This is a genomic window from Tannerella forsythia 92A2 (genome assembly GCF_000238215.1).
GTDB lineage: Bacteria > Bacteroidota > Bacteroidia > Bacteroidales > Tannerellaceae > Tannerella > Tannerella forsythia.
Genome location: NC_016610.1, coordinates 3,113,234 through 3,228,576 on the forward strand (window position 1 = coordinate 3,113,234; position 115,343 = coordinate 3,228,576).

At 47.7% G+C, this 115,343-nt stretch carries 97 protein-coding genes, 1 other RNA gene and 4 pseudogenes (2 of these 102 running past the window's edge); 56 read left to right on the plus strand and 46 right to left on the minus strand.

Going from position 1 to position 115,343, the window contains the following annotated elements:
• The 9 genes from BFO_RS12660 to BFO_RS12700 all read right to left on the minus strand — a co-directional run.
• Window positions 1-457, minus strand: the 5' portion of a protein-coding gene (locus BFO_RS12660; RefSeq protein ID WP_244262916.1) for a hypothetical protein. It extends 287 nt beyond the left edge of the window; 457 of the gene's 744 nt are visible here — the first part of the coding sequence; it begins with the start codon at window positions 455-457; the stop codon falls past the left edge of the window.
• 40 nt (window positions 458-497) lie between these two features.
• Window positions 498-1,277 carry a hypothetical protein gene (locus tag BFO_RS12665; RefSeq protein WP_236684403.1) on the minus strand — a complete coding sequence of 260 codons (780 nt, stop codon included), beginning with the start codon at window positions 1,275-1,277 and terminating at the stop codon, window positions 498-500.
• A gap of 28 nt (window positions 1,278-1,305) precedes the next feature.
• A complete protein-coding gene (locus BFO_RS12670) occupies window positions 1,306-2,049 on the minus strand; it encodes a hypothetical protein (protein ID WP_231964473.1) in 744 nt (247 codons plus the stop codon).
• Window positions 2,050-2,089: 40 nt separating this feature from the next.
• Entirely contained in the window at window positions 2,090-2,497 is a 408-nt protein-coding gene (locus BFO_RS16275; protein WP_244262917.1) for a hypothetical protein, read from the minus strand.
• Window positions 2,498-2,829: 332 nt separating this feature from the next.
• Window positions 2,830-3,561 (minus strand): hypothetical protein, encoded by a 732-nt coding sequence (locus BFO_RS12680; RefSeq protein ID WP_041590940.1) that lies wholly within the window; start codon window positions 3,559-3,561, stop codon window positions 2,830-2,832.
• 143 nt (window positions 3,562-3,704) lie between these two features.
• Entirely contained in the window at window positions 3,705-4,481 is a 777-nt protein-coding gene (locus BFO_RS12685) for a hypothetical protein (RefSeq protein WP_244262918.1), read from the minus strand.
• Between the two features lie 28 nt (window positions 4,482-4,509).
• Window positions 4,510-5,253, minus strand: coding sequence for a hypothetical protein (locus BFO_RS12690; protein WP_244262919.1), 744 nt, complete (start codon window positions 5,251-5,253; stop codon window positions 4,510-4,512).
• 135 nt (window positions 5,254-5,388) lie between these two features.
• The gene (locus tag BFO_RS12695; protein WP_014226180.1) at window positions 5,389-5,715 is read right to left on the minus strand and encodes a hypothetical protein; all 327 of its coding nucleotides are present in this window, start codon (window positions 5,713-5,715) and stop codon (window positions 5,389-5,391) included.
• The gene (locus BFO_RS12700) at window positions 5,715-6,017 is read right to left on the minus strand and encodes an FtsB family cell division protein (protein WP_014226181.1); all 303 of its coding nucleotides are present in this window, start codon (window positions 6,015-6,017) and stop codon (window positions 5,715-5,717) included. Before BFO_RS12700 ends, BFO_RS12695 begins: the two co-directional genes overlap by 1 nt.
• A 142-nt stretch (window positions 6,018-6,159) precedes the next feature.
• On the opposite strand from BFO_RS12700, the pseudogene BFO_RS16490 reads away from it, so the two are divergent.
• A pseudogene (locus BFO_RS16490) lies at window positions 6,160-7,898 on the plus strand (DNA polymerase III subunit gamma/tau).
• A 53-nt stretch (window positions 7,899-7,951) separates the two neighbouring features.
• Here the strand turns inward: BFO_RS16490 and lon are convergent.
• The 4 genes from lon to BFO_RS12725 all read right to left on the minus strand — a co-directional run bounded on the left by lon (window position 7,952) and on the right by BFO_RS12725 (window position 15,815).
• A complete protein-coding gene (gene lon, locus BFO_RS12710; protein ID WP_041590941.1) occupies window positions 7,952-10,420 on the minus strand; it encodes an endopeptidase La in 2,469 nt (822 codons plus the stop codon).
• Window positions 10,421-10,623: 203 nt separating this feature from the next.
• On the minus strand, window positions 10,624-12,777 hold the full coding sequence (locus BFO_RS12715) for a S9 family peptidase (RefSeq protein WP_208854690.1): 2,154 nt from the start codon (window positions 12,775-12,777) through the stop codon (window positions 10,624-10,626).
• Between the two features lie 60 nt (window positions 12,778-12,837).
• Window positions 12,838-13,683, minus strand: coding sequence for a DUF4349 domain-containing protein (locus tag BFO_RS12720; RefSeq protein WP_014226185.1), 846 nt, complete (start codon window positions 13,681-13,683; stop codon window positions 12,838-12,840).
• A gap of 41 nt (window positions 13,684-13,724) precedes the next feature.
• On the minus strand, window positions 13,725-15,815 hold the full coding sequence (locus tag BFO_RS12725; RefSeq protein ID WP_014226186.1) for a S9 family peptidase: 2,091 nt from the start codon (window positions 15,813-15,815) through the stop codon (window positions 13,725-13,727).
• A 190-nt stretch (window positions 15,816-16,005) separates the two neighbouring features.
• Between BFO_RS12725 and BFO_RS12730 the strand changes: the two genes are divergently transcribed.
• The gene (locus tag BFO_RS12730) at window positions 16,006-16,701 is read left to right on the plus strand and encodes a Maf-like protein (protein WP_014226187.1); all 696 of its coding nucleotides are present in this window, start codon (window positions 16,006-16,008) and stop codon (window positions 16,699-16,701) included.
• Here the strand turns inward: BFO_RS12730 and BFO_RS12735 are convergent.
• The 3 genes from BFO_RS12735 to gmd all read right to left on the minus strand — a co-directional run bounded on the left by BFO_RS12735 (window position 16,693) and on the right by gmd (window position 19,312).
• A complete protein-coding gene (locus BFO_RS12735) occupies window positions 16,693-17,760 on the minus strand; it encodes a GDP-L-fucose synthase family protein (protein WP_014226188.1) in 1,068 nt (355 codons plus the stop codon). The two genes, BFO_RS12730 and BFO_RS12735, sit on opposite strands and share 9 nt — an antisense overlap.
• A 64-nt stretch (window positions 17,761-17,824) precedes the next feature.
• A complete protein-coding gene (locus BFO_RS12740; RefSeq protein ID WP_014226189.1) occupies window positions 17,825-18,145 on the minus strand; it encodes a GxxExxY protein in 321 nt (106 codons plus the stop codon).
• Between the two features lie 87 nt (window positions 18,146-18,232).
• Complete coding sequence (gmd, locus tag BFO_RS12745) at window positions 18,233-19,312, minus strand: GDP-mannose 4,6-dehydratase (protein WP_014226190.1); 1,080 nt, start codon at window positions 19,310-19,312, stop codon at window positions 18,233-18,235.
• Between the two features lie 306 nt (window positions 19,313-19,618).
• On the opposite strand from gmd, the gene BFO_RS12750 reads away from it, so the two are divergent.
• From BFO_RS12750 to BFO_RS12760, 3 genes are all read left to right on the plus strand, one after another.
• The gene (locus BFO_RS12750; RefSeq protein ID WP_014226193.1) at window positions 19,619-20,281 is read left to right on the plus strand and encodes a 50S ribosomal protein L25/general stress protein Ctc; all 663 of its coding nucleotides are present in this window, start codon (window positions 19,619-19,621) and stop codon (window positions 20,279-20,281) included.
• 93 nt (window positions 20,282-20,374) lie between these two features.
• Window positions 20,375-20,938: an aminoacyl-tRNA hydrolase gene (gene pth / locus BFO_RS12755; protein WP_014226194.1), complete on the plus strand. Its 564-nt coding sequence runs from the start codon at window positions 20,375-20,377 to the stop codon at window positions 20,936-20,938.
• A 2-nt stretch (window positions 20,939-20,940) separates the two neighbouring features.
• Complete coding sequence (locus BFO_RS12760) at window positions 20,941-21,354, plus strand: RNA-binding S4 domain-containing protein (RefSeq protein ID WP_041591383.1); 414 nt, start codon at window positions 20,941-20,943, stop codon at window positions 21,352-21,354.
• Between the two features lie 119 nt (window positions 21,355-21,473).
• On the opposite strand, the gene BFO_RS12765 is transcribed toward BFO_RS12760, so the two are convergent.
• On the minus strand, window positions 21,474-24,062 hold the full coding sequence (locus tag BFO_RS12765; protein ID WP_172793900.1) for a DUF5686 and carboxypeptidase-like regulatory domain-containing protein: 2,589 nt from the start codon (window positions 24,060-24,062) through the stop codon (window positions 21,474-21,476).
• A 126-nt stretch (window positions 24,063-24,188) separates the two neighbouring features.
• Between BFO_RS12765 and BFO_RS12770 the strand changes: the two genes are divergently transcribed.
• From BFO_RS12770 to BFO_RS12780, 3 genes are read left to right on the plus strand one after another with little or no spacing between them, the layout of a single operon-like run.
• Window positions 24,189-24,743: a chromate transporter gene (locus tag BFO_RS12770; protein ID WP_014226197.1), complete on the plus strand. Its 555-nt coding sequence runs from the start codon at window positions 24,189-24,191 to the stop codon at window positions 24,741-24,743.
• A complete protein-coding gene (locus BFO_RS12775) occupies window positions 24,740-25,273 on the plus strand; it encodes a chromate transporter (RefSeq protein WP_014226198.1) in 534 nt (177 codons plus the stop codon). Before BFO_RS12770 ends, BFO_RS12775 begins: the two co-directional genes overlap by 4 nt.
• A gap of 42 nt (window positions 25,274-25,315) precedes the next feature.
• On the plus strand, window positions 25,316-26,359 hold the full coding sequence (locus BFO_RS12780; RefSeq protein WP_014226199.1) for a DHH family phosphoesterase: 1,044 nt from the start codon (window positions 25,316-25,318) through the stop codon (window positions 26,357-26,359).
• A gap of 4 nt (window positions 26,360-26,363) precedes the next feature.
• On the opposite strand, the gene BFO_RS12785 is transcribed toward BFO_RS12780, so the two are convergent.
• Both BFO_RS12785 and BFO_RS15720 read right to left on the minus strand, forming a co-directional pair.
• The gene (locus BFO_RS12785; protein ID WP_157755325.1) at window positions 26,364-26,936 is read right to left on the minus strand and encodes a DUF4827 domain-containing protein; all 573 of its coding nucleotides are present in this window, start codon (window positions 26,934-26,936) and stop codon (window positions 26,364-26,366) included.
• A 59-nt stretch (window positions 26,937-26,995) separates the two neighbouring features.
• Entirely contained in the window at window positions 26,996-27,241 is a 246-nt protein-coding gene (locus BFO_RS15720) for a S41 family peptidase (RefSeq protein ID WP_014226201.1), read from the minus strand.
• A gap of 163 nt (window positions 27,242-27,404) precedes the next feature.
• On the opposite strand from BFO_RS15720, the gene BFO_RS12790 reads away from it, so the two are divergent.
• The 13 genes from BFO_RS12790 to BFO_RS12850 all read left to right on the plus strand — a co-directional run bounded on the left by BFO_RS12790 (window position 27,405) and on the right by BFO_RS12850 (window position 46,862).
• Complete coding sequence (locus BFO_RS12790; protein WP_041590943.1) at window positions 27,405-28,808, plus strand: 6-bladed beta-propeller; 1,404 nt, start codon at window positions 27,405-27,407, stop codon at window positions 28,806-28,808.
• Between the two features lie 11 nt (window positions 28,809-28,819).
• Window positions 28,820-29,434 (plus strand): hypothetical protein, encoded by a 615-nt coding sequence (locus tag BFO_RS12795; RefSeq protein ID WP_014226203.1) that lies wholly within the window; start codon window positions 28,820-28,822, stop codon window positions 29,432-29,434.
• Window positions 29,388-30,923, plus strand: a complete 1,536-nt coding sequence (locus tag BFO_RS12800; RefSeq protein WP_244262920.1) for a glycosyltransferase family protein — start codon at window positions 29,388-29,390, stop codon at window positions 30,921-30,923. Before BFO_RS12795 ends, BFO_RS12800 begins: the two co-directional genes overlap by 47 nt.
• An 18-nt stretch (window positions 30,924-30,941) precedes the next feature.
• Complete coding sequence (gene lepB / locus BFO_RS12805; protein ID WP_014226205.1) at window positions 30,942-31,595, plus strand: signal peptidase I; 654 nt, start codon at window positions 30,942-30,944, stop codon at window positions 31,593-31,595.
• A 117-nt stretch (window positions 31,596-31,712) separates the two neighbouring features.
• Window positions 31,713-33,560, plus strand: coding sequence for an ABC transporter ATP-binding protein (locus BFO_RS12810; protein ID WP_014226206.1), 1,848 nt, complete (start codon window positions 31,713-31,715; stop codon window positions 33,558-33,560).
• Window positions 33,561-33,632: 72 nt separating this feature from the next.
• On the plus strand, window positions 33,633-36,185 hold the full coding sequence (locus BFO_RS12815; RefSeq protein ID WP_014226207.1) for a glycoside hydrolase family 95 protein: 2,553 nt from the start codon (window positions 33,633-33,635) through the stop codon (window positions 36,183-36,185).
• 97 nt (window positions 36,186-36,282) lie between these two features.
• Window positions 36,283-37,674 carry a TolC family protein gene (locus BFO_RS12820; protein ID WP_041590945.1) on the plus strand — a complete coding sequence of 464 codons (1,392 nt, stop codon included), beginning with the start codon at window positions 36,283-36,285 and terminating at the stop codon, window positions 37,672-37,674.
• A gap of 51 nt (window positions 37,675-37,725) precedes the next feature.
• Window positions 37,726-38,718: an HlyD family secretion protein gene (locus BFO_RS12825; RefSeq protein ID WP_014226209.1), complete on the plus strand. Its 993-nt coding sequence runs from the start codon at window positions 37,726-37,728 to the stop codon at window positions 38,716-38,718.
• 10 nt (window positions 38,719-38,728) lie between these two features.
• Entirely contained in the window at window positions 38,729-39,907 is a 1,179-nt protein-coding gene (locus tag BFO_RS12830) for an ABC transporter permease (protein ID WP_014226210.1), read from the plus strand.
• A gap of 12 nt (window positions 39,908-39,919) precedes the next feature.
• Complete coding sequence (locus BFO_RS12835; RefSeq protein ID WP_014226211.1) at window positions 39,920-41,161, plus strand: ABC transporter permease; 1,242 nt, start codon at window positions 39,920-39,922, stop codon at window positions 41,159-41,161.
• A 1-nt stretch (window position 41,162) separates the two neighbouring features.
• A complete protein-coding gene (locus BFO_RS12840) occupies window positions 41,163-42,041 on the plus strand; it encodes a 1,4-dihydroxy-2-naphthoate polyprenyltransferase (protein ID WP_014226212.1) in 879 nt (292 codons plus the stop codon).
• Window positions 42,042-42,399: 358 nt separating this feature from the next.
• Window positions 42,400-45,390 carry a SusC/RagA family TonB-linked outer membrane protein gene (locus tag BFO_RS12845; RefSeq protein ID WP_046472601.1) on the plus strand — a complete coding sequence of 997 codons (2,991 nt, stop codon included), beginning with the start codon at window positions 42,400-42,402 and terminating at the stop codon, window positions 45,388-45,390.
• 20 nt (window positions 45,391-45,410) lie between these two features.
• Entirely contained in the window at window positions 45,411-46,862 is a 1,452-nt protein-coding gene (locus tag BFO_RS12850) for a RagB/SusD family nutrient uptake outer membrane protein (protein ID WP_014226214.1), read from the plus strand.
• 143 nt (window positions 46,863-47,005) lie between these two features.
• On the opposite strand, the gene BFO_RS12855 is transcribed toward BFO_RS12850, so the two are convergent.
• Window positions 47,006-49,426: an alpha-L-arabinofuranosidase C-terminal domain-containing protein gene (locus tag BFO_RS12855; protein WP_041590946.1), complete on the minus strand. Its 2,421-nt coding sequence runs from the start codon at window positions 49,424-49,426 to the stop codon at window positions 47,006-47,008.
• 339 nt (window positions 49,427-49,765) lie between these two features.
• On the opposite strand from BFO_RS12855, the gene BFO_RS12860 reads away from it, so the two are divergent.
• Window positions 49,766-50,992: a serpin family protein gene (locus tag BFO_RS12860; RefSeq protein WP_041590947.1), complete on the plus strand. Its 1,227-nt coding sequence runs from the start codon at window positions 49,766-49,768 to the stop codon at window positions 50,990-50,992.
• 45 nt (window positions 50,993-51,037) lie between these two features.
• Here the strand turns inward: BFO_RS12860 and BFO_RS12865 are convergent, their stop codons facing one another.
• The 5 genes from BFO_RS12865 to BFO_RS12885 are packed head-to-tail and all read right to left on the minus strand — an operon-like array spanning window position 51,038 to window position 54,344.
• Window positions 51,038-51,577, minus strand: a complete 540-nt coding sequence (locus tag BFO_RS12865) for a DJ-1 family glyoxalase III (RefSeq protein WP_014226218.1) — start codon at window positions 51,575-51,577, stop codon at window positions 51,038-51,040.
• 36 nt (window positions 51,578-51,613) lie between these two features.
• Window positions 51,614-52,450: an energy transducer TonB family protein gene (locus BFO_RS12870; RefSeq protein WP_014226219.1), complete on the minus strand. Its 837-nt coding sequence runs from the start codon at window positions 52,448-52,450 to the stop codon at window positions 51,614-51,616.
• Complete coding sequence (locus BFO_RS12875; protein WP_014226220.1) at window positions 52,447-52,866, minus strand: ExbD/TolR family protein; 420 nt, start codon at window positions 52,864-52,866, stop codon at window positions 52,447-52,449. Before BFO_RS12875 ends, BFO_RS12870 begins: the two co-directional genes overlap by 4 nt.
• Before the next feature lie 5 nt (window positions 52,867-52,871).
• Window positions 52,872-53,585: a MotA/TolQ/ExbB proton channel family protein gene (locus BFO_RS12880; RefSeq protein ID WP_014226221.1), complete on the minus strand. Its 714-nt coding sequence runs from the start codon at window positions 53,583-53,585 to the stop codon at window positions 52,872-52,874.
• 39 nt (window positions 53,586-53,624) lie between these two features.
• Complete coding sequence (locus BFO_RS12885) at window positions 53,625-54,344, minus strand: pyridoxine 5'-phosphate synthase (protein WP_014226222.1); 720 nt, start codon at window positions 54,342-54,344, stop codon at window positions 53,625-53,627.
• A 112-nt stretch (window positions 54,345-54,456) separates the two neighbouring features.
• Between BFO_RS12885 and BFO_RS12890 the strand changes: the two genes are divergently transcribed.
• From BFO_RS12890 to BFO_RS16420, 3 genes and pseudogenes are all read left to right on the plus strand, one after another.
• Window positions 54,457-55,332: an NAD kinase gene (locus tag BFO_RS12890; protein WP_014226223.1), complete on the plus strand. Its 876-nt coding sequence runs from the start codon at window positions 54,457-54,459 to the stop codon at window positions 55,330-55,332.
• Between the two features lie 294 nt (window positions 55,333-55,626).
• Window positions 55,627-58,658: pseudogene (secDF, locus tag BFO_RS14230) on the plus strand (protein translocase subunit SecDF).
• 149 nt (window positions 58,659-58,807) lie between these two features.
• Window positions 58,808-58,930, plus strand: coding sequence for a hypothetical protein (locus BFO_RS16420; RefSeq protein ID WP_262508926.1), 123 nt, complete (start codon window positions 58,808-58,810; stop codon window positions 58,928-58,930).
• A 51-nt stretch (window positions 58,931-58,981) separates the two neighbouring features.
• Here the strand turns inward: BFO_RS16420 and BFO_RS12900 are convergent, their stop codons facing one another.
• From BFO_RS12900 to BFO_RS12945, 10 genes are all read right to left on the minus strand, one after another.
• Window positions 58,982-59,764 carry a DUF481 domain-containing protein gene (locus BFO_RS12900; protein WP_014226225.1) on the minus strand — a complete coding sequence of 261 codons (783 nt, stop codon included), beginning with the start codon at window positions 59,762-59,764 and terminating at the stop codon, window positions 58,982-58,984.
• Between the two features lie 463 nt (window positions 59,765-60,227).
• A complete protein-coding gene (locus BFO_RS12905) occupies window positions 60,228-61,142 on the minus strand; it encodes an IS982 family transposase (RefSeq protein WP_014226226.1) in 915 nt (304 codons plus the stop codon).
• Between the two features lie 373 nt (window positions 61,143-61,515).
• The gene (nifJ, locus tag BFO_RS12910; RefSeq protein WP_014226227.1) at window positions 61,516-65,058 is read right to left on the minus strand and encodes a pyruvate:ferredoxin (flavodoxin) oxidoreductase; all 3,543 of its coding nucleotides are present in this window, start codon (window positions 65,056-65,058) and stop codon (window positions 61,516-61,518) included.
• Between the two features lie 39 nt (window positions 65,059-65,097).
• Window positions 65,098-66,276, minus strand: a complete 1,179-nt coding sequence (locus tag BFO_RS12915) for an ATP-binding protein (protein ID WP_014226228.1) — start codon at window positions 66,274-66,276, stop codon at window positions 65,098-65,100.
• A 165-nt stretch (window positions 66,277-66,441) separates the two neighbouring features.
• Window positions 66,442-66,945 (minus strand): hypothetical protein, encoded by a 504-nt coding sequence (locus tag BFO_RS14605; protein ID WP_014226230.1) that lies wholly within the window; start codon window positions 66,943-66,945, stop codon window positions 66,442-66,444.
• 83 nt (window positions 66,946-67,028) lie between these two features.
• Window positions 67,029-68,048, minus strand: coding sequence for a branched-chain amino acid aminotransferase (locus BFO_RS12925; RefSeq protein ID WP_014226231.1), 1,020 nt, complete (start codon window positions 68,046-68,048; stop codon window positions 67,029-67,031).
• Window positions 68,049-68,357: 309 nt separating this feature from the next.
• Window positions 68,358-69,821, minus strand: coding sequence for a flotillin family protein (locus tag BFO_RS12930; RefSeq protein ID WP_014226232.1), 1,464 nt, complete (start codon window positions 69,819-69,821; stop codon window positions 68,358-68,360).
• 51 nt (window positions 69,822-69,872) lie between these two features.
• Complete coding sequence (locus BFO_RS12935; RefSeq protein WP_014226233.1) at window positions 69,873-70,220, minus strand: VOC family protein; 348 nt, start codon at window positions 70,218-70,220, stop codon at window positions 69,873-69,875.
• A 32-nt stretch (window positions 70,221-70,252) separates the two neighbouring features.
• The gene (locus tag BFO_RS12940) at window positions 70,253-70,834 is read right to left on the minus strand and encodes a hypothetical protein (protein WP_014226234.1); all 582 of its coding nucleotides are present in this window, start codon (window positions 70,832-70,834) and stop codon (window positions 70,253-70,255) included.
• A gap of 91 nt (window positions 70,835-70,925) precedes the next feature.
• Window positions 70,926-73,490, minus strand: coding sequence for a DUF5686 and carboxypeptidase-like regulatory domain-containing protein (locus BFO_RS12945; RefSeq protein WP_014226235.1), 2,565 nt, complete (start codon window positions 73,488-73,490; stop codon window positions 70,926-70,928).
• Between the two features lie 160 nt (window positions 73,491-73,650).
• Here BFO_RS12945 and BFO_RS12950 point away from each other — a divergent pair, with 160 nt between their 5' ends.
• The 9 genes from BFO_RS12950 (at window position 73,651) to BFO_RS12990 (ending at window position 84,684) form a co-directional block, all read left to right on the plus strand.
• Window positions 73,651-75,315 (plus strand): putative transporter, encoded by a 1,665-nt coding sequence (locus BFO_RS12950; protein WP_014226237.1) that lies wholly within the window; start codon window positions 73,651-73,653, stop codon window positions 75,313-75,315.
• A gap of 59 nt (window positions 75,316-75,374) precedes the next feature.
• Window positions 75,375-76,070: a sugar phosphate nucleotidyltransferase gene (locus BFO_RS12955; protein ID WP_041591387.1), complete on the plus strand. Its 696-nt coding sequence runs from the start codon at window positions 75,375-75,377 to the stop codon at window positions 76,068-76,070.
• Window positions 76,071-76,109: 39 nt separating this feature from the next.
• Window positions 76,110-76,967: an ATP-grasp domain-containing protein gene (locus BFO_RS12960; protein WP_014226239.1), complete on the plus strand. Its 858-nt coding sequence runs from the start codon at window positions 76,110-76,112 to the stop codon at window positions 76,965-76,967.
• Window positions 76,967-77,887: a CDP-alcohol phosphatidyltransferase family protein gene (locus tag BFO_RS12965; protein WP_014226240.1), complete on the plus strand. Its 921-nt coding sequence runs from the start codon at window positions 76,967-76,969 to the stop codon at window positions 77,885-77,887. Before BFO_RS12960 ends, BFO_RS12965 begins: the two co-directional genes overlap by 1 nt.
• On the plus strand, window positions 77,884-78,615 hold the full coding sequence (locus BFO_RS12970) for an HAD family hydrolase (protein ID WP_014226241.1): 732 nt from the start codon (window positions 77,884-77,886) through the stop codon (window positions 78,613-78,615). Before BFO_RS12965 ends, BFO_RS12970 begins: the two co-directional genes overlap by 4 nt.
• 39 nt (window positions 78,616-78,654) lie before the next feature.
• Window positions 78,655-79,095, plus strand: coding sequence for a DUF6769 family protein (locus BFO_RS12975; protein WP_046825467.1), 441 nt, complete (start codon window positions 78,655-78,657; stop codon window positions 79,093-79,095).
• 75 nt (window positions 79,096-79,170) lie between these two features.
• Window positions 79,171-80,409 (plus strand): efflux RND transporter periplasmic adaptor subunit, encoded by a 1,239-nt coding sequence (locus tag BFO_RS12980; RefSeq protein ID WP_014226243.1) that lies wholly within the window; start codon window positions 79,171-79,173, stop codon window positions 80,407-80,409.
• Window positions 80,410-80,422: 13 nt separating this feature from the next.
• Window positions 80,423-83,506, plus strand: a complete 3,084-nt coding sequence (locus BFO_RS12985) for an efflux RND transporter permease subunit (RefSeq protein ID WP_014226244.1) — start codon at window positions 80,423-80,425, stop codon at window positions 83,504-83,506.
• Entirely contained in the window at window positions 83,503-84,684 is a 1,182-nt protein-coding gene (locus BFO_RS12990; RefSeq protein WP_014226245.1) for a TolC family protein, read from the plus strand. The genes BFO_RS12985 and BFO_RS12990 overlap by 4 nt, the downstream gene beginning before the upstream one ends.
• A 164-nt stretch (window positions 84,685-84,848) precedes the next feature.
• Here BFO_RS12990 and BFO_RS12995 read toward each other — a convergent pair whose 3' ends face one another.
• Window positions 84,849-85,709, minus strand: coding sequence for a sugar phosphate isomerase/epimerase family protein (locus BFO_RS12995; protein WP_014226246.1), 861 nt, complete (start codon window positions 85,707-85,709; stop codon window positions 84,849-84,851).
• A gap of 29 nt (window positions 85,710-85,738) precedes the next feature.
• A complete protein-coding gene (locus BFO_RS13000; protein WP_046472706.1) occupies window positions 85,739-86,977 on the minus strand; it encodes a 3-keto-disaccharide hydrolase in 1,239 nt (412 codons plus the stop codon).
• Window positions 86,978-87,094: 117 nt separating this feature from the next.
• Here BFO_RS13000 and BFO_RS13005 point away from each other — a divergent pair, with 117 nt between their 5' ends.
• The 7 genes from BFO_RS13005 (at window position 87,095) to BFO_RS13030 (ending at window position 94,717) form a co-directional block, all read left to right on the plus strand.
• Window positions 87,095-87,595 carry a thioredoxin family protein gene (locus BFO_RS13005; protein ID WP_014226248.1) on the plus strand — a complete coding sequence of 167 codons (501 nt, stop codon included), beginning with the start codon at window positions 87,095-87,097 and terminating at the stop codon, window positions 87,593-87,595.
• Window positions 87,596-87,610: 15 nt separating this feature from the next.
• Complete coding sequence (locus BFO_RS13010; protein WP_014226249.1) at window positions 87,611-88,234, plus strand: bifunctional nuclease family protein; 624 nt, start codon at window positions 87,611-87,613, stop codon at window positions 88,232-88,234.
• Window positions 88,235-88,263: 29 nt separating this feature from the next.
• A complete protein-coding gene (locus BFO_RS13015) occupies window positions 88,264-88,962 on the plus strand; it encodes a 16S rRNA (uracil(1498)-N(3))-methyltransferase (RefSeq protein WP_014226250.1) in 699 nt (232 codons plus the stop codon).
• A gap of 97 nt (window positions 88,963-89,059) precedes the next feature.
• Window positions 89,060-89,434: RNase P RNA component class A (rnpB, locus tag BFO_RS14635), an RNA gene on the plus strand.
• A gap of 30 nt (window positions 89,435-89,464) precedes the next feature.
• On the plus strand, window positions 89,465-90,829 hold the full coding sequence (locus BFO_RS13020; RefSeq protein WP_014226251.1) for a YihY/virulence factor BrkB family protein: 1,365 nt from the start codon (window positions 89,465-89,467) through the stop codon (window positions 90,827-90,829).
• A 237-nt stretch (window positions 90,830-91,066) separates the two neighbouring features.
• The gene (thrA, locus tag BFO_RS13025; protein ID WP_014226253.1) at window positions 91,067-93,505 is read left to right on the plus strand and encodes a bifunctional aspartate kinase/homoserine dehydrogenase I; all 2,439 of its coding nucleotides are present in this window, start codon (window positions 91,067-91,069) and stop codon (window positions 93,503-93,505) included.
• Window positions 93,506-93,511: 6 nt separating this feature from the next.
• The gene (locus BFO_RS13030) at window positions 93,512-94,717 is read left to right on the plus strand and encodes a cofactor-independent phosphoglycerate mutase (RefSeq protein WP_014226254.1); all 1,206 of its coding nucleotides are present in this window, start codon (window positions 93,512-93,514) and stop codon (window positions 94,715-94,717) included.
• A 1,004-nt stretch (window positions 94,718-95,721) separates the two neighbouring features.
• Here the strand turns inward: BFO_RS13030 and BFO_RS13035 are convergent.
• From BFO_RS13035 to BFO_RS13050, 4 genes are all read right to left on the minus strand, one after another.
• Window positions 95,722-96,618, minus strand: a complete 897-nt coding sequence (locus tag BFO_RS13035; RefSeq protein WP_014226255.1) for a bile acid:sodium symporter family protein — start codon at window positions 96,616-96,618, stop codon at window positions 95,722-95,724.
• Window positions 96,619-96,661: 43 nt separating this feature from the next.
• Entirely contained in the window at window positions 96,662-98,650 is a 1,989-nt protein-coding gene (locus BFO_RS13040; protein ID WP_014226256.1) for a glucosamine-6-phosphate deaminase, read from the minus strand.
• A gap of 162 nt (window positions 98,651-98,812) precedes the next feature.
• Window positions 98,813-101,275 carry a replication restart helicase PriA gene (gene priA / locus BFO_RS13045; protein ID WP_014226258.1) on the minus strand — a complete coding sequence of 821 codons (2,463 nt, stop codon included), beginning with the start codon at window positions 101,273-101,275 and terminating at the stop codon, window positions 98,813-98,815.
• Window positions 101,276-101,301: 26 nt separating this feature from the next.
• Window positions 101,302-101,904, minus strand: a complete 603-nt coding sequence (locus BFO_RS13050; protein ID WP_014226259.1) for a porin family protein — start codon at window positions 101,902-101,904, stop codon at window positions 101,302-101,304.
• Between the two features lie 367 nt (window positions 101,905-102,271).
• On the opposite strand from BFO_RS13050, the gene BFO_RS15725 reads away from it, so the two are divergent.
• The 11 genes and pseudogenes from BFO_RS15725 to BFO_RS13095 all read left to right on the plus strand — a co-directional run bounded on the left by BFO_RS15725 (window position 102,272) and on the right by BFO_RS13095 (window position 108,036).
• A complete protein-coding gene (locus BFO_RS15725; protein ID WP_014226260.1) occupies window positions 102,272-102,496 on the plus strand; it encodes a hypothetical protein in 225 nt (74 codons plus the stop codon).
• A 328-nt stretch (window positions 102,497-102,824) separates the two neighbouring features.
• Window positions 102,825-103,238 carry a hypothetical protein gene (locus BFO_RS15210; RefSeq protein WP_080561829.1) on the plus strand — a complete coding sequence of 138 codons (414 nt, stop codon included), beginning with the start codon at window positions 102,825-102,827 and terminating at the stop codon, window positions 103,236-103,238.
• 9 nt (window positions 103,239-103,247) lie between these two features.
• Window positions 103,248-103,442, plus strand: coding sequence for a nuclear transport factor 2 family protein (locus BFO_RS15215; protein ID WP_074452267.1), 195 nt, complete (start codon window positions 103,248-103,250; stop codon window positions 103,440-103,442).
• 88 nt (window positions 103,443-103,530) lie between these two features.
• Window positions 103,531-103,776: a macro domain-containing protein gene (locus BFO_RS16290; RefSeq protein WP_236684411.1), complete on the plus strand. Its 246-nt coding sequence runs from the start codon at window positions 103,531-103,533 to the stop codon at window positions 103,774-103,776.
• Between the two features lie 45 nt (window positions 103,777-103,821).
• Window positions 103,822-104,040 (plus strand): macro domain-containing protein, encoded by a 219-nt coding sequence (locus BFO_RS16295; RefSeq protein WP_074452268.1) that lies wholly within the window; start codon window positions 103,822-103,824, stop codon window positions 104,038-104,040.
• Window positions 104,031-104,354, plus strand: a complete 324-nt coding sequence (locus tag BFO_RS13070) for a hypothetical protein (protein WP_052299302.1) — start codon at window positions 104,031-104,033, stop codon at window positions 104,352-104,354. The genes BFO_RS16295 and BFO_RS13070 overlap by 10 nt, the downstream gene beginning before the upstream one ends.
• A gap of 30 nt (window positions 104,355-104,384) precedes the next feature.
• Window positions 104,385-105,046, plus strand: a pseudogene (locus tag BFO_RS14245) (IS1595 family transposase); the annotation flags it as partial.
• Window positions 105,047-105,137: 91 nt separating this feature from the next.
• Window positions 105,138-105,500 (plus strand): YbaN family protein, encoded by a 363-nt coding sequence (locus BFO_RS13080; RefSeq protein ID WP_041591393.1) that lies wholly within the window; start codon window positions 105,138-105,140, stop codon window positions 105,498-105,500.
• A gap of 6 nt (window positions 105,501-105,506) precedes the next feature.
• Window positions 105,507-106,517 (plus strand): M28 family metallopeptidase, encoded by a 1,011-nt coding sequence (locus BFO_RS13085; RefSeq protein ID WP_014226264.1) that lies wholly within the window; start codon window positions 105,507-105,509, stop codon window positions 106,515-106,517.
• A gap of 108 nt (window positions 106,518-106,625) precedes the next feature.
• On the plus strand, window positions 106,626-107,321 hold the full coding sequence (locus tag BFO_RS13090; protein ID WP_041590950.1) for a hypothetical protein: 696 nt from the start codon (window positions 106,626-106,628) through the stop codon (window positions 107,319-107,321).
• Between the two features lie 28 nt (window positions 107,322-107,349).
• On the plus strand, window positions 107,350-108,036 hold the full coding sequence (locus BFO_RS13095) for a nitroreductase family protein (RefSeq protein ID WP_014226267.1): 687 nt from the start codon (window positions 107,350-107,352) through the stop codon (window positions 108,034-108,036).
• Between the two features lie 78 nt (window positions 108,037-108,114).
• Here BFO_RS13095 and BFO_RS13100 read toward each other — a convergent pair whose 3' ends face one another.
• Window positions 108,115-109,770 (minus strand): AMP-binding protein, encoded by a 1,656-nt coding sequence (locus tag BFO_RS13100; RefSeq protein ID WP_014226268.1) that lies wholly within the window; start codon window positions 109,768-109,770, stop codon window positions 108,115-108,117.
• 163 nt (window positions 109,771-109,933) lie between these two features.
• Between BFO_RS13100 and BFO_RS13105 the strand changes: the two genes are divergently transcribed.
• A complete protein-coding gene (locus BFO_RS13105; protein ID WP_041590951.1) occupies window positions 109,934-110,215 on the plus strand; it encodes an IS110 family transposase in 282 nt (93 codons plus the stop codon).
• Between the two features lie 50 nt (window positions 110,216-110,265).
• Here BFO_RS13105 and BFO_RS13110 read toward each other — a convergent pair whose 3' ends face one another.
• Complete coding sequence (locus BFO_RS13110; protein WP_014226269.1) at window positions 110,266-111,084, minus strand: IS3 family transposase; 819 nt, start codon at window positions 111,082-111,084, stop codon at window positions 110,266-110,268.
• A complete protein-coding gene (locus tag BFO_RS15890) occupies window positions 111,026-111,280 on the minus strand; it encodes a hypothetical protein (protein ID WP_014226270.1) in 255 nt (84 codons plus the stop codon). The genes BFO_RS13110 and BFO_RS15890 overlap by 59 nt, the downstream gene beginning before the upstream one ends.
• A gap of 454 nt (window positions 111,281-111,734) precedes the next feature.
• Between BFO_RS15890 and BFO_RS13120 the strand changes: the two genes are divergently transcribed.
• Both BFO_RS13120 and BFO_RS16300 read left to right on the plus strand, forming a co-directional pair.
• On the plus strand, window positions 111,735-112,649 hold the full coding sequence (locus BFO_RS13120; RefSeq protein ID WP_014226226.1) for an IS982 family transposase: 915 nt from the start codon (window positions 111,735-111,737) through the stop codon (window positions 112,647-112,649).
• 57 nt (window positions 112,650-112,706) lie between these two features.
• On the plus strand, window positions 112,707-112,913 hold the full coding sequence (locus tag BFO_RS16300; RefSeq protein WP_041590952.1) for a hypothetical protein: 207 nt from the start codon (window positions 112,707-112,709) through the stop codon (window positions 112,911-112,913).
• 99 nt (window positions 112,914-113,012) lie between these two features.
• Here BFO_RS16300 and BFO_RS16725 read toward each other — a convergent pair.
• Together BFO_RS16725 and BFO_RS13130 are read right to left on the minus strand one after the other, a co-directional pair.
• Window positions 113,013-113,162 (minus strand): annotated as a pseudogene (locus BFO_RS16725) (hypothetical protein); the annotation flags it as partial.
• Window positions 113,163-113,343: 181 nt separating this feature from the next.
• Window positions 113,344-113,925, minus strand: a complete 582-nt coding sequence (locus BFO_RS13130; protein ID WP_014226274.1) for a hypothetical protein — start codon at window positions 113,923-113,925, stop codon at window positions 113,344-113,346.
• Between the two features lie 625 nt (window positions 113,926-114,550).
• Between BFO_RS13130 and BFO_RS16305 the strand changes: the two genes are divergently transcribed.
• On the plus strand, window positions 114,551-115,343 hold the 5' portion of the coding sequence (locus BFO_RS16305) for a helicase-related protein (protein WP_014226275.1). 2,813 nt of this gene lie beyond the right edge of the window; 793 of the gene's 3,606 nt are visible here — the first part of the coding sequence; the start codon lies at window positions 114,551-114,553; its stop codon lies beyond the right edge, outside the window.

Consider the following 115,343-nt stretch of genomic DNA (forward strand, 5'->3'; position numbering starts at 1 on the left):
TTGCTCTCCCAAAAGAGACTCCACCCATTCCGGCAAGCGCATACGCCACACAGTAGGTAGAATCACCGTATAGCCAGTCTCCTTCCATAAAACCATATTTTAACCTCACGATAGAAGTATCTACAGATTTGGGCTTGAGGATTGTATTCGTATGCTCAAAACCTGCCACCAAATAATTAAACAATTCTTCCGAAATGTTGACTTCTGCTCCGGAAGTTTGTTTTACATGATAAAGCCCTTCCTTCATGTCAATATCCAATCGTTGGAGTGCCTGACTCATAATAGTCATGTCTTTTTCCGACATTTTGGACAACTCAAAAGTTCCCAAATCAAGGTGTTCGGAATAATCTTTCCCAAACAATTCTCCTTTTTCACATCCCCAAAACCCAATCAGGCTGAAGAAAAACAACATAATAAGGGATGTTGTAAATAAGTTCGATTTTCTAACTGATTTCATTTGTTTTTATATTTTTATTGATTGATAATTTCCTGAACATTTATTCGTGCTTAAAACGTTCGTCATACCAGATATGTTTGCCCATCAACCGGATATACTCGTCTTGCTTCTTCTTTCCTTCTTCCGTAAAGAAAAACTTGACATCCATCGTTGCACGATCCCTTTTATAAGTAAACATACCCGAACAATACGGATATTTTCCCTTCCGCATCTTTTCCAGTGATTCGTCAAAGAAATAAACGGAATCGGCGTGAGGTAAATCATAGAGATAAACGGAATCGGCATTAAACATATCGCGTGCGTGCTTACCCGCTATAATCGTCACGTAGTCATCGAAATTAATCCGGGTCGTGTCATCATTAAACGGATAAAAAAATCCGAGATATAATCCCAAAGCCCCTCGTAATTCTCCTGTGATCTGACTGCGAGGAAATGTGCTGTTATTTCCTATCTTAGGTTCGGAAGTAGTCGTATCTCTGTTCCCTGCCCGCTCCATCAAAACACATATTTTAGTTCTTTCGATATCCTCCTTAGAGGAATACATCGGACGTGCTGAATACATTATTATACAGTCTTCCTCCGGAGACATAAACATCGGGCCATAAATATTACCAGCAGCACAATATTTCTTAATTTTTTTCGCTGTCCACATCACATAATACTGATTAAGATCAGTAAAACCATCCGGAGCTTTGACCTCAATACCGAACCTTGTCTTCAAAAATTCGGTATAAGCTGAGATATCTCTCTCATACCAATCGTTCTCTTGGGCAGAGAGGTTTATGGAGAGACAAAAAAGTGCAAAAAATATCATCTTCATGTAATTATTCATGGCTTTACATAATTTATTATGGGTAATATATTGAAGATATACTATCGGCTTTAATAGGGTATATATAGTCTCCATTTTGAGAATCTTTATACAATATGTAACCACTGTTTGAATCATAATGCCATCCGTTGACCGCATGTCCGGTACTGTCGGATGTATGAAACCATATCAATGTATTATTCACAGGTCTTCCCGGTATCGGAGAATCATATCGCCTTGCATTCGGATAAAAATGCGATATTACGGAATCCATCGCATACGCCGGCACTCCATTTGCTCCGTAAATACTGTCTATATATGCTCTTGCTCTCCCAAAAGAGACTCCACCCATTCCGGCAAGCGCATACGCCACACAGTAGGTGGAATCCTGTGGTTCCCCATCTCCTTCCATAAAACCGTATTTTAATCTCACGATAGAAGTATCTACAGATTTGGGCTTGAGGATTGTATTCGTATGCTCAAAACCTGCCACCAAATAATTAAACAATTCTTCCGAAATGTTGACTTCTGCTCCGGAAGTTTGTTTTACATGATAAAGCCCTTCCTTCATGTCAATATCCAATCGTTGGAGTGCCTGACTCATAATAGTCATGTCTTTTTCCGACATTTTGGACAACTCAAAAGTTCCCAAATCAAGGTGTTCGGAATAATCTTTCCCAAACAATTCTCCTTTTTCACATCCCCAAAACCCAATCAGGCTGAAGAAAAACAACATAATAAGGGATGTTGTAAATAAGTTCGATTTTCTAACTGATTTCATTTGTTTTTATATTTTTATTGATTGATAATTTCCTGAACATTTATTTGTGCTTAAAACGTTCGTCATACCAGATATGTTTGCTCATCAACCGGATATACTCGTCTTGCTTCTTCTTTCCTTCTTCCGTATAAAAAAACTTGACATTCATCGTTGCCCGATTTCTCTTATAGATAAACATGCCTGAACAATACGGATATTTTCCCTTCCGCATCTTTTCCAGTGATTCGTCAAAGAAATAAACGGAATCGGCGTGAGGTAGATCATAGAGATAAACGGAATCGGCATTAAACATATCGCGCGCGTGCTTACCCGCTATAATCGTCACGTAGTCATCGAAATTAATTCTGACTGCATCCTTATTTAACAGATTAAAAGGACTATTAAATAAGCCAAGCGAAGTTCTAATTTCATTTAAAATCTGACTACGAGGATAAAAAGGAAGTTTCATTCGTTTTATATTATCCTTGGATTCTACTGAAAAATATGATAATAGAGCAGGATATGCTATTATACATTCTTTACCCGTTGAAAGAAAAATAGGGCCATACATGCTTCCGGTATGTTTTGACGGCTCATTTCGGACTTTCCACATTACATAATATTGGTTCAAATCTTCAAATGCTTTAGGAATCGTACAGATTATTCCAAATTTTTCCGTAAAATAACCTTGATAGGCAGAAAAGTTCTTTTCATATACAAGGTTTTCCTGAGAGAACAGATTTGAAGAAACAACAATGATTAATATAAAAACATACAGCCTCATACAATATATAACTAAAATTAAGGGTAATATAATTTTATCAAACTATCACGATGGATTACTCCATCATTTCCTGTCTGATTATCCTTATAATATATATATCCAGTATTATTATCATGCCAATATCCATTAACTGCATGACCTGTACTATCCGAGGTTTGAAAATAAATAAAAGCATTATTCATGTATCCACCATTAAGAGTGTTTTTCGCATTCGGATAAAAATGGCGAACAACGGAATCAATCGCATACGCCGGCACTCCGTTCGATCCGTAAAGACTGTCTATATATGCTCTTGCTCTCCCAAAAGAGACTCCACCCATTCCGGCAAGCGCATACGCCACACAATAGGTGGAATCCTGTGGTTCCCCATCTCCTTCCATAAAACCGTATTTTAATCTCACGATAGAAGTATCTACAGATTTGGGCTTGAAGATTGTATTCGTATGCTCAAAACTTGCCACCAAATAATTAAACAATTCTTCCGAAATGTTGACTTCTGCTCCGGAAATTTGTTTTACATGATAAAGCCCTTCCTTCATGTCAATATCCAATCGTTGGAGTGCCTGACTCATAATATTCATGTCTTTTTCCGACATTTTGGACAACTCAAAAGTTCCCAAATCAAGGTGTTCGGAATAATCTTTCCCAAACAATTCTCCTTTTTCACATCCCCAAAACCCAATCAGGCCGAAGAAAAACAACATAATAAGGGATGTTGTAAATAAGTTCGATTTTCTAACGGATTTCATTTGTTCTTATATTTTTATGGATTGGTAATTTCCACAAAGTTATATGATTTTTTATAATCCAAATGCACTTCCTCTTTTTTTGAGAATATTCGATTGTTTTGGATGCTTTGGGGCGAAGATTGGTAAAATGAATTATTGAACATTTATTCTTGCTTAAAACGTTCGTCATACCAGATATGTTTGCCCATCAACCGGATATACTCGTTTTGCTTCTTCTTTCCTTCTTCCGTAAAGAAAAACTTGACATCCATCGTTGCACGATCCCTTTTATAAATAAACATACCCGAACAATACGGATATTTTCCCTTCCGCATCTTTTCCAATGACTCATCAAAGAAATAAACGGAATCGGCGTGAGGTAGATCATAGAGATAAACGGAATCGGCATTAAACATATCGCGTGCACGCTTGCCCGAAATGATCGTCACGTAGTCATCGAAATTAATCCGGGTCGTGTCATCATTCCGACTGACAGGACTTATAAACAATCCCAAGGCATTTCGCAGTTCTGCCGTAATTTGAGCACGAGGATACATGCTGTTATTATCTTCGAACTTAGGCTCGGAAGTAGTCGTATCTCTGTTCCCTACCCGCTCCATCAAAAAACATATTTTAGCTCTTTCGATATCTTCTTTAGTGAAATACATTGGGTGTGCCGAATACGTTATTATACAGTCTTCCTCAGGAGACATAAACATCGGACCATAGATACTGCCGGTTCCTCCTGAACGATGAAAACGAGCCGCCCATAAAACATAATACTGATTAAGATCCATAAAACCATCCGGAGCTTTGACCTCGATACCGAACCCTGTCTTCAAAAATTCGGTATAAGCCGAGAGATTTCTCTCATACCAATCGTTCTCTTGGGCAGAGAGGTTTATGGAGAGACAAAAAAGTGCAAAAAATATCATCTTCATGTAATTATTCATGGCTTTATATATTATATTATGGGTAATATATTGAAGATACTCTCTTTACCTCAATAAAATTTATATCATTATTATTCTGCTTATCTATATAAAAGAGATAATTACCACTTGGGTCGAAACGCCATCCATTAACCGCATGTCCGGTACTGTCGGAGGTATGGAACCATATCAATGTATTATTCACAGGTCTTCCCGGTATAGGAGAGTCATATCGCCTTGCGTTCGGATAAAAATGCGATATTACGGAATCCATCGCATACGCCGGCACTCCGTTCGATCCATAAAGGCTGTCTATATATGCTCTTGCTCTCCCAAAAGAGACTCCGCCCATTCCGGCCAATGCATGAGCCACACAATAGGTGGAATCCTGTGGTTCCCCATCTCCTTCCATAAAACCGTATTTTAATCTCACGATAGAAGTATCTACAGATTTGGGCTTGAAGATTGTATTCGTATGCTCAAAACCTGCCACCAAATAATTAAACAATTCTTCCGAAATATTAACTTCTGCTCCGGAAGTTTGTTTTACATGATAAAGCCCTTCCTTCATGTCAATATCCAATCGTTGGAGTGCCTGACTCATAATATTCATGTCTTTTTCCGACATTTTGGACAACTCAAAAGTTCCCAAATCAAGGTGTTCGGAATAATCTTTCCCAAACAATTCTCCTTTTTCACATCCCCAAAACCCGATCAGACCGAAGAAAAACAACATAATAAGGGATGTTGTAAATAAGTTCGATTTTCTAACGGATTTCATTTGTTCTTATATTTTTATGGATTGATAATTTCCATAAAGTTATATGATTTTTTATAATCCAAATGCACTTCCTCTTTTTTTGAGAATATTCGATTGTTTTGGATGCTTTGGCAAAGATTGCTAAAAACGGGTTACTTATTTCCGGTCTTTCGCGACGAAAGAGGTATACAGTTGAATCAGCGCGGCAATCAAAAGGCAAGGCACCCACTCCATACGCTGTTTGAACATAAACACCGACGCGACGATCATCGCGATTCCGGCAAACATATTCAGCCGGTGCAACCGTCGCAAGCGAAAATCCGTTTCGTTCCGTGGCGCGGTCAAGTAACTGACCGATACGCCGGCCGCTCCCACCGCGAAGAGCCAGGGGGCATACCTCCATTGAGTGATATACAGCAATGCCCCGACGAGCACGAGCGCCCCCGAAAACATATAAATCCATGTGCGTATGCGTAAATCCATCAGTCTTGGATAATAAAAATATCTTCGTTTTCCCGTTTCATGTAAAACTCTTCGCGAGCATACCGTTCCAATCCCTCCTTGCTCGTATGCAGGTCTTCGAGCTTCCGGCGATTCGTCTCGATTTCTTTCCGGTAATGCTTAATCTCACGTTCAAGGCTGCGGATTTTATCATCGTACGTATAGCGTACATAGAGGTTGCTGTCGCCCACCACAAACGTAATGATCATGAATACGGCGATCACGACCACGTAGAGATTCAACTTGGAGAGATATTTCGTATAGAAATTTTCTTTTTCGGACATATCTGTTGAGAAGTTTGTGCAAAAGTATGAAAAATATTCCATACCTTTGCAAGAAAACAAACCGGATTTCACGGCAGATACAAAACACCGTCAGGGGGTGTGCATACATACTCGCCCCATCGCTGTCCGGCAACACAAGAAAATGGAAAATTATATCGTTTCAGCCAGAAAATACCGTCCGTCGACGTTCAACAGCGTGGTCGGGCAAAAATCTCTGACCACTACGCTGCGGAATGCTATCCTGAGCAATAAGTTGGCACATGCTTATCTGTTCTGCGGCCCTCGCGGGGTGGGAAAGACATCGTGCGCGCGTATCTTTGCCAAGACAATCAACTGCATGAATCTGACGCCCGCGGGCGAGGCATGCAATGCGTGCGAGTCGTGCCGGTCGTTTAACGAGCAACGGTCGTTGAATATCCATGAGCTGGACGCGGCATCGAACAATTCAGTCGATGACATTCGCTCGCTGATCGAGCAGGTACGTATCCCGCCGCAAGTGGGGAAATACAAGGTCTATATCATCGACGAAGTACACATGCTCAGTCAGGCCGCTTTCAACGCTTTTCTCAAAACACTCGAAGAGCCGCCTCATTATGCGATCTTTATTCTGGCTACGACGGAGAAGCATAAAATTCTGCCAACCATTCTGTCACGCTGTCAGGTATACGATTTCTCACGCATCTCGGTCGTCGACGCCGTAGAACATCTGCAATATGTAGCCGGCGAGGAAGGGGTGAAGGCCGAACCCGAAGCGCTGAACGTCATCGCACAAAAAGCCGACGGGGGGATGCGCGACGCTTTGTCTATCTTCGATCAGGTAGTCAGCTACACGGGCGGAAACGTTACCTACAAGGCCGTGATCGAAAACCTCAATGTGCTGGACTACGAATATTATTTCCGCATTACGGACACTGTTCTGGAAGGAGACATACGGACAAGCCTGCTCATCCTGAACGAGATTATAGAGAAAGGGTTCGACGGACAGCATATCATCACGGGGCTGGCCTCGCACTTCCGCGATCTGTTGGTCTGCAAAGATGAAAGCACGATCGTGCTTTTTGAAATCGGCGCATCGATCCGCGACCGATACCGCGAAACAGCCCGGCAGTGTCCCGACTGGCTGCTGTATCAGGCTATTGAGTTGGCCAATGAATGCGATCTGCATTATCGCGAGAGCCGGAACAAGCGACTCTTGCTCGAGCTGACGTTCGTTCAGCTGTGTCAACTCCAGGAAGCCGGCCCTGCTACGATCGCCGAGGCTAAAAAAAAAAGCGACTGAGGCTGCGACTGCTTCGGGCGGTTGAAGGTTTGCCCGCATCCGATACGCATCGTAGCGCAAGCCCCTCCATACCGCCTGCCACACAGACGCCGACGCTCGCCGCAACGAGTACGCCAAGCGCAACCCAAACGCCGCGGAAACCGATTAACCGACGTCCTACGAACACGTCTCTGACCGGTCTTTTGGAGACCACCCAAAAAACACAGGTTACGCATCATGCCGGAGAGGCTTTGCAGGAAACGAATCCGTTCACCGAAGAGGAGCTGATTGGCTGCTGGAATGCGTTTGCCGCAACGATAGAGAAGAAAGTACATCTGAAAAATACGATGATCAACTGTCAGCCCGTACTGAAAGAGGAGTTTCTGTTCGAGGTCGTCGTACACAACCCCGGACAGCAGGAAGAGCTGCTCAATCATAATGCCTCTATCCTGCAAGCACTCCGCACGCAGTTGAAGAACGGAAAGATTCAATTAAAGATACGCATCGACGAAGCGAACGAAAAGAGGCTGGCCTATACGTCGGCAGAAAAGTTCGAGCTGCTGAACGAAATCAATCCGCTGCTGTCGAAGTTAAAAGACGAATTTAATTTGATGTTTGACTGACGGCGTTCCACTCTCTTCCGTTTCCGGAACGCTTGCCTGTTTCGGAAACACGCTTACCCGAAGAGCGGATGTTTCACTTTCTCGCACAACAAAGCGAGGTCGAGCACCTGCGTGATGTCGTCGACATAATGAAAGGTCAGCCCCTCCAAATACATCGCATTGATTTCTTCCACATCTTTCCGGTTCTCGGCACAAAGGATGATCTCCTTGATGCCGGCACGCTTGGCCGCGAGGATTTTCTCCTTGATGCCGCCCACGGGAAGCACCTTGCCACGCAGCGTGATCTCGCCCGTCATGGCCAGATTACGTTTCACCTTTCGTTGCGTAAAGATGGAGACAAGCGATGTCACCATCGTAATGCCGGCGCTCGGGCCGTCTTTAGGGATGGCTCCTTCAGGCACATGGATATGCACATTCCAGTTTTCAAACAGCTCTTCGTCAATGCCAAACTGTCCGGCATGCGAATGCGCATATTCGAGCGCAAGCATGGCAGACTCCTTCATCACATCGCCCAGATTGCCCGTGATGGTCAGCTTCGACCCTTTGCCGCGACTCAGGCTCGACTCTACAAAAAGAATCTCTCCGCCCACAGCCGTCCACGCCAGCCCCGTCACCACACCGGCGTACTCGTTGCCCTGATACTTGTCGCGCGTATATTCCACGGCGCCGAGATATTCTTTGAGGTCTTCCGCCTTGATCATCGGACGTACTTCTTCGTCCGAAGCGATTTTGCGTGCGATGCGTCGCATGATCTTGGCGATTTTCTTCTCTAACTCACGCACGCCGCTCTCGCGCGTGTACGACTCGATCACCGCCCGCACGGCATGACGGTGAAATTTGACGGTATGCTTAGGAATCCCGTGCAGCTCCATCTGTTTCGGGATCAGATGACGCACGGCAATCTCGATCTTTTCTTCCAGAATATATCCGCTCACCTCGATCAGTTCCATCCGGTCGAGCAGCGGCTGTGAAATCGTATTCAGATTATTGGCCGTTGCAACGAACAGAACCTTACTCAGGTCGTAATCGATATCGAGATAATTGTCGTGGAACGTCGTGTTCTGCTCCGGGTCTAACACTTCGAGCAGCGCCGAAGCAGGATCGCCTTTGAAGTCGTTACCGACCTTATCGATCTCGTCGAGCACAAACACCGGATTCGATGTCCCTGCCTTTTGCAGATTCTGAATGATCCGCCCCACCATCGCGCCGATATAGGTACGGCGATGTCCGCGAATTTCGGCTTCATCGTGCAGGCCGCCTAACGAAATGCGGACATATTTCCGCCCCAGCGCTTCGGCCACCGATTTACCGAGCGACGTTTTACCGACTCCCGGAGGCCCGTAGAGACACAGAATGGGCGAACGCAAATCTTTCTTAAGCTTCAGCACGGCCAGATGCTCGATAATACGCTCCTTGACTTTCTCCATGCCGTAATGGTCGCGGTCTAAGACCCGCTGTGCATGCGACAGGTTGAAATTATCCTTGCTGTATTCCCCCCACGGCAGACTGATGATGGTCTGCACATATTGCGACTGTATCGAATAATCGGGCGATTGCGGATGAACACGTTCGAGCTTGGCGACTTCTTTCTCGAAGATCTCGCCGACTTCCTTCGGCCATTTTTTGCTCTTCGCCTTCTCGCGCAGCTCCTTGATCTCGATGTCGTTCATATTTCCACCCAGCTCTTCCTGAATGGCTTTGATCTGCTGTTGAAGGAAATATTCTTTTTGCTGTTTGTTGATGTCTTCGTGAGTCTTCATCTGAATCGATGCTTTCAGTTCGATCAATTGATACTCGCGGTTGAGAATAAACAGCAGTCGATATGCACGGTCTTTCAGGTCGTTGATGGCCAAAAGCTCCTGTTTTTCGGGCGAATGCGAAAGGATATTGCAGCATGCAAAACTGATCAGATACATTGCATTCTGATTGTTGCGGATGGAGTAGATCAGGTCGCGGGGAGGCTCACCGGATGCTGTCAGCATCTTTACCGTAAGGTCCTTGATGGTTGAGATAAGCGCCTCAAACTCGCGATCGCTCTTTTTCGGATGCGTATCTTCCAACAGAGAGATGCGCCCGGTCAGATAAGGCTCCGTTTCCGTCAGTTCATGCAACTGAAAACGTTTGCGGCCTTGCAGAATAGCCGTTGTCGAACCGTCCGGCATTTCCAGTACCCGCAGTATTTCAGCCACGACACCGATCGTATACAAGTCATCGAACCCCGGATCTTCGACCTCCGTCTCCTTTTGACACAGCACCCCGATCATCATCTTTTTATGCGAGGCTTCCCGAATCAGGCGCATGGACTTGGCCCGCCCGACGATGACAGGCATGGCCACGCCCGGAAACAGCACCATGTTCCGCAACGAGAGAATCGGCAAACTTTCACCGACTTTATCGATCCCTTCGGAAAAATCTTCATCCTTATCGCATTCCATCAGGATGGGCATCACGATTCCCACCGAATCGTCTATCTCGCTGAAAGCTTCCCGCAAATACAATGTCTCTTTATTCTTCTTATTCATTCCGGCTGCAATTAAATCGTGCAAAGGTACGATATTTATGGAAAATACGGAAAACCCCGAGCGGACACATTGAATAACTTCCTTAAAGACATAAGATATATTGCTCGCTCAATGTGTACGTGTCCAGACACAAAAAAAGGGGAGATGCCACTGAAAGACATCCCCCCCCCTTTTCTTATCTTCGATTGGTTACCGTTCCGGCTTTATTTGCTGATTCCTACCCTGTTCAGGATAAAGGCAAATTCGAAAGCCGTATCTTTGATGCCGTCGTAACGACCGGTGGCGCCTCCATGTCCCGAATCCATGTTCATGTGCAAAATCAGGATGTTATCGTCCGTCTTCATCGAACGAAGTTTAGCTACATACTTCGCCGGCTCGTGGAACAGCACCTGTGAGTCGTTGATTCCTCCCGTCACAAGCATATTGGGATAATTCTGCGCCTTGATATTGTCGTAAGGCGAATAAGAAAGCATATACCGGTAATACTCTTCCTCGTTCGGATTCCCCCACTCTTCGTACTCGCCCGTAGTGAGCGGCAACGATTCGTCGAGCATCGTATTGATCACATCGACGAACGGTACTTGCGCCACAACCGTCCGATACAAGTCGGGACGCATATTCGCAACGGCTCCCATCAGCAGTCCTCCGGCGCTTCCGCCCATAATCGCCAACTTATCGGGTGATGTATACTTTTCGTTAATCAGCATTTCGCTGCACGCAATGAAATCGGTAAACGTATTTTTCTTTTTCAGCAGCTTGCCGTCTTCGTACCACTGTTCGCCCAGATCGCTTCCGCCACGTATCTGCGCGATACCGAACACAAAGCCCCGGTCGATCAGACTGTAATAGCTCGTGCTGAAATACACGTCGGAACTGCTGCCATAACTGCCATACGAATAAAGCAACGCGGGATTCGATCCGTCTTTCTTCAATCCTTTCTTATAAACGATGGCCATCGGCACTTTTACGCCATCGGGTGCCGTAGCCCAGAGGCGCTCTACCGTATAATCGTCTGGATTGAAGCCGGAAGGGATCTCCTGCTCTTTGAGTTTAGCCGTCTCGCCGTTTGTAATCGTATATTCATATAATGTAGTCGGACGGTTGAGCGAAGTGTACGTATAACGAATCGTCGTGGCATCGTATTCGGGATTTCCGCCCAGCCATGCCGAATAGACCGGTTCAGGGAAAGCGATCGTTTTCGTTTCGCCGCCGTCGATCGGCTTGATATGAATTTCAGCCAATCCGTTCTTGCGCAACTCCAGCGCCACGTAGTCTTTCAGAATATCAATGCCTTCAATACGCACATCCTTATCATGCGGAACAAACACCTTCCACGTTGTACGGTCTTCGTAGCCCGTAAGCGGCACTTCGTAAATCATACCGTTCAGATTTTCTTTATCCTTATAACGTACAAAGAACTTGTCTTTGTGCGGATACACACTGTATTCCACATCCTGCACCCGAGGCATGAATATTTTAAACGCATCGGTCGGATGATCGGCCGAGACATAGCGCGTTTCGGAGGTCGTCGAACTTCCGGACAAAATAAAGATCTGCTCTCTCGTCTTACTACCCGAAACGTATGTTCTGAAACGTGCGTCCGTTTCTTCATAAATCAACTCGCCTTCGGAGGCGTCGAGCATCCGACGATAGATTTTCGATGAGCGTAATGTTTTATCAATCACACTGTAGAATAACGTTTTGTTATCGTTCGCCCACGCCATCGAAGCTGCTCCGGTGACTTCGAAACCGACCGTCTCGCCCGAAGCGAGGTCTTTGATCTTCATCGTAAATTCGGCATACGAACCGGTTTCGTTATAGAAATACGCGGCCTTGCTGTTATCCGGACTGACGGAGTAACCGCTGAAGATAAAAGCCGGTTTGCCTTCCGCCATCTTGTTGATGTCGAAGATAATTTCTTCGGGTGCATCCATGGAGCCTTTCCGGCGACAATGCGTACGGTATTGCTTGCCTTTTTCGGTACGACTGTAGTAGTAATAACCGTTTTTGAATGACGGGTAACTCTCATCGTCTTCCTTCATCCTGCCGAGGATCTCGTCGTAAATGGTCTGCTGGAGGCCTTTCGTCGATGCCATTACCGTATCGGTGTACGCATTTTCGGCGTTCAGATAGTCTATCACTTTAGGATTATTTTTGTCTTTCAACCAAAAATAATCATCGATACGCTGTTGCCCGAAATTCGTAAACGTATCAGGCATCACTTCCGCAACAGGAGGTGCGGGAAAATCAGATTGTTTCAAAATCTCAACTCCTTCTTTTTTCACATGGTTACACGATGTAATAGCTAATAAAAAGGTTACGACAAGCAACCATTGATAATTCCATTTTCTTTTCATATATATCGCAGAATTTGAATAATTCATAAGCCCAAACACTTTTCCCGGATCACACGAGGGTTATACATTGTTCTTGGAGGTTCTTTTCCGCCACTTTCTGAGTTTTACGACAAGCACCAATATAACGATGATGAACAAGAGTATCGCCCAAAGATTCACCACGACAAGAATGAGCCGCGACAAGTAATTCCATCCGTTTCGGAAAGCCTCTTTCAATTCATACCCGAATCCGGTGGCTATGACGGATGACATCTCATAAAATTCGACAGTAAGGGTACTGAACGTCACTTGATTGTTCAAATAACGTAAACGTCCTTCGGCCGATTCAATGTCGGCTCTTAAAACACCGATCTGTTCTTCGATCTTCAAGATTTCATCGATCGTATGGGCGCGCTTGAGCAGTTCCTGATAACGGTTTTCGAGTTCTTTCTTGGTCTTGATACGAGTATCCAGATCGATATATTCCTGCGTTACATCCAGCACTTCGATATGTTTGTCTTCGATCTTGTCCGTATTCAACGAAATCCGGTCGAGCAACGCATCAAATTGGCTTGCAGGAACACGAATCGTAACGGCATGGATGATCCGATTGCCGTATTGATTCAGATTATCGCTCGATATGTATCCTTTCGTTTCAACCACTGCCTGCTGAATCGCTGCGTGAGTTTTCTTCGCATCCGATGTTTCGAAACGAATGGTTCCCTTTTTCGTCAGCTTCCTTTCATACGAAGCGGAAACTGTAAGGTCAGACGTCTCATCGGCGGTAGACGTGGAGGCATTGCCGGACGTCACTTCTTCAGAAAGGGCTTCCCTTCCGTATGCTTCCGCGCTTTCTCGCGACTGACCGCAAGCACACAAGAGGATTCCCCCCAACAATGCAAAAACTATACGAATATCTGTTTTCATACCTGTTCGCTACAGAATAATTTTCTTTTTCTTCACTCGATCTATTTTGCCTTCAAATGCTTATCAAACCATTGGAAGAATTCACGCTGCCAAACGATTCCGTTCTGCGGACTAAGCACCCAGTGATTTTCGGTCGGGAAGATAAGCAAACGGCTCTCGATTCCAAGCATCTGGGCGGTATTGAACGCTGCCATTCCTTGCGAATAAGGCACGCGAAAGTCACGTTCGCCGTGAACTACCATGATCGGAGTGTCCCAATTCTTCACAAGGAGATGAGGCGAATGAGCGAATGAGTTCTGTGCCACTTTATTCTCCTTATCCCAAGGTGCACCTCCCTGCTCCCAATCTTCAAAAAACATCTCTTCTGTCGTCGAATACATAAACTCCATGTTAAAGATTCCGCAGTGTGCCAAAAACGCTTTGAAGCGTCCTTTATGCGTTCCGGCCAGATGGAAGACGGAATATCCTCCGTAGCTTGCTCCCATCGCACCGATATGTTCGGCATCGGCCCACGGCTCTTTGCCGATTGCATCGATGGCAGTAAGCAAATCCTGCTCGTCCTGCTGACCGTGATTCTTTGAAATGGCATCGCACCATTCCTGTCCCGAACCGGATGTTCCACGCCGTGCGGGCACGACTACGACGTAGCCCTGCGACGCCATAAGCATATAATTCCAGCGATAACTGAACGACGGACCGAGTACGCCCTGAGGCCCTCCCGTGCACATGAGCAGCAACGGGTATTTCTTCGATGCATCGAACTTGGGAGGATAGACCACCCATGTGACCATTTCCTTATTGTCGGTCGTGGTGATAAAACGTTTCTCGAATGTCGGGAGGTTCAGCTTATCCATCAGCTCCTTGTTCACGAACGATATCTCTTCGGCCTTGCCATCGGTCGGATCGACGCGGAATATTTCGGCCGGATTGACATGCGTTGTACGTGTTACGATCAGTTTGTTGCCGGCAAGCTGTACATGCTGATAGTCTTGATCGCCCTCGGTAAGCTGCTTGAACGTTCCACTTGCGACGTCAAATGCGAACAACTGATGAGCCTCTTTGATAGGAGCTGTCAGATAAATCGTTTTACCGTCGGCCGTCCATTGCAGTGACGAAGGGCTTGCATCGAGTGCTTCGGAAACATCTCTCATCTCACCCGTCGGCCAGTCCATCAACATCATACGCTCTTTATCGGCCTCGAAGACTCCGCGACGCATGCTCGACCAGAGTAATTGCTTGCCGTCGGGCGAGAATTGCGGATTCTTATCGTAGCCCGGCATATCGGGAGTAAGAAGTCGCGTCTTTTTATCGGCCAACGTGTACGCATACAGATTGGAATTTGTCTGGAAAGCGTATTCTTTGCCGGTCAGTTTTTTGCAGGTATAAACAATAGTCGTTCCATCAGGGCTCCATGCGATCTCTTCCGTGCCTCCGAAAGGCCGGGTCGGAGCATGATACGGCTCGCCGGGCATAATATCTCCCACCGCTTTCACTTTGCCGCTCACAAGGTCTCCCACGTAGATATGGTTGTAATTGCCGTCTTTCCAGCTGTCCCAGTGACGATACATCAGATCGTCGTAGACGTAGGCATTGGCTTTGTCCAGATCGCCGTAAAGTTCGGCACCCGTGCATTTTTCGATCTTGGTAGAAATAACAAACAGCATTTTATCCTCGGCCGGAGCATAGAGAAACCCATCGATCGACTGCTCGATATCGGATACTTGCGTCTCGGCTCCATTCTCGGGATCGATATTCCAGAGTTTGCCATCGCGCAAGAAAGCGATCGCTTTGCCTGAAGGAAGCCATGCCAGCGCACCTTCGCGAGCGGCTGTCCGTGTAAGCTGTTTCTTGTTTGCCCCATCGGCATCCATCACATACACCTCCGAATTGCTCTTGTTCTCGGGGATACTGTAATACGTAACGGTATAAGCCACACGTTTGCCGTCGGGCGAAACGCACATGTTTCCTACCCGTCCGAATGCCCACAATACTTCGGGAGACATTTGTCCGTTCTCAATCTTCACATCAGGCTGTCCGATAACCGATGTTTCGGAAGCCTGTTCCTGCTTCTGTTCTACGCTGCTGCATGCCATCATTGCTGCCATGGTACACACTGTTGCTATTTTTTTCATTGGTATAACGTTTATTTACGACCGTAAAAGTACGAAAGGATTTGGGAAAAACAAAACGAGTCTTTACTTTTGCTTTCCGTAACACGAAGATATCAATAAGATAATGTATATAAAAACAAGATTTTTCTCTTTACATGCGCTCTTCGCAGTCATGACACACAGGCAACCGTCTGCCCAATAACGATACGAGATGGCTGATAATTATCTGGAAAAACGGTTCGCCGCATACGAGGCGCGGAAAGCCGCCCTGAAAAAGGGGCATAAACGTACGGGGACTGCCGCGAAGCCGGCAACGAATACCCTGCCGACCCGACATAAAATTATTCTGGCATCGGCTTCGCCGCGACGACGGGAGCTGCTGAAAGGACTGAACCTCGATTTTGAGGTGCGTCTGATACCCGATATCAACGAGTCTCATCCCGCCGGTCTCGCGCCGGAAGAAATCCCCTGCTTCATCGCTCGCGAGAAAGCGAAAGCCTACCTCCCGGACATGAAACTCGACGAGCTGATCATTACCGCCGATACCATTGTCATCCTCGACGGAGATATCCTTGAAAAGCCGAAAGGCCGGGATGATGCGATACGGATGCTGCACCGGCTGTCGGGGCGGAAGCACAAGGTCGTGACGGCTGTCGTGCTGACTTCGCGCGAGAGACAAAACGAGTTCTCCGTGACATCGGTCGTCGATTTCGCCGAGCTGTCCGATCAGGAAATTACGTTTTATGTCGATACGTACAAACCTTTCGACAAGGCCGGGGCATACGGCATTCAGGAGTGGATCGGCTACATCGGCGTGCGCGGCATCGAAGGGTCGTTCTACAACGTGATGGGCCTGCCGGTACAACGGCTCTATCAGGAGCTCGGAACGATGGGAGAGCTACTGTAAGTACCACCGATACATCCGTTCCACGCCTTCGTCTATCTCGACCCGATGATGCCATCCAAGGGCGTGCAGCTTCGAGACATCGGTCAGTTTGCGCATCGTACCGTCAGGCTTTGAAGCGTCGAAGGCAAGTGTTCCGCGATAACCTGCGGTACGGGCTACGAGTTGTGCCAATTCGCGGATGGCAATCTCCTTTCCCGTGCCGATGTTGATATGACAGTTTCGGACTTCGTTCGTCTCATCCCTCAGATCATCGAAGTCGACATGCTCCATGATATAGACGCAGGCATCGGCCATCTCCTCGCTCCAAAGGAACTCGCGCAAAGGACGTCCCGTCCCCCAGAGCGTTACCCCCGACGGAGTGATACCGTATCTCGCCAGCAGGTCGAGGATGTCCTTGTCGCTCCCCGTGCCGTCTTCTCCTTCGACGGGACGCTTGGCCAGATCGGCACGCACCGCATCCATATCACTCTCTTCCAAGCATTTTGCAAGATGGATTTTGCGCACCATCGCGGGTAGTACATGACTGCGTTCGAGATCGAAGTTATCGTTAGGGCCGTACAGGTTCGTCGGCATCACGGCTATATAGTTCGTGCCATATTGCAGATTGAAACTCTCGCACATCTTCAGACCGGCTATTTTGGCTATCGCATACGGTTCGTTCGTGTATTCGAGCGAGGCGGTCAAAAGCGCCTGCTCTTTCATGGGTTGCGATACGTCACGCGGATAGATACATGTACTTCCGAGAAACAGCAGTTTCTTCACGCCGTGCCGATAACTCTCACCGATGACATGCTGCTGAATGCCCAAATTACGGTAAATAAAGTCGGCACGGTACCGGTTATTTGCCACAATCCCGCCGACATAAGCGGCTGCGAGAAAAACATATTCGGGACGTTCGTCGTCGAAAAAACGACGCACGGCGGTGCTATCAAGCAGATCGAGTTCATCGTGCGTACGTCCTATCAAGTGGGTATACCCCTTCTGTTGCAGGTTGCTCCAAATGGCCGACCCCACCAGTCCACAATGCCCTGCCACGTATATTTTGGATGATTGGTTCATGTTTCTTCTATTTTTTACCACAAATTACACAAGAAAATACACAGGTTGCACAAGAGAAAATTTATTATAATGTTCCGTTGATAAACCGATGTACCCCTTTGCCCATATAAGGAACATTAAAATTAATCAGCAAACCGAGTTTACAGCCTGACAATTTGAAATACGTTAATATCTGAGCTTTATGCACATCCGTTATCATCTCTACTGCTTTTAACTCAACAACAACTTTATTTTCAACGCATACATCAATCCGATAGCCTTTATCTAAGTAAATACTTTCATAAATAATAGGAAGTTCTTTTTGTTCTTCTACTACCAGTCCCCGCTTGCGTAGCTCATATGCCAGACAAGTTTCATAAGCACTTTCGAATAATCCGGGTCCCAATTCTTTATGAATCTTGACTGCTGCAGCAAATATTATTTTCGTGCATCTCCTATTTATTCTACTTGTGTAACTTGTGGTTAATTTACCCTATATTTCGTCTCTTCTTATTCCCTGCTTCCCCACAACCCTCAGATCATGTTCCACCATAATTTTCACTAAACGCTCGAACGATGTTTTGTTTGGGTTCCAGCCCAGCAACGTTTTTGCTTTCGTCGGATCGCCGAGCAACTGCTCCACTTCGGCTGGACGAAAATACTTCGGGTCGACTTCGACGAGTACATGTCCCGTCTTCCCGTCGATTCCTTTTTCTCCTATGCCCTCGCCTTCCCAGCGCAATCCGATCCCGGCTTCTTTAAAAGCCAGCGTACAGAACTCCCGCACAGTATGCATCTGCCCGGTAGCAATCACAAAATCTTCGGGCTGATCATGTTGAAGCATCATCCACATACACTCCACATAATCTTTAGCATATCCCCAATCGCGACGCGCATCGAGATTTCCCATATAAAGCTTATCCTGAAGTCCGTGTACGATACGTGCCGCTGCAAGGGTGATCTTGCGCGTGACAAACGTCTCTCCACGCCGTTCACTCTCATGATTAAACAGAATACCGTTTACGGCAAACATGCCATAGCTTTCGCGGTAGTTCTTCGTAATCCAGAAGCCGTACTGCTTGGCCACTCCGTAAGGTGAACGCGGATAGAAAGGAGTCGTCTCCTTTTGTGGCACTTCCTGCACGAGTCCGAACAATTCGGACGTCGAAGCCTGATAGATGCGTGTCTTTTGCTCCATCCCGAGGATACGTACGGCTTCCAGCAGGCGAAGTGTTCCGAGAGCATCCGCATCGGCCGTATATTCCGGCACATCGAAGCTCACTTTCACGTGGCTTTGTGCCGCAAGATTATATATTTCGTCCGGCTGTGTCTGCTGGATGATCCGCACAAGCGAACTGCTGTCGGTCATATCACCATAATGCAGGTTTATCAGGCGCTGCTGCTTCATGTCACGCACCCACTCATCAAGGTACAAATGCTCGATCCGTCCCGTATTGAATGACGAAGAACGGCGAAGAACGCCATGTACTTCGTAGCCTTTTTCGACCAGAAATTCCGCCAGAAACGAACCGTCCTGTCCCGTGATGCCTGTAATTAATGCTGTCTTTTTCATCGAACCGAATTAAATGATTATGAAAACAAAAGTACTCAAAATATTTCGTCTTCCAAGCAGACAGCGGAAAATCACAGGAGAAGCCCGTCTTTTCTTACAGCGTGTATCTTTGCAACAGTGCAAATAAAGAGTGTTCGTAGAGTTTCAAAAAGTAGTTTCCGATACGGTTCATATTCTTTCCGTTACCCGCCGAATGATTTTCCGGTATTTTTTCTTACCTTTGCGGCGCTTTTTTAAAGGCCTGTCGTCGTGTGATGGGAAATTAGGAAGCAGAAACTAATTTTGAGTAACACAATTTTTAGAAAAATGAAAACATTTGAATTGAAAGGAACGCCGCGGGAGAACCTCGGCAAGAAAATGTCGAAAAACCTGCGCAAACAAGGCATGATCCCGGCCGTTTTATATGGTCAGGAACCTGTTGCATTGCCCTATACGGGAAAAATGAATGCAGGAGAGAAACTGGTAGAAATCGGAGACGGTAAGGGAATCATTGTCATGGACTTTTCCGTATCGTTCGATGGAGTGCGCAAATTGATCTATACACCGGAAATCCATCTGGTTTCGATCGAGATGGGAGACGGAAGAAAAGTGAATGCTATTTTGAAAGAGATTCAGTTTCATGCCGTTTCGGATGCGATATTGCATTTGGATTTTCAGGAAGTATTTGCCGACAAACCGATCGAGATGCACGTTCCGGTAGAATTGATCGGTCACGCTGTCGGTGTGAAGGCCGGTGGTAAGTTGACGCAGGCCATGCGTAAGCTGAAAGTGAAAGGGCTGGCAGAACAGATTCCGGAGAAGTTGACGGTCAATGTCGATCATCTGGAGCTGGGCAAAACCATCAAGGTAGGCGAATTGCAGTTTGATCATGTAGAATTGATCAGTCCGAAAAATGCAGTTGTATGCGCGGTGAAGATGACACGTGCCGCACAGAGCGCTGCCGGAGCTGCTGCAGCAGCCGAAAAATAAAGGAAAGCTGTTGCTTTTGTAAACAAAGAGGGAGGAGATGTTTTTCGAAAGAGACATACTCCTCTTTTTTAATGATTCCATATCTATCGCGTGATGAAATATCTGATTGTCGGGTTAGGAAATATAGGCGAAGAATACTGGGGTACGCGCCATAATATCGGTTTCCGTATAGTTAACGAACTGACTGATGCAGCCGGCGCACACTTCACGGAAGAGCGTTACGGAGCCGTGGCACGTTTTCGTGTGAAAAATGCCGAGCTGGTAGTCTTGAAGCCAAATACATTTATGAATCTGAGCGGCCATGCCGTACGTTACTGGTTACAGAAAGAGTCGGTGCCCATCTCGCAACTGCTTGTGGTGGTAGACGATCTGTCGCTTCCGTTCGGCACGTTACGGCTGAAACCGAAAGGGAGCGATGCCGGACACAACGGGCTGCGGAATATCAAAGAACTGCTCGGCACGGAAGCGTATGCCCGCCTGCGTTTCGGGATCGGGAACGATTTTCCGCGCGGACGACAAGTCGATTACGTCCTGAGCCCGTTCACCGACGAAGAACTTGACAAAATGCCGGACTGCGTGAAACTGGCTGCCGAGATGATACGCAGCTTCTGCCTTGCCGGAGCGGATGTGACCATGAATCAGTTTAATCGCCGATGAATATGGATGAAGTCAGAATCGATAAATGGATGTGGGCTACACGTATTTTCAAAACACGCACCATCGCGGCCGACGCCTGCAAAAAGAATCGCATCGCCATGGGAGGAGTGAACGTGAAGCCGTCGCGAATGATTAAGGTCGGCGATATCATCGAAGTGCGTAAGCCTCCGGTCACGTTCTCGTTCAAGGTGCTTCGTCTGACGGAAAACCGCATGGGCGCCAAATCAGTGCCTGAATATCTCGAAAACATCACCCCTCCCGAAGAGTACGAGAAACTGGAACTAAACCGGATATCCGGCTTTGTAGACCGGGCCAAAGGATTGGGACGCCCTACGAAAAAAGAACGCCGCGAGCTGGAACAATTTACCAGCCTCGATATAACCGACGGCTTCTTCCGGAACGACGAGGAGCTATAAACCACATCCCCTCCCCCATGCTAAAGTAGTCGTTAAACAGTTAGGGTCGTTAATGATCCCGTATCTTCGTGCTTTTTTAGCGCAAGATACACGCAAATATTACCGCAAGACACAATATATCAGAACGAGAAGCGCATGGCGATGCGAATCCCGTGCTTCTGAATATCGGGATGGTCAAGGTAGCTCAGTCGACGGTAGTAATTGATTTGCAGGACGCGCAGAATATTTTCTACTCCAACGCTGAACTCCAGATACGGCTTGTTGCCGAACGCCTGCGAGCCTTCGGGGAAGACGAACAGCCCGTATCGTTTGTCCGGATTATTTCTATCGCTCAGGCTGCCCCAGACACCGCTGATGGAAGCCACCTCGCGCAGTTGCAAGAGGTTGATAAGCGGGATGCGGTTCAGAATCCATCCTTTCAGATGATAAGAAGCCTCGAACGAGACGTACTGATCGGCCAGAAACTCCATGGGATTCATCAGATGAAAAGCTTCGGGCTGAATGGTGATGGCCTGGTTCGTATTCGGCATGATAAGCAGTGGGAACGGTACTTCGTCCCATACTTTTCCGCCTTTCAGGTTGGCATCGATATGTCCGAACGATGACAGCCAGATGCGTTTGCTCACGCTTGCCTCCGTCCGATTATAGCGGTATTCTCCTCCGAGCAAGCCATTGAACCCGATTTGGTGCGAGAGCTTGAAGACCGGGGCGTCTTTCGAGAGATTTAATGCCGAGCTTTTTCCTAAACGACTGTTGTATGCCCGCTCGCCCGGAGCGAAGCGCAACTGAGCGCCCCATTCTACGGTGGTGATGTCTTTCAGACGAAGGTAGATATCGTCATCTTTATGAAGAATATACCGCAGCGATCCTGTCGCTTCGTTATTCTGGTGCTGCATCCATGTTCTGATGCTCAATCCGTTGAGCCATTCTTTTTCGTATTGCAGACGCGTTTTGCGCAGGTAGTTCATGTGATGGTTCGATTTACCAACCTTCCATGCTACGAAGACATTATCCTTACTCGTGAAGAGAAAATCCTGCCCCGGTGTGTACAAATCGTATTCGTGCAGGAAGGACAAGTTGTTGATGGGCGATTCTTTCTCGTGATATTCTTTTTCGTTGAAGCTGTACGTCACTTGTCCGCTGTATTTCCATTTGCGGTCGTTCATGCCATAGGCCGCGTATCCTCCGAAGAAGAGATGCGGATGAAGGTTAGCTGTCGTCATCGCTCCGGCACGAATGCGGAAGCCTTCAACTACGTTCGAGCTGAACGTCGTATTCATCGGGCCGAAATCGAGCTTATTCTTCGTATGTTCGTTGTTGATCGGGATATATCCTGAGATCAGAATTTCGACCGTTTTAAGAAAAACGTTGAATACGGGCACTGCTCTTAATTGATCGAGCAGATGCTCGATGGCGTTCTCTTTCTCTTTCAGCGGGACGTGCCGGTTATTCACCCAGAACGAGTCGGGGCGTGCCAGATGTCTGGCTAACGGTGTATGTACTTTTCCCAGCAGGCCGAAGATCGAATCTCCGTTCAAAACGGGCGAATGGTAATCGGAATAGCTGCGAAGCTGATGCGCGTAAATCTGTTGTCCGCCATCGATAAAATAGAAAACCACATACGTATTATCTTTATCCAGCTCCCACAGCCCGTCTTCGCGCCGCTTAAATTCCTGATCGATACGCAAGTCTTTCACATAATTCAAGTTGATATGACGAGGCACGTTCAAACGTACTTTCTTGACGGCATATGTACCGTCGAGCGTAATGTAAAGCCGTCCCGTAAACCCGTAGCTCTGCGGATTAACCGGTACAAAAGCCAGATCGACGCAAGGTTCGCCCCTCACATCGACCGTGTCCATGATGTAGTATTGGTAGTAGGCATTGGCCAGCACAGATGAGAGCGGACTGACAAAGCGGTTGAGGAGGAACGGAATATTGTTGTCGAAGACATCGATGCCTTTGAGGATTTCTTCAAGATTGGCCGAAATCGTACCGTATTCGTCAAGCGTCTGGTCTACGCCTTGCTGGCGTTGCGCCTTGACGATGATTTTTTCCGTCTTCGGATTTTTCCGGTAATACATGTCGGATATCTTTTCGCGCAGTGAGAGCGTCAGAATGGGTTTGCCGTCAATCTCGGACGAGTCGAGGTAGTTTTTGAGGAACTTAAACTTCTTCATCAGTTTGTTCTTCTCGAAATCCGCATCGAACTTGTCTAACGACAAGGTCATCTTCTCATAACATTCCGTCTGATATTCGTCCAATTGCGTAATGCGATTACTGTCTTTACGTGCAACCACTTTTTTCATCAGTTCGACGGCGGGGTTATTCTTCCGGCTGTATTTCTCGCGCTTAGGCTTGACGACGATTTCGGAAATCTGAATCGTCGAGGGGGCGAGCAGCACTTCGACTCCCTCGTTTTTCTGTCCGGCTTTCAGTCGAAGGACTTTCGTCGTGTAGCCGACGTATGAGATGGTCAGGGTGGTCAGTCCCTGATTATTTTGCAGGTTAAAGTTTCCGTCGAGATCGCTGATGCCTCCGATCGAAGAGCCTTCGAAAAGCATCGAGACGTAAGGCAATGTTTCACCCGTAATCGAGTCGCGTACAACCCCTGATACAGAGGTGATCTGCTGGGCTTTCATCCCATTAATCCCAACTCCTGAGAAGGTGAATACAAGGAAAAATATGTATCGTATCGTTTTCTTTATCATTATTATCTATAATCCGTTTATTTGTTGGATTTTGAGGCACAAAGGTAGATAATTTTCCCGGATATCGTTTTTTTTATGTGTAAAATTTGCATGATTATACCTTAATTATATTTACTTTCGCATATGGTTCAAACGGAAATAAAGCATTACTGGACATTGTTCAGTTCGTTTTTTAAGATCGGGACGTTCACGATTGGCGGAGGGTATGTGATGATTCCACTGATTGAAAAAGAGGTGGTCGAGCGCCGTCGGTGGATCGGGCGGGAGGAGTTCACCGAGATGCTGACCTTAGCGCAGTCATCGCCCGGACCTGTTTCCATCAACGCAGCTGTTTTTGTGGGGTACAAGACGAAAGGCTACGGCGGACTGATTGCGACGGTTTTGGGAACGGCTATCCCTTCGTTCATTGCGATCTTACTGATCGCTTTCTTTTTTGCCGACATCCGTACCCATCCCGTTGTTGAACGTATCTTCTGCGGAATCCGTCCGGCAGTCGTCGCTTTGATTGTTGTTCCGGTGGTGAATATGCTTAAGAAAAGCGGATTCAAGTGGGGGATTGTCATGCTGGCGCTACTCTCGGCCGTTGCCGTCTGGGGATTCTCCGTTTCACCCGTATGGATCATGGCTGTTTCGGGAATCATTGGGGTGGTTTATCATACATTCATCGCTCAATCATGATTGATCTTTATTGGGAATTATTTTTCACGTTTTTTAAAATCGGGCTGTTCGGCTTCGGTGGAGGGTATGCGATGTTGTCCATGGTACAATATGAAGTGGTGGAGGCACACGGATGGCTCACGATGGGTGAATTTACCGATATCGTTGCCATCTCGCAAATGACGCCCGGCCCGATTATCGTCAACAGCGCCACATACATCGGCTATACGGCGACGGGAGGCAGTATTGTCGGCTCACTGACCGCTACGTGTGCCGTATGTTTGCCGGCTATTTTGATCATGGTGCTTATCTGCCGCTTCTTTATGATGTTCAAAAACAATCCCTATGTAAACAGAGCATTGCTGTGGATGAAACCGGCAGCCATCGGGCTGATTGCCGCAGCGGCACTGATGATGATGAACGAACATAACTTCGTAGACTATCGCAGTGTGCTGATTGCACTTGGCGCATTTGTACTTGCCTATTTCTTCAAAATAGGCATCATCCGGCTGATTATAATAGCGGGACTGACAGGTTATCTTGTGTTTTAACAAATTTATCGTATCTTTGACGCTCTAAAAAAAGAATATACGATGCTTACGAAAATGCTGGATGAAGCTCAAGTACAGCGCTTCCAAAATTATATTGACAGAGCGGAACGGTTTGTGTTGATGGCTCATGTTTCGCCCGACGGCGATGCCATCGGTGCGTCGCTGGGGATGTACCATTTCCTGACGGAGATCGGGAAAGAGCAAGTCGACGTGATTGTACCGAACGAATTTCCCGCCTTTCTCAAGTGGATGCCGGGCACGAAAGATATTCTTGTCTACGAACGTTATCCGGAGTATGCCCAGCAATTGATCAGCGAGGCGGACGTCTTGTTCAATATGGATTACAACGAGCCGAAACGCGCCGGCAAGCTGGCGCCTTTCATCGAAGCGGCCGAAGGGCGTAAAGTAATGATCGACCATCATCCGAATCCGGGCGATTTTTGCCGTCTGGTGATTTCGTATCCGATCATGTCATCGACAAGCGAGCTTGTGTTTCGTCTGCTCTGCGCCATCAAGTCGTACGACGACATCAATAAGGAAGCAGCCGAATGCCTTTACACGGGCATGATGACCGATACGGGAGCTTTTACGTACAATTCGAATCGGGCAGATATCTATACGGTGGTCGGCGAACTGATCAAAAAGGGGATTGACAAGGACGAAATCTACCGCAAGGTGTATCAGGTCTATTCCGAATCGCGTATGCGTCTGATGGGGTATACGATGAACGAGAAGATGAAAGTCTATCCGGAGTTGAGAACAGCGCTGATTACTTTGTCGTTGGAAGAATTGAACCGCTACTCGTACGTCACGGGTGATACGGAAGGCTTCGTGAATATGCCGTTGAGTATCGACGGAATCGATTTCTCGGTGTTTATCCGCGAAAGCAGTGACCAGATCAAAATCTCGTTACGTTCCGTCGGAGAGTTTCCGTGTAATCATTTTGCCGCAAACTATTTCAGTGGCGGCGGTCATAAAAACGCTTCGGGGGGCGAATATTACGGCACGCTCGAAGAGGCTGTCCGGACGTTCGAACGCGGATTGGCGGAGTTGAATCCGACGGTCTTTGCCAAGAGCCCCCGATGACGGATCAATAAAAACGGAACGTCACTTTGTCGTAATAAAGCGGATTGCCTCTGTTCAACTGATCCTCGCTTCCCACATCGAACGGTACGATCATTCTCACGGTCGAACGATCGCCGACATATTTCAACGCCGTTTCGAGGCCTGTACTAAAAAAGTAATAGTAGGCATCTCTTGCTTTGCTGTGTTGATGCTGAACCATGTCGGCCCGTCCGTACGTAAACTCGAACGGTTCCCATCTGTTGGCAAAAAATTCGAAACGTGTCGTGTCCTGTTTGAAGAAATTCCGTCCGCTGAATCGCATGAGTACTTCAGTTTTCCGAAATTGCGCGCGATGGCCGTTGCCCGAATCGACAACGTGGATATATACGCCTTCGTCAGTGAGATAAAACTGTTTCTCGCCAAATACACCGTTGGCAGGGTATTTGTGCAGCACTTCAATCCCTTGACTGCTGATAAACTGATCGATTGCCTTTTTCTGTTCTTTCTTCATCTTCGGATATGAGATTCTGTCTTTGTCGCACGACGAAAGACAAATCGACATCCCAAGAAGCATTGCTATAAAAATCTTCGTTTTCATCTTTTTTTTCTGAATCGGACGCAAATGTAGGGAATATCCTGTAGTTTTCGTTTGAATATTCATATTTTAACGTGTATCTTACCGAAGAAGAGGAGAGGGCATGTCATTGTTTGTTTACCCATTCGTATACGGGGTCTATTTCTCTTTTCAAGCTTGTTCAGGTAGTCGGCCAGTATTTCGATGTAGGAGGTGCCTTGTTGCGAGTCTCCGCCACCGTTCATTCTCAGGTCGAAGATGAGTTTGCAAACCGGGTTCTCGGCTAAGGTACGGAGCGTTTTCGTTTCGAATGCTTTGAACGACGGCATGGCTTCAGCCTTCTGTTGATTACCGCGCTCGGCTTCGAGTTCCTTGCTCCAGCATCTGTTGTATAAAATGTGATAAATACCGGCGCCAAAGATTTGTTGTGGTTCCCAACTTTTTTATACAATTGCCGTAAAATTCGGGAATTTTATGTAAGTTTGTCACATTATGGAATTAACAATTGGGATAATTAATAATGATAGAGCTATGAAAAATGACATTCACATTGGAGATCAAATAAGAAAGAAAATTTCCGAACAGGGCCTCACCATTACGGAATTTGCCAAACGCATAAACCGTTCACGAGAAGCAGTTCGTGGAATTCTTCAAAAAAAAAGCATTAATACTGAATTGCTAAGCACGATTTCAGTAGCGTCTACCCTTTTTGCCTTGATCGCAGCCTGCACAAACGCTCCCGAAAGATCGCGATACAGTGAAGAGCAAATCAATTCATTGGCTCTTGATAGTACCCTTGTACTAACCCCCGACAATCGATCCGTAGAAATTGTAGATGCAAATTCGTTCCTGAAACCGCAGGAATTCAACCTGGAAGAATTGATCAAAGAGATCAAGGTGGTTCCCTTGGAAACGACCGATGAAAGTCTGTTGGATGCCATATATAAAATCATCGTTACCGACTCCAATATCTACATTCACGACAGACTTAAAGGGGGAGGAGTCGCCATTTTTGATCAAAATGGTAGGTTTATAAAAAGATTGAGCCACGGACAAGGGCCCGGAGAGATTTATCGATTGTATGATGTGTCCTACGATTCCGAAAAAAGAGAGCTGGTGCTATATCAGCATCCATTTCTACTTTTTTATACCTCGAATGGTAAGTTCATCGAACAGAAAAGACTGCCTTTCGGATTCTATAATTTTCATGTTATCCCCGACGGGTACATTTTTAAAACGCTTGATAAACAAGGAAATGGGCATTTAGGAAAATTTAAAGACCATACATTATTTGTAACGGACAAGAACTTTAAACTAAAGTCAGTAGCATTACCTTTTTACTTTAACAATATTAACTACGGAGGATATAACTACTTATATCATAACTATACCTTTAACATAACACAAAGATTTGTAGATACGATCTATCAATATACAAGTACGACCAATCAACTTGACTCAAAATTTGTTTTGGATTTTGAAAAGAAAAGACTTCCTGACAAGTTCTTAGAAGGTTCCATGCCGGAATTTCGCGATGCAATTAAAAACAACAACTATTACTATTTTTTAGGAGAGTATTTGGAAACGGAACACCAAGATGCTTTTTTCTTAATGAATGATTACATTGGATTTAACACGATAATATACAGGGATAAAAAATCGAAACGGCTGATAGGGGGCACTCATGCCATTTATGACAGTCAGAAACAGATACCCTCTATAGGATTTCCTATTTCATCCTTTAGAAATTATTTTATTTCTCTTCATTACCCTTCATCTTCAGATTCTTTGTTATTTAACAGCATGTTTCTATCCGAAAAGGATAAAAAAATTATAGCGAACATGAAAGAAGATGACAACCCTCTGTTGATCTTTTTTGAGTTAAAGGATTTTTAATAAGCTTTACTATGACCAAACGACTGCTTTTTTTGTCCTTCCTGTTGTTATTGACGAGTGTTTTTGTTTATATGCATTTATCTCAAAAAAAAGCAACAAACTCTCACAACACTTTTTCCGATTCAGAAAAAGAAGAGGCGGATTTTTATCGAACGAATTACTATGTAAATTTAAATAATAACGGAATGGAATTGAACGATATTATGCTTAAAGATTCTTTAGGCATAATATCCCCCCTCAAAAACCTATTGGAGAAAGAAAAAAAACAGATTTTAGTTTGCAGGTTTTCCCAATTTCATTGCGAGAGTTGTGTGAATTTTTCAATACAAATGCTTCTCCATTCATCTTTTATAGAAAAAGAGAACTTGCTATTTTTAGGCTCTTACGAGAATAATCGAATATTTAATCGAGAAAAGAAATTATACGGCATAGATACGTTTAAAACTTATAATGCCCTAAGTTTAAATATCCCATTGGAAGAATTGGGATTTCCATATTTCTTTGTATTAAATGAAAATCTGACCATATCCCATATTGTCATTCCGGATAAAAACACCCCCGCATTGACACAAAAATATCTTGAAATCATCAATGAACGTTACTTTGAAAAGGCAACAAATAAGTAAACAGATATTCACCCTTAGCTTTTTTACAAAAAACTCAAAGACCATTCTTTTTTCTTTGATTAGTGTTTTGTATGTTGTTGCCGTTTTTAACAGCAACGGATTTCACCATCCCGATGAACATTTTCAACTCATTGAGTTTGCCGGAATAAGAGCCGGCTGGAATTCTGTACGCGATTTAGCATGGGAATACGACTATCAGATTCGTCCGACTTTACAGCCATATATTGCTTTGATTATAGTTAAAACATTCAGTCTTTTTAATATGGATGATCCATATTTTCTTGCCTCGGTTTTAAGGGCGTTAACAGCTATATTCTCTATTTTTGCAATATCTCTTTTCATACGTTCTTATAAAGCTACCATAAAAAATGAATTCTATTTAGCTTTTATTCTATTGTCCTTTTTACTGTGGTTTCTTCCTTCTATCAATGTTCGTTTTTCCTCTGAAACTTGGGCCGGATTATGCCTATTATCATCGTTAGGTTTAGTTGAACAAGATAAATCATCAAAGAGTTATTTTTTTCTCATCGGTTTAGTATTAGGTTTAAGTTTTGAATTCCGTTTTCAAATGGGGCTATGTATTGCGAGTATCCTACTATGGTTATTGATAATAAAAAAAATAAACCTGTTGAAGTGGTTTATTATTATAAGTGGATTATCGTTTGTAATCGCTTTGTGCACGGTTTTGGATTCTTTTTATTATCAGACAGTTGTATTTACTCCATACAACTACCTAAAAGTAAATATCATTGATAAAGTTTCAAGTTTATACGGGACTGAGCCTTGGTATTACTATTTAAAAATAATGTTTGAGGCTCCTTCTCTAATTATAGGGTTTATGATTGTTTTCTCAATAGTTTATCTATTAATCACAGACTATAAAAATATAATTCTTTGGTGTATCTTTCCCTTTTGGGTTGTTCATTCTATTATTCCACACAAAGAACTTCGTTTTCTATTCCCTCTTGTTAACTTTATTCCAATTTTACTAATTTGGACTTACGAACGCGTTTCCAAATATAGAAAGATAAAAAATCACTTTGTTTTAAATATGCTGATTATAACGGCAATAATCATAAACATTGGAGGATTGTTCATCATTTTCAAACCTGCCGGAAATGGCAGCGTGAATTTAGCTTACTATATTCATAAAAATTATTCAAAAAATAAACCTATTGAAGTTTATAGCACATATGTAGGACCTTATTCCGTAGGAAGTTCGAAAGGATTAATTGCCAAATTTTATACGAATAATGAGATCGATTTACATTTTATCGACTCTCATTTTATACATAATATTCCTACGAACAAACTGATCGTTATACCCAAAGGCTTTCATAAAGAAAACAGACTTCTTGAAAAAAACGGATATAAAATCCATAAAGAAAGCATCCCCAATTGGATGAGTTTTTTAAATAAATTATATCGTATATACAATGAAAATCATGTTCTTCTATTATATACGCAAGAATCTGTTGAGAACATCTAATAATACAAAAACATTTAAATGAAACAGAGAAAGGGAATCTTTTTTTTATTACTGATTGTTTCATCTATTTTTATTCGGATTTTTATTGGTGAACCTACAAAAGTATCAAGTTCAAGCATGGAACCAACTATTAAATCAGGAGATTGGTTATGGATAAGCAAAGTGGATTACGGAGCCATTCTACCCAGACGCTGGGCAGATATTCCGATCTTAAATATTGTCACTTGGATACCTGATTTTCGCACAAAAGACATAAGAACGGATTGGGGATACTGTCGGATGAGAGGCTTTAACAAGCCTGACATAGGAGATATCGTTGTTTTTAATAGTCCGGAAAATATCGATGTCTTACTGGTAAAACGCATTTCACAGATTCAGCATGCCAATTCATTGATCCATCTTGATTCTACAAACTACAATAATTACAACGATATAATAAATCAGGAGACTGAAGCCAAAATAAAAAATGGCGTTATCTACATCAATGATACCATATGCACTTATTATAAATTGAGAAATAATTATTATTATCTTTTAGGAGATAACTCTTCTATATCTAGAGATAGTCGTTTTTTTGGTTATGTCAGCGAAAAAAATCTGGTAGGAAAAGTAAATAGGCTTATTTTTTCTATCAATAAAACCCAAATTAATCTTTTAAAAAGAGTTAAGTGAAACAAATAACATTTTGCAGCAATAACCACGTCATTTTTTACTGTTGAACAGCTGTACCTAAAAAGTTTTGTTTTTGCTATCGACTTGCCTTATCTTTGTCGTCACAAACAATATGGGATGAAGGATTTTTTTCGTGTACTCAAGCGATTCGTACCGCCGTATAAGCGATATATGGGACTTAACATCGTGTTTAACGTACTTTCGGCTATTCTGAATGTTTTTTCGTTCGCATTGATTATCCCGATTCTGAAAATCCTCTTTAAGATGGACGACCGCGTCTATTCGTTCATGGAGTGGACTTTCCGTCCTTCGTCGTGGGAATCGTGGAAAACATTACCCGAAGCGGCGCAAAATAACTTTTACTGGTATGTCAACCGACTGATCGAGGTATATGGCAGTTCGTCCGCACTCATCATGCTGGGGGTCGCGCTGATCGTAATGACCTTATTCAAGGTATTGGCCATGTACATGGCCTTTTACACCATGATCCCCATTCGTACAGGCGTGGTGCGCGATGTACGAAATCAGATCAATAAGAAAATTACGGAGCTACCGCTCGGCTTCTTCTCGGAAGAACGTAAGGGTGATATCATCGCACGTGTATCGGGCGATGTGAACGAAATTGAGACTTCGATCATGAGCTCGCTCGATATGCTGTTCAAGAACCCGATCCTGATTCTGATCTATCTCTCGGCCATGCTGATCATCAGCTGGCAGCTCACGGCATTTGTCTTTATCCTGCTGCCTGTTGCAGGCTACGTGATGGGACAGGTCGGGAAAAAGCTGAAAAAAAAATCGTTGCTCGGTCAGTCACAGTGGGGCGCGTTGATGAGTCAGATCGAGGAAACGCTCAGCGGATTACGTATCATCAAGGCGTTCAATGCGGAGAAAAAGATACAGCGACGCTTCGAAACGCAAAACGAAACCTATCGCCGCACGACGAACCGGATCTATCGCCGTCAGCAACTGGCACATCCGATGAGCGAGTTCCTCGGCACAACCACGATTGTCGTGATTCTCTGGTACGGAGGTACCCTGATTCTCGGCAACAACAGCCCGATCGATGCACCTACCTTTATTTATTATTTGGTAATTTTTTACAGCATCATCAATCCTGCCAAAGACTTGAGCAAATCGGTTTATGCCATACAGAAAGGGCTTGCCTCGGTAGAGCGTGTGGATAAAATACTGAAGGCGGAATCGAATATCGTCTCGCCGGCCGTAACGAAACCGGTCACCCTCAACGATGCCATTGAATATCGTGATGTATGGTTTCGTTACCAGCACGACTGGGTATTGAAAGGGATCGATCTGCGGATCGAAAAAGGCAAAACGATCGCCCTCGTGGGACAGTCGGGCTCGGGCAAAAGCACGCTCGTCGACTTGCTGCCCCGCTTCTACGACGTCGATCAAGGAGCTATTACCATCGACGGAACGGATATTCGCGAGGCCTCACTCGTCGACCTGCGCGGATTGATGGGCAATGTGAATCAGGAGGCGATTCTGTTCAATGACAGTTTCTTCAACAACATCGCCTTCGGGGTGGAATCGGCCACCCGCGCAGAAGTAGAAGAAGCGGCACGGATCGCGAACGCACATGACTTTATCATGGTTTCGGAAGAAGGGTACGAGACGAACATCGGCGACCGTGGCGGAAAACTTTCCGGCGGACAACGGCAGCGTATCAGCATCGCACGTGCGATTCTGAAAAACCCGCCGGTGCTGATCCTCGACGAAGCGACCTCGGCGCTCGACACCGAGTCGGAAAGGCTCGTGCAGGAAGCGCTCGAAAACCTGATGCGTAACCGTACAACAATCGTAATCGCGCATCGCCTGTCGACCATCCGTAAGGCCGATGAGATTTGCGTGATGCACGAAGGAGCCATCGTCGAACGCGGGCGGCATGACGAACTGATTACCATGAATGGTTATTACAAAAGGCTTTGCGATATGCAAAAATTTTGAGCCAAAGGGGCCATCCGGAGATCGTTCCTTTTCGGAACATGAAATCAATATAAACCATTTAATAAAGATAACATGAAAATAGTAAAACTCTTATTCGTTGGTGTCATTCTCATGGCTTGCGACCGCTTACCGGATATCCGTTCAAATGCGCGCATGGCTTATCATTTCGATGAACCGGCCACTCTTTGGGAAGAATCTTTTCCGCTCGGCAACGGCCGTATCGGACTTATGCCCGACGGAGGCATTGAAAAAGAAAATATCGTCTTGAACGAAATCTCGATGTGGTCCGGCAGTAAACAGCAGACCGACAACCCCGCAGCGCAGAAGTCGCTGGGCCGAATCCGCGAGCTGCTCTTTGCCGGACGTAATGATGAAGCGCAGGAACTCATGTATGACACCTTTGTCTGCTACGGCGATGGCAGCGGACGGGGAAGTGGCGCGAATAAGCCCTACGGTAGCTATCAGTTGCTGGGCAATCTGATGCTGGACTTCACATACGATGCCGCAGACGATGCACAAGTTTCCGACTACCGGCGTGAGTTAGACTTGGAGCAGGCACTGACGACGCTGTCGTTCCGTAAAGGGAAAACGGAATACTCGCGCGAAGTGTTCACCTCGTTCGCAGACGATGTGGCCGTTATCCGCCTGAAAGTAAACAACGGGCGCAAGCTGCAATGCCAAATCGGGATGAACCGACCGGAGCGCTATGCCGTGAGAGCCGAGAACAGCGAGCTTGAAATGCGCGGAAGGCTCTACGAAGGAGACGCGTATAAGACGAAGGAACAGCTCGAACGAGAAGAAGCCATGCGAAACCGCACAAACAACTCGGACAGCATCCCTGCGGCAGAACAGAAGACGATGCCGGGAGCCGAAGACGGTCAGGGCGTCCGTTACGCTTCACGCGTACAGGTGGTGCTTCCCAACGGGGGTGAAGTGAAAGCCTTCAACGATACGACGCTCATTGTTGAAGAGGCTTCCGAGATCATCCTGTTGGTAGGAATGGCCACCGACTATTTCGGTAAAGCGGTCGATGCACAGATCGATTCGTTGCTCACGGCTGCCGCAAGCAAAAGTTATGAAACGCTGAAAGAAGAACATATCCGAGCCTATCAGGAGCTTTATCATCGGGTAGCCGTCCATTTCGGACGGAACGCGCAAAAAGAAGCCTTGCCGATGAATAAACGTCTCGAAGCATTTCAGAACGACAAGAACGACCCCTCATTGCTGGCTTTGTATTATCAGTTCGGCCGCTATCTGCTGATCTCGTCGACACGTCCCGGACTGTTGCCGCCCAACCTCCAAGGGCTTTGGTGCAATACGATTCATACCCCGTGGAACGGAGACTATCATCTCAACATCAACCTGCAGATGAATCTTTGGCCGGCTGAAACAGGAAATCTGTCGGAGCTTCATCTGCCGTTGATCGAATGGACGAAGCAGCAGGTCGAGAGCGGACGACAGACGGCAAAAGCTTTTTATAACGCTCGCGGATGGGTGACGCATATCTTAGGGAACGTATGGGAATTTACGGCGCCGGGCGAACATCCTTCGTGGGGTGCGACAAACACTTCGGCGGCGTGGCTTTGCGAGCATCTGTACACGCACTATCTGTTTACACTCGACACGGCTTATCTGCGAGACGTATACCCTGTGATGCGTGAATCGGCTCTTTTCTTCGTCGATATGCTCGTCGAAGACCCCCGCAGTCACTATCTGGTAACGGCCCCGACTACCTCGCCCGAAAATGCCTACGTGATGCCTAACGGAAAAAAAGTGAGCGTCTGTGCCGGTTCGACGATGGACAATCAGATACTCCGCGAGTTATTCTCCAACACCATTCAGGCTGCCCGACTGCTGAAAACGGACGAAGAGCTTGTGCAAACGCTGGCCGCTTACCAAGCACGTCTGATGCCTACGACGATCGGCCCCGACGGACGTATCATGGAATGGTTGGAGCCTTATGAGGAAGCAGAACCGCATCATCGCCACGTCTCCCACCTGTACGGCTTGTATCCGGCCAATGAAATTTCGCCGGAACGGACTCCCGACCTGGCCGCTGCCGCACGCAAAACACTCGAAGCGCGCGGGGATGAAAGTACCGGCTGGTCGATGGGCTGGAAAGTGAACTTCTGGGCGCGTCTGCACGATGGAGAGCATGCTTACAAGCTGTTGGCCGACCTGCTCAGACCTTCCCTCCGCAAAGACATGGACATGAAACACGGGGGAGGCACATATCCCAACTTGTTTTGTGCGCATCCGCCGTTCCAGATCGACGGAAACTTCGGAGGATGTGCCGGGATTGCCGAGATGCTGGTACAGAGCCATAACGGATACATCGAATTTCTGCCGGCACTTCCTACGGCATGGAAAAACGGTGAGTTCAAAGGTTTATGTGTGCAGGGAGCAGGCGAAGTACATGCTCAATGGAGCGACGGCGAGTTGCTTCATGCCGGACTGAAAGTAAAAAAAGACGGGACTTTCCGCATCAAGATGCCTGAAAGCATGCCTGTTCTGGAAGTTCTGCTGAATGGAAAGGCTGTCTCATGTCCGATTGTCGATGGAATGATTGTCATGGATTTACATGCAGCCGATGAACTCGCAGTAAACATGAGAAAAGACAGCTAAAAAAGATTCAGAAAGGAATGTTTTATGTTCATTTTATCCGTTAACAGATAAACGCCTTTGTTTTACTTTGTATCTTTGTACCCCAAAATTGAAGGAAATGAAACAGTTTATTTTTTTATGGATGGCGGTTATCCTGCCTTTTTGTGCTATGGCACAGGAAGTGCTGACACTGGATCAGTGCCGTCAGTTGGCGATTGCGAACAACAAAGAGCTGAAAGTAGCCGGTAAACTGGTAGACAAAGCAAAGGAAGAACGTCATGCGGCACGCACGAAATATTTTCCGCAAGTTTCGGCCGTGGGAACGTATATACGAAACAGCAAAGATATTGAGCTTGTCGACTATAGTAAATTTTCTTCCTTGTCGTCCATTACAGCCCCCATGCTTCAAAAATTTCCGGAACTGGGACTTATCCTCCCGCAGGTCATGGAAAAGATGAAGGATGCTACCCATCTCGATATTCGCAATGTCTGGATAGGCGATGTATCTTTGGTACAGCCGGTTTTTATGGGTGGAAAAATTGTGTCCTACAATCAGATCACGACTTATGCCCGTGAGCTGGCCGAGTCGATGCACGACACGAAGTTGCAGGATGTGATCTACCGAACCGATGAAACATACTGGCAGGTGATCTCATTGGTCAACAAAAAGAAACTGGCCGACGCGTATGTCGACCTGCTTCGGAAGATGGATAACGATATCACCGCGATGATTCAAGAAGGTGTGGCCACGAAAGCAGACGGTTTAACGGTGAAGGTGAAGCTGAATGAAGCGGAGATGGCACAAAACAAAGTCGATAACGGCTTGGCGCTGTCGCGTATGCTGCTGGCTCAAATCTGTGGGCTGGAGATGGGAAGCCCGATAGCTCTGGCCGATGAAGAGATTGATTATCTCACAGTGCAGCCGGTATCTTCGCAAGCTCATACAGAAGAAGCCTTCAGTAATCGTCCCGAACTGAGAAGCCTCGAGCTTGCCACAAAAATTTATCGTAAGAAGGAACAGATCGCATTGGCCGAGATGTTACCGAGCGTCGCGCTGACAGCCAACTACCTGATCACAAATCCAAACTCGCACAACGGCTTTAAAAATGAGTTTTCCGGCATGTACAATGTCGGCGTGATGGTGAAAGTTCCTTTGTCCGGTTGGTGGGAAGGAACGTACAGGCGTAATTCGGCCAAGGCTGAAACGGTGATCAAGAAGCTGGAGCTCGAAGACGCGCGTGAGAAAATCGAGTTGCAGGTAAATCAATCGGTATATAAAGTCAACGAGGCAGGAAAACAGTTGACCGCTTCGATGAAAAATATGGAGAAAGCGGAAGAGAATCTTCGCTATGCCAATTTGGGCTTTGAGGAAGGCGTGATCCCGGCGCTGAACCTGATGGAAGCACAGACGGCCTGGGTCTCGGCGCGTTCGCAGCTGATCGATGCGCAGATTGAGGTCAAGCTGACGGAAGTTTATCTGCACAAAGCCTTAGGAAAGCTGACGAAATAATCGGAAATTTGAGTTATAACGAACATTTATACATTCTATAATTTATACACGATGAGTGAGAAAAAATATTCGATCAACAACATGCTATTGGCCTTTATTGCCGTACTGATAGTCATAGGCTTAGTTGCATTAGCCGGTTTTTTCCTGTTGTCGCCTCCCGACGAGATCATTATGGGTCAGGCCGAAGCAACTCAGGTACGTATTTCGGGTAAAGTACCCGGACGCATTGAATCGTATCGCTTTGGCGAGGGAGACAAGGTGCGTGCAGGCGACACACTGGTATTCCTCGATACCCCTGAGATTATGGCCAAGCTGCAACAGGCCGAGGCTGTCCGTCAGGCTGCTGAGGCACAGAATACCAAAGCAATGACCGGCGCCCGTTCACAAGAAGTTACCGGTGCTTACGAGTTGTGGCAGAAGGCGAAAGCAGGGCTCGATATTGCCCGGAAATCGTACGATCGCGTACAGCATCTCTACGAGCAGGGCGTGATGTCTGCTCAAAAACGTGATGAGGCAGAAGCCAATTATCATGCGATGGTTGCCACCGAAAAGGCGGCTCGTTCACAGTATGAGATGGCGAAAGAAGGAGCGCGCCGTGAAGACAAGATGGCTGCCTCGGCACTCGTCCGACAAGCGAAAGGTGCGGTGGCCGAGGTGCAATCCTACATCGACGAACGGGCTTTGGTTTCACCTATCGACGGGGAGATTGTAGAGCGCTTCCCCGAGGTGGGAGAGTTAGTGGGAACAGGCGCCCCCATCATGAACATTGCCGACCTGAACGACTTGTGGATCACGTTCAGCGTACGGGAAGATTTACTGAGTGATATCAAGATCGGAAAAGAGGTCAAAGGCTTTATTCCTGCCCTTCATAATCAGGAAGTGACGATGAAGGTCTATTTCATGAAAGCCATGGGCACGTATGCCGCATGGAAGGCCACAAAAGCAACCGGCCAGTTCGATGCAAAAACGTTTGAAGTGCGTGCACGCCCCATCGAAAAAATAGCCGATCTGCGTCCCGGAATGTCTGTTATCATCAAGCGTTAAGGGGAGAACTATGACCATCCGGGAAGGCATACGAAGTTTGAAGCAGATATCCGTACGGGAAATCCGCAGGCTCTGTTTGAACCCGTTGTATTTCTTTTGTATGATTGTCGCGCCGATTGGCAGTCTGTTCTTTCTCATGACATTGATGCAAGACGGACTACCGACGAATCTTCCGGTAGCAGTCGTCGACTTGGACAACACCCCCACATCGCGCCAACTCATTCGCCAGTTGGATGCTTTCGAGCAGACTTCGGTAGCGATGCAGTGCGCTTCGTTCGAAGAGGCGCGCAGGGAGATGCAGAAAGGAAATATTTACGGAATCTATCATATCCCGAGAGGTTTTCAGCGTGAAGCCTCATCAGGCAAACGACCGAAACTGTCGTTTTATACGAACGGATCGTTTCTGGTCGCAGGATCGTTGATGTTCCGGGATATGAAAACGACATCGGTATTGGCCGGTGGAGCCGTTGGCCTTCGGATCGGAGAAGCCAAAGGATATACGACAGCCCAGATCATAGCGCAAATACAGCCGATAGTCATCGATACGCACGCAATCGGTAATCCCTGGCTTAATTATTCGATCTACCTGAACAATGCGATTATGCCCGGACTATTACAGCTGCTGATATTTATCGTAACGGTTTTCTCGATCGGAACGGAGATCAAAGAAAGGACATCACGCGACTGGCTGAATATGGGGCATGACTCCATTACCGTGAGTGTGATCGGAAAGTTATTGCCTCACACCGTAATCTTTACGGCTATCGGGTGGTTGATCTGCGCGATTCTTTACGGATATAACGCCTTTCCGCTTCATTCGGGTTGGATACCGATGCTCGTTGCCATATTTCTGTTAGTAGTCGCCTCACAGGCGCTCGGGGTTTTTATGATCAGCGTACTGCCTACGGTGCGGTTGGGGCTTAGTTTAGCCTCTCTTTTCGGTATGTTAGGCTTTTCGATCTGCGGACTCTCCTACCCCGTATCGGCGATGTATCCCGAATTTCATGCCGTATCATACCTCTACCCACTAAGGCATTACCTGCTGATTTACATCGACCAGGCACTCAACGGACGTGAATTGGTATACACATGGGGAGAATATGTATGGCTTGCCGGCTTCCTCCTGCTGCCTGTCATCATGCGCAGGTATCTGAAGAATGCGATGCTCTATTTTCATTACATTCCGTAAAAATAACGAACGATGAAAAGAGAAAAAAAATTATCCGGCATCATCGCCGAAGGCATCCGGGACTTGTTTTATATCTGGAGAGAAGAATTGAAAGCAATCTTCAAAGATAGCGGCGTAATGATCTTTTTCTTCTTGGTTCCATTAGCCTATCCGCTGATTTATTCGCTGATCTATCATCCTGAAACGGTACATGATGTCAAGGTCGTTGTAGTCGACCAGAGCCAATCGTTTTACAGTCGTGAGTTTGTACGCCGTGTAGATGCTACTCCGGATGTACAGATCGTTCGCTCGTGTACCTCAATGGACGAGGCGCAGACCATGCTGAATAAAAAAGAAGCGTACGGCATCCTGTTGTTTCCGCCCGAGTTCAGTAAGAACCTGCATTCGGGACAACAAGCGACCGTTTCCCTCTATTGCGATATGAGTCTGTTGCTTTATTACAAGGCGATGCTGCTTTCCGCGACAGAGGTATCGCTCGAAATGGGGGGTGAGATACATGCGCAGAACCGGCCGCAATCGACCGAACAACTAAAAGAAATAGAAATCGACCCGATCCCATACGAATCAACGGCATTATTTAATCCGTCGAACGGTTTTGCCAGCTTTCTTCTGCCGGCAGTACTGATCCTGATTATCCAGCAGACGCTTGTGTTGGGCATCGGTATGTTGGGAGGTACGGCGCGTGAACGTAACAAGTTTCACCATCTCGTACCGATCGACCGGCGTTTTAAGGGAACCCTGCGCGTCGTACTGGGTAAATCACTCGCTTACGTCGTAATCTACATTCCGGTATGTATCTGGACACTGATCGTGGTACCCAAGTTCTTTTCGTTTCCAAGTGTCGGGTATCCATGGGACATCCTGCTGTTCTTATTACCCTACCTTTTCGCGTGCATCTTGATGTCCATTACGATTTCGGGCTTTATGCGCACCCGCGAGTCGCCAATGATGATATTCGTCTTTATGTCCGTGATTCTGCTCTTTATCTCAGGCATCTCGTGGCCGACAGAGGCATTCCCCATCTATTGGAAAGCACTCGGTAATATGTTTCCTTCAACACCGGCCATACGTGGTTTCGTTCTGATTAAGAGCTGTGGCGCCTCATTGCACGACGTGGCGCACGAATACCGGATACTCTGGATACATACCGGCATATATTTCATCACGGCGGCGCTTGTCTATCGTCGTCAGATTATCCGTGTTCGCCGAAAAATGCTCCGGCAATATAAAGAAGCCAAACTCCGGAGGGGATAGAATGAAACCGAACAAATGCAAAGCATGGATACGGGCGGCACGACCGCAAACGCTGGCGGCATCGGTCAGCCCGGTATTGGTGGCCTGTGCATTGGCCTACAGAAACAATGTCTTTCAGTGGATGCCCGCAGTACTGTGCATGGCCGTTGCCGTGCTGGCACAAATAGCAGCCAACTTCTTCAACGATTATTTCGACTTTAAAAAAGGAGCCGATACCGAAGAACGTCTGGGACAGCAGCGGGCAGTCGCTTCGGGATGGATTACTCCCAAAACGATGCTGACCGGAGCTTTCGTCACATTATCCGCCGCCTCTCTTTGCGGCTTTGCTTTGCTAATCTACAGCGACTGGTGGCTGATTTTTGTCGGACTCGCTATTGCCCTCTGTGTGCCGGCTTATACGGCCGGACCTTATCCGCTGGCTTATCACGGGCTGGGCGATCTGGCCGTGCTGTTGTTCTACGGTGTTATTCCCGTATGTTTTACTTATTACATACAGGCACAAGAGTTTGCATGGACAGCCGGCTGGCTTTCAGTGGCCATGGGACTGCTTTCCGTAAATATCCTGCTGGTAAATAATGTGCGCGACAGAGAGCAAGACGCGCAGGCCGGTAAACGCACGACAGTCGTCATGTTCGGACGACGTTTCGGAACCACACTTTATCTGATCAACACGCTGCTGGCCGTGGCTTGTTCCTGGCCGGTCTATCTTTATCGTAGCCGGAACATCTGGTTCCTGTTTATTTTCTTTCTGATGATCGCATGGCTTGCGTGGCAGGAGCTGTCCCGTCAGCATGGCACCGCCCTCAACCATACGCTCGCAATCACAGCCCGCAACGTCCTGCTCTATGCCTTTCTGCTGATCTATGTATTGGTTTTCTAAGATTGCGACGTTTCCCACATACATCATCACGACGCTTGCACCTTAATCTTCGTATGCAAAAATTCTTTTTTCTAAAATATTCTTTGTAAAAACCGCCCAATAAATAAAAAAAATGTAATTTTGTGGGAAATCAGTTAGTTTCGGCTGTACGGGCTTTTATCGCTTTTGCGTCATTAAAACAACCATCGGCCGGCTAACCGAAATGTTTTATAACTAAACAAACAACAATACGATGACAAATACATTTATATACCGTTCACAATGCCCCATTCCAATCGGGCAATATTCTTTATAACTACAGTTACTTATGAACAGAAAAAGATTTTTTATTGGCTTCCTGTGCTTTTTGTGTGCAGGAATGGTTACTGCCCAGACGCTTGTGCAGATCAGGGGCAGTGTAGTAGATGAAACGGGCGAGCCGGTGATCGGGGCCAACATTCTGGTGAAAGGTACGACACAGGGCACGACGAGCGACGTCGACGGGCAATTCTCGCTGTCGGTCGATCGCATACCGGTCACATTGCAAATCTCGTACATCGGTTATGCACGCCAAGAGGTAGAGGCCGTGTCGGGAAAAACGGTCAAAGTACAGATGACGCCGGACACGCAGATGATGGAAGAAGTGGTAGTCACCGGCTACGGTACGTTTAAAAAGTCGGCTTACGCCGGATCGGCCTCGAACGTAAAAGGCGAGAAGATGAAAGACATCCCTGCCGTGACGTTTAAAGACCTTTTGCAGGGAAACGCCTCCGGAGTGCAGTTCTCCTCGTCGTCCGGACAGCCGGGCGCCTCGTCGTCGCTGAGAATCCGCGGTATGGGATCGTTCAATGCAAGCAATGCCCCGCTTTATGTGATCGACGGCGTACCGATGCGCGCCGGAACCGTTAACTCGATCAACTCGAAGGCAGGCCTCGACATCATGTCGACCCTCAACAGCTCCGACATCGAAAGCATTACCATCATCAAGGATGCCGCCGCCGCATCGCTCTACGGCTCACGCGCAGCCAACGGCGTGGTGCTCATCACCACCAAACGCGGCAAGGCCGGCAAACCCTCCGTCCAGTTCAAAGCCGACTGGGGCGAGTCTGACTTTGCCATGGAATACCGGCCGATTATGGGCGGAGAAGAACGGCGTCAATATATCTATGACGGACTGAAGGCCGGCCAGATCAAAAAAGGAAAAAGCGAAGAACAGGCTCAGGCTTATGCCGACAAGCGGATCGACGATCTTGCCCCCGTGCCGTGGTGCGGCTATGTAGACTGGGACGATGTGCTGCTTCAAAAAGGCAGCCACCGGTCGTATGAAACATCGATTACCGGAGGCACGGAGCGGTTTAGCTATTACTCCTCTCTGGCCTATCTGAAGCAAGACGGCCTCTCCCGGAGGTCAGGGCTGGAACGCATCAGCGGACGTCTGAATGTCGACTACCGCGCCACCGACAGGCTGAAAATCGGCGCAAACATTTTATTTGCAACCGTGAACCAGAAAGTGTATTCCGAAGGCACGTCCTACTCCTCTCCTTTTTATACTTCGCGCAATGCCGTCGTTCCCTCCGACCCGGTCTACAACGAAGACAATACGTGGAACCGCGAACTGATCCGCGTCGGCGACCGTAACCCGGCACTGGTGGCTGCTTACGACTTCCAGCGCGAATACGTAACCCGCGCTTTCAATACCCTTTACGGAGAATACGAGTTTATCAAAGACCTGAAATTCAAATCGACCTTCAGCTACGACTACGTAAATACGAAAGGACGCGAATGGTACGACCCGCGCACCTCGAACGGCGACGATAAAAACGGAGGCATGATAAAGAAATTCTATGAATACAAGAAAATGGTATGGGCCAATCAGCTGAGCTATAAAACAACCCTGGCCGAAAACCACCATGCCGATGTACTGGCAGGATATGAAATCGACGACCAGTACCGCGACTTTCTCTCGGGCTACGCCACCAACTTCGCCACGCCGGAAAAGAACGAGATCAGCAACGGAATGAAAACCGAATCGGTCAGCGGAAACGATATCCGCACCCGAATGGTTTCCTACATCTCGCGCCTGAATTACGACTACCGTAACAAATACTATCTGGGCGGCAGCTTCCGTACCGACGGCAGTTCGCGCTTCCACCGCAGCAATCGATGGGGCAGCTTCTGGTCGGTATCGGCCGCATGGCGCGCCATCGAAGAAGATTTTATGTCGCCTGCCACCAACTGGCTGACCGATCTGAAAGTCCGCGCCTCCTACGGAGTGAACGGTACGCTCCCCTCCAGTTACTTCGGGTACATGGGGCTGAGCAGCCTCACCAACGGCTACCTCGAACAGCCCGGCATCATCCGCTCACAAATGATGAACAACGACTTGCAGTGGGAAACAAACTATAACCTCAATCTGGGTTTAGACTTCGCCCTGTGGAACCGGATCAACGTAACCCTCGAATATTATACCCGCATCACCCGCAACCTGCTCATGGATCGCCCGATCTCCATGACCAACGGCTTCGACAGCTACCTGATGAATATCGGCGAGGTGAAGAACCAGGGGATCGAACTCGATATCAGTTCAACAAATGTGAAAACAAAAAACTTCTCATGGAACACAACCTTCAACATTTCGCATAACCGGAACGAAATCGTGAAATTAGACGGCTTGCAGACGGAGATCATCAGCGGCAACCAAATCCGCAAGGTCGGGAAACCCTACCGCACATTCTACCTGATCGAATTTGCAGGGGTAAACCCCGAAACCGGCGCTCCACAGTTCTATACGAACGAGACGGACAAAGACGGCAATTTACGGAAAGATATCACCGAATCGGCCGGGCAGGCACGCGCCACCGTACTGGACAAGCATGCCGAACCCGATATAATCGGAGGACTGTCCAATATGCTTCGATACAAATGGTTCGATCTGAATTTCATGTTCTCCTGCCAGTTCGGAGGGTATTCCTACGATACGTGGGCGCAGAAAACCGAACACGGAGGCAATGATATGAAAGCCAACATCCCGACATACTACCGCAACAGCTGGAAACGCCCCGGCGACGTTACGGATTACGAACTGTTTTACGAAGAACCTGCCGTGGCCATGAATAAAATCTCAACAACACGCAGGCTGCACAGCACCGACTTCGTCCGCCTCAAGACACTGACCTTCGGTGTCACCGTTCCAAAAGCATGGACAAAGAAGCTAAAAATGGACAACCTGCGCTTCTATGCCTCGGCCAATAACCTCTGGACATGGGCCGCCTATGATTATTACGATCCGGAAGCCGTCAGCGGAGGAACCGCAATCTGGGGTACCCCTCCGTTACGAACAGTCACATGCGGATTCAATATGTATTTCTAACTTGATAAAAATTCAACATCATGAAACAATTACGATTTTTATGGATTATCTCCGTTATATTTGCTGCAACCTCGTGCGGTAACAACTGGTTAGACCTCGAATCTTCCATCTCCATCGATACCGAAACCAGCATCCGGTCGCTCAAAGACATCGAATTTACCCTGAACGGCATCTACAGTACCATGCAAAACTCCGATGCCTATTCGGGACGGCTCGTCTACTATGGCGATGCAACGGGCGACGACATGCAGGCCGTCAGCTCAACCAAACGCGTAGCCAACTACTACCGTTTTAACTTTACGAAAGACAATGGCCCCTCCAGCCATTGGGCGTATCTCTATTTCATCATTCAGAACTGCAATCTGATCCTGCACAACATCGACAAAATACCCGTCGGTGAAAAAGAGAAAGGGCATGCTGCCGACCTGAAAGGGCAAACACTGGCCATACGGGGCATGGCACTGTTCGATCTGACGCGTATCTTCGGCTATCCGTATGCAAAAGACAACGGAGCGTCGCCGGGCGTAGCAATCGTAGAGACCCTCCCGGACATCCACAGCAAACCCGCACGCAATACCGTAGCCGAGTGCTACGCCAAAGTCATCGACGACCTGACGGCATCAGTCGGTCTGCTGGGCGGCAAGTTTAACAAGGGCAAGTTCAACAAATGGGCAGCCATGACCCTCCTCAGCCGCGTCTACCTCTACAAGGGCGAAAACGCTCCGGCACTGAAAACAGCCCGCGAAGCCATCGCCGGTGCGGAAAAGAACGGATATGCCTTGTGGACAAACGAAGCGTACCCGACAGCATGGAGCAACGATGCCTCGGCCGCCAGCCCGGGCGAAGTACTGTTTGAAATCGTCAACCTGACTACCGACACGCCCGGCAAGGAAAGCATGGGCTATCTTAGCTCGAAAGACGGCTACGACGACATTTGCATCACCTGCTCGTTCTATCGCCTGCTCAAGGAAGACCCCAAAGACGTGCGTCTGAAACTGCTGAGCTTCGACAAAAAGTACTATGCCTACGTAAACAAGTATCAGCCGCAGCAGAACGAAGCGATTCAAGATGCCAATATTCCGCTCATCCGCCTCTCCGAAGCATACCTCAATGCAGCCGAAGCGGCAGTTAAAACGGGCGACAATGAAACGGCCGTGAAGTATCTCGACCCGATCGTCAAACGTGCCAATCCGGCCAACACAGTCGAAGGGAAAAGTCTGACCGTTGAAGACGTCCTGAACGAACGCCGCAAAGAACTGGTCGGTGAAGGACATCGCATGTACGACGTGATTCGTAACGGAATGAAGGTAAAACGCAAGGATGTAGAGGAGCGTAACCTGAGCAAAACCAAACACGATACGCCTTACATGGAGTATGACTGGAATTTTTACATGATCGTACTCCCCATCCCCAAGAAAGAGATGGATACGAATCCGAATATGGTGCAGAATCCGGGATACGGGGGTAACTAATGTTCCTCGACCTCCTCTCTCTCGATAGAGAATGGAACGTTATCTCAGCCTTTGTTGCAATCCGTTTGCCTCGTTTCTTATCGGTAAGATTCCGGCCTTTGTGCCGGGATTGATAAGAAACGAGGCAATAAGTTTAGGGCTGTTCACTCTTTCACCTTCAGTCGGAGAATCGTTACCGAGTTGGGGGGAAATCCGTAGCGTATCGGGCGTTGCATCGGAAAGCGTATCGCCTGTCGCACAGGCTTTACCGCATCGGGATGTTTGAAGGTATTACGGCTTTCGGGACGCGCCGAGAGCTGGAGCAGTTCGGCCTCATCTTCTACTTTCCGGCCTTTCACGTCCAACGAGGTCCATTCTTCATGCATTGTCGTATTGACGACTTTCAAAATGATCGTCTTTGTATCCGGATCGTATGTAGCCACCGAAAGCAGCGAAGGAATAAACGGCAGTGTCGCTTCGGGCAGTTCAACCCGGTCAATCCGGCAGCGGATCGTCTCGTCCCGGCATTCGATCTGTACCGTGCTCCACGCATTTTTCGAGAGCGACAAGGGAACGACTTTGGTGAGTGGTTGCCGCAACGTCCCGGCACAACGATACAGCAGAGCGGCCGTATCGGTCAACACGAGCGAGACGGCACTGCGTCGCTCGTCGTTCAAGCCGTTGTCGCGCACTTGCAATCGCATGGTTGCTCCCCTCTTTAGCGGACGGACACGGACTGAGAGTGTGTAATTGCAAATCATTGAGTCGCCCAATTGCATATATTTCACACCGCCCGGCGGCTCCTCTTTTTCCGGGATGATCGACTGTATCGCTCCATCCAACGCAATTTCGCCGGCTTCAAACTCATCGCCCGAAAACGCAATGGATGCCCGACCGCAAGTTACCAACGGTTTGTGATAGGTGTTCACCTCCGTCACCAGCAACTCTTTCCCCCGGTGACCGGCAAACATCTTCAAAACATGGTATGAAGGCGTTTTAACCACACGCGACGCATCGAAGAGGATGGCCGGCGTACCGTTCAGAGGGAAGCCCGTATGTCCCAGCAACGGCGAATAGGAGACACCGCAGATATGCGCCGGACTGTGTTCGACACCGACGAGAAAAGCCGCTTCCCCCACCGCAGCACGCATCGTACCTCCCTCGTCTCCCCAAGCCGCCCCGAAAGCACCCACAAACAGTTCGGCTTTACGCAAACTTCTGATCTTTGTCTCGAAGCAGGCGCTGCCGGCCATCAGTTGATCGGCATCCATCAGGTAACGCGTATGAATCCGGTCTGCATGAAGATTCTGAACCGCCGCCGAGTCACTTGCCATGACTGCGACCTGCGGAAACGTATCCCTGAGAGCCCGCCTCAGGAAAAGATAGCGACGGGCATATTCTTCACCGTAATTCGCATCGCCGAAAGCCACATCCGACAATCCGAACGGTGCGGTATGCCCGTGTGTGGCACGCCGGCCTCCGCTCTGCGGATCCGTCGCCGGCCCGTTCGCATATGCCACCGCACCTGCGGCCCGGAGTGCCAACAACCCCATATTCCTCATATCTTCATAACGGGAACGATAACGCTGATTCAACACACCGGCATTCATCACGTATATGGGACGAGCGTTCAGGTCTTCGCACAGTTGAAGGTATTCATAAAAACCGACACCGTTCGTCGTACCGTAGCCCCAAATGCTCCAGAGCGGCTTACGCGACTCGATCGCCCCGACAGTCCCTTCCCAATCGGGAACCATAACAGACGTATAACTCTCGACAAAAGCTCCGCCCGGGAACCGGACAAACGCCGGCGAAAGCCCCGCCACCGCCTCCATCAGATCGGCGCGCAAACCGTTCGAACGCCCTTTCCACGTCTCTTTAGGAAACAATGAAACGACATCAAGGTAAAACGATGCACCGCTGTCGGCTTCAAATACCAGCGTTGCGTTACGAGCGCTGTCCGTCGCCGTAAAGGTATGACGAAAGCATGTCCACACATCCGGCATGTACACGACATGAGGTTTGCTCAGCAGCCGGCCGACCAACGTGTCGCGCAGAGCAACCGAGATGCTCCGCCCATGCCTGCCGCGCAAGTAGAACGACAAATCGTACTGCTCGCCCCGAACAAGCGCAATACCGCGAAATCCCTCCGCTACCGCCCCTCCGTATCCTCCCGAAGAAGCGACTTGCACAAACAGCGAGCGACGGTTATCTTCGTTCAAAGGATCATGCGTATCGATCGTCAGCAAAGTATTTGATGAAAGCGGCCGCCAGCCCGGAACGGTGTAAGGTGAAACGAAAGGTATTTCCCAACCGGCTGGCGTGACGAGGACATTCCGCGCCGCATCGTACAAACATCCGTAAGGTACAGCCCCATCCTCCAAACTGCGGTTACGGATCATCTCCGCATAAATTCCACCCTCTACAGCATGGTTCATCTCCTCTAACGTCACACCATACAGCGCTTCCTGCACGGGTTGCGTAGGTTTTTCCAGATCGATGATGATCGATGAAGTCACCGGCCGTTCCGGCCGGCAAGCCGTCAACAACCATACTCCTATCATCGCTATATCTCTCCATCTCATATCATTATCCCTTTCAAAATAAAATCCTCAGACGCAGCCTGTCTTCGCACAAACAAATTATGCCACACACACCTCTGCATAAGTTGCGCAAAACTACACAAAAAGTTTGTGATTTTGATGTCACCCTGTTACCAACCGACTCTCATTTGTTCAAGCGAACGACATTATCCTCCCACTGAAAAAGCGGCAAGATTAAGATATCTGCATTCGGGCTCTCATCATCTTCTACCGAATAATCATCTTTTTTCAACCGCTGATGCAGCGTTTTTGTTCTTTTATACGTCAAGGTATAAAGAGCGTTTTAAATTTAAACATGTTTTACTAAAGAGTTGGATTCAAATGAAAACACAATGGATGTGTATCGGAATCATGGCTTTGATGGGCGCCTGCACTTCCGATCAGGAAACACCCAAACCTCTGACTGAGGCTCATCCCATCATCTTGAAAAAGGCGGAAAAGATAGAAAAAGACAATGCCTTTGCCTTCGATCTGCTGCAAACGACACGCAAACACGTGACGGAAGCGAATGTCTTTATCTCGCCGTTGAGCGTAAGCATGGCGCTGAACATGACCCTGAACGGGGCGGCCGGCGTCACGGCCGATGAGATGAAAACCGCATTGCGTGAGACCGGTTATACGATGGAAGATATCAACGAATACAGCCATTCACTACGGGAAGCGCTCCTCAAAGTAGACCCTTCCACCACAATCGGAATGGCCAATTCGATCTGGTACAAACAAGGAGAATTGGTCAAGGAACCGTTTATTCTGGCCAATCGCACGCACTACGATGCGGAAGTAAAAGCCGTTGATTTTTCATCGCCCGCCACCCTCCCGGCCATTAACGGCTGGTGCGCCCGAAAAACGAACGACAAAATCACCAAGATATTGGACTATATTCCGGGAAATGCTTTTATGTATCTGATTAATGCCGTTTATTTCAAAGGCATCTGGGTGACTCAGTTCAAAAAGAGCGATACGAAACGGGCGCCTTTCCGCAAAGCGGACGGTACTACACAGGAAGTCAACATGATGGCGCAGAAAAGCACCTTCGGCTATACGACCGACGAGTGCTGTCAATACCTTGAGATGGACTACGGCAACAAAGCATTCAGCATGATCGTGATGCTGCCGAACGAAGGTCAGACAACGCGCGACGTGATCGAACAACTCGACAACAAGCATTGGAGCATGATTATAAAAGGCATTCGCCCAACACAAGTATCGCTGCGCATGCCGCGCTTCAAGACAGAGTGTAAATACGGGCTCGAGAAAAAGATACTGCCGGAGATGGGAATGAACGTGCCGTTTACGGAGACGGCTGATTTTCCCGGCATCACCGACGCTGCGATATTTATTTCACGTGTGATCCATAAGACGTTTGTGCAGGTCGATGAAGAAGGTACGGAAGCTGCTGCCGTAACAGCCGTAGAAATGGTAAAAACGTCATCCCCCTCTACCACTCCTATCAACTTCCACATAAACAAGCCGTTTGTTTTTGCCATACGCGAAAAGAGCACCGGCGTCATTCTGTTTATCGGAGAGATCGGGGAAGTGAAAGAATAGTACTTTCACCTGTCATACATAAAAAAGCCGCGTAGAGCGGCTTTTTTATTTCAATAATAAATCTTTGGCGACTTGTTCCGCCGACTCGAGCCCTTCGAGATGCTCCAGTATAGCCAACCCGAAATCGAAAACCAGTCCCGGTCCCCGACCGGTAATGATAGAACCATCGGTAACCGTCGGTACATTAACAACAGTTGCACCTTTGAGGTACTCTTCAAATCCCGGATAACATGTCGCGCGCTTGCCTTCAAGCAGTCCCAATCCGCCGAAAACGAGCGGCGCAGCGCAAATAGCTGCCAGCGGCTTGCCGGCATCGTGATGGCGCACGATTTCCTTCTTCAATGCCTCGTAATCGTTAAGCATCGGACCTCCTCCGGGCAGTACGAGCACATCGGCATCGGCATAGCTGAGGTCTTCAAATAGCGCATCGGCAACGACAGAGATATCATGCCCTCCCTTAACGGTTGCGGCACCGGTCATTGAAACCGTTACAACGTGCATTCCTCCACGGCGTAGTACATCGATTGTACCGATCGCTTCGACTTCTTCAAAGCCGGTTGCTAAAAATACATAAGCCTTTTTCATCGTTTATAAGTTTTTTGAATGGTTATTACATGCGTTTTATCTTAATGAGTAGCGATACGTGATCGTTCCGCTCTGATTATTCGTGCCCTGAATACTGTTAAACTTCGCTTTCCGAGCAGCTTCGAGCGCACTTTTTCGCATCGTGGCATGGTCGATGTTCGTTCCTTTACCGATCTCGGCCATGATGACGTTGCCTCGCGGGTCGACGGTGATATTGATCACGATCCGCCCCTCTTCCTGAATGGTGTAAGCCGGTTTGGGCAAGCCTCCCGCACCGATCGAACGACCGTTCAAGTTGAATGAACCGATACCGCCCACTCCTTCGTTTGCTCCGCTGTCGGAGTTGCCGAACGGGCTACCCTGATTGCCGCTGCCACTGGCCGCATCCCCCTGATTATTGTTCTCGCTACCTCCGGTTGAACCGAAAGCACCGGCTACGCGGTCACGGATAGCCTGCTCCTTACGCCGCTGCTCATCCGTCTGTTTCTTACGCTCCGCTTCCACCTTACGCTGCTCTGTTTCCTTTCTACGAGCCTCTTCCTGTTCTTTCTTCTCCTTCTTTTTCCGTTCCTCTTCGTTCTTCTTATTTGTGAGTGAAACAGATTCTTCCAGGTCCTGTGTGATCATTTCTTCGCGTGGAGTGGGATGGGCAGGCTGTGGCGGAGGAGCAGCCGTCATGTCGGATGAAGCCGGCTCACCACGCGGCTCAAACTGTCCGGCTGCAAGATTGACATTGCCGAAATTCACCATGATACCGCTGTCTTCCTCCGGAACGATTGTTTTAAGTACCGTAAAATAGAGGACGAGTAAAATCGACAGATGAAAAATAATCGAGCCGATCAGCGCTATGATATCATTCTTTTCAAACTTCATGGCTTGTGAGACGGTGGACGAGTAGCCAATACCACCTTGAATTTATTTTCGTTTGCGATATTCAATACTTTCACGATTTCTTTATATGGCACGGTTTCATCGGCATATAATGCAACGAACATCTCCGGCTCCTGAACGTACTGCTCCTGAAGGAAAGGAGTAATCTCGTCGAATGTCACCATCCGTTCGCGTTGCTTCCCGGCCGCAACATAATAATTTCCGGCCGCATCGATCGTAACTCGTGTAAGCGGTTTCGCTGCCGTTTGCTTCTGAGCTTGAGGCAAGGTCAGTTTGATCGCATTCGGCACGACCACGGTCGACGTGACCATAAAAAAGATCAGCAAGAGAAAGATGACGTCTGTCATTGAAGCCATGCTGAATGCTGCATTGATTTTGGTTCTTCGTTTCAACGCCATGATGTTCAGTTAGCCGGTTCGTTCAGTATGTCCATAAATTCCATCGTATTGGCCTCTAATCGATTGACAACATTGTCGACACGCGCGACCAAGTAATTGTACGCGAAAAGAGCAATGATGCCTACTACCAGACCGCCGACAGTTGTCACCAAAGCCTCGTAGATACCTCCCGACAGTAAGGATACATCCACATTCGTTCCGGCATTAGCCATATCGTAAAAAGCACGTACCATTCCGGTCACCGTGCCCAGAAAGCCGATCATCGGAGCGCCGGCTGCTGTAGTGGCAAGTACCGGAAAGCCTTTCTCCAGTTTTGCAATTTCAATATTGCCCGCATTCTCGATTGCCGCCAACACATCGTTCGTGGGACGTCCCAAACGGATAATTCCCTTTTCAATCATGCGGGCTGCCGGTGTTTTCGTCGTACGACAGAGATTGAGAGCAGAATCGACTTTCCCTTCATACACATAATCCCGGATTCGGTTCATAAACGTTTCGTCACTCTTGGCGGCCTGACGAATCACCAAAATCCGTTGAATAAAAAAGTAAATAGCGACTAAAGAAAGGATGAGGAGAACCCCCATCACCCATCCGCCTTTCAGTGCCAGGTCGATAATGTTCAGTTGCGCCTCTGTCGGGACGGTTTCCGGAGTCAGGTTCATCGGAGTTGCATTGGCCGGATTCGGCGTCACTTGTGCTAATGCTGCTAAAATGTTCATACGTTTTTCTGTTTTATATTTTTTTGTTCTTGTTTTTTTCTATCTCTGTATCAAGCAGTTTTTATAGAGCCTGATTGTTTCTTTCAAGCCGTAATAAAGAGCATCGCAGATCAAGGCGTGACCGATCGACACTTCTTCGAGCCATGGAACACGCGAGGCGAAGAAGGAAAGATTTTGCAGATTCAGATCATGACCGGCATTGATGCCGAGACCAAGTTCATGCGCACACGTAGCGGCTTCGACAAATGGGGCTACGGCAGTGTCTCTTTCTATGGCATATTGCTGTGCATACGGTTCGGTATACAGTTCGATACGGTCGGTACCTGTCCGGGCAGCCCATTCCAAATTAGTCAAATCCGTTTCGACAAAAATAGACATACGGATCTGATGGCGCTTAAACAAATCTGCCAATCCGCTCAACAACTCGAAATGCTCCTGCACCTTCCATCCCGCGTTCGACGTGAGCACATCGGGGGCATCAGGAACTAATGTAACTTGTGTCGGCTTCACATCTAATACCAGATCGATAAATGATTGACTCGGATAGCCTTCGATATTCAACTCGGTACGAATATTCGGCTTGATGGCATAGACGTCGCTGTAACGGATGTGCCTTCTGTCAGGACGGGGATGCACGGTGATACCCTGTGCTCCGAACGATTCACAATCTTTGGCAATCTGTTCTATGTCAGGAGTATTCCCGCCTCGTGCATTACGGAGGGTAGCCGCCTTATTGATGTTCACACTTAATTTTACCATGCAAGATCAGTCTTATTTCGTTCACTTACTCTATATTTGTCGAGAAATATACATGCAAATGTAGGATGAATTGAGAAATTATTAAAGAAATTCGGTGCAAAAGATTTATAAAATGAAAGTTGGATTATTCGGCAGTGGGTATCACACGGATAAATTACCGTTGATTCGCAGATTGTTCAAAAAATTAGCCGCATTGAAGGCGGAAGTCTATGTGTCGCACAATTTCTATACCTTTCTGGCCGAGTTTCCGGAAGTATGCCCGATGATTGACGGCATACTTCAAGTGCCTCCGTTCGATCTGGATATCGCATTAAGTGTCGGAGGAGACGGGACATTTCTCCGCACGGCAGAACAGATCAACAGACAGAACATTCCGATTTTAGGGATCAATACGGGACGATTGGGATTCCTGGCCGATATCGGAGCAGAGCAGATTGAAGAAACACTTGACGAACTTTATCATAAACATTATCATATAGAAGAGCGAATGTTGCTCCGGCTGGATATGGACAAACATTCGTTTGAAGGGTATAACTGCGCCTTGAACGAGGTCGCGATCCTCAAGCGTGAGACATCGTCCATGATCACGATTCATACAAGTTTGAACGATGAATACCTGACATCGTACCAGGCCGACGGGTTAGTCATTGCCACCCCCACTGGCTCTACGGCTTATTCGATGAGTGTCAACGGGCCCATCATTTTGCCACAAAGCGATAACATTGTATTAAGTCCGGTGGCGCCGCACAGCTTGAATGTACGCCCTCTCGTGGTGCCCGGATCGTATAAAATTTCGTTAAATATCGAAAGTCGCACCCATTCCTTTCTAATCTCCCTGGACGGACGTTCGCAAAGCTGTCCGACAGATGTAAGACTTTCCGTTTCTAAAGCGGATTTTTCAATACTTATTATCAATCGGTATAACCAGACTTTCTATCAAACTTTACGTGATAAATTGATGTGGGGAGCTGACAAAAGAGTTAAATAAACATAACACAGTGCATTTTTCTGCCGAAGAATTATGTTGGATAGCATAAAACGCCTTATCTTTGCATCGTGTTTTTCATGGTATTAGATTTAAGGTTAACAATGAAGATTGTGGTTGTCGTGAGACAACCATTTCTTTTTTATAGAAGTTCCTAAATTTCACCTCCCTTTTCCCTCTATCTAACTAAAACAAGAATTAATTCCGTTTTTGTCATTAACTAATGAAAAAACGCTATATTTGCACCCTAAAAAAAAGAGGAATAAGAACAAATAACATATAAATCAAGAAATTCAAATGCAAAACAAAGGATTTGTGAGAGTTTTTGCGATATTGCTTACTCTGGTTTGCCTCTATTATCTTTCTTTCTCGTTTGTGACGAGAAAATATTATAAAGAGGCGGCAGAGTATGCAAACGGAAGCTCGTCGAAGGAGAGTTTTTATTTAGACTCGTTAGCCAACAAAAAAGTGTGGTTTGGCGCTTATACGTTGAAGCAGTGCCGGGAAATGGAAGTGACCTTAGGGCTTGACCTGAAAGGGGGAATGAACGTTGTATTGGAGCTCAACGTGCCGGATGTAATCCGTTCGTTAGCCAACAACAGTCAGGATGTCAACTTCAACAAGGCATTGGAATCGGCTTATGCCCGTCAGGCAACCAGCCAGAGAAACTTTGTTGATCTGTTCGCCGAAGAGTATAAGAAGCTGGACCCGGGTGCACATCTGTCAGCCCTTTTCAGCACGTTTGAACTGAAAGAAAAAATTAATCCGCAAAGCTCTGATGATCAAGTTGTTTCCGTACTCAAAGAAGAGCTGCAAAGCGCCATCGACAACTCCTTTAATGTATTACGTACGCGTATAGACCGCTTTGGAGTTGTTTCGCCCAATATCCAGCGTCTGGAAACTGCCGGACGTATCTTGGTCGAATTGCCGGGTGTGAAAGAGCCTGCACGTGTGCGCAAACTCTTGCAGGGAAGTGCCAATCTCGAGTTTTGGGAAACGTATAACCTGACTGAGATCACCAGCAGCTGATGGCAGCCGATCAAGTGTTGGCACGTGTCTTGACGCCCGTATCGGCTGAGGCTGATACGACAGCAGCTTTCGTGCCGACTTCCGAATCGGCGGTACAAACCGACACGATGGCCTCACAAGCCACCGACTCGCTGATCGCACAGTTGGGAGGTGAGGAGCAACAAACTCCCGAAGCCAACATGTCGTTGGAAGAATACGCCAAACAACACCCGTTGTTTGCTTTGTTGCAACTGAACGTAGACCCAACCGGACGTTACCTGATTCCGGGACCAGTGGCAGGCTATGCGAGAAAAACAGATATGGAAAAGATTTCCGAATATCTGAATATGCCGCAAGTGAAAGCCGTGCTCCCGAATAACATTATCTTCCGTTGGGGTGTAAAAGCAATGGATGAGAACGATCAGTTTTATCAGTTGTATGCACTGAAAGTGACGAACCGCGACGGCACACCGGCCATGAGTGGCGATGTCGTGACGAATGCGGTGGCCGATTTTGCACAGCAGCAGATCGGACGTTCGCAGTATCAGGTGAGCATGACGATGAATGCCGAAGGAGCACGTGAATGGGCACGTCTGACGAAAGAAAACATCAAGCGAAGCATCGCAATCGTGCTGGACGGCATGGTTTATTCGGCTCCGACCGTTCAGACAGAAATTACCGGCGGACAGTCGCAGATTACGGGAGACTTTACGCAGGATGAAGGAAAAGACTTGGCCAACGTATTGAAATCCGGAAAGATGGCCGCTTCGGTAAATATCGTACAGGAAGATATCGTAGGACCGTCACTCGGTCATGAAGCGATTCAGGCGGGAGTTATCTCATTCGTTCTGGCTCTGATCATTTTGATGATCTACATGTGTGCCATCTACGGCCTTGTACCGGGTATGATCGCCAACGGCGCATTGGTGCTGAATATTTTCTTTACCATGGGTATTCTCGCATCGTTCCAAGCCGTACTGACGCTGCCGGGTATTGCCGGTATGGTGCTCACGTTGGGTATGGCCGTCGATGCAAACGTATTGATCTATGAACGTACAAAAGAAGAACTGCGTAACGGTAAACAATTGGCCAAGGCGATTGCCGACGGTTACTCGAACGCTTTCTCGGCAATTTTCGACGCTAACCTGACAACGGTCATCACAGGCATCGTATTATTCGTCTTCGGAACAGGTCCCATCCGCGGATTTGCCACGACCTTGATTATCGGCTTGATCGCTTCGTTCTTAACGGCCGTCTTCCTGACACGTCTCGTATACGAAGCATTACTGGCAAAAGACAAGATCAAGCATCTGACATTCACAACTCCGGTATCGAAAAATATTCTGACTGACCCGAAAGTAAACTTCCTCGGCAAACGGAAAATCGGATATCTGATCCCGCTAATTATCATTGTTCTCGGTATGGTATCGATGTTTACCGTAGGGTTGAATAACGGCATCGACTTTACAGGAGGACGGAATTATGTGATCCGTTTCGATAAGGACGTACGCACGGACGAAATCCGTTCAGCACTGGAGCCGCAGTTGCAGGGTGGATCGGTAGGGGTAATTACAATCGGCTCCCAGAATCAGGTACGCGTATCTACGAACTATCGTATTGCAGACAATGCGCAGGATGTAGACGATGATATTACCGGAAAGCTGTATGCCGGTCTCCAATCCTTCTTGCCGGAGGGTACCACATTCGAACAGTTTACCTCCGACCATATTCAAAGTTCGCAAAAGGTAGGACCAAGTATGGCCGATGACATCAAAAACAGCGCATTCATGGCTGTGATTTTCGCCATGTTCTGTATGGCTTTGTATATCCTCGTTCGTTTCCGCGACGTCGCTTTCTCGATCGGCGTATTCGTGTCTGTTGCAGTAACGACTTTGTGCATCATCGCATTCTATACGCTGCTATGGAAGATTATGCCGTTTTCCATGGAGGTCGATCAGACATTTATTGCCGCTATCCTGACGGTAATCGGCTACTCGATCAACGATACCGTGGTTGTCTTCGACCGTATCCGCGAGACGATTCAGAACTATCCGAAACGGGATCGCTATCAGGTAATCAACGACTCCTTGAACTCTACGCTTGCACGTACCTTCAGTACGTCAATCTCCACGTTTATCGTTGTATTTATTATTTTCCTGTTGGGAGGGTCTACGATTCAAAGCTTTACGTTCGCGATCCTGTTAGGCGTGATCGTCGGCACGTATTCCACGCTGTTTGTGGCAACCCCGATTGCTTACGAAATTCAGAAACGTAAATTCAAAACGGCAGAGCATGCTTCGGCAGTAGCTGCTACGGCGTAATTTCGTATTACATAAATTGAAAAGAGGCAGTTTTTCATCAACGCGATGAAGCTGCCTTTTTTTGGTTCGCTTAGCACGAACATTCTCTAATCGGTGTAAGTCCGTAACACGCCCGATAGCGGGAAGTGTATAGCCCGGAGTGGGCAAGGGTGTCCATAGTGATATGGAATCTGAAATGTCTGACAGGGCGTCTTTCTTACTGGCATGCCGTCGAGCCGGATAATGCGTATGTGATTCGGTTGTTAAAAGCACTCAAAGAGTTGAGCCATTGAGTTGGCAGCTTCTTTCACTCGATAGCAAGTGTTTTATTTTATAGTACTCGCTTAAAACGAAATATCGATACCAACATCAACGGTGTTGTAATCTTTCCGCACGGGCACAATAGGGGCAGTATCGTAGATGATCCGATAGGCCCCGCGTATTCCTATTGTGGGTGTAATGTTGTATTTGAGATCAATAGCTCCTCCAAAGCGTGCCTTCTTAAAATAGCTGTCAGGCTTTCCTTGATGAATGGCCGTAGTTATAAGTTCCCAATGCTCACCCAACCGATGTCTGAAACTGACAGACAGGTGGCTTTTGATACTACGGCTGTAGGCATACGTTCCCGCAAAGAGGCTAGAGGCAGGGTGTTCCCACTTTTCGAACTCGAAAAATACTCCCACGGTTGCAAACATGAGACAGTTATCACTATTTACCAGCCGATAACGCGACTGTAAACCCGTAGAAATCTTATATTTCATTCCTCTACTCTCTGCCCATTGCGACTCGACATAAGGATAAACCTCAAAGGCATGATGCAACAAATAGCGGTATTCGGTGTGTACATATCCTCCGCTTACGGTTACTTTATTGCCGTAGGTAGAGAACTCAAGCTTATTAATCAAATTGATTACTCGACTGTGCTTTATCAGCAGATTGAGATTGGTGGTATTTTTGAAGGTGAACACATTCTCTTTTTCGGTTTTGAAATCCAATACGGGTAATATTGTTCCTTGTATATTTTTGGTGCTGTCTATGTTCATTGTAAGATTTTCGGAGAAGAGCATTTGCGAATATATCGGAAGTGAAACCGACAATATCAATAGAATATAAAATAGTCGTTTCATTGTTGATCTATACATTATTTATAAATTAAAGTGATAAAGGCTGTGAAAAGTAATCAAGTGCACAGAAGAGAAGGAATCTGTTTTTTGCGAGTAGCAACACAACCAATTCGTTTCATTATAGTTACATAAAAGAACCTCAGCGGATGCCTTTACTACACCCCTGAGGTTCTTTTAAATAACTTGTTCCATTGCCGGATTTCGTCTATTGTTCAGTCATCCGTTCGTCGTTGAATCGGTGAAATCTTTTACATGGCTGTGAAAGAGGCCAAGAAGCCACAGACAATCCCTGGGAAGTTGGCTATAACGATTGGCCAATCCTTTTTCTTACGAATAAAACCATATCCTACCCACAGTACACAGTTGATGCCTGCGACCATTGGCTGAAGCCAATCACCTTTATGTCCAGAGAGATTGGAGTCAATCTCTGGAATGTAAGAAATACGTGAGTTCGGGATAATGTTTATTAAAATAAGACCATCTGTTTGGTTTGTTGTATGGTGTATCCATAAATGACTTCAGGTTTATTGTCGTAAAAACAGTATGCAGCTATAGCAGAGACTAGATTCATGATGAAGTTATTGATTGATCGATGCCTTGAGTGTACAAGTTTGCCTGTGTTTTTCAGCATATCATTGATGCATTCTATGATGTATCTTTTCCTTAACATGATCCTGTCCCACAAGGGCATAAGTCTGTTCTTCATATTTGCCTTGATTCCGGTTACAAGATGGATGCCGTCATCAAACAGGCTTTCAAAGAGTTTAGGGGAGATATATCCCTTATCTGCAAAGAGTTTTCCGTATAGTTCTTTAGCCAAAACCTGCCAGACTTTCGGGTTTCTGTCATCCACGTTAGCGCCTGTAAGACAAAACGTAATAAACTCTCCACGATCATTGCATACGAAATGAAGTTTAAATCCGTGACACCATCCCATGGTACCTTTTCCGTTCGTGGCTATACCTTTGAATACTTTATTGGCATAACGCCTCAAATTATGGCAGACAGGAATCATCGTGCTGTCCACAAAGCTGATGCCCGTACATCTTCCAAAGGCATAGAGTTTAAGAAAGAGCATGAGTTTGAAGAACACGCGGCTTTCAAGCTCCACAAAGCGATTGTACGACACAGCCGAAGGGAACTCGGAGCGCAAATGCACTTTGATGAAATGCAAATAATAATGTTTGAAATTAGCAAAGGTTCCGAAATGAAACACCAGCAAAATAGTCATAATTTCACTGTCACTAAGTGAGGCTTTACGACGTCTGCGAGCCTTTGGGGAACCGGTAGGAAGCGAATGATGTTGCATTTCCGCATCAAAATTCTTGCTAAACTCATCAAGAATGCAAAATATTTCCGTAATTTTATCCTTGGTAATCATATGGGTGTATTTTTGTAATTTGTTATTTTTCAAGATTAAAGATACAAAATAATCCTGTGATTACCAACTTTTATAAGACTTTTCTTATCCCGAACTCACGTAAGAAATATACATCGCCATAGCTGTTGCCGTGGCTACCCAACCGAGAACTGATAAAAATTTTTCTTGATTCATCTTATTACTATGTTTAGTTCTTATGCGTTGCAAAGATAATATTCACGTATTAATCAAAATAGGTATTTAACAAAGAAAAATTATAAGGTCGATGATTTTTAATATTGTAGTCCGATCTTACACACCTAAAGAGGGTGTATCCAAACATTGCGCGTTTTTGACACACCCCTCTCTTTTTAATCACCTTTTCTTAGGATTCTTACTTGCTCCAGTCATCGGCAGCCATACGTTGATAGCTGCGATAACGCCATTTGGCATTTTCCTCGGCTGCGGCAAACAACTCGGCTGCTTCTTTCGGATACTGTTTAGCTACGGACGAGAAACGCACCTCCCCTTTCAGGAAGTCCTGGAAATCTTCCCATTTCGGCTCTTTACTGTCGAACTGGAACGGATTCTTACCTTCTTCCTCCAATTGCGGGTTGTAGCGCCACAAGTGCCAGTAACCGCAAGCAACGGCTCTTTCTTCTTCTTTCTGGCTCTTTCCCATCCCTGCACGAAGGCCGTGGCTGATACACGGAGCATAGGCAATGATCAAGGACGGACCGGGATAAGCCTCAGCTTCACGAATCGCCTTCAGGGTCTGTGCCTGATCGGCACCCATGGCAATCTGAGCCACATAAACAAAACCGTATGTCGTAGCCATCAGACCGAGGTCTTTCTTGCGCACACGTTTTCCGGAGGCGGCAAATTTGGCAATGGCCCCTACCGGCGTAGCTTTCGAGGACTGACCGCCTGTGTTGGAATATACTTCCGTATCAAGCACGAGGATATTCACATCCTTTCCCGAAGCGATCACGTGGTCGAGACCGCCGTAACCGATGTCGTACGAGGCACCATCGCCGCCGATAATCCACTGGCTGCGTTTGATCAGGTAATTGGACAATCCCTGCAGTTCCTTGCATATGGGACAGCCGGCTTCAGCTCCTCCGTTGATCACAGCTTCTAACTGCGGAGCTAATCCCTTTGTCTTGTCGGCATCGTGCATGCAATCGATCCATTCCTGCATCAGCACCTTGGCATCGACAGGCGTATGATCGCCTGCTATCGCCTGAGTGAATAGGCGAACAATACGTGCACGCATCTTCTCGTTAGCCAGTTCCATGCCCAAGCCAAACTCGCAGAAGTCCTCAAACAATGAGTTAGCCCATGCAGGACCATGCCCCTGTTCGTTCTTCGTATAAGGAGTAGAAGGCACTGAGCCGGAATAGATGGAAGAACATCCCGTGGCATTGGCCACCATCTCACGATCCCCGAAGAGTTGCGTGATCAGCTTCACATACGGTGTCTCACCGCAGCCGGAGCAAGCGCCGGAGAACTCGAACAACGGAGTAGCGAACTGCGAGTTCTTTACATTCGCCTTAATATCCACCAAATGTTGTTTGCTTTTTACGTTATCCGCACAATACCTCCAATTATCGGCCTGAGGTAACTGACTTTCGAGCGGTTGCATGGTCAATGCCTTTTCCCCTTTCTTACCCGGACATACATCGGCACAGTTTCCGCAACCCAGACAGTCGAGCACATCGACTTGTATACGAAATGTCATTCCATCGAACATTTTACCGACAGCCTTCAACTGTTCGAATTTGGCTTCTTTCCGTTCCTGTTCATCAAGCACGAACGGGCGTATCGAGGCATGCGGACAAACATACGCACACTTATTACACTGGATACAGTTCTCCGCATTCCATTCGGGCACGAAAGCGGCCACACCGCGCTTTTCATAATACGCCGTACCTTGATCCCACGTTCCGTCCTCCCGTCCTTTGAAGACCGATACGGGCAGTAAATCACCATCCTGCGCATTGATGGGGCGAACCACTTCGTTGATAAATGCCGGGTCGTTGTTTCCCATTTTTTCATCATCAGGAAGATTAGCCCACGCCGGGTCGACGGTCAGCTGCTTGTATTCGCCACCACGATCGACAGCTGCATAATTCTTGTTCACCACGTCTTCGCCCTTCTTGCCGTAAGACTTCACGATGAACTTCTTCATTTGCTCTACAGCCAACTCTACCGGAATGACACTCGTGATGCGGAAGAAAGCTGACTGAAGGATGGTATTGGTGCGGTTGCCCAACCCGATTTCCTGTGCAATCTGTGTAGCATTGATGTAGTAAACGGTGATATTGTTTTGGGCGAAATACTTCTTCACCTTATTGGAAAGGTTCTTTGCCAGCTCCTCGCCTTCCCAAATAGTGTTCAGCAGGAACGAGCCGTTCTTGCGCAAACCGCGTGTCACATCGTACATGTGCAGGTAGGCCTGAACGTGGCAAGCCACGAAGTTGGGGGTATTCACCAGATATGTCGAACGAATGGGATGATCGCCAAAACGCAAGTGCGAGCAGGTAAATCCTCCCGATTTTTTCGAGTCGTACGAGAAATATGCCTGACAATATTTACCGGTATTATCACCGATAATTTTGATCGAGTTTTTGTTGGCGCCAACCGTTCCGTCGGCTCCCAACCCGTAAAATTTAGCTTCGAACATTCCGTCTCCACCCAACGCTATCTCCTCTTTCTGAGGAAGCGATGTAAACGTCACATCATCTACGATACCGATGGTGAAGCGATTCTTCGGCATCGGTAATGCCAGATTTTCGTATACGGCCAGAATCTGTGCTGGAGTCGTATCTTTCGAACTTAATCCGTAACGTCCTCCCACAATCACCGGAGCATCTTCCTGCCCGTAGAAACAATCCTTCACATCGAGATACAAAGGTTCGCCATTCGCTCCCGGCTCTTTCGTACGGTCGAGCACAGCAATGCGCTTGGCCGTCTTAGGCATGGCAGCCAGAAAATGCCTGGCCGAGAACGGACGATACAAATGTACGGATACCAGACCTACTTTTCCGCCGTTAGCCATCAGATAGTCGATCGCTTCGCGTGCAGCTTCTGTCACCGATCCCATAGCGATGATGACGCGGTCGGCGTCTTCAGCGCCATAATAATTGAACAATCCATAATGACGTCCGGTAATCTTATTGATCTCGTTCATGTATTCCTCGACAATCGCCGGCACAGCATCATAAAACGCATTAGACGACTCACGATGTTGGAAGAAATGGTCGGGGTTTTCGGCCATACCGCGTGCCACCGGTTTCATCGGGTTCAATGCACGGGCGCGGAAATCGGCCAGTGCCTGTCGATCGATCAGCGGAGCCAGATCTTGCCCTTCAAGCATTTCGATCTTCTGAATTTCGTGCGACGTACGGAAACCGTCGAAGAAGTTGACGAAAGGAACACGCGACTTAATCGCCGCAAGATGGGCTACACCGGCCAAGTCCATCACTTCCTGTACGGAACCCTCGGCCAGCATGGCAAACCCCGTCTGACGGGCAGCCATCACGTCCTGATGGTCTCCGAAAATAGAAAGTGCATGAGAAGCGATGGTACGCGCCGATACATGAAATACGCAAGGCAATAATTCACCCGCAATCTTATACATATTCGGTATCATCAACAACAGACCTTGCGAAGCCGTATAAGTGGTTGTCAAGGCGCCGGCCTGTAACGAACCGTGCACCGCACCGGCAGCACCGCCTTCCGATTGCATCTCCTGCACCAGGACCGGTTCGCCGAAAATATTCTTTCGTCCCGAGGCCGCCCACTCGTCTACGTATTCTGCCATCGTCGAAGAAGGAGTGATCGGATAAATGGCCGCTACTTCCGAAAACATATAGGAAATATGCGCCGCAGCCTGATTTCCGTCACATGTCAAAAATTTCTTTTCTCTTGTCATAAATTTCTTAAATTAATATACATCTACATTCTATTTCTCTTAATATAAAAATCCGAACAGCCATAAAGGAATCAAGTTCTCTCCTCCTATTTCCATTTTATCCACTGCATAGTACATACCCGGATTAAATTTTCCTCTCGTATCGGGAACAATCTGAAAATGATATTTCCCATTCACTAAAAAACGAGCATTTTGATTGCTCTCATTCATGTTGTTATCTTTAATCAGTTGATTACAAAAGAATGTTTCGTTTACGGCCGGTCCATCGGGTATCTGCTGATTCATCACGTACATCAGATTGGGATTATACATATATGCCCGCACAGGTTTCTTGGGATATTCCTCACCTAGTGCATAAAGCAGATTAATCATCCGCGCATCTTGCAGATATTTAATATAGTTCATCACCGTTGCCCGTGATGTCTCGATCAACTTACTCAACTGGCTTATGTTCGGTGTACAAGGCATATGAAGCGAAAGTAAGTAGAGCAATTTACGTAACTTCGTCAAGTAACGCTGCTCAACCTGTTTAATGTATAAAACGTCGACCTCGAGCGTCATATTCATCGTTTTGAGCAAGTTTTCCGAATAGTTTCGCTTTTCGAGAAAGAACGGATAGAAACCGTGATGCAGATAATCGCGAAAATAAGCACGAGGTTTTATCAATGCACATACCTCACGGGCGATAGCCATGTGATTTTTCATCACCTCGTCGAACGAATAGGCTGGGAAGTCGGTGCCGGCCATCAGATTCAGATATTCGCGAAACGAGAAGCCTCTCAGATAGTATGACGAGACTTTTCCGGCCAAATCGGGATTCTCGTCTTTGAGACGCATGACGGACGAACCGGTAAACACGATCCGCAAATCGGTGAAATGATCGTAACAATATCTCAACTCACGAGACCATTCGGGATATTTGAATACCTGATCGATAAGCAGTACTTTACCACCCTGTGCACGAAACTCGCCGGCAAAGTCAATCAATGTCCGCTCCGTAAAAAAGAAATGATTCAAATTGATATACAGACATTCTTTATTGTCAGAACCAAAAAACTCACGGGCATACAGCAACAGAAACGTTGTTTTCCCGACTCCGCGCGAGCCTTTGATGCCAATTAACCGTTGGTTCCAATCAATTTCATCCATCAGCCCACGCCGAACGGTCGAGCCGAGATGTGCCAACAGATATTGATGTGTTCGGTAAAAAGCCTCCATGCCTTGTTAAAAATCGAAGGCAAAGATACGAAGATATTTGAAATTGCAATGTCGAGTTGGCAAAAAACTGCAAAAACTGCTATTTGTTTCCGGAAGCTCTCACAAAAAAGGTCTGAGATCACATCGCATGATCAATAGAAGAACTGCCTCCTTTACAATTATATATCAAAAAGATAAGTCATTCTTCATGGAAAGACCAAGAAAAATGACCGTATCGGTAGCCGCATGATGAGTAAACGTATAGGCCGCTCCGTCATTGATTCGTATCGTATATGTTCCGTGTCTCAACGGTATTTCATATTTCAAGTTATACGGGCATAGGCATCGCACACTGTTTTTCGAAACATCTTCTTCCTTCACCCAAAGCTGATCTCCCTTTTGACTGACACGAATCTCCATCTTTGCTGCACAATTATAAACTGCGCTATCGTGAGCGATCTGCAGCCTACCGTCTTCAACGGCTTTCAGACGCAGTGTTTCATATAGGCCGGAAGAAGCGGATGGCGCTTCTTCCGATCTGGTATTCGATAAACAACCCGAATTGTATATATTATAGACTTTCAGAGAAGCACCGGCAGCCGTACTTTGCATGTCTTCTTCATTACACCCCCATGCCCAAGCCATGGTTGCCAATACTGCTATATACAGAAACATTCTTTTCAATTTCATTGTACTCCGTTTTTTTATTCATTCTATATAATGACGCAAAACAGAGGCCAAATGTTGCATGTTTCTGTTATTTTTAAACTTTTTTATTCAATCACCTTCACCCAGCCGTAATCGTCCGGTTCGTCGCCGTACTGAATAGCACGCAACTTGTGATACAAACGGGTACAAACAGGTCCTACTTTTCCGTCTTTGGCAATGACGTATTGCTTGTCCTCATCCAGGTCATCGATCTGAGAAATCGGAGCGATAACGGCTGCCGTTCCACATTCGGCCGCCTCGTCGAATGTCGCGATTTCTTCAAAAGGTACCGGACGACGTTCTACCGTCATGCCCATTTGCTCGGCAAGCTGCATCAGACTCTTGTTTGTGATTGACGGGAGAATAGATTCGGACGCCGGCGTGATGTATGTATTGCCACGTATGCCGAAGAAGTTGGCCGGGCCGCATTCGTCAATATACTTTTTCTCTTTCGGATCAAGGTAAAGTACGGCCGCATAGCCGCCTTGCCGTGCCTTTTCGCCGGCGCGAAGGCTGGCTGCATAATTTCCGCCGACCTTCACCATTCCCGTACCATGAGGCGCCGCACGGTCGTATCCGCGCATGACACATACCTTCGACGGTTGAAATCCATTCTTAAAGTAAGGACCTACGGGAGTGACAAAGATAAGGAACAAATATTCGACAGCCGGTTTAACACCAACCTGCGCACCGGTTCCGATCAGCAGCGGACGAAGATAGAGTGACGAACCGCTTTCGTGGGGCGGTATAAAACGTTCATTCAGCAATACGACCTTACGGACAGCCTCTTCAAATTTCTCGACAGGCAATTCCGGCATCAGGATGGCTCGGCTCGACGATTGCAGTCGCTTGGCGTTTTCATCCATCCGAAACACACGAATTTTACCGTCTTTGCCACGAAAAGCTTTCAGCCCTTCGAATGCTTCCTGACCATAGTGCAGACACGTAGCTGCCATGTGGATATTAATCATTTCGGACGAAGAAATTTCAATCTCGCCCCATTTGCCATCGCGATAGCAGCATCTTACGTTATAATCCGTCTTCATGTATCCGAACGGAATTTCCGACCAATTGATATTTTCCATTTTGTTAGAGTTTAAAATTTACATAAAAATCAAAATGCAAATGTACATGATAATTTCTCAATTTCCACGCACGATCCACAAAAGTTTTACCATAAACCTGCGTTTCACCGCCCTCTTCCTCGATCGTTTCCTCTCATAAATATAGAAAAAGGCGGTGTGTCATAACGGGCGAACTGCTTCGTTGCTTACGGAATGCGTGCTCGGTTACATACCTTAGTATACTCCCTCGCTCTCATCCTTAATTCCTTGCATTTCACCCATGCATTGCGTTTTGACACACCCTCGCAAAAGATTTTTTCTTCTCACACTTTACCCTTTCGCGGGCGGTTCTTTTCTTTCGGGTACAGGCGCGGATTCTACAGGCTTCAGCGGAATCGTCGTCTTATCATCCTGTCCTTTGAGGTAGGACGGAAGGTTCATTCCGGCCATATTAAACAGATCGTTCAACGGGGGAACAGACTTCATCAACCCGGAAATAAAGTTGGCGGTCGAGGTCATCCCTTTTCCGTCTCCATTGTTGCCATCCCATACGGTGATCTTGTCGATCTTGATATTTTTGACAGCTTCCACCTGTGTTTTGACAAGCTCCGGCAATTTGTCGGTGATCAGCATGAGCACCGCCTTATCGGGATCGCTTCCGGCAGCGCGAACAAGACGGTCGTATCCTTCGGCCTGCTTCGTGAGCACCTCGTAGATACCGCGTGCTTCGGCATCCATCTTTGCAAAGATAGCATCGGCTTCACCTCGTGCTTTGCGACGCAGCTTCTCGGCTTCCGCTTCGGCATCGATAATCGCTTTCTCCTTCTCGATCTCAGCGGGAACGACGACGTTGGCTGTCTGGGTAGCCTTCTCGCGTTCAGCGCGTGTCAGCTCGGCCTCGCGTTCCGACTGATATGCTTCCTGCAAAGCTTTTGCGGTCTGCACCTTCTCGGCTGCTACGGCGCGGCGTGCCGCTTCGGCCTCTTTCTCGCGACGCGTAGCATCGGAATTCGCAATGGCAATCTTCGCGTTGTTCTCTCCTTCGACGGCCAGCGCATTGGCTTCGGACGTACGGATACGCGTATCACGGAGGGTTTCTGCAATCCGGATGTCTTTGTCACGATCGGCTTCGGCCTTACCGATTTCTCCGAAACGATTCTGCTCGGCCACACTTTTCTTTGCTTCGTTGATCGCCTTGGCAGCAGCTTCCTTTCCAAGCGCTTCGATATATCCCGATTCGTCGCGAATATCGGTTACGTTGACGTTGATCAGCTTGAGACCGATCTTCCGCAGTTCGGCCTCGACGTTGGCGCTGACATTGGCTAAGAACTTATCACGGTCGGCATTGATTTCCTCAATATCCATCGTGGCGATGACAAGACGCAGCTGACCGAAAAGAATATCGGTGGCAATATTCTGGATGTTATGCGTATTTTGCCCTAACAGACGTTCGGCCGCATTGGTCATGCTCTCCGGTTCGGTCGAAATGCCGACCGTAAAACGGCAAGGCACGTCTACACGGATGTTTTGTTTACTCAGCGCATTCGTCAGGTTACACTCGATGGAGATGGGCGTAAGGTCGAGGAAAGCATAGTTTTGGAACACGGGCCAGATAAACGCCGCCCCACCGTGGATGCAGCGTGCCGAGCTGACGCCGCCCTCTTTGTTGCGACCTGTTTTCCCGTAAACGACTAAGATTTTGTCCGAGGGACAGCGTTTATAACGCGAAAGAATCGAAGCGAACGTCACGAACAGGACGGCTACGATCACTACAATTAAATATAAACTTGGCATAAGCTATTAAATTGAAATTATTGAAATTATTACTGATAACGAAACTGTTTGTCACGTTTTATAATCTGTTATTCCTAACCGGTTACCCGATGGATCCTCAAACTCGACGGCCCAACCTGTTTGGATATGGAAAGGCTCGGAGAGGAATCGGACGCCTCTTTCTTTCATCTTGGCATACTCAACCGCCACATCTTCTACCTCTATCCACAAAGCAGGTTGGGCATCCGGGAATCGTGCGGTATCCCTTAGGATAAGTGCCGGTTCGTCGTCTCCTATACGATAGGCGATCATGCCCATAGAGGAGAAATCAAACTTCACGGCTAAACCCAATACATCGGCATAGAAGTGTTTTGTCGCTTTAAAATCCTTTGCAGGGAAAAAATAATTATCTGCCTTCATAAGGATATAATAAGATGGCGTAAACTCGTAAACTATATTTTCTCTACGAGTACCGTGTGCCCGTTCAGGACGGCGGTCACGCGGATGGGAGCTTCGTTAGGCAGGCGCTCGCCGTCGGTCATGGCGTCATATTCGCGGATGGCACCGCGGACGCTGACTTGCACTTTACCTTCGCCCGTGCGTGCGGCCGGGATAGTCAGGTAGACCGCCCCTTTGCAGCCGACAAGGGCTTCCGGCTCAATGGTGCCCGACTGCTGCATGCCGCTCATCCATTTAAACAGGTACATCACGGCGGCTACGAGTAGCACACCCACCACCACGCCGCCGACGAGTATCAGCGAAGTGTTTTCGGTGGACGCGCGAAGGGCGATGGCCGTCCAGCTGAACCCCAGCAGGAAATTGATCAGATTACGAAACGTGAAAAGTTGGAAGGGGGTCGCCTCACCCGTGCCGTCGGCAGACATATCGCCGTCGAAGTCGCCGTCAAAATTCGTTTCGGAGTCCATCCCCACAAAGGTCATGACACTTTGAATAATAAAGACCACTGAGGCAAAAATAGCGATGCCCCAAAGAGTTTGCATAAATGGATCGAGTGATCCCCACCATGTTTCCATAATCTATTGTGTTCTTTAGGTTGTTTGTACTTTTTTTCCTGACAAATGTAAATACAAATTCTAAAACCGCCAAAAAATTTGAGAAAAACATTCAGAATGAAAATTGCATTTTCATTCTAAGTCCACGGTCAGGCGTATGAGGATGGTTACGATAAGAGAGTCGCCAGACATAATCAAGCCGGACGAGCTTAAAGATATTATCAAGTCCGCAACTGATTTCCATGTAAGGACGATCTTCCATCAGATAACTGTTTTCAGGGAAAACATAAAGTCCTTCATTACCCGGTTTCCACGGATTATTCTTGTCGCTCAGATCACCATACCATCCGCGAAAAGCAAAAACCTCGCGCAGTTGCAGGCGTTTGATGAGCGGAAGACGGTTCAGCAAAGCTCCATTCATAAAATACGTGACTTCCCACGACACAAAGCGATCATTGATAAACTCCATCGGGTCCATCAGGGCATATGTTTCCGGTTCGATGCTGTATGATAAGTTCGCATTCGGGATGATAAGCAACGGATAAGGTACCTTATCCCATACTTTACCGGCCTGCCCGTAAAGGTCGACATACCCGAAAGGCGACATCCAGAAGCGTTTACGGATGCCAATCTCGGTGCGGTTATAATGATGGTCGGAGCCCAGGACGCCTTTTCGGGCAAAGGTATGACTGAGCGTGATGATCGGTGCATCAAGCGTAATGGGATAACGATAGTTGCGCGACTGATAGAACTTCTCGTTCTGCGCCCAGCGCAGCACCACCTCAAGCTGTGCCGAGCGGTAATGATCGAGTGGAAGAGCCGTCACCCCGTCGGGTTGAATTTGCGCGAACGGCACATAACGTGACGCCCATTCCGTCAAGTGACGAGCCGTAATGCCATAGCCTAACCCGTTGTAATGCTCATGATAATAACCGAGTTCGGCCTTCTGCATGTAGGTAATCAGGTTGTTTTTGCGCCGCTTAAGCATCATAAACACATTATCTGCATTCGTATAAAGGTAATGCTGCCCGATCTGATTGATGTCATAGCGATATTCGGCACGCACATAATGGAACGGATACTCTTTACGAAAACTTCGTTTATCGTTGAACGAATATTCAACCAGCAAATCCCCTTTGAATTTTTTGTCGCCCGCGCCGTAAGCCAGATAACCATCCACAAAGAAATGTCGGCTAAGATTCGTCGTAGTCGTTCCGCCGAAGCGATATCGTGCCCCTTCGAGCGCATTACCGCTGATAAAGGTGTTCACCGGCCCAAATTCGACCGGGCTGTTCGTTTCCCGGGGCTGCACATACCCGTTGATCAAAGCGCCCACGATCTTTTCCGTCCAGAAAAAAGCAGGCACGGCGCGCAGTTGTGCCATCATCTTCTCTACCGAGGTCTGGGTAATCTCTTTCTCGTTCTCCCGATGTCCCTGCCAATATTCGTCCGAACGTTTGCGGGCATCTTCCGTTTCCATCACGGGATTATTCTCTCGAAAGACGGTCATATCTTCGGGGGGCTCGAATGAATGATCGCGATAAAGACAAATGCGGCGGGCATAAGTGCCTTTACTTTTAGCGTTCAGTTTAAATTCGACGGTAATATCATTTTTCGTCATCAGTCGTGTGCCATCATCTGTACGTACAAAATCCTGTTCGATCCGCATAAAATCCACAAAATTGAGGTTAATGTGCCGAGGCACATTCAGTTTCACCCGTTTGATAAAGAAAGTCGAATCGAGGGTGACATAAAGATGTCCGGTAAAACCGAACGACTCGGAGTTAAACGGCACGAACACCAGATCGACACACGGTTCACCCTCTACCGTTACGGTGTCCGACAAGTAATACTTATAGTAGAGCGGACCAAATGAAGCGAGCGGACTGATAAAGCGATTCAAAAACAACGGGATATTGTCTTGAAAAAGGTCTATCTCCCTGAACACTTCCTCGATAAACTGTTTGACCCCGTCTTCCGAAAAGATTTCGATCAGTCCGGCACGTTTCACCCCCTGTACGACTTTACGTTCCGCAGTCGGCGATTTTCGATAATACGTCTTCTCGATCCGTTCTTCGTTGTAAAGCGGCAAAATCGGTTTGCCCGATACCCGAGACGTATCGATGTAATTGAAAATAAAATCGATCTGTTTGTAACGTTTTTTCTTACGTGCCTCTTCCTCGTTAAAGTCATTTTTGGCCAAAATCTTCTGGTCGTACGTGCTATAGTGATAATAATCATGTTGGCGAGGATCATTGACTGTACGCCGACTTATCACCTTTTCAACAAATGTCACCGCCGGGTTCTTTTTTCTGGAATATTTTTCTTTTTCAGGCTTGACAACAATATCGGACAACGCATAAGATATTGGTTTCATCCGGACTGTTACATTGTTTATTCCATTTCTTTTCAACGGAAGTTCAACCTCTTCATACCCCAGAAATGAAACATGTAATACGTTTTCGGAAGAAGTGACTTGTAAGGAGAAATGGCCTCTGTTGTCCGTCACCGTGCCGATCGTCGTTCCTTTCAACATGACCGATACAGCAGGCATAGCTTCACGGGTTAATGAATCTTTGACAAATCCTTCTACACGGATCGTATATTGTGCAACCCCCTTTCCCGCCCCAAACAAGAAGCATAACAAAAGGAGACATAGCATGCTTTTCAGTTTCATCTTAATGTTCTAATGACATGATTCGTGCAAAAGTCGTTTTTTTCTCCGAAAAACAAAAATCTATTTCACCTATATTCTGTTCATTCTATCTTTTTGTATCGCAGACAGCGCTTTCTTGCGATAACTGTTTTATCTTTGCGCCTCATTTTAACAGGTGAAGATGGATTGGTTGAACGGTTTATTTGTAGAACACTCCCCCATGCAGGCTGTGGTTGTGCTTTCACTCATCGTTGCGGTAGGATTGGCATTGGGTAAAATACATATCGGTGGAATATCCTTGGGAGTTACTTTCGTCTTTTTTACAGGTATTTTAGCCGGGCATTTCGGGCTTTCCATAGATGATAAAATGCTGGCTTATGCTGAAAGCTTCGGATTAGTCATTTTTATCTACTCTCTCGGGTTACAGGTCGGTCCGGGTTTCTTTAATTCGTTTCGTAAAGAAGGGATCACGCTCAATATGCTATCGATGGCGCTTATCTTAATCGGAAGCGGGTTGACCGTTCTGCTATCGCATCTGACAGAGGTATCGTTACCGGATATGGTTGGTATTTTTTGCGGAGCCACGACCAACACACCGGCCTTGGGAGCGGCACAGCAGACCTTAAAACAGATCGGACTGGACAGCAACATCCCTGCTTTAGGCTGCGCCGTGGCTTATCCTTTAGGGGTGGTCGGGGTGATTTTTGCAATCTTACTCATCCGGAAAACACTCGTTCGTGAGGAGCTACTGAACAACGTTGAAAAGGATGATTTTAAAAAAGTATATGTAGCCGCTTTTCAAGTGCATAATCCGGCGGTCTTTGAAAAAAGTGTCAAGGAAATTGTTCGGATGAGTGATCTGAAATTTATCATCTCACGTTTATGGAGAGACGGGCATGTAAGCATTCCAACGTCGGAAAAAATCTTGAAAGAGAATGACAGATTATTGGTTATCACATCGGAAAAAGATGTGCAAGCCTTAACGTTCCTGTTCGGTCAGCAGGAAAAGACGGACTGGAACAAGGAAGATATCGACTGGAATGCTATTGATACGGAGTTAGTTTCAAAACGTATTGTGGTAACTCGTGCAGTGTTGAACGGCAAAAAATTAGGTTCTCTCCGTTTACGCAATCATTATGGAATCAATATCAGTCGTGTTTTTCGCTCAGGGGTGGAGTTGCTTGCCACTCCCGAATTGGTGCTCCAGTTAGGAGACCGGTTGACGGTAGTGGGCGAGGCTGCAGCGATCCGAAACGTAGAGCAGGTATTGGGGAATGCCGTCAAAGATCTGGAAGAGCCGAACCTTGTCGTGATTTTTATCGGTCTCGTTTTGGGGCTGGCTTTAGGCTCTGTGCCGTTTTCATTTCCAGGTATCGCTACACCGGTGAAATTGGGTTTAGCCGCAGGTCCTATTATTGTCGGCATTTTACTGGGCACATTCGGTCCCCGCATACACATGATTACTTACACAACTCGCAGTGCCCATCTGATGCTTCGTGCGATCGGTCTTTCCATGTACCTGGCATGTCTAGGGTTGGACGCGGGCACACACTTCTTCGAAACGGTGTTTCGCCCCGAAGGGCTTTTGTGGATTGTGATCGGCGCAGGGTTAACCCTTATACCTACCATTATCGTAGGAGTCGTTGCTTTAAAAGTCATGAAGATCGACTTTGGGACGGTTTCGGGCATGTTGTGCGGAAGTATGGCTAATCCGATGGCATTAAGCTACGTCAATGAAACGATATCCGGAGACAATCCTTCGATTGCTTATGCCACGGTTTATCCGTTAGGCATGTTTGCACGAGTCATCCTTGTGCAGATACTGTTGATGTGCTTATTGGGATAATGATGATTTCGTTATTTGCAGGAAAAGCGGTATCTTTGCCGACCCAAAATAAACATACTATGGATTATGCAATTATCGCTGCCGGTGAGGGTTCACGCCTCGTTCAGGAAGGGATGAAGACTCCCAAACCCTTGCTCCGCTTACACGGAGTCCCCTTGATCGACCGGCTGATTCATCTTTTTTTGAGGCATCACGCCACGTCGATCAGTATCATCGTGAATGAAGAAATGACGGAAGTGCAAACGCATCTGAACGCTCTCTCGCTACCGGTACCGTTTCATTTATTGGTACAATCCACCCCCAGCTCGATGCATAGTTTTCATGCATTAAGCCGCTTCCTGACCGGCGATCGGTTTTGTCTGACCACGGTCGATACGATTTTTCAGGAAGATGAATTTACACAATATATCCGTACATTCGAGCAGACATCGACTTTGGATGGCTTGATGGCCGTTACAAGTTTCGTAGACGATGAGAAGCCGCTCTACGTAAAGACAGACGATGATTACATGATCCAAGCTTTCCTCGATGCGACAGACGAACCCTGCCGTTATGTATCCGGAGGAATTTACTGCCTGAGAAATACGGTGTTACCGGCGTTGGATCAGGCAATGGAACAAGGAATCTCACGGATGCGCAACTATCAGCGCCTGTTGGTGAGCGAAGGTTTGCATTTGAAGGCCTATCCGTTTCATAAAATTATTGATATCGATCATATCAGTGATCTGGCTAAGGCAGAAACATTTCTGGCATGATACGTACTTCTTCGGATAGGGTTTTAATAATCAATCAACATGAATACGCATAAGGTAGCCGGTATTCGCAGGGAAAACCGTTTTTCACCGAATCATGTAGGAAACGATGCCGCCATTTTTTCATTGACGGCAGAGCATCTGCACCGTATGGGATGCACGGTGAACGAATACATCGAATCGGACCTGTTAGTTCGGGACATCGATGCCAATATCGTTTTTAACATGGCACGTGAACGACAGATGGTACGTAAATTGCAACGTATGGAAGACGAAGGATGCAAGGTCATCAATTCGGGCTACGGTATCGAGAATTGCACCCGTGAGAAGATGACGCGTCTTTTGCTATCTGCCGGAATAGCCCATCCGAAGAGCCTGATACTTAAAACGGACGACGATCCGACGGAGGCGCTCGAGGAGGCCGGCCTGCATCATTGCTGGATCAAACGCGGAGATTTCCATGCCATCCATCGTGAAGACGTGACCTATGTTCGTCATCGCGAAGAGGCCAAAGGTATTTTTCATGAGTTTGCCGTGCGAGGAATTGAAACCGCAGTGATAAATGAACATCTGGTCGGCGATCTGGTCAAATTTTACGGGGTGTACGGAACGGACTTCTTCTATTGGTTTTATCCGTTCGAGATGCATCACGGAAAGTTCGGGCTTGAACAAATCAACGGTGCAGCCAAGGGATTTTCATTCGATCTGAATTATTTACGAAAAATGTGCGATCAGGCAGCCCAGGTGTTGAACGTCCATATTTATGGTGGCGACTGCATTGTATCGGAAGACGGCACGGTACGACTGATCGACTTCAACGACTGGCCGAGTTTTGCACCTTGTCGTGATGAAGCGGCACCCCATATTGCCGAATGTATTTACCGTTTCATGAAACAATGATGACACGCAACTCACAGACAAAGGATTTGGAGTCCACACTCAAATCGTTGGATACGGAAGAGTTTATTGATATACATTTTTATCGTCCGCTGGGCTATCGATGGGCCTTGCTGTTCGAGCGGATGGGTATATCGCCGAATGCCGTTACCGTAGCGGGAATCTTTATCGGGATTGCCGCCGGTATTTGTTTTTACTACCCTTCGCCGACAATCAATGTGATCGGGATGTTACTCCTTGTCTGGGCCAATATGTACGACAGCGCCGACGGTCAGCTGGCGCGTATGACCGGGCAGAAATCACCGTTGGGAAGGATCCTCGACGGCTTCTGCGGCGATGTATGGTTCTTTGTCATCTATGTCGCCATCTGTTTGCGACTCATGCCGGTCTGGGGCGGATGGATCTGGCTAATGGCTATCGTTACGGGAGTCTTCCACGGCAAACAGGCCGCCATGGCCGATTACTACCGGAACATCCATCTCCTTTTTCTGAAAGGAAAAGCCGGCAGCGAGTTGTCACACTCACCGGCCGTAAAGGCGAATTTCGAGAAGATGACATGGAGACATGATTTTATCTATAAACTCTTTGATATGTTTTACCTGCGTTACACACGCGGACAGGAACGATGGACGCCTCGCTTTCAGGAGATGATGGACATCGTCCGGAACGATTATCACGGAGAAGCGCCGGAATGGTTTCGCAAAGCTTTCCGCACGAAAAGTCTGCCGTTGATGAAATATACGAATATGCTTTCGTTCAATACACGTGTTATTGCGTTATTCGTAAGCCTTTTGATCGATCAGCCGTGGCTTTATTTCGTTTTCGAACTGACGGTGCTCAATGTCATGCTCGTTTACATGGTGACGAAGCATGAACGTATTTGCACCGACTTTACCCCCTCATTAAAGAACCAACAGCAATGATCAACATAAAAACTATTCAAGGGATCGTGTTCGACTACGGCGGTACGATCGACAGTAACGGATTGCATTGGGCGGAAGTGATCTGGCAGGCTTATCAGGCGGAGGCTGTTCCCGTCACGAAAGACGTTTTCCGGCAGGCTTACGTGTATGCCGAGCGGACGATGGGGCAACTTCCTTTGGTAAAACCGGAGCATACGTTTGCCGATATGATGCGTATTAAGACCGATTTGCAAATCGAGTGGCTTCGTGAGAATCGGTATTTGTCGGACATGGAAGCCTCACGCGAATTGAAACGAAGCCTAGCCGGGCGATGCTATACATTCGCTGCGCGGTCGACCGCTGCGGCGCGCCCTGTTATCGAGGTGCTGGCCGACAGTTATCCGCTGGTCATGGTTTCCAATTTTTACGGAAACCTTCGGACGGTATTGAAAGATTTCCGTCTCGATGCGTATTTCCCGCTCCTTATCGAGTCAGCGACGGTGGGCGTCCGCAAACCCGATCCTCAAATCTTCCGGTTGGGAATCAGCGCCCTGAACATACCGGCTGCTCATATCGCTGTGATCGGAGACTCGTACGATAAGGATATCGTTCCTGCCGCCGCTGTGGGTTGCCGTACGGTCTGGCTCAAAAACATCGGTTGGAAAGAATATGCCGGTAACGAGACGGCTGACGCTGTAATTTCGGACTTTTCGGAGCTGAAAACGGTTTTTAATTTGTCATCATCTTAAAAAACATATACCTTTGTCCACCGGATGAAAAGTCCTCGGATGAAGCATAAACGACATATCATGCAATGGGTCGTATGGATAAGCAGTGTATTCTTCCTGTTTTCGGCGACGGCACCACATCATCATCACGATGGTGGGAAAGTTTGTTTTATGTCTTTTTGGGGAGACGGAGCAAAACATGCCTGCTGTCATACGTGCGGCGAAACCTCTCCGAACAGCCATCTTCATCACCATCCTTTACAGACATGCGATGATTGTGGGGCGACCGTGTCCGTCACCCTGACACAGGATCATGATAGCCATGCGGCTGTGACGCCTGTTCTCATTCCTTTCTTCGTATTACTGAATTATCTCTATCCGGCCGAATTGGAACAAGCCGGTCTGTGTTTCTCCCGAAAACATCTCTCCTTTTATATCGAAGCGCTTCGCGACACGTGGATTACACGTGCTTCGGGACTGCGCGCCCCGCCTCTTTTTTAATGAACCGAAAATCATTTCAGGCTGATTGCAGACGTACTATATTCAGCGATTGTTCATTCATTAAAAAAGTCAATTATGAAACATCGATCATTTATTTTATTGTGGGCAGTTTGCGCCTGCATACTTGCCGGGTGTGGCGGCTCATCCACACAAAAAGACGAACATCAACACGCTCATGATGAACATTCACATCATGATCATAAACATGAGCATGACCATAAACACGACCATGACCATGAAGGGGAGGAGCATGATCACGACTATAAAGAAGACACCCATGAAGCCATAGATAACGAGATTATTTTTACAGCCGAACAGGCCAAGGCCGTAGGTCTGGAAGTCAGCACCGCAGAGCCCGGTCTGTTTTGTCAGGTAATCAAAGCCGGCGGACAAATCCTGTCGGCACAAGGTGACGAGGTGACGATAGCCGCGACATCGAACGGTATCCTTTCTTTTTCCGGTTCTGCAGTCGAGGGAGTGGCGGTACGTGCCGGCGAAGCGATCGCATCGATCTCGGCCAAAGATATTGCCAATGGTGATCCGGTGGCGCAGGCCCGGATTACGTATGAAACCGCCGAGAAAGAATTCCGACGCGCCGAAGAGTTAGTGAAGGATCAAATCATCTCGACCCAGGAATTCGAGCAGGTTCACCTCCGTTACGAAACGGCGAAGACCGCCTATCGGGCGTTTGCCGGCAAAGCGGGAGTGCACGGCGTAAGGCTTACGACACCCATCGCAGGATACCTCAAAAACCGGTTTGTCAATCAGGGAGAGTTTGTGGCAGTCGGCCAGCCTGTCGCCACCGTTTCACAGAACCGGCGGTTACAATTGCGTGCCGAGGTTCCTGAAAAATATTTCAGAGACTTACAGCACATCGGGAGTGCGAATTTCAAGGTATCCTACAGCGACCGGATATACAAACTGAGCGAACTGAAAGGGCGGTTGCTGTCGTTCGGGAAGTCGGCAGGACAAGCCTCGTTCTATGTTCCCGTCACTTTCGAGTTCGACAATATCGGCGATATCATGCCCGGCGCTTACGCCGAAGTGTATCTGCTTTCCACTCCGCGTCCCGATGTGATAACCTTGCCGATAAAGGCTGTAACGGAGGAGCAAGGGGTTCATTTTGTGTATGTTCAACTCGACGAAGAAGGTTACGTAAAAAGAGAAGTTACCTTAGGAGCTGACGACGGTGAGCGCGTGCAGATTCTTTCCGGGATACATGTGGGAGATCGCGTCGTGACGCAGGGTGTTTACCAGCTGAAGCTGGCGGCCAATGCAAGCGTGATTCCGGAAGGTCACAGTCACAGTCATTAAAAACCGGACGGATATGCTGAATAATATTATACGATTTTCATTGAATAATCGGCTGATCGTGCTTGCCGCAGCTGTATTATTGCTCTTTGCCGGTACGTATACGGCCATGAACATGGACGTGGATGTCTTCCCCGACCTGAATGCTCCGACCGTAGTCGTGATGACCGAGGCAAAAGGGATGGCTCCCGAGGAAGTAGAGCGGTTGGTCACTTTTCCGGTAGAGACGGCCGTCAACGGAGCGACGGATGTGCGTCGCGTACGTTCATCGTCGACAACCGGCTTCTCGGTCGTATGGGTCGAGTTTAACTGGGGGACGGATATTTACCGTGCGCGCCAAATCGTATCGGAAAAGCTGGCTATGATCGGCGAATCTTTACCGCCGAACGCAGGAAGACCGACGCTGGGGCCGCAATCGTCTATTCTCGGCGAGATGATGATTATCGGCCTGACGGCCGATACGACCTCGATGGAGGAACTGCGAACGATCGCCGACTGGACCATTCGTCCGCGTCTGTTGTCTACAGGCGGAGTAGCGCAAGTAGCCGTATTGGGAGGCGATATCAGGGAATATCAGGTGTTGCTGAATCCTGAAAAGATGAAGCATTACGGGATCGGTCTGGACGAGGTGATGAAAGTAGTTCGCGACATGAATCAAAACGCGTCGGGCGGGGTATTATACGAATACGGAAACGAGTACATCATCCGTGGCGTGATCTCCACCAACGACGTCGATGCCCTTTCGAAAGCCGTATTGAAACGCGTGGGCGAGGTACCACTCTTGCTGGGCGATGTGGCCGATGTACGTATCGGCGCGAAGATGCCGAAACTCGGCGTAGCATCGCACCGCGCCAAGCCGGCCGTATTGCTGACGGTCACGAAACAGCCGCATACGAGCACGCTCGATCTGACGCGGAAGCTCGACGCTTCCATCGCCGAATTGCAAAAAACGATGCCCCGTGATGTGCAGGTGGCAACCGATATCTTCCGACAGTCACGATTTATCGAAAGTTCGATCGGCAACATTCGGCGATCGCTGATCGAAGGGGCTGTTTTCGTCGTGATCATCCTGTTTATCTTCCTGATGAATGCACGAACCACCCTGATCTCGCTCGTCACCATTCCTTTGTCGATCCTCGTTGCCATCGTCGTGTTACGATTGATGGGGCTGACGATTAACACGATGAGTATCGGAGGGATGGCCATTGCGATCGGCTCACTCGTTGACGATGCGATCGTCGACGTCGAGAACGTCTACAAACGTCTGCGTGAGAACCGGCAGAAGCCCGAGGCCGAGCGGCGCGGAGTGATTGCCGTCGTGTTCGACGCCTCGCAGGAGGTGCGGATGCCGATCCTGAACTCAACCTTTATTATCGTCGTCAGCTTCGTGCCGTTGTTCTTCCTTTCGGGTATGGAGGGACGGATGCTGGCGCCGTTGGGCGTGGCTTTTATTGTGGCGCTGTTTGCCTCTACTCTCGTAGCGTTGACGCTGACCCCCGTGTTATGCAGTTTTCTGCTCACGGCAGACCGCCAGACAAAGAAAAACAAAGAGCCGTTCGTGGTGCGTCATCTCAAGGCGGCTTACGAACGCGCCTTAGACCGGACGCTGACCCATCGGAAGGCTTCGCTCGGCATTACGGGCGGGATCGCACTCGTGGCGCTCGTCGCCTTTTTCATGTTGGGAAACAGTTTTCTGCCGTCGTTCAACGAAGGTTCGTTTACGATCAACGTAAGCACACTGCCGGGCATCTCGCTCGAAGAGTCGGACAAGGTTGGTCGCCGGGCGGAAGAGTTACTGCTTTCGATTCCGGAGATACGGACGGTGGCACGTAAGACCGGACGCGCCGAGTTAGACGAGCATGCGTTGGGGGTCAATGTCTCTGAAATCGAAGCGCCGTTCGAGCTTTCCGGGCGGTCGAAAGAAGAGGTCGTCGAGGAAGTGCGGGAGAAGCTGAAAACGCTTTCGGGAGTAAATATTGAGATCGGACAACCCATCTCGCACCGTATCGACGCGATGTTATCAGGCACACGAGCCAATATTGCCATCAAGCTGTTCGGTACGGACCTGAACCGTATGTTCGCGCTCGGCAACCGGATTAAGACGAGTATCGCCGATATCGAGGGGATTGCCGACCTGAACGTAGAGCAGCAGATCGAACGTCCTCAGATCAAAATCGAGCCGAAACGCGAGATGCTCGCCAAATACGGCATCCCCCCTTCCGAGTTCGGAGAGTATGTATCGGTTATGCTCGGTGGCGAGGTCGTTTCGCAGGTGTATGAAGGCAATCGCTCCTTCGATCTGACCGTAAGGGTCAATGACGAGAGCCGGAGCGGCATCGACCGGATCGGTGATCTGATCATCGATGCCGACGGGCGGAAAATACCGCTGAGCTACGTGGCCGACATTGTTTCGTCCGGCGGGCCGAATACGATCAGCCGCGAGAACGTCAGTCGCAAGATCGTCGTTTCGGCCAATGTGTCGGGGGGGGACCTGCGAGGTATCGTCCACCGGATACGCGAACGGATCGATGAGCAGATCGTGCTTCCCGAAGGGTATCACATCGAATACGGCGGACAGTTCGAGAGCGAGCAGGCTGCATCGCGCACGCTGCTCGTCGCCTCCATCCTGTCTGTTTTCGTTATCTTCCTGCTGCTTTACAACCAGTTTAGGAGCATGAAGCAGTCGGCCGTCGTACTGCTGAATCTTCCGTTGGCACTCATCGGCGGCATCTTTGCCATCTTCTTTGCCGACCGAATCATCAGCATCCCCGCCATCATCGGATTCATTTCGCTGTTCGGTATTGCTACACGCAACGGCATGCTCCTGATCGATCGATACAACGATCTGAAACGCAGTGGACTGTCATTCATTGAGTGTGTAAGGCAAGGTTCATCAGACCGGCTCAACCCCATTTTGATGACGGCGCTTACCTCGGCGCTGGCGCTCGTTCCGCTGGCCTTGGGAGGCGATCTGCCGGGCAACGAAATTCAGAGCCCGATGGCCGTCGTGATTCTGGGCGGATTGCTGACCTCTACGCTGTTAAACGGCTTTATCATCCCGATTATGTATCTTTTAATCCATAAAAAGCAAGACGTATGAAAAAATATATGATAACAGGACTTGCCGTGCTGCTGACCATCGCGGCGCAAGCGCAGACGACGATGGATGAGGTATTGCGTCAGGTGGAAACAAATAATCGCGAGTTGCAGGCCGCCCGCCAATATTACGAGGTGCAGTTGCTCGAATCGAAAAGTGAGAATAACCTGCCCGATCCATCGGTGAGTTATTCGCATCAATACGGCAATCGTGCAGAGATGGGCGTACAGGGTGAGCTGGTCGCGTCGCAATCGTTCGAGTTTCCCACGGTTTACGGGCAACGCAGCAAACTGACGACCGTTCGCCAACAACTCTTCGCCTCGCAATACACCGGTGAGCGTCGTCAGGTATTGCTCAATGCCCAAGAGGTCTGCCTCGATTTAGTGTGGCTTAACCGGCGTCGACAGCTCCTTCGCGAACGGCGACGCGACGCCGAGCGGCTGGCGGAGCTGTATGACGAGCGTTTGAAGAAAGGCAATGCCAATATACTGGAGACAAATAAAATCAAGCTCGAACTCTTAAACGTAAAGGCGGAGGAACGGCTGAACGAGACGGAACGCGAAGGCAAGCTGCGCGAATTGGCCACGTTGAACGGCGGACATCCCGTCGCATTCACCGATACGGTTTACCCTTCGCCTGCCGAGCTGCCCTCGTGGGACGCGTTACGTGACGAGGCGCTGGCCGCCGATGCCACATTACAGACGTTGCAATACCGGCAGGCCGAAGCGCAGCGGCAGATCGGCGTAAGCCGCGCTCAGGGGCTGCCCGGACTGGAGCTGGGCTATCGGCTGAACACGGCCACCGGCGGCGATCGGTACAACGGCTTCGTCGTGGGAATGAGCATCCCGCTCTTCTCAAACCGCCATCAGGTGAAGAAGGCGCACCGTCAAAGTCATTATGTAGAGTTGCAACGTGAGAGCGCTGCGGTACAGGCCGAGAACCGCTTGATGCAGCTCTATCACCGGTTGCAGGTACTCCGCGCTTCGATGGACGAATTTGATACCGTGCTCAAAAATCAGGACAACCTGACCCTGCTGAATAAAGCGTTGCAAGCCGGACAAATCTCCATGATCGAGTATTTCGTCAGCATCGGCACGCTATATCAGAGCACCGACTATCATCTGCAACTGCAAAGCGAATACCACAAAGTGCTGGCCGCGATTTACAGCTACAAACTTTGATAACGGTAAAGTAGAGCGCAACAGTCGGAAAAGGAGATGAAGTGTCATTCATATCGACTGCATCGATAAGTACGTATCGAACGGGCGCATAAGAAGAGAGGGTGTGCCGGAGCGAAAAGCTCCGGCACACCCTCTCTTCTATTTGTGAATCCGAAGGAAGAAGTTTAGGGAAATAGTTCTTCGACCGTCTGATGGAAATATTCGATACATTTCCGGATATCCGGTACCGAGTTCTCCCAGTTGGCTTCGTACTCAATCGAGAAAACGCCTTCAAACCGCTGACGTTTCAACTCTTCGAGCATGCCTTTCATATCCAGACTGCCGGTGCCCCAGATCACATCATCCTGCCAGGCCACACCTTCCTTTTTCGGTGCGACATCTTTGAAATGAAGCGACCGTACACGTCCCTGCAACATTTTCAAACACTCCACCGGATCAAGCCCTTCGCGACGCCAATGACCGACATCGGCACAGGAACCGATGCGTGCATCACGCGTCGAGATCTGTTTCAACACGTTTTCGGGTGTCCAATAGTCCGACGGCTGCGGATGATTATGGACGGACACTTTCAGATCGTACTGTTTGGCCAGACGTTCTATCAGATCCCAGTCTTTCGTTGCCGGCTCGCACGAGATAAATTCCATCTCCATATCCTTGGCCAGTCGAAACATCCTTTCCCATGTCGAGGCATCGTTGGTCATGTACACGCCGGTACCCGCGAAACGGATCTGCTTTGAGGCGGCAAGCGCTTTCAGCTCTTCGCGCGTTTGCGCGTCGAGATCGTAGCCGAACACCCGATCGCCCCATTGTCCGCCCAGTTTATGGCCGGGATAGACCTCGATGTTGTGAACCCCCAGCTCCGCTACTTTGTCGAGTGCTTCTACGAGTGTGAACTTATGGAACGTATACGATTGCACGGACAACCGCCAACCGTTTTTCTCAGCCTTGTCCCGTGCCGGACAAACGGTCGGTAAAAGGCTGCATATAAGTGTAACGACCGCTCCCAGCCATATCGTTCTTTTCATCTTCCGGATCGTTATTGGTGAGGGAATGATTACAAGGTTTTCACCCGGATGTTACGCCAAAGCACCTTAATGCCGCCTCCGTCATGTATTTGAAGAGCGATACGACCTTGACCGGCTCCGATCTTCTCGTCCTGAATATCGACCATCTGTTCACCGTTCAACCAAGTCGTTACCTGATTGCCGACCACCCGGATACGCATTGTGTTCCACTCTCTTTCTTTGAGGAAGTTTTCGCGATCGTCCGGAATCTGGATCAGCCATCCGCGGCCATACGACTCGTAGATACCGCCCGTATCGAATCCTTTCGGAGCCACCTCCACCTGCCAGCCGTTCACTTTCGCTCCTTCTTCTACGAACGAACGGATGAAGATACCCGAGTTGCCATCGGCTTCCTGCTTGAAGTCGGCCGTCAACTCGAAATCGTTATAATATTTGCATGTGGCCAGATAACCGTACTGCTTGTCGGGACCGCTCTCGCAGACGAGCAGGCTGTCCTGTACATACCATTGCTCCGTTCCGTACACATCCCAGCCCGTCAGGTCTTTGCCGTTAAATAATTCTTCTTCCTCCGTCTTGCGCGGTAATTCACGGATTTTAATGTTGCGGAACCATGCCGGATAACCGTGATCCTGCAAGCATATCAGCCCTTTGCGCGCCAGACCGTATTCGGGAGCATTCTCCCACTTACCGCTGTTCTTACGTTGGAACCAATCGTCCGACCATGCTTCGAATTCGATCGTTTTCTGTCCGTTCATGTAGTATTCTACATGTCCGTTGTCGAAGACAATTTTCGAGGTATTCCATTCGCCGGCGGGACGTACATTCATCGTCGCGAAATCGGGCAGATACATCGCATAATCCACGCCGCAACGCTGCCAGTCTTCCAACGGTTCGGCAAACCCTTTGTCGTCGATCAACTGGTATTCGGGACCGGTCACGTATGGCACCTTGTACTGCGGACGCTCCACAACGTGATAAAGCAATCCGCTGTTACCGCCCTTCGAGATTTTCCAATCCCATTGCAGCTCGAAATTCTCATAGATACGATCATACACGATGTATCCGTTCTCATCGCTGCCTTCGCCATCGGCCTGAATAGCACCGTCGACCACTTCCCACGGACCGGTCAGGGCCTGACCGTTGTAATCACGCCAGCCTTCGAGCGTCTGACCGTCGAACAGCAATTGCCATCCCGCTGCCTTTTCCTCTTCGGTCAACACATTTTGCGGTTTCTCGGAACATGCCGTTAAGGCTCCGAATAAAACCATCACACATAAACAATTCATGCACTTCATCATAAAAACAATTTTAAAATTTTCAAAAAACTCCACAAAGATAGTCATTCTTTGTAAAATGATTATCTTTGTCCGGTGAAAACAAAAAGAATGAAAAGTAAACGGATTATGCTGGGCGTTGTCTTGTTCTTCTCCGCTTTGTGCGGAATGAAAGCCGAACATCAGACATCCGTCCCTCCGGTAAAAGCGGGCAATTTCACCTATACATTGGGTTCAGAGCAAAAGGATTCGCTTTACGCGCTTACATCGGAATGGATACTGCTCTATTTTTACGAACCGACGTGCGAAGACTGCCGCTTACTCACCGAACAAATAGCCGGATCGGAAATCCTGAATCGTCTCTTTGCCGAGAAAAAGTTGCAGGTACTGGCCATCTATCCGGACAATGACCGGGAGCTTTGGAAAAACCATGCTTCCCACCTGCCGGAGCAGTGGATCAACGGGTATGACGAACATTTGTCGATCATCCCCGGAAGCAACTATCTGTTCCGTTCATTACCGGCACTTTATCTGCTGGATAAAGAGAAGTACATCCGTTTGCGGGAAACAACACTCGAAGTCATTGAAAATGCAATGCGAAGAATAAAATGAAGGAGGAATCAAACAATGGATAAGAAGATCAGATTAATCGTGCAGGGATTGACGAACAGTCAGGTCCAGTCGGGGGCTTATGCGTTGATTTTGTCGGAGAACGGGCCGCGCCGCCTGCCCGTCATCGTCGGTGTTTCGGAGGCGCAATCGATCGCGATTGCGTTGGAAGAGCTAACTCCTCCCCGTCCTTTGACACACGATTTGTTCGTCGGGGTGATACAGTCGTTTAAACTCTTTCTTTCGGAAGTATTCATCTATCGATTCGAGGAAGGAGTATTCTATTCGGAGCTTATCTTTTCGGACGGAACGAACGAAGTACGTATCGACTCGCGCACGTCGGACGCCGTAGCGATCGCCTTGCGGGTAAACTGCCCGATATACACGCTCGAATCGATCATGCAGCAATGCGGGGTGGTGATTGATGAAGGAACGATCGAAAACGAAGCGCCGGTATTATCGAAAGACCTGAATCCCGAAGAGATTCACGACCCGGAGAAACTGCGCGAATGGCTCAATATGCTGCAACGCGGTGAGCTTGAAGAGCGGATGCAGAAAGCCATCGGCGAAGAGAAATACGAGTCGGCCAAGATTTACCGGGACGAACTGAACCGCCGTGATCATTTCGGCGATATACAATAAACGATACACCTTATATAGACAGTTCACGCATGCAGCTTTTCTACGCTCCCGACATTGCGACGAATCCGCTCTTACCCGAAGAGGAATCGAGGCATTGCACGAAAGTACTGCGTCTGACAGTGGATGACACGTTGATGCTGACCGACGGCAAAGGGGCGTTTTACCGGGCTGTGATTGCCGAACCCCATCCGAAATATTGTCGGGTAACGGTTGTAGAACACCTGCCGCAGGCGCCGTTATGGCCGTTCCGGATACATCTGGCCGTAGCGCCGACGAAGAATATCGACCGTATGGAATGGTTTCTCGAAAAAGCGACCGAAGTAGGCATCGATACCGTGACATGCCTCAACTGTCGCTTCTCGGAACGTCGGGAGGTAAAGACCGAGCGGTTAGAGAAAATCCTCGTTTCGGCCATGAAGCAATCGCAGAAAGCACGCCTGCCTCAGCTTATCGGAATGAGCGACTTTAGCGATTTCGTCGCCCGTCCGTTTGAAGGACGAAAAATAATTGCGCATTGCCACACTCCGGATTTGCCTTTGATTCGTTCCGTCTACCGTCCGGGCGAAGATGCGCTGATACTGATCGGCCCCGAAGGAGATTTCAGCAAGGAAGAAGTGGAGCTGGCCGAAGCGCATGGCTTCACAGGTGTTTCATTGGGAAAAAGCCGCCTGCGCACCGAGACAGCCGCCTTCACCGCCTGCCATACCCTCCATGTCCTAAATCAGTAAGAGGCAATCTTCCGCACGAACAAACACGCTTATGGCGCACGTTTTTTAGCGCCCCCAAATGCGTTGAATCGATTATTTCCACTATCTTTGTCTCTTGGCAGCAGACCGGTCTGTCGCTTATTCTTTTGGGGATGAGAGGAAAGTCCGGGCAACACAGGGCGCCATCCTTCCTAACGGGAAGCTGTCTGCGAGGGCAGAGTAACGTAGCAGAAAAGAACCGCCGCGCCGTAAGGCGAGGTAAGGGTGAAAAGGTGAGGTAAGAGCTTACCGCTCCCGTCGGAATACGGGAGGTCCGTACGTCTGATGGGTTGTAAGGTCATGTATACCGACGATAGAGGGCGGCTCGTCCGATGTCGGGGGGTAGACCGCAAAGAGTTTGCCGGCGACGGTAAGCCAAGATAAATGACAGACGCTTCGTCTTTCTTTTCGGGGTGACGGAGTACAGAACCCGGCTTACAGGTCGGCTGCCTTTTTTTACGATAAACAACACATCAGCATAACGATGCCGGATAATAAGACGACTAAAAAATCGCTCATCACGCGAATTAGCGAGGGAATTTCATCATTGATTCGCTTCGTCACCTACGATATTTGGAGGGTAGCTGACAACGAAATGAGCGGGTTACGCCGATCCTATATTTACGTGGCCAAGACCGTGATTCTGGCCGTGCGCGGCTTCAGAAGCGAGAATTTGCAGACACGCGCCTCAGCACTGACATACAGCACGCTATTGGCCCTTGTTCCGTTATTGGCCGTCATTGTCGGCATAGCAAGCGGATTCGGCTTTCGCGACACCGTGCGAAAAGGGCTGTACGACTTCTTCCCCAGCCAATCGTTTCAAATCGATAAGGCACTCAATTTTGCCGAAAATTACCTCTCCATGGCCAAAGGAGGCTTGTTTATCGGAGTAGGACTTATTCTCCTCTTTTACACCGTCATCAGTCTGATTTCGACGATCGAACGTACCTTTAACAACATCTGGCAGATACAAAAAGACCGCCCGTGGCATCGCAAGGTAAGCGACTATATGGCGATGTTTGTCATCCTACCCGTACTGATGACCTGCTCAAGCGGACTCTCGATCTTCATTTCAACGATCCGAAACTCTTACCTTAACGAATTTATTTTCCTGACCCCGATTGCCGACCTGACGCTCAGCCTGTTGCCTTACGTAATCATCAGTCTGTTCTTCACGCTGCTCTATATCTTCGTTCCCAATACGAAGGTACGCTTTCTCAATGCGTTGGTGGCCGGGACCATCATTGGATGTGTCTTTCAGATTTTCCAGAATTTCTACATCAGCGGACAGATCTGGGTAAGCAAATATAACGCTATCTACGGAAGCTTTGCCGCCCTTCCTTTACTCATGCTATGGCTGCAAGTGTCGTGGTTGATCTGCCTGTTCGGCGCCGAGATCGTTTATGCCTCACAGAACGTGAAAAAATTCAGCTTCGAACGCGACAGCAAAAATATCAGTCGACGGTATCACGACTTTTTGGCTATCCTTATCGCTACGCTAATCGTAAAACGCTTCGAACAAGGAGAAAAGCCCTACACGGCCGACGAGCTTTCGGAGTCATACCGCATACCTATCCGCCTCACTACAAGAATCCTTTGTTTACTTACCGAGTTAGGCATTCTGATTGAAGTCAATTACGAAGACGACGAGCGTATTGTTCATTATCAACCGGCTTTCGACATTCATCAGATTAGCGTAGGACTCTTGCTGCGAAAAATCGATGAGCACGGATCGGAAAACTTCAAGATTGATACGAACGAAACGTTCGGAAAAGAATGGCATACCTTTCTCGATAAACGACAAGAACTTTACCTGCCCAACAAGGACATTCTGCTGAAAGATTTATAACCATCGTTATCTTTAGCCGTATGAACGATTCTATCTGTCGGAGTAAAAACATACCGATCCTGAAAAATCCATGTCTTACATTAGAGAAACGACACCATCCTCCAAAGGATAAGTTTATTCATCAAACAGAGATTGATTTGCTTGCTCCGTATTTTTAAAATCTGGTGTCTCTTTTCAGCTAAAAAACCTCTATCTTTGCGGTCTGATTCAGGTTTAGCAAACAGATTACATACATCAATGAAAGTATTGAAATTCGGTGGCACATCGGTCGGTTCGACGGAAAGTATCCGCAGTGTCAAAAAGATTGTCGAAGCCATTGAAGAGCCGGTTATTGTTGTCGTTTCCGCATTGGGCGGGATCACCGACAAACTCCTGAAAACCTCTGAGCTCGCGTCGAAAGGGGATCCGGCCTATCAGCAGGAATTAGCCGAAATCGTTGCACGTCATCGCAACATCATCGAAAGCGTTGTGCCGAAAGCTGCACAGGAAAAGGTAGAGAATCTGGTAATGGAGACGCTCGACGAGCTGGAGAATATTTTCCGAGGCGTCTTTCTAATCAAAGATTTATCTCCTAAAACGTCGGACACGATCGTTAGCTACGGCGAACGGCTTTCGTCGTTGATCATCGCTCATATCATCAAGGACGCCAAGCTATATGACTCGCGTCAATTTATCAAGACCGTCAAGCAATTCAACAAGCATATCGTCGATTTCGAACAGACAAACCAACGGGTCAACGAAACGTTCCAATCGCTTCCGCAGGTGGCTCTTGTACCCGGATTCATTTCATCGAGCTGCGAAAACGACGAAGTGACAAACCTCGGTCGTGGTGGATCCGACTATACGGCAGCCATTCTGGCTGCGGCGCTGAATGCATCGATCCTGGAGATCTGGACAGACGTCGACGGATTCATGACTGCCGACCCACGCGTCATCGACTCCGCATACGTCATCGACCGTCTCTCATTCACCGAAGCGATGGAGCTTTGCCACTTCGGTGCCAAAGTTATTTATCCGCCAACGATTTATCCCGTACTCCGCAAAAATATTCCGATCCGTATACGCAACACCTTCAACCCTGAAGCTCCGGGTACGTATATCTCAAAAGAGTCGCACGCCGACAAGCAGAAGAGCATGATCAAAGGCATCTCGTCGATCAACGACACCTGCCTGATCACCGTACAGGGACTGGGTATGGTAGGAGTCATCGGAGTTAACCGACGTATCTTCAAGGCACTGGCACAAAACGGAATCAGTGTGTTCATGGTCTCGCAAGCCAGTTCGGAAAACAACACGACATTTGCCGTGAAAAATGAGGATGCCGAGCTGGCTGTACGTGTACTCGACGATGAGTTCGCACTGGAACGTTCACAGGGCGAAATGAATCCGACGATTGCTCAGAAAGGACTGGCGACAGTGGCCATTGTAGGTGAAAACATGAGGCATACACCCGGAGTGGCCGGCAAACTGTTCGGTACGCTCGGAAGTGCGGGTATCAGTGTCATAGCCTGTGCGCAGGGAGCTTCCGAAACGAACATCTCATTCGTCATCAAACTTGAGTCGTTACGTAAGGCGTTGAACTCCATCCATGATTCGTTCTTCCTTTCGGAATACAAGGTACTTAACCTCTTCCTCGTCGGTATCGGAACGGTAGGTAGCCACTTGTTGGAACAGATTCAACGGCAGCAACCTGAGCTGATGAAGCAAAACAGACTAAAAATCAATGTGGTCGGCATCTCCAATTCCAAACGTATGTTGCTGAATCGCGAAGGGTTGGATCTGACAATGTGCATTAAAGAGCTAAAGACAAAGGGTACCCCCTCCTCGCCCGAAGCATTGTACGATGAGATTATCCGGATGAATATTTTCAACTCCGTCTTTGTCGATTGCACCTCGAGCGAGAAAATCACAGCGCTTTACGAAAAGCTGCTGGACAATAACATCTCCGTCGTGGCAGCCAACAAGCTCGCGGCCTCCTCTCAACAGAAAATTTACCAACTGCTGAAAGATACCGCTCGCAAACGCAATGTAAAATACCTTTTCGAAACGAACGTAGGTGCGGGCCTGCCCATCATCAACACGATGAACAATTTGATCAACAGCGGCGACCACATCCTCCGGTTAGAAGCTGTCGTTTCAGGTACCCTGAACTTCATCTTCAACACGGTCAGCGAAGACATATCGCTGAGCCAGGCGATCCGTATGGCCGTAGACGCCGGGTATGCCGAACCCGATCCACGCACCGACCTGAGCGGCAAGGACGTGATCCGTAAATTAGTGATTCTCGCACGTGAAGCCGGCTACAAGATCGAACAGAAGGAAGTAAAAATAACCTCCTTCATTCCCGAAGCATATTTCAACGATACGGTGGAGTATTTCTGGGAACATATTCCGGAACTGGATGCCGCCTTCGAAGAAAAACGCAAGAAAATCGCTGCCGAGAACAAACGGATGCGCTTCGTTGCCAGCATGAAAGAAGGGGCTTGCGAAGTCGGACTGAAGGAGGTAGACAGTCACCATCCGTTTTACGAACTCGAAGGCAGCAACAACATCATCATGATTTCGACCGAACGCTATCATGATTATCCGATGATCATCAAAGGATACGGAGCCGGAGCGGCCGTAACGGCTGCCGGCGTGTTTGCCGACATCATCTCCATCGCGAACATCCGCTGAGGCAAAATGAAGTATCTCGTTGTCCTCGCAGACGGTATGGCAGATGAGCCGATAGCCGAATTGGGACATCGCACGCCGTTGCAATATGCGCGAACGCCTTATATGGACCGGCTTGCAGCATCGGGAGTGACCGGACGCCTGCGTACAGTTCCCGATGGCTTTGAGCCGGGCAGCGAGGTAGCCAATCTGTCCATATTGGGCTACAGCCTCCCGGCTGTCTACGAAGGACGCGGCGCGCTCGAAGCGGCCGGTATGGGAATACGATTGCAACCGGACGAACTGGCCATGCGGTGTAACCTGCTCTGCGTGCAGGAAGAACGGCTGAAAAGTTATTCGGCAGGAGACCTCGCCGACGAAGAAACCGAACAGCTCATCACCTTTCTTAACGACGAGCTGGGCGATGAAAACATCCGGTTTTATCGCGGCCTGTCATACCGGCATCTGCTGGTCATCAAAAAGGGCGACAAACGGATCGACTGTACACCTCCCCATAACATCCTCTCGCTTCCGTTTCGCCCGGCTTTGGTCAGGGCTCAAACACCCGAAGCCGGCTCAACAGCCGTCCTTCTCAACAAACTGATTTGGAAATCGCAAGATATACTGCCGGATCATCCGGTCAACCGCCGACGGATCAACGAAGAGAAAGAGCCGGCCAACAGCATCTGGCCATGGTCACCGGGATATCGCCCAGTCATGCAGACATTCAAACAGCTGTATGGCATCGGAAAAAGCGCCGTCATCTCGGCCGTCGATGTGATTCGCGGTATCGGAGCTTATGCCGGCATGGACGTGATAAGCGTCGAAGGAGCTACCGGCAAACATGACACGAACTACGAAGGCAAAGCACAAGCAGCTATCCGAGCCTTGCAAACGCACGACTTCGTATATCTGCATATCGAAGCGAGCGATGAGGCCGGACACGCAGGTGATGCAGCACTGAAAGTCCGTACCATCGAAGACTTGGATTCCCGGATTATCAAGCCTTTATTCGAAGCGCTGAGTCAATGGGATGTTCCCGTCACGGTCGCGGTACTGCCTGACCACCCTACCCCATGCGCTCTGCGTACACACACCGACACGCCCGTTCCTTTTCTGATCTACCGTCCCGGAATAACACTCGACAGGGTAACCCGCTACGATGAATTTTCCGTGCAGCATGGAAAATACCCGTTGCTCAATGGCAACGAGTTCATGAAAGAAGTATTGAAGTAAAAAATGCGCCGGTTCGTTTATCCCGGATTCCGTGATAGAAGAAATAAGAATGACTTTAATTCAGGCCTTCAGCCCTCCGAACAAGGTCCGGATGTCGATACCCCACCCTTGCGGGATGGGGCTGAAATAATTCGGGCTTTCAGCCCTTTCGGACAATGGTCAATGGTTATGCGTGGTACACGCCGAATCATGTACCCGGCAAATAACCATTAACCATTGATAATTAACAATTGAAAAACAGCCCTGAAAGGGCGAAATAATTCAGCCCAATGCGAAGCGTTGGGAAAAAGGCATCGCATCTCGGCGGAGGGCTGTAAGCCTGAATGAATATTGATTTAGATCCCCCTTTGTCATTCCGAACACCTCCTCTTGTCATTCCGAACACAGTGAGGAATCTCGCGGGGAAAAGGAGGAGATTCATCGCTTCGCTCTGAATGACAAAAGACCGAACGCAGAGGAACATCCCCCCAGCCCCCCTTCAAAGGGGGGAAGAGCGAAGCGAAGGGGGATGTTACCCCTTCAAAGGGGGAAGAGCGGAAGCGAAGCGTTGGGGAAAAGCAATATCCCCGTTGGGAGGGCTGTAAGCCTGACGTAACCATTGTCGTACATTCGCACATCCATTATTAATGGTAAACGCCGAAAAGTGTATCGCGTAATTTGGGTTTAATTCAGGCCTTCAGCCCTCCGAACAAGGTCCGGATGTCGATACCCCACCCTTGCGGGATGGGGCTGAAATAATTCGGGCTTTCAGCCCTTTCGGACAATGGTCAATGGTTATGCGTGGTACACGCCGAATCATGTACCCGGCAAATAACCATTAACCATTGATAATTAACCATTGAAAAACAGCCCTGAAAGGGCGAAATAATTCAGCCCAATGCGAAGCGTTGGGGAAAAAGCAATATCCCCGTTGGGAGGGCTGTAAGCCTGACATAACCATTGTCGTACATTCGTACGTCCATTATTAATGGTAAACGCCGAAAAGTGTATCGCGTAATTTGGGTTTATTTGTCTTTCTTTCCTTTTTTCCACAACTGCCAGCTATTGATCATATTTTGCCACAGGATATACCCCGAAGGTGCGATCGCCGTCAGCGGATGCAGATACGTCTGTGCCATCCAGACAGCAAGGATCGTATTCTTCTGTCCGAGCCCCTGCCCCGACGACACCGGATCGCCATAATAACGGCCGATACGACGACCGAGTATAAATTGCAACACACATAAAACGAGCGACACACCCAGCAAACCGTATTCCGTTTGATAGTCGACATTATCCTGATTCAGCATAAACTGAACGGTGATACCCGTCACTACAGTCAGGGCAACAGCCCAGAGATAGAAGGTCATACGCGGCATACTCAGCAAAAGACGGTGTACCCGAGGCGTCCATTTCCGAACGGCCAACGCCACAAACAGGGGGAGAATAAGCAGCGGGAGGACTTTCCGGCAGATAAACCATACCGACTGCATAAACGTCATCTCATCGCCATGTACGCCGGTCAAGGTGAAATAGACGGGGGCAGCGACGGCCACAGCCATGTTGCAGAACAGCAGATAAGCCGTCAGGAAGCCGACATTGCCGCCGAGCATACCTGTAATCACGGCCGCCGCTGTCGCCGTAGGTACCAGCATGCAGAGCATCGCTCCCTGCGCCACGACAGCGTCGAACGGACGCAGTATCCAGTAAACGGCCGCACTCCCGACCAACTGAATCACCAACAGCCAGAGGTGTGCCGGATGGAAGCGAATATCCTTCAGCGAGATTTTACAGAACGTGAGCAGCAGCATCGTAAAAATCAGGTAAGGAGTCAAAAAAGAAAGGCGGCTGACCCATTGATGAGCCAGCACGCCTGTAATCATTGCGATCGGAAGCATCCAATCTTTTACGAATTTCAACACTTCGGTTATCGTTTATGGTTCGTTTCCGATTCGGGAACTTACGTTACCGGATGGGAATATACTGCACGAACGCCTCGATAGCCTCATACGAAGCCAGACCAAGTTGTTTGTACAGCTCGGCTGTCGCACGGTTACGGTCTTCGGCGCGTTGCCAGAAGAGACGTTCGTCATCGCCAAGGAACGGTGCGCTTTCAGCCTGCGACTGATGCTTGAGAATCGCGTTCCGTTTGTAACGCAACTCTTCCGGACTGATCGGCACGGCCATCTCGATATGGTCCATCTCCCATTCCGCCCATGCCCCGCGATACATCCATATACGGCAATCCTTCATCCACTTCTGATCTTTCACCTCATCGATCGCGGCCAACGCAGCGTCGAGACACACCTTATGCGTTCCGTGCGGGTCGGCCAGGTCGCCGGCGACAAAAATCTGATTCGGCTTCACTTCGAGCAAGAGTTTCTTAATGATCTCCACATCTTTCTCGCTGATGGGGTTCTTCTTCACCAGACCCGTTTCGTAGAAGGGCAGATCGAGGAAATGTACATGCTCGTCCTTGACTCCCGAATAACGACATCCGTGACGCGCTTCTTCACGACGGATCGTCCCCTTCATAAACAGCACATCGGGACTTTCGGGCTTACCGTCTTCTTTCTTGTCGTAACGCAGATACTGTATGATCTCTTCCGCTTTTTTCCGGATCGTCTTATCTTTCGGCGAATATTTATCACATACATCGCACAGATATTCGCAATACCGGATCACTTCCTCATCGCCTACGGCAATGTTGCCCGATGTCTGATAAGCCACATGCACGTCATGATGCTGGTCGCACAGACGACGCAACGTTCCGCCCATCGAGATCACATCGTCATCGGGATGCGGGCTGAAGAGGATCACTCGCTTGGGATACGGCTCGGCACGTTCGGGACGGTTCGAATCGTCGGCATTCGGCTTTCCGCCCGGCCATCCGGTGATGGTATGCTGAATATCGTTGAATATTTTGATGTTCACATTGTAGGCCGACCCGTAGAGCGCCAGCAGCTCGCCAAGCCCGTGTTCACTGTAATCCTTGTTGGTAAGTTTGAGAATCGGTTTATTCGTCAACTGACAGAGCCAAACGATGGCGCGACGAATCAGTTTGTTGTCCCATTCGCAGGTCGTCACGAGCCACGGATGACTGATACGTGTCAAGTCACAAGCCGACGAGAGATCGATGACCGCTTTGGCATTCGCATGATGCTGGAGGCAGGTAGCGGGCAAAGCATCCGTGACCGGATTTTCGATCGTTTTGCGGATAATATTGGCTTTATTTTCGCCCCACGAGATCAGCACGACCTTTTTCGCATCCATAATCGTACCGAGTCCCATCGTAATCACGCCCGCGGGCACGTTTTCGATAGAGCTGAACAACTGTGCCGATTCCTTGCGCGACGTGTCGTCCATCAGCACCAAATGCGTGCGTGAGGCAACCGACGTACCGGCACTGTTTAGACCGACCGTGCCTCCCTGTCCGATACCAAGCAGCATATAATCAATGCCTCCGCATTCGTTGATCTTCTGCTCATAGCTCTGACAGAACTCATAGATATCGTTTTTGTTCATAAAGCCATCCGGGCTGTAGATGTTCTTTTTCGGAATATCCACATGATTCAGGAATACTTCCTGCAACTGATGCAAGTTGCTGTTCGCCGCATTCGTCAGCGGATAAAATTCGTAAAGCAAAAAAACGATCACATTCTTAAAGCTCAGCTGTTCCTCTTTATGCATCTGAATGAGGTGTTGAAAAAGCGTGTGCGGCGAACGTCCGCCCGGTATAGCCATAACGAACTTCTTCTTAGCCTTTTGCTTTTCTCTGATCTCGTCGGCGATTTCTTTAGCCAGCGCTGCCGAACCTTCATCCATCGTCGCGTAGATATGGGTCCGTATCTTCTCGAAACGTGTCAGCAAACTGTACTCGTAAGCATTTTCCGGATGGTAGTATCTTTCCGGTATACGCGTCAACGTAATTTGTGAACTTAAATTATTTCTCATTATAATTATTATATTTGATTTTTTTCCGCACAAAGGTACGAAAAATATCGTCTCATGCGCCCTTCAAAAACAATTTGCAGCGAACAATGTGTTTTAGCATCATGTACACGATAAAAATGCACAAGAAATTCCGTATCGAGGACGACTAACGCTGTTCCGCTCCTACTGCGGATCAACATCGGCATGCAGAATAACCTGACGGAACGACGGTGTCTGCTGCATCGCCGCATGAGCGGCTTCGAGCGTGTGACGCACGTCTTTCACGGCAACCGAAAGCGGTATCTTCAACATAATTCGGCGCACAAACAACGTCTGAACACGACCTATCGGCGGTACGAAGGGGCCGACAACGTTCGTCCCCAAATCGCTCCGTAACTGCTCGCCGTACATGGCCGCGAACCGGTCCAGTGTCGATTCGTTCTTCGCCCGCATGATGACCGTGATCAGGCGGCAATAAGGCGGATAGCAGTATTGCTTACGCTCGGTCAGTTGTGAGAGTGCCATCCCGTCGTAGTCGAAAGTCTGTACCATGCGCAGTAGCGGATGTTGAGGTTGTGACGTCTGAATGATAACCGTTCCCTGTCCGGTACGCCGCCCTGCGCGTCCGCTCACCTGCATCATCAGCTGAAAAGCCCGCTCATGAGCGCGGAAATCCGGAAAGTTCATCAGGCTGTCGGCGTTCAGCACCCCAACCACGCTGACGTTCCCGAAGTCCAATCCTTTCGAGAGCATCTGCGTTCCGATCAGAATCTGTGTCTTCCCCTCTTCAAAATCGGTCAGGATACGCTCGTAGGCACGACGAGTACGAGCATTGTCGAGGTCGAGACGCGCTGTGGCGGCGTCAGGGAATAAGGTGGCGATCTCCTCTTCGATCTTCTCCGTGCCGAAGCCTACCATCTTGACCTCGGCGCTCGCACACGAGGGACAACGCGACGTCACAGGTTGCGAATAACCGCAATAATGGCAAACTTGCCGATGACGGCTGCGATGATACGTGAGCGTCACGTCGCAGTTCACGCAGTGCGGCACATAACCGCACGCCTTGCATTCCAGTATCGGAGCGAAACCGCGCCGGTTCTGAAACAAAATCACCTGCCGTCCGTGCGTCAGCGCCTCGTCGATTTTTTCGCGCAGCAACGGAGAGAACAGCGTCTCCTTCATGATTTTTTTGCGTCGCAATGTTTTCACGTCGACGATATGAATTTGCGGGATTAACGTTGGACCATAACGTTCACGCAGCGTGACCAGCCCGTATTTTCCCGTCTTCGCATTATAAAACGAATCGAGCGAAGGCGTAGCCGAGCCGAGCAGTGTGCGGGCGTCGTGCATCGAGGCCAGCATAATGGCCGCATTGCGTGCATGATAGCGAGGCGCCGGGTCCTGCTGCTTATACGACGGCTCCTGCTCCTCGTCCACAATGACCAGCCCCAGAGCGGAAAACGGCAGAAACAGCGACGAACGTACTCCCACTACCGCCAACGGCTCGTCGGCCTCAAGCAGCTTATTCCACACCTCCACCCGTTCCGCGTCAGAGAGCCCGGAATGATACACCAGCAGACGTTGGCCTAACACCCGCGCCAACCGTTCGGTGATCTGTGTCGTAACGGCAATCTCCGGCAACAGATACAAGACCTGCCGCCCCTCCCACAACGTCGCAAGGATCAGATGCAGATAGATTTCCGTTTTTCCGCACGACGGCGCTCCGTGCAACAGGCAAACGGCTTTCGTCGCGAACGTCTCGTTGATCGAGGTAAATGCCGCTTGCTGTGCCGCGCTCAGCGGACAGGGCGGATGCAGAGCCAACGTAAGATGTAACCGGCTGATCTCCTTCCGATACGCCTCGATCACCCCACGCCGCAACAGCCCGTTCAGCGCCGACGGATCGGCACCGGCTGTTTTCAGCAACGCTTTTCGGGAGATTTCGGGTGTGCCTTCTCCCCGAAAAGGTTTCGTTTCGTCGAGGAAAGAGAGTAACAGCTTTTCCTGTTTCGGTGCTCGCCTCAACGATTCAAACACTGAGACGAGATCCGCTTCTTTCTCATACAGGGAAGACAGACGCAGGTAGATTTCCGTCTTGGGCACGAAGCCGCGTTTAAGCTCTTCGCGAACGGTTACGGCTCCCTGCTTCACAAGTTGCGTCAACGCGGGAATCAGGTTGTGCAGGCCGGTTTTCTTCTCAATCTCTGCCACTGTTTGCGGCTTTCCCTCTCCCGCCAACGCATCGAGTAGCGTTTGCAACTTGGGCGACAGGGGACGGGAAGCCTCAAAATCGTCACAAAGCGAAACGACGGTCTCGCTTCCGAGTTTCAGGCCGGAAGGAACAGCCGCTTTATACACATCGCCCAACGTACAAAGGTAATACGAGGCCATCCATTCCCAGAAATGCAATTGACACTCGTGAAGGACAGGCGCTTCATCGAGCACGGTAAAAACGGATTTGACCGCATACAAATCGTCGGGAGGACGCTCGTGCACCTCCCTTACGATAGCCGTATAGTAGCGTTTAGCCCCGAACGGAACAATCACCCTGCCGTTGGGCAACACCTGCGATGCCATACCTTCGGGGATCGCATACGTGTATGTCTGTGCCAAAGGCAAGGGCAAGATAACCTCCACATATTTCATACGTTCTCCGGGAGAGTAATCTTCCTTTAGAAGAATACGGCAGCCGAGATCATCCACGTGTGCGGCTTGCCGATATAAGAGATGATATCGTTATCGACCTTGTATGTCTTATAATTGTCGGTCAACCCGAGACTGTACGTCAGTCCCACCTGTACGATATCGAACACCTCGGCACCAGCCGTAAAGTTCAACCCTGCGGCAAAACTCTGGGCCTTCAATTGATCCGTCACTCTTCCGGGTATGTTTCTGAGCTTGTCGCCCGACACGCGGAACGAAGCATACGGACCGGCCGCCACGTAAGGTTTGACAAGCGGTAACATAATCTTGTACTTCAGATTGACGGGCACATCGATATAATCGTTCCGGTATCCTTTATCATTCAATCCGAATCCTTTCTGACTGTACACCACCGCGGCATCGACCCCCAGGCCGGCTACGGGAATCATCAACTCGATCATCGGGCCGATATGAAATCCGGTGATATTCTCCGAATCGATCACATCCCGATTAAACTTCACCGAGGCAATATTTACTCCGCCCTTCACGCCGAAACGCAACTGTGCCTGCATAGCCGGTGCTGCCAATAATACAGCAACGAATAAAAACCATTTCAATTTTTTCATCATCATAATCTCCTATCATTAATATTTATACTCGATGGCAAAGGTATTACAATCCATTCAATAAACAAACCCAATGCTTCATCTCCCCTTTTTCCCCCTTCAAAGGGGGGGAATGCAAGGCTGATTACTGAGAACTGAATGCTGTAAAAGCCCTGAAAGGGCGTAATAATTCAGCCCAATGCGAAGCGTTGGGGAAAAAGCAATATCCCCGTTGGGAGGGCTGAAAGCCTGACGTAATTCAATTGTTAATTGTCAGTTGTTAATTGTTATGCGTGGTACACGCGGTATCCGAACGCAGAGGAACATCCCCCCAGCAGCCCCCCTTCAAAGGGGGAATGCGGAAGCGCAGCGTTGGGGGAACAGGCGAACGCCTTTGGCGTTCGTCCATGGGCCTCGGGTGGTGAGCCGACGGAGCAGCGAGCAGGGCGATAGAAAATCAGGCTGTCCGAGCCAAGCGAGTTACCTGATTTTCCGACCTGAAAGCGTCGCGAAGGCGTGCGAAGCGCACGAAGACGAAGCCTTGACTTTTTGGTTACTTTTGGGTCAAGCCAAAAGTGACAGAAAAGAGATTCATCGCTTCGCTCTGAATGACAAATGACCGACCGCAGATGAACATCCCCCCAGCCCCCCCCTTCAAAGGGGGGGGGAAGAGCGGAGCGAAGGGGGGGATGTAATCCTTTCAAAGAGGGAATTTGCAGAGCTGAATGCTGATAACTGACAGCCCTCAACAACTAAACATCTAAACCAATCAACATGTAAACAGAAAGATGATTTTATTCCCGCTTCAATCTTAGCGTTGCAAAGGGATTTTTTGTATGATAACAGGTATGCAACCATTCCAATAGCTCGGCAATCCGTGTGGGCACTTCTAACAAATAATCACTACCTTTACCCTTGTCTTTGAAAAACGGATAACTCATTTTACAATGCAACGGTACATTTTCAGCCCCCCCCTTTTTGAGTTCGAACTCAAAGACCTCGCCGAGATAACGCACAAGAAATTGCAACTTTCGGGTGTACCTCATCGCATCGATTTTTATCAGATTTTCCGTTTCGAGGACGGCAAAATCGTAGAGCATTGGGACAACCTCCAAGAGACCCCCAAACAGTCCAACCCAAGCGGTCGCACGATGACCGACGGAACTACTGAAATCAAAGACCTCGACAAGACCGAACAAAATAAGGTTTTAGTGCGTAATTTCGTGGAAGATATTTTGGTAAACGGTCGAATGGAGAAACTCGCAGGTTACTTCGACGGCGACAACTACATTCAGCACAACCCGCAGATACCCGACCAACTTTCTGGATTGGGAGCTACTTTGGAAGCTTTGGCAAAATAGGGTATCTTTATGAAATACGATACTATCCAAAAAGTATTGGGCGAAGGTAACTTTGTGCTGACCCTCAGCGAAGGGCATTTCGGTAATGCTCATAATACTTTCTACGACCTTTTCAGGGTCAAAAACGGAAAAATTGCAGAACACTGGGACGTAATAGAACCTACTTTGGTTAAACATTATGATTTACGAAATGAGCAACAATAATTTGTCCTTTATTCTTAAAACGCTTCTTGATGAACGTGCGAACTACGCCGATATAGCAATTCCTGATTTACAGAACGAGCAACGATAATTGATGCGTTCTCTACTGAACGTGCGACCTCCTTTGCCCGTGAGCGATGCGTTTTGTACCGCACAGGATGCCGAGTTGTTGGTACAACGAGCCGAAAAGGGTATTGTGCATCGCAACGAAACGCAGATTTCGGATATCGACAAGCGTTTGCGGCTTTGGCAGGGCGACATTACACGACTTGAAGTTGATGCTATCGTAAATGCTGCCAACAGCAGTCTGTTGGGGTGTTTTATTCCGCACCACTAATGTATCGACAACGCCATTCACTCGGCAGCCGGCGTACAACTTCGCTTGGAGTGCCACCGTCTGATGCAGGAGCAAGGTAGCGAAGAGCTAACAAACAGTGCCAAAATGACGAAGGGGTACAACCTGCCTGCACGGTACGTGATACACACCGTGGGACCGATTATTCAAGCACCACGCCCAACCCCTGTGCAGGAACAGGAGCTGGCAAACTGCTATCGCTCTTGTTTGAAGATTGCCCCGTATGTGGTGGCAGTATGGCGGTAAACGTTCGCAAAGATGCGTTTTTCGTACAGGACGAGCAATGGGATATACAGGCAGAATATTACGAATCGTTTGTAAGCCAAGCTATTCGTTGTAAATTGCTACTGCTTGAGTTTGGTGTGGGCTACAATACCCCAACCATTATTCGCCTACCTTTTGAACAAATTGCACAGGCAAATCCCGCCTCGTTGCTGGTTCGCTTCAACCGCGACAACCCCGAAACCTACGTACTGAAATCACATATTCCTATTACAGAGAATATTGCAAAGGTCGTTGGCGATTTGCTCGCTTACAGAGAAACCACAACGAGTATTTGAAATTACTGTCCGATAAAATGTGTACCTTAAGAAATCCAGCGTCAATTGGGACATAATCGTTATCATCCTATTTGGCATATGGTTCACAAACTTCGCGAGGCCATGGGTAAAAGAGATGATGAATATGTCCTTGCAGGTTGTATAGAGTTGGATGAGGGTTATTTTTCCACAGAGATGAGTCAAGAGGAAAAAGATAAACCCTTGAAGCGTGGACGTGGCAGTCAAAAGAAAAGCAAAGTTTTAGTTATGGCAGAAAGTGAAATGGTTGAATTTCCGAAAACCGGTCAGAAACCACGAAGAGTCGGCTATTTGAAAATGAAAGTAATCGATGACTTGAAAAAAGAGACCATTAATGCAGCGGTTCAGCAGTTAGCTTCCGGAGCTAATCAAATCGACACGGATCATTCTACCTCTTATGTAGAATTGAAAGATTTTGTACCTAGAGACACCACTCTCAGGTTATCCCCAAAGAGAAAGTGGGCGAGGTCTTACCCTAGGTTCATATCGCCATCAGCAATGCCAAGAGACAGTTGATAAATACGTTCCATGACATCAAACCCGAATTCTTACAAAATTACTTAGATGAATTCTGTTACAAGTTTAATCGCCGATATTTGGGAGAAGCTCTCTTTGGAAGATTGCTCGTAGCTTGTGTAAGCTATAGAAATGAGTTTAGGTATAAGTACAGATAATCATATTAAGGATAATCAAAAATTTTTATCGGACAACTATAAAAAAAGCATTATCTTTGCGATGCTGTCAAAGTCGGCAAGCATGCAAGTAATGAGAATTTTCTGGGTCGTATTAGGTAGTGTCAGTCTGGCATTGGGGGTTATCGGGATATTTGTTCCGTTGTTACCGACTACGCCTTTTCTCTTACTTTCGGCGGCGACCTATTTCAGAGGGTCCCCCCGCCTTTACCATTGGTTGCTTCATCATAAATATTTCGGAAGTTATATCCGTAACCTTCGCGAAGAGCGTGCCATTCCGCTACGCGCAAAGATTCTCTCCATTACGGTGATGTGGCTTACGATCGGCCACTGTGTTCTGCTGATGGGTATTCCCGTTTGGTTGCGGATTGTCCTGACAGCCATCGCTGTCGGCGTTACCATTCATATTCTTTCGTATAAAACACTAAAACATTAATTTTTTATGACACCGTTTCTGAAATTCATCATCACAGGAAGCGCTTTATGTCTTTGCCACATCACCCGCGCACAAGACACACCTCAACAAAAAGGTTTACAGACTATCAACCGCGCAACTGCCGAGGCACATATTGGTTTTCTGGCAGATGATGCGCTGCGCGGGCGCGAAGCCGGAAGTCAGGAAGGCCGTGTAGCCGGCGTGTATCTGGCCTCTTATCTTCAAACATTGGGACTAAAACCTCTGTTCGACTCATATTACCAGCCCTTCGAGGTTTATCGCGCCGAACGTCAACAGAAAAAACCTTTTCAGGTGCATCCCGACTCCGTCGCGATGCTTCGCAAAGGGGTACATCAGAAACTTGCCATGCGCAATGTGCTTGCCCGGATTGAAGGTAAGCGTCGCGACGAAATCGTAATCATCGGCGCACATTACGATCATCTGGGTTACGATCCGCATTTGGACGGCGATCAGATTTATAACGGTGCAGACGATAACGCGTCGGGCGTTGCCGCGCTTTTACAGATAGCGCGCGCTTTTTTAGCTACCGGTGTACAACCGGAACGAACCGTCATTTTCGCGCTATGGGACGGCGAGGAAAAAGGATTGCTCGGCTCAGCCTATTTTACGCAGACCTTTACCGATCTGGGCAAGGTGAAAGGTTATTTGAATTTCGACATGATCGGGCGCAACACGAACGAAGCTGAGCCGGAACATGTCGTATATTTCTATACTGCCGCCCATCCCGTTTTTGGCGACTGGCTGAAAAACGATCTTATAACCTACGGATTGAAGCTCAAACCCGACTATCGTGCATGGGATAAACCTGTAGGAGGCAGCGATAATTCATCCTTTGCCAAACACGATATTCCTGTGATTTGGTACCATACCGACGGACATCCTGATTATCATCAGCCGTCTGACCATACGGAAAAAATCAATTGGGAAAAGACCGTCGAGATTACGAAAGCGGCTTTTCTCAATCTCTGGAACCTGGCCAACGAACGGATTTTTTAACACATCGCCCTTACAATCAAATCATTTCGTCTATTTTCTATACGTTACGTATCTAACTGACTTTTTTATTGTATTTTTGCACAATAAGAACAAAATAATGTAATCGTCATGAAATCATTTATTACACTCCATCCAACGAATCTGAATAAGATAGCGCAGGGCACTCAACAGGATAAAACCGTCCTCGCAAGACTGGCAAACCCGATATTTCGGAATATACATTTTACCTTGTCTGCTCTGGTTCTTTTTTTCATGCCCTTTTCTTCTCGGTTGATCGCTCAAACACCTGCCGAGTCGGATATGAGATTTCTGACCGAAGGACATGGAAAGGCTTTTTATCTTCATGTAGATGCAGCACCTGACGACGAAAATGAAATCGGCCAACATAGTTTATATATGAAAGATTTGGCTAACGGATCTTTTACACGGCTGTTTCAAACATCGCCCTACGGAAAAGAAGGATCCAAGCTAAAGATAAAAAAGGAAGGCATATATACGGATGGAGAGATTGAAATCATAGATGAAATTGTTCTCTTATCCGAATCGAAAATCTTAATTAGTGGATGCCCCGATGCTCGAAATATTTATTCGTATATATACGATTTGACAACAGGAAAAGCCGTTTTTCTTGACGTTTACAGCGGATATGTCGACACCGTCGAAGAAGATGGACGTCCCTTAATTAAGATGTCCACATACGCCTATCGCCCGAATGGCGGCGGACGCTATGGAATCTATGTTTATTTCGATATGGAAGGGAACAAAATCCGTAAAGAGGATGCACCTGAAGACGAAGACTATTAATCTATTATCACCATTAATACCTATAGACATGAAAACTTTCAAACATTACGCAAGCTGCCTTTTCGCAGCAGCATTCCTGATTACGGGATGTCAAAACAGCAACAGCACAAGTGCAACGGCCGAAACGACGACTGAAGCAGACTCTCTCGCGATCGGTAAGGATACAGGCAATCCGGTGATCCGCACCATTATGGAGCGTCGCAGCATCCGCAAGTATAAGCCGGAGTCTGTACCGCGCGAGAAGATGGACATCATCCTGCGCTGTGGCATCAATGCTCCCAGTGCCATGAACGGACAGCCGTGGGAAGTACGTGTTGTTGACAACCCTGAATTTATTGATGGCGTTACAAAGCTCTTCGTCGAATCTGCCAAGGATGACGAACGCATGTTGAAAATGGTGCAGGATCCTGGGTTTAAAAACATGTTCCGCAATGCTCCCGCCGTTATTTTTATCGCCGGAAAAGATGGCGAAGGAAAATTTGACTGCGGTTTGCTAAGCGAAAATATCATGTTGGCGGCTCATGCCATGGGTTTAGGCACCTGTTGTCTCGGTAGTCCGATAGGTTTTATGAAAAGCGATCTTGCCACCGACTACAGGAAACGTCTCGACTTTTCTGAGGGCTACGAGCTTTATTACGCTATTGCGATCGGCTATCCCGACGAATCCCCCGAAGCCAAACCGCGCGATGCTTCCAAAGTCCGCTATGTAGAATAAAGACTTGCACCATGCAATGAACGGCCCCTCCGACCCTTCAATGAATCAGGTTGGGCCGTTTTTTTCGATGACATAAGACTATGCCTTCTCCTGATAAAGGTAACGCTTGATGCTCTGCTTGGGCGTCTTCTCAAAAACTTCGTTTCGCAATTCCAATTCTTCCACCTTACTGTATTTCGGAATACGCTCATTGAGTACTGTCAGATTTTCTTTCATCAAGACATTAAGCTCTCCTTCCGTCAGCCCGTTTTTCGCCATCAATTCACGGTCGGGGTAGATCAGAGCAACTAACTTATCGCCACGATGCACAATAAGAGACTCACCCACATAGGGCAGATTATTTAAAATATTTTCAATCTCTTCGGGATAAATATTCTGTCCGTTCGAACTGAGAATCATCGTCTTGCTTCGTCCTCTGAGAAAGAGAAATCCGTCTTTGTCTATCGTACCGAGGTCGCCCGTAAGCATCCATCCGTCGGCAGCCATTACTTCGGATGTGGCAGCCGGGTTTTTATAGTAACCCAGCATGACGTTCGTGCCGCGCACCATGATCTCGCCCGCTACCCGTTCAGGATCGGGCGAATCGATCTTCACTTCCATTCGGTCAACAATCTGCCCGACGGAACCTTCCTTATACGTATCCCATTGCTCGTACGAAATCAGCGGGCCGCACTCTGTCATACCGTATCCGACCGTGTACCGGAACCCGATGAGGCGAAGAAACGCTTCTACCTCCTTATTGATCGCCGCCCCTCCAATCACTACTTCAGTAAATTCGCTTCCGAAAGCGGCGTTCAGTTGAGCAAGAATTTTCCGATGGATCATCTGTTTCACAATCGGCAACTTACATAGAAATTTCATCTTAGGATGCTCAAGCATCGGAAAGATTTTATTCCGTACAATCTTTTCGATAATCAGTGGCACGGCGATAATCAATCGCGGCTTAACCGCCGCGAAACTGTCGATAATAATCTTCGGGCTCGGTACGCGTGGCAGGAAATGGATATGGCAGCCTTTATTGATGCCGTTCAGGATTTCAAAAGCCAAACCGTACATGTGCGCCATAGGAAGCATACATACGAAATGATCGCCCGAATACACAAAAGGCAGATGGTCTGCCGCATATTTCGTGTTGCTCCATAAACTGCGGTAAGGCAACATGACCCCCTTGGAAAATCCGGTTGTACCCGACGTATAATTAAGCACCGCCAATTCTTCCGGCTTTTCCATATAGAAGCGTATTTCTTCGAGTGAAAATGCGGGATGCTGTCTGTGAAAAATGTCCTTAACCTGTTCACGCACCTTCACCAGTTCCGGTCGTTTGCTGCGAATCACCGACCAGTCCTCAAGTGACAAAATCAACTCGACCTCTGCGATGGCCTGTTCGTTAAGTACTTCCCAATTTTGTTTGGCGGCGAGCAAAACCTTGGACTCCGAATGATTGACGATATGATGGACGTTTTCAGGCTTGAAATCATGCAAGATAGGAGTAGCGACCGCACCGTACGAAAGGATGCCGAAAAAACTGATCACCCACCGCGATGAGTTACGTCCAAGGAGGGCCACTCTGTCGCCCTTACGAATGCCGGCTTGTTCCAACAAGATATGCAGCTGATAAATCTCGGCGGCAATGTCTTTGTAGTAAAATGTTTCACCTTGGTAATCGGTCAATGCGGGTAATTCCCAATGTGCCTTGAGGCTGTCTTCGATAAGTCCTAAAAAACGATTCTCCATGTCTGTGTTTTTAAATTTATTCTATTTTATTTAGCTATACAAACTTACATAAAAAAAAACGAGTTTTTTTATACGCCTTCGGATAAAAATCAAGCCGCCAACTGTTCTATAGATAATTAAGGTGCTCAAAGGCACGATTGTTTCACTTTTAAAAATTATCATTATGAGAACAGTCAGCGGTCTCGATGTCCACAAAGATAGCATCTTTATGTGCATTTTGGACGAACAAGGCAAAAAAAGAGAAGAAAAATTTGGTGTGACAACCCGTGAAATAAAGCGGCTGTCATCTGTAATGCACACTCATTACGTGAGAGAGGTATGTATGGAAAGTACCGGGATTTATTGGATACCGATTTGGCGATTGCTTGAAAACGACTTCGCTCTTCTTTTGGTAAACCCTCAGTTCCTTAAACAACTACCCGGACGTAAGAGCGATGTGTCCTGAGAAAAGTTGACAGTTGTTTTGTTCTTATCGTTTCTTTTTTCTTTCATGATTTACGCCACTTTTGATGCATGTACTTGTTCTGGGGTAAGCAAATTCAAAGCCCAATGCGGACGTTTGTTGTTATAAATTTCCACCGAAGAACGGACGGCTTTGAGTGCCTGAAGATAATCATGAAAGGTATTGTCCAGATAAAACTCATCCTTTAAGATGCCGTTCACACGCTCGGCCGTACTGTTCTCGTAACAGTGGTTCTCCTCGGTCATACTGATCTGCACGTTAGCCTTTTGAAGCATACGCACATAGTCCGTGCTGCAATACTGAATGCCCCGGTCGGAATGATGCGTCAACGGCAGGGCTTTGTCTTTCCTGCTACCGAGAGCCATTCGCAAGGCTTCCATCGCCCCTTCGATGGCAAGGCTGCGGCTCAACGACCAGCCTACAATCTTACGCGAATACAGGTCTGTTATCAAGAACAGATAAACAAAGCCTTTCAACGTACGAAGATAGGTAATATCGCTCACCCACACCTGATTCGAACGGGTTACCTGCATGTCTCGCACCTGATTCGTCCATTTGTAAAATCGATGGTAAGACTGCGTAGTGCGCGTGTAGCTGCGCTTAGGAACCACCAGCAGATCGTTATCCCGCAGGATGTCAAAGAACTTGTCTCGTCCGATAGAGCCCACCTGACGTAAGTCGCCCCCCAGAAGATGATACAACTTCTTGCCTCCCAAACGCGGCATCTGACGACGAACTTTTTGAACCATATCCACTACGATGCCTGTTTTCAATACACTCTTAACCATCTGACTATTGCTCTTGTAATAGGCTTGACGGCTGATGCCGAAGTAAAGACAAAGACGGCTCACGGCTTCTTCCTCCTGAAGTAGACTGATAACTCGTGTTCGTACTTTTTTTTAAGTCCAGGTTGAACATCTCGTCGGCTACCTCAATGACTTTCTCCGAACATTTGTGATTCAGCACAAGCTCGGCGTAAGCCTCTTTCAAGGCTTTATTCTCTGACCGAAGACGCTTTAATTCATCTAATTCATCTCTTGTTTCCACTCGTACTACTTTGTTTAATAAATATGAATGTCCATATATATGCCTAAAATTAATTATATATTACTGATATACAGAAATTTATTTCTTTCTCCGATCCATACATACAAATTATTGTTATTAAATCGTTTAATGGAGCTTTTAGGTACAAACACGGATATTCATTTTAATAAATGATGTTTACCCAATTTCTTAAGCCATGCCTAGATGGTTTGACCTCCGCCGATACCATATTTATGACGGCAATCCTCGATGCTTAAGCCATTTTTCTCGATCTCTTCTACTACTTGTAATTTAAAACAAGTACTGTACCGAATTACTTTTTTCCTCTTTTTGTCATTTTGTCCTAATTTTTTACGTGAGTTCGGGATAAGAAAAGTCTTATAAAAGTTGGTAATCACAGGATTATTTTGTATCTTTAATCTTGAAAAATAACAAATTACAAAAATACACCCATATGATTACCAAGGATAAAATTACGGAAATATTTTGCATTCTTGATGAGTTTAGCAAGAATTTTGATGCGGAAATGCAACATCATTCGCTTCCTACCGGTTCCCCAAAGGCTCGCAGACGTCGTAAAGCCTCACTTAGTGACAGTGAAATTATGACTATTTTGCTGGTGTTTCATTTCGGAACCTTTGCTAATTTCAAACATTATTATTTGCATTTCATCAAAGTGCATTTGCGCTCCGAGTTCCCTTCGGCTGTGTCGTACAATCGCTTTGTGGAGCTTGAAAGCCGCGTGTTCTTCAAACTCATGCTCTTTCTTAAACTCTATGCCTTTGGAAGATGTACGGGCATCAGCTTTGTGGACAGCACGATGATTCCTGTCTGCCATAATTTGAGGCGTTATGCCAATAAAGTATTCAAAGGTATAGCCACGAACGGAAAAGGTACCATGGGATGGTGTCACGGATTTAAACTTCATTTCGTATGCAATGATCGTGGAGAGTTTATTACGTTTTGTCTTACAGGCGCTAACGTGGATGACAGAAACCCGAAAGTCTGGCAGGTTTTGGCTAAAGAACTATACGGAAAACTCTTTGCAGATAAGGGATATATCTCCCCTAAACTCTTTGAAAGCCTGTTTGATGACGGCATCCATCTTGTAACCGGAATCAAGGCAAATATGAAGAACAGACTTATGCCCTTGTGGGACAGGATCATGTTAAGGAAAAGATACATCATAGAATGCATCAATGATATGCTGAAAAACACAGGCAAACTTGTACACTCAAGGCATCGATCAATCAATAACTTCATCATGAATCTAGTCTCTGCTATAGCTGCATACTGTTTTTACGACAATAAACCTGAAGTCATTTATGGATACACCATACAACAAACCAAACAGATGGTCTTATTTTAATAAACATTATCCCGAACTCACGTAATTTTTTCTGTCAACCTTTTCTCAGGACAGGACATGCCGACACCGGTTGAACGAGAAGGTCTGAGCCGTTACAACGGTTTCGGCGGCCTCGCGTGCATTCTCAAGCCGGTCGATACGCTTGCCGACCGTACCCGTTGGGTCAAATCCGAACTGGAACTCTTCCCGATAGTGGCTAATCTCAAAAATATTATCCACCAAAACACGAACAGAGAGCAAGGATTTAAACCTTTTATGGAATAGAATTATATTAAGTTTATTATAATTTTTTTTTCCCGTTGTTTTATTCTCTAATAAATAAAGCTGTTTAAGATTTACAGCTATCATTTTAAAATGACCTAATTTATTCGAATAAAAACACCCTTGATAACCAAATAGTCCCCCGCTGGCAAATGTTCTTATTGCTCCTTTTAGAATTCTTTTGTCAACACGTTGAATTTTATATTCTTCAATATTAAATACAACTTTTCCGATTATTCTGTTTATGATGATATAATTGTTTTTTTAATTATTGATAGTGGATAGGATATGAAAAGAAATAAATTCAATAAAGTGAGGATTATAGAAACAAGAAGAATTTTTTTGAAGGCAAAAAAACTATACACTGTGAATAATAAAACGGATAAAGTTGTAATTATTACAAATTTCGACGGATTGATTCTTTTTTTCATTTTCATCTATGGTTTAGATTTCTTTTTATAGTTTCCGATAAAAAGACTAGCGATTTATTATAGTCTTTTTCTTCCAATCCTATTTGAGAGAAAGTTTTTCGAAGCATTATTTCTACATCTTGATACTTATCCAACGTAGTGTCATAAGTTAGAGATTGGTTTAAATATAAATTTATAGCCTTATCTTCTAAAAATTTTGTCAAATAAAAATCTTCCTCAGATAATTTTCTCTGCTCTACAATATTATTGTCATTTGCTGCTTCAGCACCAACTGTTTTTACGGCAAAATGTACCCAAAAAGCGACTTCTACGACAGCTACAGTTGCAACAGCAAAATAAATAGCTAAAGCAATAGCGCATATCGGGGAAAGCTCTGCATCAATGTCAATCGCTGAACGCATATCGGATACCATTTTCATATTCCTAAAATCTTCTGATTCCAATAATGTATTTAACTTTTTTATAGAATTGGATTGTAAAAGACCTTTATTTTTTAATATTTCTAAGAATAATTTGAAATCTTGCCTATTTATTGCATTCAGAATATCATCACTACCAAGAGCAAACAATAAGTGGTTCCCCAATGTCCATTCGTTACAATTCTTGTTCGTAGCCCCCTATCTGTTGCGTACTTAATACATCTAGCTAATCTTTGAATTCCGATTAAAGTGCATTCGCCTCCGGTAAATACAACTGTTTTAAGAGATGGGAATTCCCTTACGGATAAGTCTATGTAATATATTATATCCTCATATGTCATTTTCTTACTTTTTACCGGAGAGCAGTTGAAACAACAATTAGGACAAGCACTTGTACACTGATAGGTAACTATCAATGATAGTGTGTGAGGTTGAATGAGCTTTATGTTTAAATCTAAGAAAGCCATTTTATCTACACAGTTTTTAAGATGCAAATTATAATTCACAAATAATATTTTTGCAAATGTATAAAATTTAATCGTTATTAAATGCTATATAAAAATAAATAATATCAATCTGCAATTCGGCCCCATCGGCTTGCTGTATGCCCAACTTGCGAAAATAAGCGCTCTATATCGACTTACGCGACACCTACCACCGCCTTTATGATTACGAAACGACCCGGGAGATCGAAGACAAAGAAACCCGAAACCGCCTGAATACCCTGTACGACCGTTTCGTCGGCGCTTACGGACATCTCAACGCCCGTAAAAACGCCGAACTCCTGCGTATGGATACCGGCAGCTCCGACATCTTCTTCCTGGAGCGAAGCCGGGACGGGCAGTATATCAAAGCCGACATCTTCGACCATCCGACGGCTTTCAGCCAAACGGCGCTCCGGACGGCGGAGACTCCGTTGGAGGCCTTATCCGCTTCGCTGAACAAATACGGAGAAGTCCGTCTCGCTTACATGGCCTCTCTTTTGCCGGAACAGGAAGAAGACGAGATTGTCGCTGCGCTCGAAGGTCGTATATACTATCATCCCATAGAACGAGGTTATCAGATCGCCGACCGGTTTATCTCCGGGAATGTCATCGAAAAAGCGGAAGAAATCGAACAGTGGGTATTACAGCATGGAGAGAACGAAGCTGTCAAGAAAAGCCTTTCGGCCCTGAAGGCAGCGATTCCGACACCCATTCCGTTTGCCGATCTGGACTTCAATTTCGGAGAACGCTGGATTCCCTCCGGCATTTATGCCCGATTCGCATCGGAACTCTTCGAAACCGAGGTTCATATCGGATACAGCGCACCGGCCGACGAGTACACGGTCAAAGCTCCGACGAAGAATCTGAAAATATCTCATACTTATGCGGTCAAAGGCGAGTTCAAAACCTACGACGGAATCAATCTGATGAAACATGCGCTTCACAATACCATTCCCGATATCAGCAAGTCGAAAACGGTTCTTGACCAAGAAACCGGAAAAGAGAAGCAGATCAAAGTACGGGACGGGGATGCCATCCAGCAGGCCAATACAAAGATCGAAGAGATGCGGGAGCAGTTCAGCGCATGGCTTGTCCGGC

Excerpts from the sequence above, each read along its gene's own strand:
- BFO_RS12665 (WP_236684403.1), bottom strand. The coding sequence starts at position 1,277 with ATGAAGATGATATTTTTTGCACTTTTTTGTCTCTCCATAAACCTCTCT.
- BFO_RS12670 (WP_231964473.1), bottom strand. The coding sequence starts at position 2,049 with ATGAAATCAGTTAGAAAATCGAACTTATTTACAACATCCCTTATTATG.
- BFO_RS16275 (WP_244262917.1), bottom strand. The coding sequence starts at position 2,497 with ATGAAACTTCCTTTTTATCCTCGTAGTCAGATTTTAAATGAAATTAGA.
- BFO_RS12680 (WP_041590940.1), bottom strand. The coding sequence starts at position 3,561 with ATGAAATCCGTTAGAAAATCGAACTTATTTACAACATCCCTTATTATG.
- BFO_RS12685 (WP_244262918.1), bottom strand. The coding sequence starts at position 4,481 with ATGAAGATGATATTTTTTGCACTTTTTTGTCTCTCCATAAACCTCTCT.
- BFO_RS12690 (WP_244262919.1), bottom strand. The coding sequence starts at position 5,253 with ATGAAATCCGTTAGAAAATCGAACTTATTTACAACATCCCTTATTATG.
- BFO_RS12695 (WP_014226180.1), bottom strand. The coding sequence starts at position 5,715 with ATGGATTTACGCATACGCACATGGATTTATATGTTTTCGGGGGCGCTC.
- BFO_RS12700 (WP_014226181.1), bottom strand. The coding sequence starts at position 6,017 with ATGTCCGAAAAAGAAAATTTCTATACGAAATATCTCTCCAAGTTGAAT.
- lon (WP_041590941.1), bottom strand. The coding sequence starts at position 10,420 with ATGAATAAGAAGAATAAAGAGACATTGTATTTGCGGGAAGCTTTCAGC.
- BFO_RS12715 (WP_208854690.1), bottom strand. The coding sequence starts at position 12,777 with ATGAAAAGAAAATGGAATTATCAATGGTTGCTTGTCGTAACCTTTTTA.
- BFO_RS12720 (WP_014226185.1), bottom strand. The coding sequence starts at position 13,683 with ATGAAAACAGATATTCGTATAGTTTTTGCATTGTTGGGGGGAATCCTC.
- BFO_RS12725 (WP_014226186.1), bottom strand. The coding sequence starts at position 15,815 with ATGAAAAAAATAGCAACAGTGTGTACCATGGCAGCAATGATGGCATGC.
- BFO_RS12730 (WP_014226187.1), top strand. The coding sequence starts at position 16,006 with ATGGCTGATAATTATCTGGAAAAACGGTTCGCCGCATACGAGGCGCGG.
- BFO_RS12735 (WP_014226188.1), bottom strand. The coding sequence starts at position 17,760 with ATGAACCAATCATCCAAAATATACGTGGCAGGGCATTGTGGACTGGTG.
- gmd (WP_014226190.1), bottom strand. The coding sequence starts at position 19,312 with ATGAAAAAGACAGCATTAATTACAGGCATCACGGGACAGGACGGTTCG.
- BFO_RS12750 (WP_014226193.1), top strand. The coding sequence starts at position 19,619 with ATGAAAACATTTGAATTGAAAGGAACGCCGCGGGAGAACCTCGGCAAG.
- pth (WP_014226194.1), top strand. The coding sequence starts at position 20,375 with ATGAAATATCTGATTGTCGGGTTAGGAAATATAGGCGAAGAATACTGG.
- BFO_RS12760 (WP_041591383.1), top strand. The coding sequence starts at position 20,941 with ATGGATGAAGTCAGAATCGATAAATGGATGTGGGCTACACGTATTTTC.
- BFO_RS12770 (WP_014226197.1), top strand. The coding sequence starts at position 24,189 with ATGGTTCAAACGGAAATAAAGCATTACTGGACATTGTTCAGTTCGTTT.
- BFO_RS12775 (WP_014226198.1), top strand. The coding sequence starts at position 24,740 with ATGATTGATCTTTATTGGGAATTATTTTTCACGTTTTTTAAAATCGGG.
- BFO_RS12780 (WP_014226199.1), top strand. The coding sequence starts at position 25,316 with ATGCTTACGAAAATGCTGGATGAAGCTCAAGTACAGCGCTTCCAAAAT.
- BFO_RS12785 (WP_157755325.1), bottom strand. The coding sequence starts at position 26,936 with ATGAAAACGAAGATTTTTATAGCAATGCTTCTTGGGATGTCGATTTGT.
- BFO_RS15720 (WP_014226201.1), bottom strand. The coding sequence starts at position 27,241 with ATGCCGTCGTTCAAAGCATTCGAAACGAAAACGCTCCGTACCTTAGCC.
- BFO_RS12790 (WP_041590943.1), top strand. The coding sequence starts at position 27,405 with ATGGAATTAACAATTGGGATAATTAATAATGATAGAGCTATGAAAAAT.
- BFO_RS12795 (WP_014226203.1), top strand. The coding sequence starts at position 28,820 with ATGACCAAACGACTGCTTTTTTTGTCCTTCCTGTTGTTATTGACGAGT.
- lepB (WP_014226205.1), top strand. The coding sequence starts at position 30,942 with ATGAAACAGAGAAAGGGAATCTTTTTTTTATTACTGATTGTTTCATCT.
- BFO_RS12810 (WP_014226206.1), top strand. The coding sequence starts at position 31,713 with ATGAAGGATTTTTTTCGTGTACTCAAGCGATTCGTACCGCCGTATAAG.
- BFO_RS12815 (WP_014226207.1), top strand. The coding sequence starts at position 33,633 with ATGAAAATAGTAAAACTCTTATTCGTTGGTGTCATTCTCATGGCTTGC.
- BFO_RS12820 (WP_041590945.1), top strand. The coding sequence starts at position 36,283 with ATGAAACAGTTTATTTTTTTATGGATGGCGGTTATCCTGCCTTTTTGT.
- BFO_RS12825 (WP_014226209.1), top strand. The coding sequence starts at position 37,726 with ATGAGTGAGAAAAAATATTCGATCAACAACATGCTATTGGCCTTTATT.
- BFO_RS12830 (WP_014226210.1), top strand. The coding sequence starts at position 38,729 with ATGACCATCCGGGAAGGCATACGAAGTTTGAAGCAGATATCCGTACGG.
- BFO_RS12835 (WP_014226211.1), top strand. The coding sequence starts at position 39,920 with ATGAAAAGAGAAAAAAAATTATCCGGCATCATCGCCGAAGGCATCCGG.
- BFO_RS12840 (WP_014226212.1), top strand. The coding sequence starts at position 41,163 with ATGAAACCGAACAAATGCAAAGCATGGATACGGGCGGCACGACCGCAA.
- BFO_RS12845 (WP_046472601.1), top strand. The coding sequence starts at position 42,400 with ATGGTTACTGCCCAGACGCTTGTGCAGATCAGGGGCAGTGTAGTAGAT.
- BFO_RS12850 (WP_014226214.1), top strand. The coding sequence starts at position 45,411 with ATGAAACAATTACGATTTTTATGGATTATCTCCGTTATATTTGCTGCA.
- BFO_RS12855 (WP_041590946.1), bottom strand. The coding sequence starts at position 49,426 with ATGAGATGGAGAGATATAGCGATGATAGGAGTATGGTTGTTGACGGCT.
- BFO_RS12860 (WP_041590947.1), top strand. The coding sequence starts at position 49,766 with ATGAAAACACAATGGATGTGTATCGGAATCATGGCTTTGATGGGCGCC.
- BFO_RS12865 (WP_014226218.1), bottom strand. The coding sequence starts at position 51,577 with ATGAAAAAGGCTTATGTATTTTTAGCAACCGGCTTTGAAGAAGTCGAA.
- BFO_RS12870 (WP_014226219.1), bottom strand. The coding sequence starts at position 52,450 with ATGAAGTTTGAAAAGAATGATATCATAGCGCTGATCGGCTCGATTATT.
- BFO_RS12875 (WP_014226220.1), bottom strand. The coding sequence starts at position 52,866 with ATGGCGTTGAAACGAAGAACCAAAATCAATGCAGCATTCAGCATGGCT.
- BFO_RS12880 (WP_014226221.1), bottom strand. The coding sequence starts at position 53,585 with ATGAACATTTTAGCAGCATTAGCACAAGTGACGCCGAATCCGGCCAAT.
- BFO_RS12885 (WP_014226222.1), bottom strand. The coding sequence starts at position 54,344 with ATGGTAAAATTAAGTGTGAACATCAATAAGGCGGCTACCCTCCGTAAT.
- BFO_RS12890 (WP_014226223.1), top strand. The coding sequence starts at position 54,457 with ATGAAAGTTGGATTATTCGGCAGTGGGTATCACACGGATAAATTACCG.
- BFO_RS12900 (WP_014226225.1), bottom strand. The coding sequence starts at position 59,764 with ATGAAACGACTATTTTATATTCTATTGATATTGTCGGTTTCACTTCCG.
- BFO_RS12905 (WP_014226226.1), bottom strand. The coding sequence starts at position 61,142 with ATGATTACCAAGGATAAAATTACGGAAATATTTTGCATTCTTGATGAG.
- nifJ (WP_014226227.1), bottom strand. The coding sequence starts at position 65,058 with ATGACAAGAGAAAAGAAATTTTTGACATGTGACGGAAATCAGGCTGCG.
- BFO_RS12915 (WP_014226228.1), bottom strand. The coding sequence starts at position 66,276 with ATGGAGGCTTTTTACCGAACACATCAATATCTGTTGGCACATCTCGGC.
- BFO_RS14605 (WP_014226230.1), bottom strand. The coding sequence starts at position 66,945 with ATGAAATTGAAAAGAATGTTTCTGTATATAGCAGTATTGGCAACCATG.
- BFO_RS12925 (WP_014226231.1), bottom strand. The coding sequence starts at position 68,048 with ATGGAAAATATCAATTGGTCGGAAATTCCGTTCGGATACATGAAGACG.
- BFO_RS12930 (WP_014226232.1), bottom strand. The coding sequence starts at position 69,821 with ATGCCAAGTTTATATTTAATTGTAGTGATCGTAGCCGTCCTGTTCGTG.
- BFO_RS12935 (WP_014226233.1), bottom strand. The coding sequence starts at position 70,220 with ATGAAGGCAGATAATTATTTTTTCCCTGCAAAGGATTTTAAAGCGACA.
- BFO_RS12940 (WP_014226234.1), bottom strand. The coding sequence starts at position 70,834 with ATGGAAACATGGTGGGGATCACTCGATCCATTTATGCAAACTCTTTGG.
- BFO_RS12945 (WP_014226235.1), bottom strand. The coding sequence starts at position 73,490 with ATGAAACTGAAAAGCATGCTATGTCTCCTTTTGTTATGCTTCTTGTTT.
- BFO_RS12950 (WP_014226237.1), top strand. The coding sequence starts at position 73,651 with ATGGATTGGTTGAACGGTTTATTTGTAGAACACTCCCCCATGCAGGCT.
- BFO_RS12955 (WP_041591387.1), top strand. The coding sequence starts at position 75,375 with ATGGATTATGCAATTATCGCTGCCGGTGAGGGTTCACGCCTCGTTCAG.
- BFO_RS12960 (WP_014226239.1), top strand. The coding sequence starts at position 76,110 with ATGAATACGCATAAGGTAGCCGGTATTCGCAGGGAAAACCGTTTTTCA.
- BFO_RS12965 (WP_014226240.1), top strand. The coding sequence starts at position 76,967 with ATGACACGCAACTCACAGACAAAGGATTTGGAGTCCACACTCAAATCG.
- BFO_RS12970 (WP_014226241.1), top strand. The coding sequence starts at position 77,884 with ATGATCAACATAAAAACTATTCAAGGGATCGTGTTCGACTACGGCGGT.
- BFO_RS12975 (WP_046825467.1), top strand. The coding sequence starts at position 78,655 with ATGAAGCATAAACGACATATCATGCAATGGGTCGTATGGATAAGCAGT.
- BFO_RS12980 (WP_014226243.1), top strand. The coding sequence starts at position 79,171 with ATGAAACATCGATCATTTATTTTATTGTGGGCAGTTTGCGCCTGCATA.
- BFO_RS12985 (WP_014226244.1), top strand. The coding sequence starts at position 80,423 with ATGCTGAATAATATTATACGATTTTCATTGAATAATCGGCTGATCGTG.
- BFO_RS12990 (WP_014226245.1), top strand. The coding sequence starts at position 83,503 with ATGAAAAAATATATGATAACAGGACTTGCCGTGCTGCTGACCATCGCG.
- BFO_RS12995 (WP_014226246.1), bottom strand. The coding sequence starts at position 85,709 with ATGAAAAGAACGATATGGCTGGGAGCGGTCGTTACACTTATATGCAGC.
- BFO_RS13000 (WP_046472706.1), bottom strand. The coding sequence starts at position 86,977 with ATGGTTTTATTCGGAGCCTTAACGGCATGTTCCGAGAAACCGCAAAAT.
- BFO_RS13005 (WP_014226248.1), top strand. The coding sequence starts at position 87,095 with ATGAAAAGTAAACGGATTATGCTGGGCGTTGTCTTGTTCTTCTCCGCT.
- BFO_RS13010 (WP_014226249.1), top strand. The coding sequence starts at position 87,611 with ATGGATAAGAAGATCAGATTAATCGTGCAGGGATTGACGAACAGTCAG.
- BFO_RS13015 (WP_014226250.1), top strand. The coding sequence starts at position 88,264 with ATGCAGCTTTTCTACGCTCCCGACATTGCGACGAATCCGCTCTTACCC.
- BFO_RS13020 (WP_014226251.1), top strand. The coding sequence starts at position 89,465 with ATGCCGGATAATAAGACGACTAAAAAATCGCTCATCACGCGAATTAGC.
- thrA (WP_014226253.1), top strand. The coding sequence starts at position 91,067 with ATGAAAGTATTGAAATTCGGTGGCACATCGGTCGGTTCGACGGAAAGT.
- BFO_RS13030 (WP_014226254.1), top strand. The coding sequence starts at position 93,512 with ATGAAGTATCTCGTTGTCCTCGCAGACGGTATGGCAGATGAGCCGATA.
- BFO_RS13040 (WP_014226256.1), bottom strand. The coding sequence starts at position 98,650 with ATGAGAAATAATTTAAGTTCACAAATTACGTTGACGCGTATACCGGAA.
- priA (WP_014226258.1), bottom strand. The coding sequence starts at position 101,275 with ATGAAATATGTGGAGGTTATCTTGCCCTTGCCTTTGGCACAGACATAC.
- BFO_RS13050 (WP_014226259.1), bottom strand. The coding sequence starts at position 101,904 with ATGATGATGAAAAAATTGAAATGGTTTTTATTCGTTGCTGTATTATTG.
- BFO_RS15210 (WP_080561829.1), top strand. The coding sequence starts at position 102,825 with ATGCAACGGTACATTTTCAGCCCCCCCCTTTTTGAGTTCGAACTCAAA.
- BFO_RS15215 (WP_074452267.1), top strand. The coding sequence starts at position 103,248 with ATGAAATACGATACTATCCAAAAAGTATTGGGCGAAGGTAACTTTGTG.
- BFO_RS13070 (WP_052299302.1), top strand. The coding sequence starts at position 104,031 with ATGGCGGTAAACGTTCGCAAAGATGCGTTTTTCGTACAGGACGAGCAA.
- BFO_RS13080 (WP_041591393.1), top strand. The coding sequence starts at position 105,138 with ATGAGAATTTTCTGGGTCGTATTAGGTAGTGTCAGTCTGGCATTGGGG.
- BFO_RS13085 (WP_014226264.1), top strand. The coding sequence starts at position 105,507 with ATGACACCGTTTCTGAAATTCATCATCACAGGAAGCGCTTTATGTCTT.
- BFO_RS13090 (WP_041590950.1), top strand. The coding sequence starts at position 106,626 with ATGAAATCATTTATTACACTCCATCCAACGAATCTGAATAAGATAGCG.
- BFO_RS13095 (WP_014226267.1), top strand. The coding sequence starts at position 107,350 with ATGAAAACTTTCAAACATTACGCAAGCTGCCTTTTCGCAGCAGCATTC.
- BFO_RS13100 (WP_014226268.1), bottom strand. The coding sequence starts at position 109,770 with ATGGAGAATCGTTTTTTAGGACTTATCGAAGACAGCCTCAAGGCACAT.
- BFO_RS13105 (WP_041590951.1), top strand. The coding sequence starts at position 109,934 with ATGAGAACAGTCAGCGGTCTCGATGTCCACAAAGATAGCATCTTTATG.
- BFO_RS13120 (WP_014226226.1), top strand. The coding sequence starts at position 111,735 with ATGATTACCAAGGATAAAATTACGGAAATATTTTGCATTCTTGATGAG.
- BFO_RS16300 (WP_041590952.1), top strand. The coding sequence starts at position 112,707 with ATGCCGACACCGGTTGAACGAGAAGGTCTGAGCCGTTACAACGGTTTC.